Origin of the sequence: Klebsiella africana (genome assembly GCF_020526085.1) — a bacterium.
In the GTDB taxonomy this organism is placed as follows: Bacteria; Pseudomonadota; Gammaproteobacteria; order Enterobacterales; family Enterobacteriaceae; genus Klebsiella; species Klebsiella africana.
Map to the genome: position 1 here is coordinate 1,646,785 of NZ_CP084874.1, position 115,343 is coordinate 1,762,127.

At 54.2% G+C, this 115,343-nt stretch carries 99 protein-coding genes, 2 pseudogenes, 1 riboswitch and 1 other annotated feature (2 of these 103 only partly in view); of the genes and pseudogenes, 59 read left to right on the plus strand and 42 right to left on the minus strand.

Features of this window, described 5'->3' with window-relative positions:
* Nucleotides 1-383: the 5' portion of a DedA family protein gene (locus LGL98_RS07945; protein ID WP_032442078.1), read on the minus strand. 187 nt of this gene lie to the left of the window's left edge; 383 of the gene's 570 nt are visible here — the first part of the coding sequence; its start codon is at nucleotides 381-383; its stop codon lies beyond the left edge, outside the window.
* Nucleotides 384-536: 153 nt separating this feature from the next.
* On the opposite strand from LGL98_RS07945, the gene LGL98_RS07950 reads away from it, so the two are divergent.
* Nucleotides 537-1,124, plus strand: a complete 588-nt coding sequence (locus tag LGL98_RS07950) for a Yip1 family protein (RefSeq protein WP_008804043.1) — start codon at nucleotides 537-539, stop codon at nucleotides 1,122-1,124.
* A 188-nt stretch (nucleotides 1,125-1,312) separates the two neighbouring features.
* Nucleotides 1,313-2,263 carry a D-alanyl-D-alanine endopeptidase gene (gene pbpG, locus LGL98_RS07955; protein ID WP_025713951.1) on the plus strand — a complete coding sequence of 317 codons (951 nt, stop codon included), beginning with the start codon at nucleotides 1,313-1,315 and terminating at the stop codon, nucleotides 2,261-2,263.
* Between the two features lie 221 nt (nucleotides 2,264-2,484).
* Here the strand turns inward: pbpG and LGL98_RS07960 are convergent, their stop codons facing one another.
* Both LGL98_RS07960 and dld read right to left on the minus strand, forming a co-directional pair.
* A complete protein-coding gene (locus LGL98_RS07960) occupies nucleotides 2,485-3,039 on the minus strand; it encodes a GNAT family N-acetyltransferase (protein WP_008804045.1) in 555 nt (184 codons plus the stop codon).
* A gap of 85 nt (nucleotides 3,040-3,124) precedes the next feature.
* Nucleotides 3,125-4,870 (minus strand): D-lactate dehydrogenase, encoded by a 1,746-nt coding sequence (dld, locus tag LGL98_RS07965; RefSeq protein ID WP_114692638.1) that lies wholly within the window; start codon nucleotides 4,868-4,870, stop codon nucleotides 3,125-3,127.
* Nucleotides 4,871-5,064: 194 nt separating this feature from the next.
* On the opposite strand from dld, the gene bglX reads away from it, so the two are divergent.
* From bglX to LGL98_RS07990, 5 genes are all read left to right on the plus strand, one after another.
* Entirely contained in the window at nucleotides 5,065-7,362 is a 2,298-nt protein-coding gene (gene bglX, locus LGL98_RS07970; RefSeq protein ID WP_114692637.1) for a beta-glucosidase BglX, read from the plus strand.
* A 136-nt stretch (nucleotides 7,363-7,498) separates the two neighbouring features.
* A complete protein-coding gene (gene osmF, locus LGL98_RS07975; RefSeq protein ID WP_136034752.1) occupies nucleotides 7,499-8,416 on the plus strand; it encodes a glycine betaine ABC transporter substrate-binding protein OsmF in 918 nt (305 codons plus the stop codon).
* 7 nt (nucleotides 8,417-8,423) lie between these two features.
* Nucleotides 8,424-9,581 carry an ABC transporter permease gene (locus tag LGL98_RS07980; RefSeq protein WP_136034754.1) on the plus strand — a complete coding sequence of 386 codons (1,158 nt, stop codon included), beginning with the start codon at nucleotides 8,424-8,426 and terminating at the stop codon, nucleotides 9,579-9,581.
* The gene (locus tag LGL98_RS07985) at nucleotides 9,574-10,521 is read left to right on the plus strand and encodes an ABC transporter ATP-binding protein (protein WP_136034756.1); all 948 of its coding nucleotides are present in this window, start codon (nucleotides 9,574-9,576) and stop codon (nucleotides 10,519-10,521) included. The genes LGL98_RS07980 and LGL98_RS07985 overlap by 8 nt, the downstream gene beginning before the upstream one ends.
* On the plus strand, nucleotides 10,505-11,242 hold the full coding sequence (locus LGL98_RS07990) for an ABC transporter permease (protein WP_136034758.1): 738 nt from the start codon (nucleotides 10,505-10,507) through the stop codon (nucleotides 11,240-11,242). The genes LGL98_RS07985 and LGL98_RS07990 overlap by 17 nt, the downstream gene beginning before the upstream one ends.
* On the opposite strand, the gene LGL98_RS07995 is transcribed toward LGL98_RS07990, so the two are convergent.
* On the minus strand, nucleotides 11,217-11,330 hold the full coding sequence (locus LGL98_RS07995) for a protein YohO (RefSeq protein ID WP_002912762.1): 114 nt from the start codon (nucleotides 11,328-11,330) through the stop codon (nucleotides 11,217-11,219). The two genes, LGL98_RS07990 and LGL98_RS07995, sit on opposite strands and share 26 nt — an antisense overlap.
* A gap of 228 nt (nucleotides 11,331-11,558) precedes the next feature.
* On the opposite strand from LGL98_RS07995, the gene LGL98_RS08000 reads away from it, so the two are divergent.
* The 3 genes from LGL98_RS08000 to LGL98_RS08010 are packed head-to-tail and all read left to right on the plus strand — an operon-like array spanning nucleotide 11,559 to nucleotide 14,478.
* Nucleotides 11,559-13,247, plus strand: coding sequence for a sensor histidine kinase (locus LGL98_RS08000; RefSeq protein ID WP_002912760.1), 1,689 nt, complete (start codon nucleotides 11,559-11,561; stop codon nucleotides 13,245-13,247).
* Entirely contained in the window at nucleotides 13,241-13,960 is a 720-nt protein-coding gene (gene btsR, locus LGL98_RS08005; RefSeq protein WP_080897445.1) for a two-component system response regulator BtsR, read from the plus strand. The genes LGL98_RS08000 and btsR overlap by 7 nt, the downstream gene beginning before the upstream one ends.
* Before the next feature lie 47 nt (nucleotides 13,961-14,007).
* Complete coding sequence (locus LGL98_RS08010) at nucleotides 14,008-14,478, plus strand: YehS family protein (RefSeq protein WP_114692631.1); 471 nt, start codon at nucleotides 14,008-14,010, stop codon at nucleotides 14,476-14,478.
* A gap of 109 nt (nucleotides 14,479-14,587) precedes the next feature.
* Here the strand turns inward: LGL98_RS08010 and metG are convergent, their stop codons facing one another.
* Nucleotides 14,588-16,621, minus strand: a complete 2,034-nt coding sequence (gene metG, locus LGL98_RS08015; RefSeq protein ID WP_114692651.1) for a methionine--tRNA ligase — start codon at nucleotides 16,619-16,621, stop codon at nucleotides 14,588-14,590.
* Nucleotides 16,622-16,774: 153 nt separating this feature from the next.
* Here metG and apbC point away from each other — a divergent pair, with 153 nt between their 5' ends.
* Complete coding sequence (apbC, locus tag LGL98_RS08020) at nucleotides 16,775-17,884, plus strand: iron-sulfur cluster carrier protein ApbC (protein ID WP_136034760.1); 1,110 nt, start codon at nucleotides 16,775-16,777, stop codon at nucleotides 17,882-17,884.
* On the opposite strand, the gene LGL98_RS08025 is transcribed toward apbC, so the two are convergent.
* A complete protein-coding gene (locus tag LGL98_RS08025; RefSeq protein WP_114692629.1) occupies nucleotides 17,881-18,342 on the minus strand; it encodes a GNAT family N-acetyltransferase in 462 nt (153 codons plus the stop codon). The two genes, apbC and LGL98_RS08025, sit on opposite strands and share 4 nt — an antisense overlap.
* On the minus strand, nucleotides 18,317-18,634 hold the full coding sequence (locus LGL98_RS08030) for an RcnB family protein (protein WP_114692628.1): 318 nt from the start codon (nucleotides 18,632-18,634) through the stop codon (nucleotides 18,317-18,319). Before LGL98_RS08030 ends, LGL98_RS08025 begins: the two co-directional genes overlap by 26 nt.
* A gap of 183 nt (nucleotides 18,635-18,817) precedes the next feature.
* Here LGL98_RS08030 and LGL98_RS08035 point away from each other — a divergent pair, with 183 nt between their 5' ends.
* Complete coding sequence (locus LGL98_RS08035; protein ID WP_100697937.1) at nucleotides 18,818-19,717, plus strand: LysR family transcriptional regulator; 900 nt, start codon at nucleotides 18,818-18,820, stop codon at nucleotides 19,715-19,717.
* Here the strand turns inward: LGL98_RS08035 and LGL98_RS08040 are convergent.
* Both LGL98_RS08040 and LGL98_RS08045 read right to left on the minus strand, forming a co-directional pair.
* Nucleotides 19,707-21,050, minus strand: coding sequence for an NCS2 family permease (locus LGL98_RS08040; protein WP_136034762.1), 1,344 nt, complete (start codon nucleotides 21,048-21,050; stop codon nucleotides 19,707-19,709). The genes LGL98_RS08035 and LGL98_RS08040 overlap by 11 nt on opposite strands.
* 2 nt (nucleotides 21,051-21,052) lie before the next feature.
* A complete protein-coding gene (locus LGL98_RS08045) occupies nucleotides 21,053-22,864 on the minus strand; it encodes an adenine deaminase (RefSeq protein ID WP_136034764.1) in 1,812 nt (603 codons plus the stop codon).
* A gap of 120 nt (nucleotides 22,865-22,984) precedes the next feature.
* Here LGL98_RS08045 and LGL98_RS08050 point away from each other — a divergent pair, with 120 nt between their 5' ends.
* The gene (locus tag LGL98_RS08050; protein WP_060415742.1) at nucleotides 22,985-23,899 is read left to right on the plus strand and encodes a LysR family transcriptional regulator; all 915 of its coding nucleotides are present in this window, start codon (nucleotides 22,985-22,987) and stop codon (nucleotides 23,897-23,899) included.
* On the opposite strand, the gene LGL98_RS08055 is transcribed toward LGL98_RS08050, so the two are convergent.
* A complete protein-coding gene (locus LGL98_RS08055; protein WP_060415741.1) occupies nucleotides 23,896-24,318 on the minus strand; it encodes a universal stress protein in 423 nt (140 codons plus the stop codon). The genes LGL98_RS08050 and LGL98_RS08055 overlap by 4 nt on opposite strands.
* Before the next feature lie 184 nt (nucleotides 24,319-24,502).
* Nucleotides 24,503-24,600, plus strand: a riboswitch (TPP riboswitch).
* 34 nt (nucleotides 24,601-24,634) lie between these two features.
* Here LGL98_RS08055 and thiM point away from each other — a divergent pair.
* Genes thiM through LGL98_RS08070 form a run of 3 tightly spaced genes read left to right on the plus strand, consistent with a single transcriptional unit; the run spans nucleotide 24,635 to nucleotide 26,994 of the window.
* On the plus strand, nucleotides 24,635-25,408 hold the full coding sequence (thiM, locus tag LGL98_RS08060; RefSeq protein ID WP_114692625.1) for a hydroxyethylthiazole kinase: 774 nt from the start codon (nucleotides 24,635-24,637) through the stop codon (nucleotides 25,406-25,408).
* Nucleotides 25,405-26,205: a bifunctional hydroxymethylpyrimidine kinase/phosphomethylpyrimidine kinase gene (gene thiD / locus LGL98_RS08065; protein ID WP_136034766.1), complete on the plus strand. Its 801-nt coding sequence runs from the start codon at nucleotides 25,405-25,407 to the stop codon at nucleotides 26,203-26,205. The genes thiM and thiD overlap by 4 nt, the downstream gene beginning before the upstream one ends.
* Before the next feature lie 42 nt (nucleotides 26,206-26,247).
* Nucleotides 26,248-26,994, plus strand: a complete 747-nt coding sequence (locus LGL98_RS08070) for a GntR family transcriptional regulator (RefSeq protein ID WP_060415738.1) — start codon at nucleotides 26,248-26,250, stop codon at nucleotides 26,992-26,994.
* Here LGL98_RS08070 and LGL98_RS08075 read toward each other — a convergent pair.
* From LGL98_RS08075 to LGL98_RS08085, 3 genes are read right to left on the minus strand one after another with little or no spacing between them, the layout of a single operon-like run.
* On the minus strand, nucleotides 26,968-27,933 hold the full coding sequence (locus LGL98_RS08075) for a PfkB family carbohydrate kinase (protein WP_136034768.1): 966 nt from the start codon (nucleotides 27,931-27,933) through the stop codon (nucleotides 26,968-26,970). The genes LGL98_RS08070 and LGL98_RS08075 overlap by 27 nt on opposite strands.
* Nucleotides 27,930-28,934: an ADP-ribosylglycohydrolase family protein gene (locus LGL98_RS08080; protein ID WP_060415736.1), complete on the minus strand. Its 1,005-nt coding sequence runs from the start codon at nucleotides 28,932-28,934 to the stop codon at nucleotides 27,930-27,932. Before LGL98_RS08080 ends, LGL98_RS08075 begins: the two co-directional genes overlap by 4 nt.
* Nucleotides 28,931-30,208, minus strand: coding sequence for a nucleoside permease (locus LGL98_RS08085; protein ID WP_064175652.1), 1,278 nt, complete (start codon nucleotides 30,206-30,208; stop codon nucleotides 28,931-28,933). The genes LGL98_RS08080 and LGL98_RS08085 overlap by 4 nt, the downstream gene beginning before the upstream one ends.
* A gap of 250 nt (nucleotides 30,209-30,458) precedes the next feature.
* Here LGL98_RS08085 and fbaB point away from each other — a divergent pair, with 250 nt between their 5' ends.
* A complete protein-coding gene (gene fbaB, locus LGL98_RS08090) occupies nucleotides 30,459-31,511 on the plus strand; it encodes a class I fructose-bisphosphate aldolase (RefSeq protein WP_025712743.1) in 1,053 nt (350 codons plus the stop codon).
* A 60-nt stretch (nucleotides 31,512-31,571) separates the two neighbouring features.
* Here the strand turns inward: fbaB and LGL98_RS08095 are convergent.
* The 9 genes and pseudogenes from LGL98_RS08095 to LGL98_RS08135 form a co-directional block, all read right to left on the minus strand.
* Nucleotides 31,572-31,925: pseudogene (locus LGL98_RS08095) on the minus strand (cytochrome C biogenesis protein CcdA); the annotation flags it as partial.
* A 224-nt stretch (nucleotides 31,926-32,149) separates the two neighbouring features.
* On the minus strand, nucleotides 32,150-33,046 hold the full coding sequence (gene yegS, locus LGL98_RS08100; protein WP_072269283.1) for a lipid kinase YegS: 897 nt from the start codon (nucleotides 33,044-33,046) through the stop codon (nucleotides 32,150-32,152).
* Nucleotides 33,047-33,288: 242 nt separating this feature from the next.
* Nucleotides 33,289-34,650: a prephenate-dependent tRNA uridine(34) hydroxylase TrhP gene (gene trhP, locus LGL98_RS08105; RefSeq protein WP_136034770.1), complete on the minus strand. Its 1,362-nt coding sequence runs from the start codon at nucleotides 34,648-34,650 to the stop codon at nucleotides 33,289-33,291.
* 318 nt (nucleotides 34,651-34,968) lie between these two features.
* Complete coding sequence (baeR, locus tag LGL98_RS08110; RefSeq protein WP_060415731.1) at nucleotides 34,969-35,691, minus strand: envelope stress response regulator BaeR; 723 nt, start codon at nucleotides 35,689-35,691, stop codon at nucleotides 34,969-34,971.
* On the minus strand, nucleotides 35,688-37,190 hold the full coding sequence (gene baeS, locus LGL98_RS08115; RefSeq protein ID WP_136034772.1) for an envelope stress sensor histidine kinase BaeS: 1,503 nt from the start codon (nucleotides 37,188-37,190) through the stop codon (nucleotides 35,688-35,690). The genes baeR and baeS overlap by 4 nt, the downstream gene beginning before the upstream one ends.
* The gene (locus LGL98_RS08120) at nucleotides 37,187-38,602 is read right to left on the minus strand and encodes an MFS transporter (protein WP_060415729.1); all 1,416 of its coding nucleotides are present in this window, start codon (nucleotides 38,600-38,602) and stop codon (nucleotides 37,187-37,189) included. Before LGL98_RS08120 ends, baeS begins: the two co-directional genes overlap by 4 nt.
* A 1-nt stretch (nucleotide 38,603) precedes the next feature.
* Nucleotides 38,604-41,681 (minus strand): multidrug efflux RND transporter permease subunit MdtC, encoded by a 3,078-nt coding sequence (mdtC, locus tag LGL98_RS08125; RefSeq protein WP_136034774.1) that lies wholly within the window; start codon nucleotides 41,679-41,681, stop codon nucleotides 38,604-38,606.
* On the minus strand, nucleotides 41,682-44,804 hold the full coding sequence (locus LGL98_RS08130; RefSeq protein WP_136034776.1) for an MdtB/MuxB family multidrug efflux RND transporter permease subunit: 3,123 nt from the start codon (nucleotides 44,802-44,804) through the stop codon (nucleotides 41,682-41,684). It abuts the gene before it with no gap.
* Complete coding sequence (locus LGL98_RS08135) at nucleotides 44,804-46,042, minus strand: MdtA/MuxA family multidrug efflux RND transporter periplasmic adaptor subunit (protein WP_064174176.1); 1,239 nt, start codon at nucleotides 46,040-46,042, stop codon at nucleotides 44,804-44,806. Before LGL98_RS08135 ends, LGL98_RS08130 begins: the two co-directional genes overlap by 1 nt.
* 342 nt (nucleotides 46,043-46,384) lie before the next feature.
* Here LGL98_RS08135 and LGL98_RS08140 point away from each other — a divergent pair, with 342 nt between their 5' ends.
* On the plus strand, nucleotides 46,385-47,617 hold the full coding sequence (locus LGL98_RS08140) for a dicarboxylate/amino acid:cation symporter (RefSeq protein WP_153928189.1): 1,233 nt from the start codon (nucleotides 46,385-46,387) through the stop codon (nucleotides 47,615-47,617).
* Between the two features lie 273 nt (nucleotides 47,618-47,890).
* Here the strand turns inward: LGL98_RS08140 and LGL98_RS08145 are convergent, their stop codons facing one another.
* The 5 genes from LGL98_RS08145 to yegD all read right to left on the minus strand — a co-directional run bounded on the left by LGL98_RS08145 (nucleotide 47,891) and on the right by yegD (nucleotide 53,198).
* The gene (locus tag LGL98_RS08145) at nucleotides 47,891-48,502 is read right to left on the minus strand and encodes a helix-turn-helix transcriptional regulator (protein ID WP_136034778.1); all 612 of its coding nucleotides are present in this window, start codon (nucleotides 48,500-48,502) and stop codon (nucleotides 47,891-47,893) included.
* A gap of 115 nt (nucleotides 48,503-48,617) precedes the next feature.
* The gene (locus LGL98_RS26220; protein ID WP_004146563.1) at nucleotides 48,618-48,758 is read right to left on the minus strand and encodes a small membrane protein; all 141 of its coding nucleotides are present in this window, start codon (nucleotides 48,756-48,758) and stop codon (nucleotides 48,618-48,620) included.
* A 225-nt stretch (nucleotides 48,759-48,983) separates the two neighbouring features.
* Complete coding sequence (locus LGL98_RS08155; protein ID WP_136034780.1) at nucleotides 48,984-49,685, minus strand: response regulator transcription factor; 702 nt, start codon at nucleotides 49,683-49,685, stop codon at nucleotides 48,984-48,986.
* Between the two features lie 14 nt (nucleotides 49,686-49,699).
* Nucleotides 49,700-51,556 carry a sensor histidine kinase gene (locus tag LGL98_RS08160; protein ID WP_136034799.1) on the minus strand — a complete coding sequence of 619 codons (1,857 nt, stop codon included), beginning with the start codon at nucleotides 51,554-51,556 and terminating at the stop codon, nucleotides 49,700-49,702.
* Between the two features lie 289 nt (nucleotides 51,557-51,845).
* Nucleotides 51,846-53,198: a molecular chaperone gene (gene yegD / locus LGL98_RS08165; RefSeq protein ID WP_136034801.1), complete on the minus strand. Its 1,353-nt coding sequence runs from the start codon at nucleotides 53,196-53,198 to the stop codon at nucleotides 51,846-51,848.
* A 137-nt stretch (nucleotides 53,199-53,335) separates the two neighbouring features.
* On the opposite strand from yegD, the gene alkA reads away from it, so the two are divergent.
* The 4 genes from alkA to asmA all read left to right on the plus strand — a co-directional run bounded on the left by alkA (nucleotide 53,336) and on the right by asmA (nucleotide 57,490).
* Entirely contained in the window at nucleotides 53,336-54,184 is an 849-nt protein-coding gene (gene alkA, locus LGL98_RS08170) for a DNA-3-methyladenine glycosylase 2 (RefSeq protein WP_136034782.1), read from the plus strand.
* 114 nt (nucleotides 54,185-54,298) lie between these two features.
* Nucleotides 54,299-54,940 carry a uridine kinase gene (udk, locus tag LGL98_RS08175; protein WP_002912442.1) on the plus strand — a complete coding sequence of 214 codons (642 nt, stop codon included), beginning with the start codon at nucleotides 54,299-54,301 and terminating at the stop codon, nucleotides 54,938-54,940.
* Nucleotides 54,941-55,030: 90 nt separating this feature from the next.
* Complete coding sequence (gene dcd, locus LGL98_RS08180) at nucleotides 55,031-55,612, plus strand: dCTP deaminase (RefSeq protein WP_004151145.1); 582 nt, start codon at nucleotides 55,031-55,033, stop codon at nucleotides 55,610-55,612.
* Between the two features lie 30 nt (nucleotides 55,613-55,642).
* Complete coding sequence (gene asmA / locus LGL98_RS08185; protein ID WP_136034784.1) at nucleotides 55,643-57,490, plus strand: outer membrane assembly protein AsmA; 1,848 nt, start codon at nucleotides 55,643-55,645, stop codon at nucleotides 57,488-57,490.
* A 548-nt stretch (nucleotides 57,491-58,038) separates the two neighbouring features.
* On the opposite strand, the gene LGL98_RS08190 is transcribed toward asmA, so the two are convergent.
* Nucleotides 58,039-59,622 (minus strand): TerC family protein, encoded by a 1,584-nt coding sequence (locus tag LGL98_RS08190; RefSeq protein ID WP_136034785.1) that lies wholly within the window; start codon nucleotides 59,620-59,622, stop codon nucleotides 58,039-58,041.
* A 358-nt stretch (nucleotides 59,623-59,980) separates the two neighbouring features.
* On the opposite strand from LGL98_RS08190, the gene LGL98_RS08195 reads away from it, so the two are divergent.
* From LGL98_RS08195 to ugd, 19 genes and pseudogenes are all read left to right on the plus strand, one after another.
* On the plus strand, nucleotides 59,981-60,226 hold the full coding sequence (locus LGL98_RS08195) for a hypothetical protein (RefSeq protein ID WP_136034787.1): 246 nt from the start codon (nucleotides 59,981-59,983) through the stop codon (nucleotides 60,224-60,226).
* Between the two features lie 153 nt (nucleotides 60,227-60,379).
* Nucleotides 60,380-61,353, plus strand: a pseudogene (gene galF / locus LGL98_RS08200) (GalU regulator GalF).
* A 315-nt stretch (nucleotides 61,354-61,668) separates the two neighbouring features.
* Complete coding sequence (locus tag LGL98_RS08205) at nucleotides 61,669-62,298, plus strand: phosphatase PAP2 family protein (protein ID WP_136034790.1); 630 nt, start codon at nucleotides 61,669-61,671, stop codon at nucleotides 62,296-62,298.
* Between the two features lie 958 nt (nucleotides 62,299-63,256).
* Nucleotides 63,257-64,696, plus strand: a complete 1,440-nt coding sequence (locus LGL98_RS08210; RefSeq protein ID WP_136034792.1) for a capsule assembly Wzi family protein — start codon at nucleotides 63,257-63,259, stop codon at nucleotides 64,694-64,696.
* Between the two features lie 145 nt (nucleotides 64,697-64,841).
* Nucleotides 64,842-65,981 (plus strand): polysaccharide export protein, encoded by a 1,140-nt coding sequence (locus LGL98_RS08215; protein ID WP_136034794.1) that lies wholly within the window; start codon nucleotides 64,842-64,844, stop codon nucleotides 65,979-65,981.
* Complete coding sequence (locus LGL98_RS08220) at nucleotides 65,981-66,418, plus strand: arsenate reductase/protein-tyrosine-phosphatase family protein (RefSeq protein WP_049256763.1); 438 nt, start codon at nucleotides 65,981-65,983, stop codon at nucleotides 66,416-66,418. The genes LGL98_RS08215 and LGL98_RS08220 overlap by 1 nt, the downstream gene beginning before the upstream one ends.
* A gap of 16 nt (nucleotides 66,419-66,434) precedes the next feature.
* A complete protein-coding gene (locus LGL98_RS08225; RefSeq protein WP_226651803.1) occupies nucleotides 66,435-68,600 on the plus strand; it encodes a polysaccharide biosynthesis tyrosine autokinase in 2,166 nt (721 codons plus the stop codon).
* 180 nt (nucleotides 68,601-68,780) lie between these two features.
* Nucleotides 68,781-70,205 (plus strand): undecaprenyl-phosphate galactose phosphotransferase WbaP, encoded by a 1,425-nt coding sequence (gene wbaP / locus LGL98_RS08230; RefSeq protein ID WP_226651805.1) that lies wholly within the window; start codon nucleotides 68,781-68,783, stop codon nucleotides 70,203-70,205.
* Nucleotides 70,206-70,265: 60 nt separating this feature from the next.
* A complete protein-coding gene (locus tag LGL98_RS08235; protein WP_226651807.1) occupies nucleotides 70,266-71,324 on the plus strand; it encodes a glycoside hydrolase family 43 protein in 1,059 nt (352 codons plus the stop codon).
* Between the two features lie 77 nt (nucleotides 71,325-71,401).
* Nucleotides 71,402-72,121: a glycosyltransferase family 2 protein gene (locus tag LGL98_RS08240; RefSeq protein WP_226651857.1), complete on the plus strand. Its 720-nt coding sequence runs from the start codon at nucleotides 71,402-71,404 to the stop codon at nucleotides 72,119-72,121.
* Nucleotides 72,118-73,158 (plus strand): glycosyltransferase family 4 protein, encoded by a 1,041-nt coding sequence (locus LGL98_RS08245; RefSeq protein WP_226651809.1) that lies wholly within the window; start codon nucleotides 72,118-72,120, stop codon nucleotides 73,156-73,158. Before LGL98_RS08240 ends, LGL98_RS08245 begins: the two co-directional genes overlap by 4 nt.
* A 42-nt stretch (nucleotides 73,159-73,200) precedes the next feature.
* Nucleotides 73,201-74,442 carry an EpsG family protein gene (locus LGL98_RS08250; protein WP_226651811.1) on the plus strand — a complete coding sequence of 414 codons (1,242 nt, stop codon included), beginning with the start codon at nucleotides 73,201-73,203 and terminating at the stop codon, nucleotides 74,440-74,442.
* 24 nt (nucleotides 74,443-74,466) lie between these two features.
* Nucleotides 74,467-75,906 carry an oligosaccharide flippase family protein gene (locus tag LGL98_RS08255; protein ID WP_226651813.1) on the plus strand — a complete coding sequence of 480 codons (1,440 nt, stop codon included), beginning with the start codon at nucleotides 74,467-74,469 and terminating at the stop codon, nucleotides 75,904-75,906.
* Between the two features lie 18 nt (nucleotides 75,907-75,924).
* The gene (locus tag LGL98_RS08260) at nucleotides 75,925-76,725 is read left to right on the plus strand and encodes a hypothetical protein (protein ID WP_226651815.1); all 801 of its coding nucleotides are present in this window, start codon (nucleotides 75,925-75,927) and stop codon (nucleotides 76,723-76,725) included.
* A 13-nt stretch (nucleotides 76,726-76,738) separates the two neighbouring features.
* Nucleotides 76,739-77,746 (plus strand): polysaccharide pyruvyl transferase family protein, encoded by a 1,008-nt coding sequence (locus tag LGL98_RS08265; RefSeq protein WP_226651817.1) that lies wholly within the window; start codon nucleotides 76,739-76,741, stop codon nucleotides 77,744-77,746.
* A 30-nt stretch (nucleotides 77,747-77,776) separates the two neighbouring features.
* Nucleotides 77,777-78,676, plus strand: coding sequence for a glycosyltransferase family 2 protein (locus LGL98_RS08270; protein ID WP_226651819.1), 900 nt, complete (start codon nucleotides 77,777-77,779; stop codon nucleotides 78,674-78,676).
* Between the two features lie 2 nt (nucleotides 78,677-78,678).
* Entirely contained in the window at nucleotides 78,679-79,665 is a 987-nt protein-coding gene (locus LGL98_RS08275) for a glycosyltransferase family 2 protein (protein WP_226651821.1), read from the plus strand.
* Between the two features lie 145 nt (nucleotides 79,666-79,810).
* The gene (gene gnd, locus LGL98_RS08280) at nucleotides 79,811-81,217 is read left to right on the plus strand and encodes an NADP-dependent phosphogluconate dehydrogenase (RefSeq protein WP_226651822.1); all 1,407 of its coding nucleotides are present in this window, start codon (nucleotides 79,811-79,813) and stop codon (nucleotides 81,215-81,217) included.
* Between the two features lie 192 nt (nucleotides 81,218-81,409).
* Nucleotides 81,410-82,576: a UDP-glucose 6-dehydrogenase gene (gene ugd / locus LGL98_RS08285; protein WP_226651824.1), complete on the plus strand. Its 1,167-nt coding sequence runs from the start codon at nucleotides 81,410-81,412 to the stop codon at nucleotides 82,574-82,576.
* Between the two features lie 422 nt (nucleotides 82,577-82,998).
* On the opposite strand, the gene LGL98_RS08290 is transcribed toward ugd, so the two are convergent.
* Together LGL98_RS08290 and LGL98_RS08295 are read right to left on the minus strand one after the other, a co-directional pair.
* Nucleotides 82,999-83,121: a small membrane protein gene (locus LGL98_RS08290; protein ID WP_032409012.1), complete on the minus strand. Its 123-nt coding sequence runs from the start codon at nucleotides 83,119-83,121 to the stop codon at nucleotides 82,999-83,001.
* A 399-nt stretch (nucleotides 83,122-83,520) separates the two neighbouring features.
* Nucleotides 83,521-84,525 carry an NAD-dependent epimerase gene (locus LGL98_RS08295; RefSeq protein WP_226651826.1) on the minus strand — a complete coding sequence of 335 codons (1,005 nt, stop codon included), beginning with the start codon at nucleotides 84,523-84,525 and terminating at the stop codon, nucleotides 83,521-83,523.
* 1,036 nt (nucleotides 84,526-85,561) lie between these two features.
* Here LGL98_RS08295 and rfbA point away from each other — a divergent pair.
* The 7 genes from rfbA (at nucleotide 85,562) to LGL98_RS08330 (ending at nucleotide 93,622) form a co-directional block, all read left to right on the plus strand.
* Nucleotides 85,562-86,329: an O-antigen export ABC transporter permease RfbA gene (rfbA, locus tag LGL98_RS08300; RefSeq protein WP_002912373.1), complete on the plus strand. Its 768-nt coding sequence runs from the start codon at nucleotides 85,562-85,564 to the stop codon at nucleotides 86,327-86,329.
* The gene (gene rfbB / locus LGL98_RS08305; protein WP_032442110.1) at nucleotides 86,329-87,069 is read left to right on the plus strand and encodes an O-antigen export ABC transporter ATP-binding protein RfbB; all 741 of its coding nucleotides are present in this window, start codon (nucleotides 86,329-86,331) and stop codon (nucleotides 87,067-87,069) included. The genes rfbA and rfbB overlap by 1 nt, the downstream gene beginning before the upstream one ends.
* Nucleotides 87,070-87,084: 15 nt before the next feature.
* Nucleotides 87,085-88,980 carry a DUF4422 domain-containing protein gene (locus LGL98_RS08310; protein WP_136032882.1) on the plus strand — a complete coding sequence of 632 codons (1,896 nt, stop codon included), beginning with the start codon at nucleotides 87,085-87,087 and terminating at the stop codon, nucleotides 88,978-88,980.
* 15 nt (nucleotides 88,981-88,995) lie between these two features.
* Nucleotides 88,996-90,150, plus strand: coding sequence for a UDP-galactopyranose mutase (gene rfbD, locus LGL98_RS08315; RefSeq protein ID WP_136032884.1), 1,155 nt, complete (start codon nucleotides 88,996-88,998; stop codon nucleotides 90,148-90,150).
* A complete protein-coding gene (locus LGL98_RS08320) occupies nucleotides 90,147-91,040 on the plus strand; it encodes a glycosyltransferase (RefSeq protein ID WP_136032886.1) in 894 nt (297 codons plus the stop codon). The genes rfbD and LGL98_RS08320 overlap by 4 nt, the downstream gene beginning before the upstream one ends.
* The gene (locus LGL98_RS08325) at nucleotides 91,041-92,186 is read left to right on the plus strand and encodes a glycosyltransferase family 4 protein (RefSeq protein ID WP_168435349.1); all 1,146 of its coding nucleotides are present in this window, start codon (nucleotides 91,041-91,043) and stop codon (nucleotides 92,184-92,186) included.
* Between the two features lie 119 nt (nucleotides 92,187-92,305).
* Nucleotides 92,306-93,622: a glycosyltransferase family 2 protein gene (locus tag LGL98_RS08330; RefSeq protein ID WP_136032895.1), complete on the plus strand. Its 1,317-nt coding sequence runs from the start codon at nucleotides 92,306-92,308 to the stop codon at nucleotides 93,620-93,622.
* A 103-nt stretch (nucleotides 93,623-93,725) separates the two neighbouring features.
* Here LGL98_RS08330 and hisIE read toward each other — a convergent pair whose 3' ends face one another.
* The 9 genes from hisIE to hisL all read right to left on the minus strand — a co-directional run bounded on the left by hisIE (nucleotide 93,726) and on the right by hisL (nucleotide 100,965).
* Nucleotides 93,726-94,325, minus strand: a complete 600-nt coding sequence (hisIE, locus tag LGL98_RS08335) for a bifunctional phosphoribosyl-AMP cyclohydrolase/phosphoribosyl-ATP diphosphatase HisIE (RefSeq protein ID WP_032442119.1) — start codon at nucleotides 94,323-94,325, stop codon at nucleotides 93,726-93,728.
* Nucleotides 94,319-95,095 (minus strand): imidazole glycerol phosphate synthase subunit HisF, encoded by a 777-nt coding sequence (gene hisF / locus LGL98_RS08340; protein ID WP_017899707.1) that lies wholly within the window; start codon nucleotides 95,093-95,095, stop codon nucleotides 94,319-94,321. Before hisF ends, hisIE begins: the two co-directional genes overlap by 7 nt.
* Nucleotides 95,077-95,814, minus strand: a complete 738-nt coding sequence (gene hisA, locus LGL98_RS08345; RefSeq protein ID WP_032442120.1) for a 1-(5-phosphoribosyl)-5-[(5-phosphoribosylamino)methylideneamino]imidazole-4-carboxamide isomerase — start codon at nucleotides 95,812-95,814, stop codon at nucleotides 95,077-95,079. Before hisA ends, hisF begins: the two co-directional genes overlap by 19 nt.
* Nucleotides 95,814-96,404: an imidazole glycerol phosphate synthase subunit HisH gene (gene hisH / locus LGL98_RS08350; RefSeq protein ID WP_002912227.1), complete on the minus strand. Its 591-nt coding sequence runs from the start codon at nucleotides 96,402-96,404 to the stop codon at nucleotides 95,814-95,816. The genes hisA and hisH overlap by 1 nt, the downstream gene beginning before the upstream one ends.
* On the minus strand, nucleotides 96,404-97,471 hold the full coding sequence (gene hisB / locus LGL98_RS08355; protein ID WP_014343297.1) for a bifunctional histidinol-phosphatase/imidazoleglycerol-phosphate dehydratase HisB: 1,068 nt from the start codon (nucleotides 97,469-97,471) through the stop codon (nucleotides 96,404-96,406). The genes hisH and hisB overlap by 1 nt, the downstream gene beginning before the upstream one ends.
* Complete coding sequence (gene hisC, locus LGL98_RS08360; RefSeq protein ID WP_136032897.1) at nucleotides 97,468-98,529, minus strand: histidinol-phosphate transaminase; 1,062 nt, start codon at nucleotides 98,527-98,529, stop codon at nucleotides 97,468-97,470. The genes hisB and hisC overlap by 4 nt, the downstream gene beginning before the upstream one ends.
* Nucleotides 98,526-99,830, minus strand: a complete 1,305-nt coding sequence (gene hisD, locus LGL98_RS08365) for a histidinol dehydrogenase (RefSeq protein WP_136032899.1) — start codon at nucleotides 99,828-99,830, stop codon at nucleotides 98,526-98,528. The genes hisC and hisD overlap by 4 nt, the downstream gene beginning before the upstream one ends.
* A gap of 39 nt (nucleotides 99,831-99,869) precedes the next feature.
* The gene (gene hisG / locus LGL98_RS08370; protein WP_136032901.1) at nucleotides 99,870-100,769 is read right to left on the minus strand and encodes an ATP phosphoribosyltransferase; all 900 of its coding nucleotides are present in this window, start codon (nucleotides 100,767-100,769) and stop codon (nucleotides 99,870-99,872) included.
* A gap of 47 nt (nucleotides 100,770-100,816) precedes the next feature.
* Nucleotides 100,817-100,939: a sequence feature (His leader region), on the minus strand.
* Nucleotides 100,915-100,965 carry a his operon leader peptide gene (gene hisL, locus LGL98_RS08375; RefSeq protein WP_004899375.1) on the minus strand — a complete coding sequence of 17 codons (51 nt, stop codon included), beginning with the start codon at nucleotides 100,963-100,965 and terminating at the stop codon, nucleotides 100,915-100,917. (Overlaps the previous feature by 25 nt.)
* 176 nt (nucleotides 100,966-101,141) lie before the next feature.
* Between hisL and LGL98_RS08380 the strand changes: the two genes are divergently transcribed.
* The 4 genes from LGL98_RS08380 to plaP all read left to right on the plus strand — a co-directional run bounded on the left by LGL98_RS08380 (nucleotide 101,142) and on the right by plaP (nucleotide 104,541).
* Nucleotides 101,142-101,966 carry an SDR family oxidoreductase gene (locus LGL98_RS08380; protein ID WP_023317560.1) on the plus strand — a complete coding sequence of 275 codons (825 nt, stop codon included), beginning with the start codon at nucleotides 101,142-101,144 and terminating at the stop codon, nucleotides 101,964-101,966.
* A 37-nt stretch (nucleotides 101,967-102,003) separates the two neighbouring features.
* Nucleotides 102,004-102,894 carry a LysR family transcriptional regulator gene (locus LGL98_RS08385; protein WP_136032903.1) on the plus strand — a complete coding sequence of 297 codons (891 nt, stop codon included), beginning with the start codon at nucleotides 102,004-102,006 and terminating at the stop codon, nucleotides 102,892-102,894.
* A 236-nt stretch (nucleotides 102,895-103,130) separates the two neighbouring features.
* The gene (gene yoeI, locus LGL98_RS26300; RefSeq protein ID WP_096335043.1) at nucleotides 103,131-103,193 is read left to right on the plus strand and encodes a membrane protein YoeI; all 63 of its coding nucleotides are present in this window, start codon (nucleotides 103,131-103,133) and stop codon (nucleotides 103,191-103,193) included.
* Nucleotides 103,183-104,541, plus strand: coding sequence for a putrescine/proton symporter PlaP (gene plaP / locus LGL98_RS08395; protein ID WP_004148994.1), 1,359 nt, complete (start codon nucleotides 103,183-103,185; stop codon nucleotides 104,539-104,541). Before yoeI ends, plaP begins: the two co-directional genes overlap by 11 nt.
* A 181-nt stretch (nucleotides 104,542-104,722) precedes the next feature.
* Here the strand turns inward: plaP and LGL98_RS08400 are convergent, their stop codons facing one another.
* Nucleotides 104,723-105,034 carry an ArsR/SmtB family transcription factor gene (locus LGL98_RS08400; RefSeq protein WP_023318674.1) on the minus strand — a complete coding sequence of 104 codons (312 nt, stop codon included), beginning with the start codon at nucleotides 105,032-105,034 and terminating at the stop codon, nucleotides 104,723-104,725.
* A 239-nt stretch (nucleotides 105,035-105,273) separates the two neighbouring features.
* Here LGL98_RS08400 and fusA point away from each other — a divergent pair, with 239 nt between their 5' ends.
* Complete coding sequence (gene fusA / locus LGL98_RS08405) at nucleotides 105,274-107,376, plus strand: elongation factor G (protein WP_136032905.1); 2,103 nt, start codon at nucleotides 105,274-105,276, stop codon at nucleotides 107,374-107,376.
* Nucleotides 107,377-107,598: 222 nt separating this feature from the next.
* Here fusA and sbcB read toward each other — a convergent pair whose 3' ends face one another.
* On the minus strand, nucleotides 107,599-109,023 hold the full coding sequence (sbcB, locus tag LGL98_RS08410; RefSeq protein ID WP_136032907.1) for an exodeoxyribonuclease I: 1,425 nt from the start codon (nucleotides 109,021-109,023) through the stop codon (nucleotides 107,599-107,601).
* Between the two features lie 180 nt (nucleotides 109,024-109,203).
* Between sbcB and dacD the strand changes: the two genes are divergently transcribed.
* The 6 genes from dacD (at nucleotide 109,204) to cobT (ending at nucleotide 114,812) form a co-directional block, all read left to right on the plus strand.
* Complete coding sequence (gene dacD, locus LGL98_RS08415; protein WP_004203546.1) at nucleotides 109,204-110,367, plus strand: serine-type D-Ala-D-Ala carboxypeptidase DacD; 1,164 nt, start codon at nucleotides 109,204-109,206, stop codon at nucleotides 110,365-110,367.
* A 178-nt stretch (nucleotides 110,368-110,545) separates the two neighbouring features.
* The gene (sbmC, locus tag LGL98_RS08420) at nucleotides 110,546-111,019 is read left to right on the plus strand and encodes a DNA gyrase inhibitor SbmC (protein ID WP_136032909.1); all 474 of its coding nucleotides are present in this window, start codon (nucleotides 110,546-110,548) and stop codon (nucleotides 111,017-111,019) included.
* A 98-nt stretch (nucleotides 111,020-111,117) separates the two neighbouring features.
* Nucleotides 111,118-112,176 (plus strand): FUSC family protein, encoded by a 1,059-nt coding sequence (locus LGL98_RS08425; RefSeq protein WP_136032910.1) that lies wholly within the window; start codon nucleotides 111,118-111,120, stop codon nucleotides 112,174-112,176.
* Between the two features lie 167 nt (nucleotides 112,177-112,343).
* Nucleotides 112,344-112,667 carry a DUF496 family protein gene (locus LGL98_RS08430; RefSeq protein WP_002911883.1) on the plus strand — a complete coding sequence of 108 codons (324 nt, stop codon included), beginning with the start codon at nucleotides 112,344-112,346 and terminating at the stop codon, nucleotides 112,665-112,667.
* Nucleotides 112,668-112,976: 309 nt separating this feature from the next.
* A complete protein-coding gene (cobS, locus tag LGL98_RS08435) occupies nucleotides 112,977-113,717 on the plus strand; it encodes an adenosylcobinamide-GDP ribazoletransferase (protein WP_136032912.1) in 741 nt (246 codons plus the stop codon).
* Between the two features lie 27 nt (nucleotides 113,718-113,744).
* Nucleotides 113,745-114,812: a nicotinate-nucleotide--dimethylbenzimidazole phosphoribosyltransferase gene (cobT, locus tag LGL98_RS08440; protein ID WP_136032914.1), complete on the plus strand. Its 1,068-nt coding sequence runs from the start codon at nucleotides 113,745-113,747 to the stop codon at nucleotides 114,810-114,812.
* A gap of 44 nt (nucleotides 114,813-114,856) precedes the next feature.
* On the opposite strand, the gene LGL98_RS08445 is transcribed toward cobT, so the two are convergent.
* Nucleotides 114,857-115,343, minus strand: the 3' end of a protein-coding gene (locus LGL98_RS08445; protein ID WP_136032916.1) for an adenosylhomocysteinase. The gene runs 623 nt beyond the window's last position; 487 of the gene's 1,110 nt are visible here — the last part of the coding sequence; the start codon falls outside the window, past its right edge; its stop codon occupies nucleotides 114,857-114,859.

Consider the following 115,343-nt stretch of genomic DNA (forward strand, 5'->3'; position numbering starts at 1 on the left):
ATATTCAGCGGCAGGAAAATGCGCGGCGGCAGGCGGCTGGCGCCGATCAGCAGAGGGCCGATCACCCGAAAGCCGTACATAAAACGGGTGCCGATGACAAACAGCCACGGTCGGTGCTGGATCATACGCTGCGCTTTACGGATCCGCGCTTTCTGACTGGCGAAACGGCGCAAAATGCGCCCGCCAAAGCGGCGGCCGACCAGATAGAGCAGCTGATCGCCAATCATCCCGCCGAGGGCGACGGCGATCACCACCAGAGGAAACTTCAGTAGCCCCTGATGCGCCGCGACGCCGCCCAGCAGGGTAATGGTCTCACCTTCCGCCATGCTGCCGACGATCAGCGCCGCGTAGCCATACTGGGAAATCAGGTGATTGATATCCATAAACAGCTTTTCTCCTTACCTCATCACCTTTTAATCATACACCCTGCTGACCAAAACGCGGCGACGCAGATTTTTCGCGCTGTACACAAAATAATCTACAGGCTGAATTATACTTGGATCAGTGCAGTACGAAGCCGTGACAAGGGGGACGCTATGAACCATGTCTGGGGGCTCTTCGCTCATCCCAACCGGGAGATGAGCGTGATTAAGAGCGAGAATGAAACCATTTCTCATCACTATACGCATCATGTGCTGCTGATGGCGGCGGTTCCGGTGGTCTGCGCCTTTATCGGCACCACGCAGCTGGGCTGGAACTTCGGCGATGGCACGGTGATTAAACTGTCGATGTTGACCGGGCTGGCGCTGGCGGTGCTGTTTTACGCGGTGATGCTGGCCGGGGTGGCGATCATGGGGCGGGTCATCTGGTGGATGGCCAGACAATATCCGCAACAGCCTTCGCTGAAACGCTGCATGGTGTTTGCCGGCTATGTGGCCACGCCGCTGTTTCTGAGCGGGATTGTGGCGCTCTATCCGCTGGTCTGGCTGTGCGCGCTGATCGGTACCATCGCGCTGTTTTACACGGGCTATCTGCTCTATCTTGGCATCCCCACCTTCCTGAGCATTAACCGGGAAGAGGGGTTAAGCTTCGCCAGTTCAACGCTGGCCATTGGGGTACTGGTGCTGGAAGTGCTGCTGGCCATCACCGTGGTGCTGTGGGGCTATGGCTACCGACTCTTCTGATTGGACAGTTCGGGTAAATATGCATTGCCGGCAAATATGTATTTTGTGTCGGCAATGCAGCATTTCTTCACGATTCTTATTAGGCACAGGGCCTTACGGCGCGGTATGATGGCGTTTGCCAGCGATGTTGCCCACTTAACCTCGCGGCGTACGTTCCATAACGTGCAAAAATACTTTTCAGAATGCCCATGATGCCGAAATTTCGAGTCTCTTTGCTCAGCCTGACTTTGCTGCTGGCTGTGCCTTTTGCGCCCCAGGCGTTAGCAAAAACCCCGACGACGGTTGCCGCTTCGCAGCCCGACATTGCCTCCGGAAGCGCTATGATCGTCGATCTGGCCACCAAAAAAGTTATCTACGCCAGCCAGCCGGATCTGGTGCGCCCGATGGCGTCGATCACCAAAGTGATGACCGCCATGGTGGTGCTCGATGCCCATCTGCCGATGGATGAGATGCTGACGGTGGATATCAGCCATACCCCGGAAATGAAGGGGATCTACTCCCGCGTGCGGCTCAACAGTCAAATTAGCCGCCGCACGATGCTGCTGCTGGCGCTGATGTCTTCCGAGAACCGCGCGGCCGCCAGCCTGGCACATCATTACCCGGGCGGCTATGACGCCTTTATTCGCGCGATGAACGCCAAAGCCCAGGCGCTGGGCATGACCCATACCCGCTATGTGGAGCCGACCGGCCTGTCGGTACACAACGTCTCCACCGCTCGCGATCTGACTAAACTGCTGATCGCCAGCGAGCAGTATCCGCTGATTGGCCAGCTGAGCACCACTAAAGAAGAGACCGCTACCTTCGCCCATCCGGCCTACAGCCTGCCGTTTCGCAACACCAACCATCTGGTGTATCGCGATAACTGGAATATCCAGCTGACTAAAACCGGCTTCACTAACGCTGCCGGCCACTGCCTGATTATGCGCACGGTGATTAACCAACGTCCGGTGGCGCTGGTGGTGATGGATGCCTTCGGGAAATACACCCACTTCGCCGACGCCAGCCGCTTGCGAACCTGGATTGAGACCGGGAAGGTGATGCCAGTACCCGCCTCGGCGCTGAGCTATAAAAAGCAGCGCGAAGCGCAGATGGCGGAGGCGATGCTGAAAGGCGGCGCGCAGACCGCGCAGAACGATTAATCTGTACGTTCCCCGGATAGCGGCGCATTGCGCCTTATCCGGGCTACGTGATTTGGCACCGGGTTCGCCCCCTTCCCGGGCCCGGCAAGCGCAGCGCCGTCGGGCAATCAGGCACCGTGCCGCATTTGTGCCGGATGGCGGCTTGCGCCTCTACAGAGCCGCGCTGAACGGTAGCCCGGCTAAGGCGTTTACGCCGCGAGCCGGGGATTTGGCGCCGGAGATCACTCCGGCAGCGTCCAGTCGCCGTCACCCAGCGCGCGCTGCATAATCAACGTATCCCGCCAGTCGCCCATCTTGTAGCCGACGCTGCGCAGTTGACCCGCCACGGTAAAACCAAACTTTTTATGGATCGCCAGCGAACCGGCATTATTATGACCATCGCCGATGATCGCCAGCATCTGCCGCCACGGACCTTTCTCGCATTCAGCGATCAGCCGCGACAGCAGCGCGCTGCCGATGCCGCGCCCGCCCATTCCGGACTCAACGTAAATAGACTCCTCAAGCGTGTAGCGATAGGCCGGACGCGGGCGATAGAAGGTGGCGTAGCAGTAGCCGACGATAGCCCCGCGCCACAGCGCCACCAGCCACGGCAGCCCGTTATCGCGGACGGTTTTGATCCGTTTACGCATTTCGTCAACGGTAGGGGGGATCTCTTCGAAGGAGGCACGGCCATTGAGCACGTGCCAGACATACAGCGCGGCGATGGCATGCGCATCGTCGGGCAGCGCTTCACGAATTTCTAAATCACTGTCGAGTAACGGGGCCTCTGCGGGCATGGCGGCGCTCCTGAATCTGCCGGAGAAACATTCTCCGGCGTGCAGCGTAATACAGAAGCGCCAGGCTGAATAGTCCTGCTGTCGATTATTGCGGATCCGCCGGGGAGACTGGCGTCGGGGCCGCTTCGCCCCAGTATTTCTGCTTACTGGTTTTACCAATCCCCGGGTTCATGCTGTTGGTCGGATCGTTCTGGCGATAGAACTGCTGCAGGCTCTCCGGGGCTTCATACAGATGACCCACGTTATGCTCCGCCGGGTACTGGGCGCCGCGCGCTTTCAGTAATTCCAGCATTTTTTCCTTCAGAGCGTGGGCGTCGACCCCTTTCTTGACGATGTAATCCTGATGGAAAACATGGCACATAAAGTGGCCATAGTAGAGCTTATGCACCAGCTGGCTGTCGATCTCCGGCGGTAGATGTTCGAACCACTCGGTATCGTTGCGGCGCAGGGCGATATCCAGCGCCAGAATATCTTCGACTTCGTCAGCATGCACCGCCTGATAGCGGATGGCCGCACCGGCGGCGGCAAAGCGGTGCAGAAATGCCTTGCTGCCTTCCTCCGGGGTACAGGCGAAGAAATCCCCCTCGGCTTGCTGGAAGTATTCCGTCAGCCAGCGCTGCGCTTCTTCGATGCCATCCCCGGCCATCTTCAGCAGCAGATGGTGTTCATATTTATCACGCCAGGTTTTCATCCGCTCCGGTAAATGCGCCGGGAAGACGTGGCCGAGCTTCTGCATAAAGCGGTCGGTAAAGTGCGGCTTAAACAGCGAGACTTTCTCCAGCATCGCGTCGGTGCGCCCCTTCATGGTGAAGAAGAACGGCATTTTGTCGGTGCCGAGCTTGTCGATCATCAGGAAGGTGTCTTTGCCATACTTCTCGGCGATATCGTAAATATCGCGGTGCATATATTCCCCGGCCACCGGCAGATGCTGGAACTCGGCGAGGATATGGCGGCGGATCTCGGTCAATACCTGCGGCTGGTTGGTGCCAATATAAAATACCTGTTGGCGCTTTTCCGCCGGGAAAGTATCGAGACGCACGGCGAATACCGCCAGCTTGCCGGCGCAGCCGGAGGATTCGAACAGGCGGTCCGGGTCGGCGTTGTAGCGCGCCGGGGTGTCGGCATCGACATCGCGCACGCGGGTGACATAGTCGTGATCGTGGGCGTGGCGGCCGTCGTGCAGCACATCGCTATCGCTGATCCGCTCGTCGTCGAGACGGCTGAGGATCTGCTCCGGCGTACTGCCCAGATCGATGCCCAGATGGTTGACCAGCTTCAGTTTGCCGTCGGCGTCAATCTGCGCGAACAGCGACATCTCGGTGTAGGCCGGCCCGCGCTGCACCAGCGAACCGCCGGAGTTGTTACAGATCCCGCCGATCACCGATGCGCCGATGCATGACGAGCCGATCACCGAGTGCGGTTCGCGTCCCAGCGGTTTGAGCGCTTTTTCCAGCGAATAGAGGGTGGTGCCGGGCCAGGCCAGCACCTGCTCGCCTTTGTCCAGCAGATGCAGTTTGTCCAGGCGCAGGGTGCTGATAATCACGATTTCGCGATCGTAATCATTGCCGTTGGGGGTCGAACCTTCGGTCAGGCCGGTGTTGGCCGCCTGCATCAGAATAATTTTATCGGCGTCGACGCAGGCGTTGAGCACGCGCCAGAGTTCGAGCAGGGTGCCGGGAAAGACAACCGCCAGCGCCTCGCCCTGACCGGAGCGGAAGCCTTTGCGGTAGCGCTGGGTTTTTGCCGGGTCGGTCAGCAGATGCGAAGGGCCAACCAGGCGCGCCAGATCCGCCAGAAACGTTTTATGGGTATTAGTGGGTGCAGATGACATGTTCCACTCCTTGTGGTGGTGCGCAAAATATCGAGGATAAGCATAGCGCTTTGTATGACAATTTGATGCATGAATGTTTCGCAAAAATCAGAGAACAACCTTAGCATTCTGCGGGCGCGTTGTTTATATATATGGCAAACTGCGGTTTTTATTATGTTTTACCGAGTCCCCGTCTGAGAAAAAGCGAGATAACAATGAAATGGCTCTGCACTGTAGGCGTCGCCGTGAGTCTGGCGCTGCAACCCGCGCTGGCGGATGAACTGTTTGGTAACCACCCCCTGACCCCGCAGGCGCGGGATGCCTTTGTCACCGACCTGCTGAAAAAAATGACGGTGGACGAGAAAATCGGCCAGCTGCGTCTGATAAGCGTCGGCCCGGATAACCCGAAAGAGGCGATCCGTGAAATGATCAAAAATGGTCAGGTGGGGGCAATTTTTAACACCGTCACCCGCCCGGATATCCGTGTTATGCAGGATCAGGTGATGCAGCTTAGCCGCCTGAAGATCCCGCTGTTCTTTGCCTACGATGTGCTGCATGGCCAGCGCACCGTGTTCCCGATAAGCCTCGGCCTGGCCTCATCCTTTAACCTCGACGCGGTGAAGACCGTGGGCCGCGTGTCAGCTTATGAAGCCGCCGATGACGGCCTGAATATGACCTGGGCGCCGATGGTCGATGTCTCCCGCGACCCGCGCTGGGGACGCGCTTCCGAAGGGTTCGGGGAAGACACCTATCTGACCACGATGATGGGTCAGGCGATGGTGGAGTCGATGCAGGGCAAGAGCCCGGCGGACCGCTATTCGGTGATGACCAGCGTCAAGCATTTCGCCGCCTACGGCGCGGTGGAGGGCGGGAAAGAGTACAACACGGTCGACATGAGCCCGCAGCGCCTGTTCAACGACTATATGCCGCCGTATAAAGCCGGGCTGGATGCCGGTAGCGGCGCGGTGATGGTGGCCCTGAACTCGCTGAACGGCACCCCGGCGACCTCTGATTCCTGGCTGCTGAAAGACGTCCTGCGCGACCAGTGGGGCTTTAAAGGCATCACGGTCTCCGACCACGGCGCCATCAAAGAGTTGATTAAGCACGGCGTGGCCTCCGACCCGGAAGACGCGGTGCGCGTGGCGCTCAAGTCCGGCATCAACATGAGTATGAGCGACGAGTATTACAGCAAGTACCTGCCGGGGCTGGTGAAGACTGGCAAGGTGACCATGGCCGAGTTGGATGACGCCACCCGACACGTGCTCAACGTCAAATATGATATGGGGCTGTTCAACGATCCGTACAGCCACCTGGGGCCAAAAGATTCTGACCCGCAGGACACCAACGCGGAAAGCCGCCTGCATCGTCAAGAGGCGCGCGAAGTAGCTCGCGAGAGCCTGGTGCTGCTAAAAAACCGTCTCGAGACGCTGCCGCTGAAAAAATCCGGCACCATCGCGGTGGTGGGCGCGCTGGCGGACAGCAAACGCGACATGATGGGCAGTTGGTCGGCGGCGGGCGTGGCCGACCAGTCGGTGACCGTCCTGACCGGCATCAAAGAAGCGCTGGGCGATAACGGCAAAGTGATTTACGCCAAAGGGGCGAACGTTACCGACGATAAAGGCATTGTCGATTTCCTCAACCTGTATGAGAACGCGGTGCAGGTTGACCCGCGCTCGCCGCAGGAAATGATCGACGAAGCCGTCGCGGCGGCGAAGCAATCCGACGTGGTGGTTGCCGTAGTGGGCGAGGCGCAGGGCATGGCGCATGAGGCCTCCAGCCGGACCGACATCACCCTGCCGCAGAGTCAGCGCAATCTGATTGCCGCCCTCAAAGCCACCGGCAAACCGCTGGTGCTGGTGCTGATGAACGGGCGTCCGCTGGCGCTGGTGAAAGAGGATCAGCAAGCCGATGCGCTGCTGGAGACCTGGTTTGCCGGCACCGAAGGCGGTCACGCCATCGCCGACGTGCTGTTTGGCGACTATAACCCGTCGGGCAAACTGCCGATGTCTTTCCCGCGCTCGGTAGGGCAGATCCCAACCTACTACAGCCACCTGAATACCGGTCGGCCGTATAATCCGGAGAAGCCGAACAAGTATACCTCGCGTTACTTCGATGAAGCCAACGGCCCGCTGTATCCGTTTGGCTACGGCCTGAGCTACACCACCTTTAGCGTCTCCGATGTCACCATGTCGTCGACCACCTTGCCGCGTGATGGCAGCGTGACGGCCAGTGTGCAGGTAACCAACACCGGCAAGCGCGAAGGGGCGACGGTCATTCAGCTGTACCTGCAGGACGTCACCGCCTCCATGAGCCGGCCGGTGAAAATGCTGCGCGGCTTTAAAAAGGTCACCCTCAAGCCGGGCGAAACGCAAACCGTTAGCTTCCCGATTGACGTCGACGCGCTGAAGTTCTGGAACCAGCAGATGAAATACGTTGCTGAGCCGGGCAAATTCAATGTCTTTATCGGCGTGGACTCCGCTCGTGTGAAGCAAAGCGAGTTTGAACTGTTGTAAGGAATAGCCCTTAAGCTCAACGTGACACGTTAAAGGCCGATTAATCGGCCTTTTCTTTTTCGTATCGCCTGCAAATGGACTACGCTTTTCTCTTAAGCTTCTGTAAGCGAAGCGCAAAAGAACTGAGGGAAGCGGGATGAAGATGGCAACGACATGGTCCGGCGCACTGGCGCTGGCCGCCCTGATAAGTTTACCGCTGCAGGCAGCGGAGCCAGTGAAGGTCGGCTCGAAAATTGATACCGAAGGGGCGCTGCTGGGCAATATGATCCAGCAGGTGCTGGAAAGCCACGGCGTCAAAACGATTAATAAAATCCAGCTTGGCACCACACCGGTGGTGCGCGGGGCGATTGTCGCCGGCGAGCTGGATATCTACCCGGAATATACCGGCAATGGCGCTTTCTTCTTTAAAGATGAAAACGACCCGGCGTGGAAGAATGCCCAACAGGGCTATGAGAAGGTGAAGCGCCTCGACCAGGAAAAGCATCAGTTGGTGTGGCTCACCCCGGCGCCGGCCAACAACACCTGGACTATCGCCGTGCGCCAGGACCTGGCGGAGAAAAACCACCTGACCTCGCTGGCCGACCTCAGTCGCTACCTGAAGGAGGGCGGTGAATTTAAGCTGGCGGCCTCGGCGGAGTTTATTGAACGCCAGGACGCGTTGCCGGCATTTGAAAAAGCGTATAGCTTCAAACTTAACCAGAACCAGCTGCTGTCGCTGGCCGGGGGCGATACGGCGGTGACCATCAAAGCGGCGGCGCAGCAGACCTCCGGCGTTAACGCGGCGATGGCCTACGGCACCGACGGCCCGGTAGCAGCCCTGGGGTTACAGACGCTGAGCGACCCGCAGGGCGTGCAGCCGATTTATGCCCCGACGCCGGTGGTACGTGAGGCAGTGCTCAAAGCCTATCCCCAGATTGCCGACTGGCTGCAGCCGGTCTTCGCCAGCCTCGATGAAAAAACCTTGCAGCAGTTGAACGCCCGCATTGCGGTGGAGGGCCAGGATGCGAAGCGCGTGGCGGCAGACTATCTGCAGCAGAAAGGCCTGCTGAAGTAAGCCACCGGTGATCATTCGCTGTACTCACCGCGTCGGCCTGCTGCTGACAGGTCTGCTGCTGGTTACGCTGGCGCTGCCGTTTATTACTTACGCGCCGAATCGCTTACTCTCCGGGGAAGGGCGCGGGCTATGGCAGGTGATGCCCTGGCTCGCCGGCGTTCAGCTGGCGGCCGCCCTCGCCGGGATCTTGCTCTGCTGGCTGCCGGGCAGGGCCGCGCCATTTCTCCACCTGCTGCTGGCCGAACTCCTCTTCCCGCTGCTTATCTGGGGCAGCGGGCAGGCCGCGCTTGAGCTCTTCCGGCACGGTTCGCCGCTGGCGCGCACCTCGCCCGGCAGCGGCCTGTGGCTGTCGCTGGCGCTTTGCCTGCTGCTGGCCAGGGAGGCCATCCGTCATCTTACCGCCCGGCCGCTGTGGCGCTGGCTGCTCAATGCGCAAGTCTGGCTGTTGCCCATCATCCTGCTTGCTACCGGGGCGCTCGATCAGCTCTCTCTGCTGAAGGAATATGCCAACCGCCAGGAGGTGTTTGACGACGCCCTGCGCCAGCATCTGCTTCTGCTGTTCGGCACCCTGCTGCCGGGCCTGCTCATTGGCCTGCCGCTGGGCGTATGGCTGTGGCGGCGTCCGCGCTGGCAGGCACCGGCCTTCACCGTGCTCAATGTGATCCAGACTATCCCGTCGGTGGCGCTGTTCGGCCTGCTGATTGCGCCGCTTGCCGGTCTGGCGCGCTATTTCCCGGCGCTGGGCGAGCTGGGCGTCTCCGGAACCGGCGTGGCGCCGGCCCTGATTGCCCTAACGTTGTATGCGCTGCTGCCGCTGGTGCGCGGGGTGGTAACCGGCCTGCAGCAGGTGCCGCAGGATGCCCTGGAAAGCGCGACGGCGATGGGCATGAGCGCCGGGCAGCGCTTTCGTCAGGTGCAGCTCCCGCTGGCGATGCCGGTGCTGTTGCGCAGCCTGCGGGTGGTCAGCGTGCAAACCGTCGGCATGGCGGTAGTGGCCGCGCTGATCGGCGCCGGCGGCTTTGGCGCGCTGGTGTTTCAGGGGCTGCTGAGCAGTGCGCTGGATCTGGTGCTGCTGGGCGTGGTGCCGACGATTGCTCTGGCGGTGGTGGTGGATGCCCTGTTCGCCCTGTGGGGCGCCTGGCTAAAAGGAGAGGCCAATGATTGAGTTTGAAGGGGTCAGCAAAGTGTTTGCCGGCCATCCGGCGGTGAAAGACCTGACCCTGGAGCTGCGAGAAGGCGCTTTCTCGGTGCTGGTGGGGACCTCCGGCTCGGGCAAATCGACGACGCTGAAGATGATCAACCGCCTGCTGGAGCCGGACCGGGGCACTATTCGATTTGCCGGCGAGGATATTCGCCAGCAGCCGGTCCTGACCCTGCGGCGGCGGATGGGCTATGCCATCCAGTCCATCGGCCTGTTTCCGCACTGGACGGTGGCGCAGAATATCGCCACTGTGCCGCAGCTGCAAAAATGGCCGCGGGCAAGGATCGCCGGCCGGGTCGACGAGCTGATGGCGCTGTTGGGGCTGGAGGCGACGTTGCGCGACCGCTACCCGCATCAGCTCTCCGGCGGCCAGCAGCAGCGGGTGGGGGTGGCGCGGGCACTGGCGGCGGATCCGGAGGTGCTATTGATGGATGAGCCCTTCGGCGCCCTCGACCCGGTGACCCGCGAGGCGCTGCAGCAGGAGATGCTGCGCATCCACCGCCTGCTGGGGCGGACAATTGTGCTAGTGACCCATGATATTGACGAAGCGCTGCGTCTGGCGGACCACCTGGTGCTGATGGACGGGGGCGAGGTGGTCCAGCAGGGGGCGCCGCTGGAGATGCTCCTGCGGCCGAAAAATAGCTTTGTACAGACCTTTTTTGGCCGCAGTGAGCTGGGCGTGCGCCTGCTGTCGCTGCGCGAGGTAGGAGACTATCTGCGTCCCGGCGAACGGCTGGCGGGTGAGGGGCTGACCGTCACCATGACTCTGCGGGAAGCGCTGTCGCAGTTTGTCGCCCGGCGCTGCGAGGCGCTGCCGGTGGTCGATGCCGAAGGCAGGCCCTGCGGTACGCTGCATTTTGCCGATCTGCTGCGCCAGGAGGCGAGTCATGAAGGCGCTTCGTGAGCCGCTGTGGTGGCTTATCGCGCTGTTTATCGGCCTGCTGGTAGGGCTGCCCTACAGCGCACCGCTGTTCAGTCGGCTGTTCCCGGAGCTGCCGCGGCCGGTCTATCAGCAGGAGAGCTTCTGGGCGCTAACCCTCGATCATGCCTGGCTGGTGGTGGTGTCCAGCCTGGTGGCGACTGTCATCGGTCTGGGAGCCGGGGTGGCCGTTACCCGGCCCGCCGGCAGCGCGTTTCGCCCGCTGGTGGAGACCATCGCCGCTATCGGGCAGACCTTTCCGCCGGTGGCGGTGCTGGCGATGGCGGTACCGGTGCTGGGCTTTGGCTGGCTGCCAGCGCTGATAGCTCTCGCGCTATACGGCATACTGCCGGTGCTGCAGGGAACGCTGGCCGGGCTGGGGTCGATACCGTCGGGCGTGGTCGGGGTGGCTGAAGGGATGGGAATGACCGGCTGGCAGCGTCTGTGCAAGGTTGAACTGCCGCTGGCAGCCCCGGTGATACTGGCGGGGATCCGCACCTCGGTGATCGTCAATATTGGTACCGCGACCATTGCCTCAACGGTGGGCGCCAGTACGCTCGGGACGCCGATTATCATCGGCCTGAGCGGCTTTAATACGGCTTATATCGTGCAGGGGGCGCTGCTGGTGGCCCTGGCGGCGATTATCGTCGACCGCGCGTTTGAGCGTCTGACCCGCTGGATCAGCCGACACCGCCACGCACAATAAAGGAATAGCCGGCCAGCATCACGCCGCTGATCCCGCCGATGGCCATGAGTAAGAAAAGGGTGACGACCGCGATTTTCGCTGGCTTCATAATAGACTCCTGATGTTAACAGGGGGATTATACGGTGAAGCGCAGGTGTTAATGAAACATTAATTGCGGTTTAGCGCGCCGCGCCGGGGTTTTTGCCGCTTTTGCTAAGTTATGCCCCGGAAAAAGTGTGATCCTCCCCGTCATTTTTCATTTTTATGCAGGGCTTCAAAGAAAGTTTTCGCCAGGCAGGGTATGGTACGCGCTTTCAGGCATGTGTGGTTTGCGGGTATGTACGAGTTTGATCTGGTGTTGCTGCTGCTTCAGCAGATGTGCGTATTTTTGGTCATCGCCTGGTTGATGAGCAAAACCCGACTGTTTATCCCCCTGATGCAAGTCACCGTTCGCCTGCCGCACAAGCTGCTGTGCTACGTCACCTTCTCCATTTTCTGCATTATGGGGACCTATTTCGGTCTGCATATCGAAGACTCCATCGCCAATACCCGCGCCATCGGCGCCGTGATGGGCGGCCTGCTCGGCGGCCCGGTGGTCGGTGGGCTGGTGGGGCTGACCGGCGGCCTGCACCGCTACTCGCTCGGAGGGATGACCGCCTTAAGCTGCATGGTCTCCACCATCGTCGAAGGGCTGCTGGGCGGTCTGGTGCACAGCGTGCTGGTCAAACGCGGCCGGCCGGACAAAGTTTTTAGCCCACTGACCGCCGGGGCGATCACCTTTGTGGCCGAGCTGGTGCAGATGATGATCATTCTGCTGATTGCCCGCCCGTTTCAGGACGCCCTGCATCTGGTGCAGAGCATTGCCGCGCCGATGATGGTCACCAATACCGTCGGTGCGGCGCTGTTTATGCGTATTCTGCTGGACAAGCGGGCGATGTTTGAGAAGTACACCTCCGCCTTTTCCGCCACGGCGCTGAAGGTGGCGGCGTCCACCGAGGGGATCCTGCGTCAGGGATTCAATGAAGAGAACAGCATGAAAGTGGCTCAAGTCCTGATCCAGGAGCTGGATATTGGCGCGGTGGCGATCACCGATCGCGACAAGCTACTGGCGTTTACCGGCATCGGCGACGACCACCATCTGCCGGGCAAGCCCATCTCCTCGTCGTATACGCAACGGGCGATAGAGACCGGGGAGGTGGTCTACGCCGACGGCAACGAAGTGCCTTACCGCTGCTCGATTCATCCGCACTGTAAGCTGGGGTCGACGCTGGTGATCCCGCTGCGCGGGGAAAACCAGCGGGTGATAGGCACCATTAAACTGTATGAGGCGAAAAATCGCCTGTTCAGTTCGATCAACCGCACCCTCGGGGAGGGGATTGCCCAGCTGCTGTCGGCGCAGATCCTCGCCGGACAGTACGAGCGGCAGAAGGCGCTGCTGACGCAATCTGAAATCAAGCTCCTGCATGCCCAGGTTAACCCGCACTTCCTGTTTAACGCGCTTAACACACTGAAGGCGGTGATCCGCCGCGACAGCGATCAGGCCGGCCAGCTGGTGCAGTATCTGTCGACCTTCTTTCGCAAGAACCTGAAACGGCCGACGGAAATTGTCACTCTCGCCGATGAGATCGAGCATGTTAACGCTTATCTGCAGATTGAGAAGGCCCGCTTCCAGGCTAACCTGCAGATCCAGATGGCGGTGCCCGAGGGGCTGGCGCATCACCAGCTGCCCGCTTTCACCCTGCAGCCGATCGTGGAAAACGCCATTAAGCATGGCACATCGCAACATCTAGGCGTCGGCGAAATTACCATTCGCGCCAGCCAGGACGATCGCTGGCTGCAGCTGGATATCGAAGATAACGCCGGGCTGTACCGGGCCAACCCCCAGGCCAGCGGGCTGGGGATGAATCTGGTGGACAGGCGTCTGCGGGCGCGTTTTGGCGCCGACTGCGGCATCAGCGTTACCTGCGAGCCGGAGCGCTTTACCCGTGTCACCCTACGTCTGCCCCTGGAGGAGAATGCATGCTGAGAGTATTGATCGTCGATGATGAGCCGCTGGCGCGGGAAAATCTGCGCATTTTGCTGGAGACTCAGCGCGATATCGAGATCGTCGGCGAGTGCGGTAACGCGGTGGAGGCCATTGGCGTAGTCCATAAGCTGCGCCCTGACGTGCTGTTTCTCGACATCCAGATGCCGCGCATCAGCGGTCTGGAGATGGTCGGGATGCTCGACCCGGAGCACCGCCCCTATATCGTGTTTCTCACCGCTTTTGATGAATACGCGGTGAAAGCCTTTGAGGAGCACGCTTTTGACTATCTGCTCAAGCCGATTGAGGCCGCGCGGCTGGAGAAAACCCTGGCCCGCCTGCGCCAGGAGCGTAATTTGCAGGATGTGTCGCTGCTGGATGATGCTCAGCAGACGCTGAAATACATTCCCTGTACTGGCCACAGCCGTATCTGGCTGCTGCAGATGGAGGATGTGGCCTTCGTCAGCAGCCGGATGAGTGGGATCTATGTGACCGACCGCGAGGGAAAAGAGGGCTTTACCGAACTGACCCTGCGCACCCTCGAGAGCCGTACGCCGCTGCTGCGCTGCCATCGCCAGTATCTGGTGAATATGGCGCACCTGAAGGAGATTCGCCTGGAGGAGAACGGCCAGGCGGAGCTGCTGATGCGCGCCGGGCAAACGGTGCCGGTGAGCCGGCGCTATTTAAAAAGCCTGAAAGAGGCGATTGGCCTGTAAAACTGCTACACTGCGCCCCATTGCAACATCGACAGTAAAAGGCACTCATGCTCAGTAATGATATTCTTCGTAGCCTGCGCTACACCCTGAAAGCCAATAATAACGATATGGTGCGCATTCTTGCGCTTGCCGATATGGAATCCACCGCCGCCAGCTTTGATACCTGGATGACGAAAGAGGATGAAGAAGGCTTTGTCCGCTGCCCGGATATTATCCTGTCGGGTTTCCTCAACGGCCTTATCTATGACAAGCGCGGCAAAGATGAGTCAGCGCCGGAGCTGGCGCTGGAGCGTCGGGTGAACAACAACACGGTGCTGAAAAAACTGCGGATCGCCTTTTCGCTGAAAACAGACGATATCCAGGCGATCATGAGCGAGCAGAAATACCGGGTGTCGGTGCCGGAAATCACCGCCATGATGCGAGCCCCGGAGCATAAAAACTACCGCGAGTGCGGGGACCAGTTTATGCGTAACTTCCTGCGCGGATTGACCCAGCGGGTGCATCACCCGAAGGCGTGATGTTTAGCCGGATGGCGGCTTCGCCTGACCCGGCCTACAAAACCCGTAGGCCCGTGCAAGCGTAGCGCCGCGGGCAAAAAAAAGCCGGAGATACTCTCCGGCTTTTTTGTTATTTCACCTGCTGACCCGGCTTCGCGCCGTCGTCAGGGCTTAACAGGAAGATATCCTTCCCGCCAGGGCCGGCGGCCATCACCATACCTTCGGAGATGCCAAAGCGCATCTTGCGCGGCGCCAGGTTGGCGACCATCACCGTCAGGCGGCCAATCAGCGGCTGCGGATCCGGATAAGCGGAGCGGATGCCGGAGAAGACGTTACGTTTTTCGCCGCCGAGATCCAGCGTCAGACGCAGCAGTTTGTCGGAGCCCTCGACGAATTCCGCGTTTTCAATCAACGCCACGCGCAGGTCGATTTTGGCGAAATCGTCAAAGGTGATGGTCTCCTGAATCGGATCGTCCGCCAGCGGACCGGTAACCGGCGCCGCGGTGGCTTTCACCTCTTCTTTAGAGGCCTCCACCAGAGCTTCCACCTGCTTCATCTCGATACGGTTGTACAGCGCCTTGAACGGATTCACCTTATGCCCCAGCAGCGGCTGCTGAATGGCGTCCCAGCTCAGCTCGCTGTTGAGGAACGCTTCCGCACGCGCCGCCAGCTGCGGCAGCACCGGCTTCAGCCAGGTCATCAGCACGCGGAACATGTTCAGACCCATGGTGCAGATGGCCTGCAGGTCGGCGTCGCGGCCTTCCTGTTTCGCCACCACCCACGGCGCCTGCTCGTCGACATAGCGGTTAGCCACGTCGGCAAGGGCCATGATTTCGCGAATAGCCTTGCCGAACTCGCGGCTGTCCCACGCTTCGCCGATGCTTTCCGCCGCGTCGGTGAAGGTTTTGTAAAGCGCCGGATCGGCCAGCTCAGCGGCCAGCACGCCGTCGAAACGCTTGCTGATAAAGCCGGCGTTGCGCGAGGCGAGGTTAACCACCTTATTGACGATGTCGGCATTCACGCGCTGGATAAAGTCTTCCAGGTTCAGGTCGATGTCATCGATGCGCGAAGAGAGCTTGGCGGTGTAGTAGTAGCGCAGGCTGTCAGCGTCAAAGTGTTTCAGCCAGGTGCTGGCCTTAATGAAGGTGCCGCGCGACTTGGACATCTTCGCGCCGTTAACCGTCACGTAGCCGTGCACGAACAGGTTAGTCGGCTTACGGAAGTTGCTGCCTTCCAGCATCGCCGGCCAGAACAGGCTGTGGAAGTAGACAATGTCCTTGCCGATAAAGTGATATAGCTCGGCCGTGGAGTCTTTCTTCCAGTATTCGTCGAAGCTGGTGGTGTCGCCGCGCTTGTCGCACAGGTTCTTGAAGGAGCCCATGTAGCCGATTGGCGCGTCCAGCCAGACGTAGAAATATTTGCCCGGCGCGTTGGGAATTTCGAAGCCGAAGTACGGCGCATCGCGGGAGATGTCCCATTGCTGCAGGCCGGATTCGAACCACTCCTGCATCTTGTTCGCCACCTGCTCCTGCAGCGCGCCGCTGCGGGTCCACGCCTGCAGCATTTCGCTGAACGACGGCAGGTCGAAGAAGAAGTGCTCGGAGTCACGCATCACCGGTGTGGCGCCGGAGACCACCGATTTCGGGTCGATAAGCTCGGTGGGGCTGTAGGTCGCGCCGCACACTTCGCAGTTATCGCCGTACTGGTCCGGAGATTTACACTTCGGACAGGTGCCTTTCACAAAACGGTCCGGCAGGAACATGCCTTTTTCCGGATCGTAGAGCTGAGAGATGGTGCGGTTTTTGATAAAACCGTTCTCTTTCAGACGGGTGTAGATCAGCTCCGACAGCTCGCGGTTCTCATCGCTGTGCGTCGAATGATAGTTATCGTAGCTGATGTCGAAGCCGGCAAAATCGGTCTGATGCTCCTGACTCATTTCGCCAATCATCTGCTCCGGAGTGATACCGAGCTGCTGCGCTTTGAGCATAATCGGCGTGCCGTGGGCGTCGTCGGCGCAGATGAAGTTGACCTCGTGGCCGCGCATTCGCTGGTAACGGACCCAGACATCAGCCTGGATGTGCTCCAGCATGTGGCCGAGGTGGATGGAGCCGTTGGCGTACGGCAGGGCGCACGTTACCAGAATTTTCTTCGCGACTTGAGTCATAGTGAGCATTACATCTTCTGTTGTAAAAAGGGCTTCTGATATTACCAAAAGGGCTGTAGGTGCGCCATAAATGGCTGCCCATATATGGATAATCGTTAGCTGTGATAAACTCTGTGATTACTGAAAGCATCTCAAAACAACAAAGGAGTCGGGATGAATTCGCAATCCCAGGCCAAATCCCCTGAGCGCCTACGTGCGATGGTCGCCGGGACGCTGGCCAATTTCCAGCACCCAACCCTGAAACATAATCTCACCGCCCTCAAGGCGCTGCACCATGTCGCCTGGCTGGACGATACCGTTCATATTGAGCTGCAGATGCCGTTCGTCTGGAGCAGCGCCTTCGAAATGCTGAAAGCCCAATGCAGCGCCGAACTGCTGCGCATCACCGGCGCGAAGGCCATCGACTGGAAGCTAACCCACAGCATCGCGACCCTCAAGCGGGTGAAAAACCAGCCCGGGGTCAACGGCGTCAAGAACATTATCGCCATCAGCTCCGGCAAAGGCGGCGTTGGTAAATCTTCTACTGCCGTAAACCTGGCGCTGGCCCTGGCGGCGGAAGGGGCGAAGGTGGGCATTCTTGATGCCGATATCTATGGTCCGTCGATTCCGACCATGCTTGGCGCCGAAGACAGCCGTCCGACCTCGCCGGACGGCACCCATATGGCGCCGATCATGAAATATGGTCTGGCGACCAACTCCATCGGTTACCTGGTGACTGACGACAACGCCATGGTCTGGCGTGGGCCGATGGCCAGCAAGGCGCTGATGCAGATGCTGCAGGAGACCCTGTGGCCGGACCTCGACTACCTGGTGCTGGATATGCCGCCGGGCACGGGCGACATCCAGCTGACCCTGGCGCAGAACATCCCGGTCACCGGCGCGGTGGTGGTCACCACGCCGCAGGACATCGCGCTGATCGACGCCAAAAAAGGCATTGTGATGTTTGAGAAAGTGGAAGTGCCAGTGCTGGGGATCGTGGAAAACATGAGCATGCATATCTGCAGCAACTGCGGGCACCACGAGCCTATCTTCGGCACCGGTGGCGCGCAAAAGCTGGCCGAGAAATATCACACCCAGCTGCTGGGCCAACTGCCGCTGCATATTACGTTGCGGGAAGATCTGGATAACGGTACGCCGACGGTGGTGGTGCGTCCGGACAGCGAATTTACCGACATCTACCGCCAGCTGGCGGGCCGGGTGGCGGCCCAGATGTACTGGCAGGGAGAAGTGATCCCGGGTGAGATTGCCTTCCGCGCCGTTTAAGGCCGCGGCGAGCGCATCAGCCAGTATCTGCCCTCGGGCGACGCGCCCTGTGCTTCGATGGTCCAGCCATGACGCTGGTAGAAGCGCAGGGCGTTTTTATTTTCCATCAGGCACTTCAGCGTTCCGCTGGCGGTAAAGGTGCGTTCGACCTGCGCCAGCAGCGCGCTGCCGATATGTTTGCCCTGCCAGTCGGGGTCGACAAACAGATGGTGAAGGAAATTATCGGCGGTCCATACGGCGGCAAAGCCCACCGGCTGGCCGTCGCATTCCGCCACCCATAGCTGTTCATCGGCGGTGGCGGTATCGAAATCCTCCAGCTGCCACGCTGCGGCGGGAAGCCAGGTCCACGATACACTGCGCGCCCGCAGGAAGAGCTGGCGCAGCGCCGGCGTGTCCGTTGGCTCGCCGGGGCGGACGTGGAAGTTGCGCGGATCAGCGATGATAGAAGATCTCGCCATCGTACACTTTGAGGATTTTGCCTTCGGTATCGGTGATCAGCACGTAGTTACCGCCCATGTAGGTCCAGTGGCTACCGGCGTCCGGCGCAGGCAGATTACGCTGCTGCCAGCCTTTGATGTTGTATTCCGGGGTGAGGTACATCGCCGGAACGGTGTCGCCGATGTGAAACTGGGTGAAGTCGGCAGTGAACTCTTTCAGCGCATACTGATCGATCCCCGCGGCAGTAGCCGTCCAGCTGGCGCCAGCGGTGGCAAGAAGTACGCCCAGAAGCATCATTTTTGTTTTACGCATAGTTTCCTCAATATTACCTGGACTCAAAATAGCAGCCTCGTATCATTCCTGATGCGTTGCTGAAATGGCAAGCACTGGATTTTTAAAAAGTGTAAGCAAAACACGGCGCAAGTCCTGCGCCACTTGCGTTGCAGCGACGGTGATGCGTATTTTGGGAGCAATCTGAAGCAGGGGAGAATCGGCATGTTCAGGCTGGAAGATCTGACCTTATTTGTCCGCGCCGCAGCGCTGGGCAGTTTTAGCGACGCCGCGCGCGAGTCCGGGCAGCAGCCGGCGCAGGTGAGCGCGGCGATTAAACGTCTGGAGACGATCCTCAATATTCGCTTATTTGCCCGTTCTACCCGCAGCCTGCGCCTGACGCCGGAGGGGGAGACGTGGCTGCCCTATGCCACCCAGATGCTCGATACCCTCGAGGCCGGTCTGCAGAAGATCCAGACCCCGGACGATGAAATTCGCGGTATGTTGCAGATTGCCGTGCCGTCGGACCTCGGGCGTAACCTGCTCCTGACCCTGTTTCGTGATTTCCGCCAACGCCACCCGGCGCTGCGTCTGCGGCTGCTCTTTTCCGACCAGCTGACCGACGTGTTTAAAGATCCGGTGGACGTCGCGTTTCGCTATGGCAATAACGACGATGCCTCGTTTATCTCGCTGCCGGTGGCGCCGGAAAATCGTCGGGTGCTGGTGGCCTCGCCTGAGTGGATCGCCCGTCACGGCGAGCCGCAGACCCTCGAGGAGCTCAGCCAGCACAATGCGTTGATCTATATTTTGCGCGGCCGTCCGTTCGACCGCTGGTCGCTGAGCCTCGACGGCGTGGTTCAGCAGCAGAAGGTTTCCGGCACGGTGATGAGCGACGACGCCGAGGTGATCCGTCGGCTGGCGGTGGCCGGGGAGGGCATAGCCTATAAATCGATGCTCGACGTCAGCGACGATCTGCGGGCGGGGCGCCTGCGGCGCCTGCTGCCGCGTTATCAGGGGGATGTGGTGCCGTTGAATCTGATTTGTCCGCACCGCAAACAGCTCTCTGCCGCGGTGCGTTTGTTATATGAAGAGGTGAAATCACATTGTGAAGGGCTTAATGCCTGACTAAGGTCGCGAAGTAATACACCAGCGGGACGGCCAGCACCCACAGGCCAATCGGGATTTCCCGCCACTTGCCGGCGATGGCCTTGATCACAATGTAAAACAGCAGCCCGCCGGCAATCCCGGTACCGAAGCTGTTGGCGATAAGGGTGATCATCACCATCATCAGCACCGGCAGCCCGTCGGTGAAGTTGCCAAGATCCACTTTGCGCAGGCCGCTGAACATGTTGAGGCCAATCAGGATCAGCGCCGGGGCGGTGGCTTCTTTCGGGATCATCAACGCCACCGGCGTGAACAGCAGCATCAGCAGGAACATTACCGCCGCCGACAGGGCGGTGAGGCCGGTTTTGCCCCCCGCTTCCGCTGCCGCCGAAGACTCAATCAGCGCCGTCGCCGCCGGGATGCCCACCCACGGGCCGAGCGCCGCGGCAATCGAATCGACCATAAACGGGCGATTAATCTGCGGCATGTTGCCTTCTTCATCCAGCAGACCCGCCTCGCCGCCCACCGCCAGCGTCGTCCCCATGGTGGAGAAAAACTCAGAGGCGAAAAAGACGAACAGGAACGGCAGGAAGGCGATGTTTAACGCTCCCAGCAGGTCAACCTGTCCCAGCACCGGCGCCAGCGAGTGGGGGGCATCGATAAAATGCGTCGGCAGTTTAGTCACGCCGAACGGGATCCCCACCAGGGTAGCGCACAGAATGGCCCACAAAATGGCGCCCGGTACCTTACGCGCCTGTAGGGCTATCGCCAGGAACAGGCCGCACAGCGCCACCAGCGCGCCGGGGGCGAGAAAGTCGCCGAGCATCAGCGCGTTGGTTTTCGCATTCGCCAACACCAGCCCGGCATTGCGAAAGCCGAGGACGGCGACAAACAGGCCGATGGAGGCCGTCAACCCCAACTTGATCGACTGCGGCACCGAGCGGGTGACCACTTCGCGCAGGCCAAAGCGGGTCAGCAGGAAGAAGAGGATCCCCGACCAGCAGGCAATCCCGAGGCCAGTCTGCCAGCCAATCCCTTCGCTACCGGCCAGCGTCACCCCCACCAGCACCGAGCCGCCTATCCCCGGGCCGACGATAAACGGCAGGTTGGCATAAAACGCCATCAGCAGCGAGCCGACGACGAAGACCAGAATGGTGCCGGTGGTGGCGGCGCCTTTGTCCATCCCGCCGATCGCCAGCAGCCCCGGAATAACCACCAGTAAATAGGCGGCGGCGAGAAAGCCGGTGATCCCGGCCAGGCATTCGGTGCGTAGCGTGCCGCCGCGAGCGCGCAGCGCAAAGCGGCGCTCCAGCCAGTTAGCGTGGGCGGAAGAGTGAAATGTGTTATCGGCCATGCTCAGGCTCCCTGAGGATTATTGTTGTGATCGGTTGGCTCCGGGATCTCCCGGCAGGCTATCAACGGGTCGACAATCTGGCGGCTGCCGCCGTCGGTCAGACCCAAATCGGTTAAATGCGGCCCGGCGTTACAGGCAAGGCAGGTGCCTTCAATGGCCTTGAAGACCCGGTACGGCGGCTCCCAGTCGGCGACTTGGCTGCTCAGATCGCGCAGCTCGCGGAACTGACGCGCCAGCTCGGCGGCCGGAAGATCCGACAGCATGCCGGCAATCGGCATCGCCACATGGGCGAGGATCTCGCCCTGTTGCGCCAGCGCCATCCCGCCGCCGGAGGCGATAAGCTGGTTTGCCGCCAGCGCCATATCTTCAGCATCGCGCCCGAGCACTACCAGATTGTGCGAGTCGTGGGAGTAGCTGGTGGCGATGGCGCCACGCAGCTCGCCCCAGCCTTCGAGCAGGGCGATTTGCGGCGTCGCCTGGTGGCGGCCATGGCGGTGCTTAACCCAGATCAGGCTGAAGCCGGCGGGCAGCTGGACTTTCCCGTCACGAACCTGTACTTCCACTTCGCCCCACTGGGTGAAGCGCGCGCCGCGGATATGGCGCAGGCGGGCGACGCCGTGGCGAATGCCCTGGACGCGCAGAACAAAGTCATCGGCGCGGAGGGGGTCGATCTGCAAAGTATCGCGCGGCGGCGTGACGCCCGTGGCGGGCGCGATCGGTGTCAGCAGGTTGCCCGCGCGGGCCAGCAGTTTACCGCCTACGTAGACTTCGCGGGCCACCAGTTTCTCCAGGGAATCAAACACCACCAGATCGGCGCGCCGCCCGGCGGCAATCAGCCCGAGATCGTGGCGCTGCAGACGAATAGCGGCGTTGAGGGTGGCGAATCGCAGCGCATCGACCGCCGGTAAACCGTGCTCGATCAGCAGATTTAGCAGGGCGATGATGCCGCCTTTCTCCAGCAGCATATCCGGCGGCACGTCATCGGTGCAGACGGTGATTTGCGAGGAGAGGTGCGGCAGCGTTTTCAACGCCGCGACGATATCCGGCAGCAGATAGGGGTGCGAGCCGCGGATCTCGATTGTCAGCCCGGCGCGCAGTTTTTCCAGCGCATCGTCCGCCGAGGTCAGTTCATGATCGGAAGTAACGCCGGCGGCGAGGTAGGCCTGCAGGTCAGCGCCGCTCAGGCCGCGGGCGTGGCCTTCAATCAGTTTGCCGCTGTTAAGACCAGCCTGGACAATCTCCTGCATCCGCTCGCTACCGTGCAGCACGCCGTGCATATCCATCACCTCCGCCACGCCGCGCACTTCTGGCCAGCCGAGCATGGTCTCCATTTCCGCGCCGGCGAAATCGGCGCCGGACATTTCGAGACCCGGCGTAGAGGGGACGCTCGACGGCGCGGCGACCATCACCTGCAGCGGCAGATGGCGACTGGCGTCAACCGCGTAGCGCACGCCAGCGACGCCGAGGACGTTGGCCAGCTCATGCGGATCCCAGAACACCGCGGTGGTGCCCTGGGCGAGGACGATTTCCGCGTAGCGCTCCGGCGGCAGGTGCGAGCTTTCGAGATGCACGTGGGTGTCCATCAGACCGGGCGACAGGTAGCCACCGGCCAGGGAACACACTTCATGGGCGTCTTCGCGACTGCCGCGCGGGTGGACGCTGGCGATCATCTCGCCGACGATACCGACGTCAGCGGGGCGAATTTCGCCCGTGGCCATATCGACGATCTGCGCATCGACCAGCAGCAGATCAAACGGGGATTCACCACGCGCGGCCTGCACGGCGCGACGGCGGACTTGAGCATTGCTGGACATAATCACTCCGGCACAAGGATAATGCGGATACTCTAGGGGCACAGCAAACGTTTGCCCAGATGAATAAATTTATCGCCCGATAAGCTCGGGTTATTGTGCAGAACCACCGTAGCGAACCCGATGATGAACGAACCCTGGCAGCGTCTGCCCGCGCTCTCTCTTAAACAGCTTCAGTATTTCGTCACCCTGGCCCAGCTGCGCCATTTTACCGATACCGCCAGTCGGCTGGCGATTAGTCAGCCGGCGCTGAGCAGCGCGCTGCGGCAGATTGAAACGGTACTCGGCGGCAAGCTGGTCAACCGCACCGCTTCGGCGGTTACCCTGACTGAACTGGGGGCGGCGATTCTACCCCATGCCCAGCGGATCCTCAGCGTGGCGCAGGCGGCCTTTTTCGATATGCAGCAGATCGTCGAGGCAGGCGGCGACGGGACGGTACGCATCGGTCTGGTGCCGTCGGTCAGTTCGCTGCTGTTTCCGCTGTTGCCGCAGACTTTGGCCCAGGCCTTTCCGCGTCTGCGCATTGAATTTCACGATCAGACCAACGATGCGCTTATCCAGGCGCTGCTGCGCGGCGAGATTGATTTTGGTATTGGGGCGATCGACAGCTCACTGCCTGCTGAACTGCTGGTCTATCCGCTGCGCGAAGATCCCTTCGTGGCGGTGCTGCACCGTGACGATCCGCTGGCCGCGCAGGCGCACTTGCCGTGGAAACAGCTGGTGGGGCGGGATATTGCCGTGTTCTCGAAAGGTAATATTCAGCGGCTGGTGGCGGCATTAGTCGAGAGCCACCGCCTGACGCTGACCACGCGCTATCAGGTCGACTATATCGAAACCCTGTATGGCCTGGTGCGCTCGCGCTTAGCGGTGGCGATTCTGCCGGCGCTGTACACCACCCATCTGCAGGACCCGGCGCTCAAGGTCGCCCAGCTGCAGCAGCCGGCGCTCACCCGCACAGTGGCCCTGATGCGCGGCCCGCAGGCGCTGCCCCCGCTTATCGAAGCCTGTTTTTCCCTGCTGCAGGCCGAATTGCGCTAGGGCAGGTGCTTGATCAGCACGTCTACGGTTAAGTGATTGATGTACTCCAGAGAGTGTGAGGAAAGGACGCCCAGCAGCCGGTTATGGTGCCCGGCAATAATTAAATCGATCTGCCGCTGTCGAACGCAGGTTTCGACGTCTTCGAAGCGGCGGGTAGTCACCAGCGAGAGGGTATCCACCGGCAGGGAGACAGTGCAGGCCAGCTCGTTGAGCAGGGCCCTGGCCTGGATCACCTCCTGTGAAACCTGATCGTCGCGCAGGCTGTCGGAAACATAGTTCAGCGCCCGGTAGTCGGTGCTGATGTGGGCGATGGTGATGCGCATGCCGTTCTCTTCTGCCATTCTGGCGGCATGCTGGAGCAGCGGGACGCCGTCCTGGCTGCTGTTAATCAGTACCAGCGCATGGTGATAAACGGCCATGGCGTATATCCTCGGTAGGCTAAATAGCGCATGATGCCATTATTTTCCGCTCGCCAGCAGCGGAATGCAATCCCGTCCGGTCGCTTGATGAGCATGATGGCCGCGATGGTGTCGTTGCAGGGCTAAAGGCTTGTTGTATGAACCGGTGAGTTGCGGTAAATTCCACAACGCTTAACAATTTCACTATTTTGACTCGGGGTGCCCTTCTTCATTGAAGGCTGAGAAATACCCGTACCACCTGATCTGGATAATGCCAGCGTAGGGAAGTCAGAGACCGCAGGGTCATTGCTTCTACCTCGTCTGGCGGGAGCAAACTATGCCTGAGCTGTTGAATCCCGCGCCTGTCGCGCACCTGCGCCATCTGCTGCGCGCCCATTCCCCCCTTGTGCACTGCATGACCAATGACGTGGTGCAGACCTTTACCGCCAATGTTCTGCTGGCCGTTGGCGCCTCGCCGGCGATGGTCATCGATCCCCGCGAAGCGGCGCAGTTTGCCGCTATCGCCGATGCGCTGTTAATTAACGTCGGTACCCTGACTGAAGATCGTGCCGTGGCGATGCGCGCCGCGGTGGAGCACGCCCGTCAGGCCGGCAAGCCCTGGACGCTGGATCCGGTGGCGGTCGGCGCCCTGACCGTGCGCACGGCCTTTTGTCATGAGCTGCTGGCCCTCCAGCCGGCGGCCATTCGCGGCAATGCTTCTGAAATTCTGGCGCTGGCCGGGATGAGCGCCGGCGGGCGCGGGGTGGATACCACCGATACGGCCGCCGCGGCGCTGCCGGCGGCCCAGGCGCTGGCCCGCCAGTTGACCACCATTGTGGCGGTTACCGGCGAGGTGGATTACGTCACCGACGGCGAGCGGGTGCTCAGCGTGGCGGGGGGCAATCCGCTGATGACCCGGGTGGTGGGCACCGGCTGCGCGCTGTCGGCGGTGGTGGCGGCGAGCGCGGCGCTGCCGGGAGACCGGCTGGAAAACGTGGCCGCCGCCTGCGGGCTGATGAAGCAGGCCGGGGAGATCGCCGCCCGTCAGGGAGGCCCAGGCAGCTTTATTCCGGCGTTTCTCAACGCGCTGTATCAGGAGGTGCAGGAATGAAACGCATCAACGCCCTGACCATCGCCGGCACCGATCCCAGCGGTGGGGCCGGTATTCAGGCCGATCTGAAAACCTTCTCCGCGCTGGGGGCCTATGGCTGCTCGGTGATCACCGCCCTGGTGGCGCAGAATACCCGCGGCGTACAGTCGGTCTATCGCATCGAACCGGATTTTGTGGCGGCGCAGCTTGACTCGGTGTTCAGCGATGTGCGTATCGATACCACCAAAATCGGCATGCTGGCGGAGACCGATATTGTGGAAGCTGTGGCCGAGCGGCTGGCGCGCTACCGGGTGGCCAACGTGGTGCTGGATACCGTCATGCTGGCGAAAAGCGGCGATCCGCTGTTGTCGGCCTCGGCGGTGGAGACCCTGCGTCAACGATTGTTGCCGCAGGTGTCATTGATCACCCCGAACCTGCCGGAAGCGGCCGCGCTACTCGATGCCTCCCATGCGCGTAACGAACGGGAAATGCTGGAGCAGGGGCGGGCGCTGCTGGCGCTGGGCTGCGGCGCGGTATTGATGAAGGGCGGCCATCTCGACGATGCCGAAAGCCCGGACTGGCTCTTCACCCGTGAAGGGGAACAGCGGTTTACCACGCCGCGGGTACAGACTAAAAACACCCACGGCACCGGCTGCACGCTCTCCGCCGCGCTGGCGGCGCTGCGCCCGCGTCGCAGCAGCTGGGCGGAGACAGTGCAGGATGCCAAATTGTGGCTTTCCGCGGCGCTGGCTCAGGCGGATACGCTGGAAGTCGGAGAGGGATTTGGTCCGGTGCATCATTTCCACGCGTGGTGGTAATGCGTATACTGGCAGCAGAAACGGCGGCCAGGAAAAAGATAAATGGAACAAGCGCATACCCAGCTTATCGCGCAACTGATTGAGCGCATTTCTGCGGCAGATAACACGCCGCTGTATATGAAATTTGCGCAAACAGTGAAGAATGCTGTGCGCAGCGGGATTCTGGAGCATGGCAACATTCTGCCTGGCGAGCGCGATCTCAGCCAGTTGACCGGCGTTTCACGGATTACGGTCCGCAAAGCAATGCAGGCCCTCGAAGAAGAGGGGGTGGTGACGCGCGCCCGCGGATATGGAACGCAGATCAACAATATCTTCGAGTACTCGCTCAAAGAAGCGCATGGTTTTTCGCAGCAGGTGGTTTTGAGTGGGAAAAAACCGGATACGCTATGGGTCAATAAGCGTATGGTGCCTTGTCCGGAAGAGGTTGCGCAGCAACTGGCCATTGCGGTTGGCAGTGAGGTTTTTCTGCTTAAGCGCATTCGCTACGTCGATGAAGATGCGGTTTCTATTGAAGAATCATGGGTTCCTGCCCATCTCATTCATGATGTGGATACTATCGGTGTTTCGCTGTATGACTATTTCCGTAGCCAGCATATTTTCCCCCAGCGCACGCGCTCACGGGTGAGCGCCCGAATGCCAGACGCGGAGTTTCAGGCACACATTCAAATGGACGCCAAAGTGCCGGTACTGGTGATCAAGCAGGTAGCGCTTGATCAGCAGCAACGGCCCATTGAGTACAGCATCAGCTATTGTCGAAGCGATCTATATGTCTTTGTGTGCGAGGAGTAACGCCTCACGCGATGGGGCGCAATCACCGCCACGGTGTCCCACAACCCAGGACGCGACCGCGTTGCCCAGCAGTACCGCATCCGCCAGCGGCCAGCCAGACGCCAGCCCTGCCAGCATACCGCCGGCGTGGCTGTCGCCCGCACCAATGGTATCCACCACCGTGGTGGTAAAAGCAGGTATGCAGCCGCAAGTCCCGGCGTCGAAATACCATGCGCCGTCTTTATCATGGCGGACCACCACCGGCGTGGCGAAACGTTCAACCCATTCGGCGCCAAAATCTTTCACATCGCGGCGTAATGCAAACCGCGTGGCGGCAATGTCCGCTTCCTGGCGATTGAGTGACACCAGAGGATGGCAGGCCAGTATGCGGGCCATTAAGTGGTCGGGAATATCGTCGATGCGTGGACCAAAATCGATAAACGGCGTCACGTTTTCCAGACTTTCCAGCCACCGCACCAGCAACTCGCCGCACGGGGCGGCTAACTGATAGCCTGAAAGATAAACCAGGCTGTGGGGCGGGATGTTCAGCTGAGCCAGCCAGTCGGCATTCCACTGATTCTCGACACCGCTAAAGGACATAAAGGTACGTTCACCATCCGGCTCCACCAGCGCCAGACACCAGCCGTTATCTCCTTCGGCGTTGTCGATCAGGCTGTGTAATCCTTCTTTCGCCATCCGGTTGCGAATGATGTCGGCCCAAACGCCCTGACCCAGGGGGAGCGCATTGCTGGCGTCGATACCTAAGCGCTTAAGCGCGACGGCAATATTGAGTGCGCATCCGCCTACGTTCACACCTTGTTGCTTCAGTTCAATGTCGCATCCGCGCCAGGGGAGGGCATACGCCTCGGCAATGACATCAATCACCGCCGCGCCCACCACCGTGACTGGCCGCTGTGTGCATAACTGCGGAAGCAGTGCTTGCAGACGCGTGGTGTTCATCGCGCCTCCCGCTGCTCGCGCAGCCGCATGAGATCGCGGGCATAGCGGGTAAAGTCCAGCTGATTCACCTCGTCCAGTTCATGCTTCAGCAGAGGGTCAATCGCATTTACGCCGTGCAACGCGCCACAAATGGCGGTCGCCATCGCGCCGATGGTGTCGGTGTCGCCACCGAGGTTCGCACAAAGAATGGCGCAGCGGTTAGGGTCGGTTTGCGCCAGTTCAACCATTGCGATGGCGCAGGGCACGGATTCAATGGTACTGGTTCCGGCGCCGACGATCTGATACAACTGCTCGCTGGCGGACTCAGTGCCGTCGGCGTGACGGACGATCTTCAGGGCCAGCTCAAGGCGTGCCGAGAGGGAAGCACTAAATGTGGTGATCCTTTTTTGCTGGGCATGCCGCGCAATGGCTGGCAACGCGTCGACTATATCCGCCCATTTTCCACCGTCGATGGCGCGCGATACGGCCCATGCGACAACGACTGCACCGGCGATGGCCAGATCCGATTTATGCGTCGGGCTGGAGGCTAATGCCACATGATCAATAAAGGCCTCAGGGTTACGGGCGGGCAGCAGGCACCCCAGCGGTGAAACACGCATCGCCGCTCCGTTGGTTACGCCGTTATTTTCCAGTGCGGCGACAGGCATACCGTCGCGAATCGCTTTTAACGCGATTTTTGAGGTCGGGCCGAGTATGTTTTTGTTGAAGGCATCAAACCGTTCGGCCCAGGCCAGAATATGGCGGCCAATCACGTCGGGGACAATTTCTCCGTCACACTCCAGCAGGGCATCAGCCAGACACAGCGCCATGGACGTGTCATCGGTGAACTCCGCCTGGTTAAAATAGCAAGCGGCGTTATTTTCCGCAGGCCCAGGTAAAAAGCGGTCTATCCAGCCGAAGTGGGCTTTCACCCGGCTTCTTGGCCACAGTTCCGACGGCATGCCCATCGCATCCCCTAACGCCTGCCCATAAAGAGCACCGAGAATACGTTCTGCTTTCATTTTATTTCCCCTTGTTTCAACGCGACATCGCGATCGTCCACGCTAATGGCGGTAATTTCTTTATCTGATTCGCGAAAGAAAATCATAAACAGCACGGCAATGACGGCAATCATAAGCGCGCCAAACCCCCACATGCCGGCCCAGTTAAAGGTGAGACCATTGACCGGCGTCTGATACGCAAACATTTTTTCCATCATCACACCGCCCAGACGATAGCCCAGGAGGCTGCCGAATCCCTGACAACAAAGGGTAATGAGCCCTTGTGCCGCAGTGCGCATGTGTACCGGCGCTTTTTTATCGACATAAATGTAGGCCGTGACGTAGTAGAAGTCGTAACTGACGCCGTGCAGCAAAATGCCGAGAAACAGGAGGGCGTAAGTGAAATATTCTTCCGCACCGCCGTAAACGAAAAATCCGTAACGGATCGCGGCAGTAATAAGACCAAGTAACAATACCTTTTTAATGCCAAAGCGTTTTGTGAAGAACGGCAGGGCCAGCATAAAGAAAATTTCAGAGAACTGACCCAGCGTCATCCAGCCGGTGGCGTTTTTCATCCCGACTTCGGTCAGGTAGCCGTTGGCGAAGATGTAATAAAACGCCAGCGGCATGGCAAACAGGAACGAGCAAACGAAAAAGACGAGGAAGTTTTTGTCCCGTAGCAGGATCAGTGCATCCAGACCCAGCATGACTTTGACATCCATTTTCCCGGTACTTTTCGGCGGCGTATCCGGCAAAAAGCACGCAAAGACGCCCAACAGCACGGAGCTACCGGCCGTGATAAGCAGGGGAATATTGGTGGGTGAGATGTCCTGGTAACCGATCATTTGCGGTAAGAAACCGCAGGCTAAACCGGACGCAATCCAGCCAATGGTCCCCATCACCCGGATACGTGGGAAATCACGTTCGACGTCCGGTACGTTGGCAAAAGCAATACTGTTGGTTAGCGCAATCGTCGGCATATAGGTCAACGAATATGCCAGCAGCAGAGGGAAGAATCCGCTGAAGGTCGTTTGCTGTGCGGCAAAATACATCAAAATAGCGCCGACAAACATCAACACGGCGAGGACTTTTTGCGCGGAAAAAAAGCGGTCAGTGATAGAGCCGACCAGAATTGGCGACAGGATAGCGGCAATGGCAGTACAGGCGTAGGACCAGCCGATTTCCCCGGCGCTAAAGCCGCTTTTGTTCAGCCATAGCCAAAGCGGCACAAACCAGGCGCCCCAGATAAACCACTCTACGAACATCATGAACGACAGCTTAACGGTAGTTTTCATCTTTAAATCCTTCATGACAGGTAAGGTACGTAGTGATAGTACCATTCGATAATACCTTTTAAATACCTTTGGGGCTAAAACTTGACCGCTATAACACTATTTTTTCCTGAATCGTTCCAGCCAAAATCGCTGAAAAGTGCGCTAAAAATGGAAAAAATGCACAGTCGGTACCAGGCTTATTGCTGACCGCAAAAGCGGGTCAGGACAATCCACATTCCGATGCTAAAGCGGAATTTACGGGAGCATAGCTATGACTGATATTGCGCAGTTGCTTGGCAAAGATGCCGACAGCCTTTTACAGCACCGTTGTATAACCATTCCTGCCGACCAGCTGTATCTGCCGGGCGCAGATTATGTTGATCGGGTAATGGTGGATAACAACCGACCACCGGCGGTGCTGCGGAATATGCAGACCCTGTACAATACTGGACGCCTGGGGGGAACCGGCTACCTTTCCATTCTGCCGGTCGACCAGGGCGTAGAGCACTCGGCGGGCGCCTCCTTTGCCGCCAACCCGCTGTACTTTGATCCGAAAAATATCGTCGAGCTGGCGATCGAAGCCGGCTGTAACTGCGTGGCGTCGACCTACGGCGTGCTGGCCTCGGTGTCGCGCCGCTACGCGCATCGCATCCCTTTCCTGGTGAAGCTCAACCATAACGAAACGCTGAGCTACCCCACTGAATACGACCAGACCCTCTACGCCAGCGTTGAGCAGGCGTTCAATATGGGGGCGGTGGCCGTGGGAGCGACGATCTATTTCGGCTCGGAACAATCGCGTCGTCAGATAGAAGAGATTTCCGCCGCCTTTGAGCGGGCGCATGAGCTGGGCCTGGTCACCGTGCTGTGGGCCTATCTGCGCAATTCGGCGTTCAAGAAAGACGGCGTCGACTACCATGTGTCCGCGGATCTGACCGGTCAGGCCAACCACCTGGCGGCCACCATTGGCGCCGATATCGTTAAGCAAAAAATGGCGGAGAATAACGGCGGCTACAAAGCGGTTAACTTCGGCTATACCGACGATCGGGTGTACAGCAAACTGACCAGCGATAACCCCATCGATCTCGTGCGCTACCAGCTGGCCAACTGCTATATGGGCCGCGCCGGGCTGATTAACTCTGGCGGCGCGGCGGGCGGAGAGACCGACCTTACCGACGCGGTGCGCACCGCGGTGATCAATAAACGCGCTGGCGGTATGGGGCTGATCCTTGGCCGGAAGGCGTTTAAGAAATCGATGGCCGACGGCGTGAAGCTGATCAATGCCGTGCAGGACGTCTACCTTGACGGGAAAGTCACTATCGCCTAAGGCGAAAATCCGGGCGTCACCGCCCGGATTGCTCGTTATTCATACCAGATATCGGGTTTATCAAGACTTTGCCGCGTTGGCGGTAAATGGTTTCGCATTCTGATCGCTGGTTAAGCCTGGCTGTTCAACGCAAATTAACGGGCACAGGGATAAGGCCAGAATATATAAGGCGGTATAGGCAATCACCCCCCCGATGGTGCTGAAATAGGGCAGCAGTACCACGGCGATCGCTGGCGCCAGAAAGTTAGACAGCCCGGCTGACAGGTTATAGACCGAAATCGCCGCGCCTTTATGGTTCGGCTCCAGCGCCGGGAACACGGCGGCCAACGGCACGAAGGCGGCAACAAAGATCCCAAGGGCGATGGCGGGGAGCCTCTCCATCGCAAAGCTGTGGCCAACGTGTTGAGGGATGTAGCTGGTCGGTTAATCTCTTCTCTGCGCTCACCCCCCCTTTATTGCCTTAATCCGCGGGAAGTGGGCAGGGGGGGCCAAACCGGTTTTTTGCCGGGTGGCGGCTGCCGCCTGACCCGGCCTACATTGACTCCTCGGCTGGCGCGGCGCTTATCCGGACGACATGAGATCTGCGGACCGTAGGCCCGGCCAGCGCAGTGCCGCCGGGCGATGGGCTTCTGTCCGCCTCAGCGCAACAGCGGGCAGTCGGGCGGCAGCCGGCAGCGCAGGGCTGCCGGTAACAGCTCCATGCGGAAGGTTTTGCCGCTGAGCGGCTCGCCGTCGAGATTAAACGTCATCTCATGGGGGGCGGTGATCTCAAACCATGAGGAGACACCGTCAACAATATTCGGCGAGTTTTCCGGATTCGCCAGAGTGCTGAACAGGGCAGGGATCAGCTCTTCGCCGGTGAAAATACGCAGATGCAGCAGACCATCATTGATCAATGCCTCCGGACACAGCTGCTGGCCGCCGCCCGCCTGGCGGCCGTTGCCGATGCCAATGACCAGCGCATCGCCCTGCCAGTGGAAGTTCTCCCCGCGGATCTCGCAGCGGTCCGGCTTCAGGGTATCCATGCGCATCAGGCCGTGGATTAAATACGAGACACCGCCGAGCGCAGCTTTGAGTTTTTCCGGCGTTTCGGTGGTGATCCGGGTGCCGAACCCGCCGGTCGCCATATTAATAAAGCCGGTTTTATCATTCACGCGGGCGATATCTATCGGCACATCGCGGCCGATGATCGCCAGCTTGAGGGCGCTGGCCAGATCCTGCGGAATACCGACGCTGGTGGCGAAGTCGTTAGCCGTGCCCAGCGGTAAAATCCCCAGCGCCATCTTGCTGTCGCGCTCCACCAGTGCGGTCGCCACTTCATTAATGGTGCCATCGCCGCCGCCGGCGATCACCGTTTCAACGTTCAACTGCAGGGCTTCATCGATAAACCGAGCGGCATCGCCCTTTTCCCAGGTGACGCGGACGTAAATATCAATCCCTTCATCGCGTAACAGGTTAACCGCTTCACGTAGCTGCGGTTCATTGGCACCTTTGCCGTTAAGGATCAGTAAGCTGGCAGGAAACGTAGACATCATCAAGGGAACCTTTATTGCTCAATGTTGCATAAAGTGTACCGCATGACGAAAGCCAGGGCTGGAAGAGAGGCAAAAAAATAAGCCCGCGTAAGGGAGATTACGCAGGCTAAGGAGGTGGTTCCTGGTACAACTAGCATTTATGGGTTATGTTTTTCAGCGAAATGGATGATACCTGTTTCGATCGAAACGGTATGTGATCCGATTCTAATATCCTTACATCGTGAAAAAATAACGCAAATTAACTAGTTACCGTGCGGGTTTCTGGTTGTCTGACCAGTAAAGTTGCGCATCAGCAGCGCATACTGCAGGGGCAGATCGTCCGGTACAGGCAACCATACGGTATAGCCATCGCCCGGCGCTACCGGCATGGCTTCGCCTTTGCCATTCTCCAGATGCTCAAGGGTGAAGTTGACGTTACCCTGCGGGGTCATCAGCTCGAGGCTGTCGCCGACGCTGAACTTATTTTTGACCGCCACGGCCGCCAGCGGGCCGTTACGCTCCCCGGTGAATTCACCGACAAACTGCTGGCGCTCGGAGACGGAATAGCCGTACTCGTAGTTCTGGTAATCGTCATGGGTATGGCGGCGCAGGAAGCCTTCGGTGTATCCGCGGTGGGCCAGCCCTTCCAGGGTTTCCAGCAGGCTGGTATCGAACGGTTTGCCGGCGGCGGCATCGTCGATCGCCTTGCGATAAACCTGAGCGGTGCGCGCGCAGTAGTAGAAGGATTTGGTGCGGCCTTCGATCTTCAGCGAGTGAACGCCCATCTGGGTCAGACGCTCAACGTGGGCGATAGCCCGCAGATCTTTCGAGTTCATGATGTAGGTGCCGTGTTCGTCCTCAAAGGCGGTCATGTACTCGCCCGGACGTTTGGCTTCCTCAATCATAAAGACTTTATCGGTCGGCGCGCCGATGCCGAGGGTTGGCTCCACGGTCTGCACCGGGATCGGCTCGTATTTATGAACGATGTTGCCGACGTCGTCCTCTTTGCCTTCCGCCACGTTGTATTCCCAGCGGCAGGCGTTTGTGCAGGTCCCCTGGTTCGGATCGCGCTTGTTGATATACCCGGAGAGCAGACAGCGGCCAGAGTAGGCCATGCACAGCGCGCCGTGGACGAAAATCTCAATCTCCATTTCCGGCACCTGGCGACGGATCTCTTCGATTTCATCCAGCGACAGTTCACGGGAGAGGATCACGCGGGTCAGCCCCATCTGCTGCCAGAATTTAACCGTCGCCCAGTTGACGGCGTTGGCCTGCACCGAAAGATGGATCGGCATATCCGGAAAGTTTTCCCGCACCAACATGATTAAACCTGGATCGGACATGATCAGCGCGTCCGGACCCATCTCCACCACCGGCTTCAGATCGCGAATAAACGTTTTCAGCTTGGCGTTATGCGGGGCAATATTGACCACCACATAGAATTTTTTACCCAGCGCGTGGGCTTCATTGATACCGAGCTGCAGATTTTCGTGATTGAATTCGTTGTTACGCACGCGCAGCGAGTAGCGCGGCTGGCCGGCATAAACGGCATCGGCGCCATAGGCGAAAGCGTAACGCATATTTTTCAGCGTTCCCGCCGGGGAGAGGAGTTCAGGTTTAAACATGGTGTTCTCGTTCTGATGACAGGTCAGATTCGCCGCACCCGGTGCGACGAGTTGGGGAGTGTCCCCACATTAAGGGCGGGCATTGTAGCGCCGCGGCGAAGGGGAGTAAATATCAGAGGGGTATCTTTCAGTATGGCTAATTTGTTTGCCATTTTGAACCTGGGCAGTGCTCACACTGACAGCACTCATAACGCCTGGTGGGATAGGCGCTACGGAGTTCCCCGGGTTGCGGCGTAAATGCCTTACCCGGGCTACGGTGTGCAGTTGGTGGTGAACGTGTAGCCCGGCTAAGCGCAGCGCGAGCCGGGTAAAGGCTAACTATGCCAGTCGGCAGGCGTCCGCTTCCCAGCGGTAGCCAACCCCGTACACGGCGCGGATAAACGACTGTTCGGCGTCCAGCGCCTCCAGCTTGCGCCGCAGATTTTTGATGTGGCTGTCGATGGTGCGGTCGGTGACTACCCGATAATCGTCATACAGATGGTTGAGTAGCTGTTCGCGGGAAAAGACCTTGCCCGGCTCCTGGGACAGGGTTTTCAGCAGCCGGAACTCGGCGGGGGTGAGGTCCAGCAGCTTGTCGCGCCACGAGGCCTGAAAACGGCTTTCGTCGACAATCAGCGGGCTCTGGGCATCCAGCGCCTGCAGATCGCGCTGCGGCTTGCAGCGACGGAGGATAGTTTTCACCCGGGCGACCACTTCCCGCGGGCTGTAGGGCTTGCAGATATAGTCGTCGGCGCCTATTTCCAGCCCCAGCAGACGGTCGATCTCTTCGATTTTCGCCGTCACCATCACCACCGGAACATCGGAGAAGCGGCGAATTTCCCGGCACAGCGTCAGACCGTCGGTGCCGGGCAGCATTAGATCCAGCAGGATCAGGTGCGGCGGCGTCTGGCGGACGTAGGGCAGGACCTGGTCGCCGTGGTTAATCAGCGTAGGCGCATAGCCGGCGGCGTGCAGATAATCAATCAGCAGCTGGCCGAGCTTCGGTTCATCTTCCACGATAAGAATGCGTGGGGTGTTTTCATCTACAGGCAATTCAGTCATACGTCTCTCGGTAAATCATGTTCCAGAGGTAACTCAACTTTAATGCTAACCCCGCCAAAAGGCGAATGGTCGGCACGCAGGGTGCCGCCGTGGGCCGCGACAATATTGAGGCAAATCGCCAGTCCGAGGCCGGAGCCGCCGCTGGCGCGGTTGCGCGATCCTTCCGCCCGGTAAAAGCGCTCGCACAGGCGGGCCAGCTGCTCATCGCTGACCCCGGGGGCGCTGTCGGCAAAGTCAATCACCAGCATCCGGCCGCTGCGGTGGGCGGTGATCTGCAGGCTGCCGCCGCTGTCGGTATAGCGCAGGCTGTTCTCCAGCAAATTGTTAAAGAGCTGCATCAGGCGGTCGCGGTCGCCGAAAATCATCGCCTGCTCGGGGAGCGACACCTGAATGCTCAGTTGCCGGCTGGCGAAGCGCTCGCGAAAAGCGCCCGCGGCGACCTCCAGCAGGGTGATGATATCCAGCGAGGTTTTCTGGTAGGCCAGCGCCCCCTCGTCGGACATCGACAGCTGATGGAGGTCGTCCACCAGCTTGGTGAGGGTAGCCACCTCGGCCTGCAGGGAGGGGATGGACTCGGGGGTGAAGCGCCGGACCCCGTCCTGAATCGCCTCCAGCTCACCGCGCAGCACCGCCAGCGGGGTGCGTAGCTCGTGGGAGATATCGGCCATCAGGTCACGACGCATCTGCTGGTTGCGCTCCAGCGTGCTGGCGAGCTGGTTAAAATCCTGCGCCAGGCGGCCAAGCTCGTCGCCGCCGGTCACCGTCACCCGGGTGGAAAAGTCGCCCGCCGCCAGCTTATGGGTGCCTTCCACCAGCCGCTTCACCGGCGCCAGAAGGCCGCGGGCCAGAGGGAAAGTGGCCAGCGCGGCAAGCAGGGTGGCAAGGGCGACAATCAGCCAGCTGGTGCGCTTCTGCTGCCGGTCGAAGTTAATATCGGTATTGCGCGTCAGCCGCTCTACCGGCGAGGCGATCACTTTGCCTACCTCCACGCCGTTGACCACAATGCTGCGCTGGGTGCCGTCCTCCGGCATGCGTTCACGCGGCCCCACCAGCACGCGGCCCGACTGATCGACCACCCAGAACATAGTGCGCCAGCCGTGGGGCGGCATTTCCGGCCTCGGCGGCGGGGTGTCGCTGGGGCCGTCGGGCGGCCCATCCGGCGGCGGCCCATCCGGCCCCTGCGCCTCCATCGGACCCGGCTTCATGCCGTGTCCCGGCGGCGAACGGTCGTCATTATCCCGTTCGAAAGTGCGCAGCAGCTGAAAGATAAAGCGGTCATTGTTGCGCAGAAACGCCCAACTGCCGTGCTGGGCGTACTGCTCGCTTAGCGCGTCCCCGAGCATGGTTAACCGCTGTTCGTTGCCGCGCTTGATGTAATCGATAAATCCGCGTTCGAAACTAATGCGCACCGCCCAGTGCATGCTGATCAGCAGCACGATGCAGGTGGCGAAAATAGCGAGGAACAGCTTACCGGTAATGCCCGGGCGCCAAAATTTCACGATCCACTCCTGTTGCGTCGACGGATGACGGTATTGCTGCCGACGTCATCCGGTACCCGGGAAAAAATGAGTGCCGGCAGGGCGATGATCGCCGCCATGCTCAGATAGGTGTAGAGAAAGACCTGATGGGTGCTGGCGGCGTCGAGGCTCATATGCTGCTGGCCATACAGCCCCAGCAGCAGCCCGGCGATGGTCACGCCGATACTCATCGACAGCTGCATCACCATCGACAACAGGCTGTTGCCGCTACTGGCCAGATCGTCCGGGAGATCTTTCAGCGTCAGGGTATTCATCGACGAGAAGCGGCTGGCGTTGATCATCCCCTGCAGAAACAGAACCAGCGGCAGCGCGTAATACCAGCCGGCCAGGGCGCTAAACATAAACAGCAGGCTGATAGCGGCCAGGCCCAGGGTGCTGGCGACCAGTACGCGGCGGTAGCCAAAGCGGTTAACTACCTGAACTACGATCCGCTTCATACCCATGCTGCCGAGTACCATCGGGATCATCATCAGCCCGGCGTGAAAGGGGGAGAAGCCGAGGCCGATTTGCAGAAACACCGGCGTCATAAACGGCAGCATACCGCTGCCGATCCGTCCGGCGAAGCTGCCGCCGAGGCCAAGGGAGAAGGTGCGGTTGCGAAACAGGTTAAGGCTGAACAACGCCCGGGCGTTCCCGCGGGCGTGCCACAGGTAGAGCAGCAGAGCGCTGAGGCCGACGGCCACCAGCCCTGCCAGCCAGGGTGACGATATACCGAGCCCTTTCTGGCCGTCGAGCGCCAGGGTCAGGGTCGCCATTCCGGCGGCCAGCAGCAGAAAGCCGGAGAGATCGAAGCGTCGGGTCTGCATGGTGTAGTTGGGCATCAGGCAGAGAGTGGCGATCGCGCCGACGATCCCCACCGGGATATTGATGAGGAAGATCCAGTGCCAGGAGGCGTACTCTACCAGCACCCCGCCCAGCGCCGGACCGAGCAGCGGGCCGACCTGGCCCGGCAGGGTGACGAAGGTCATTGCCGCCATGTACTGATCGCGCGGGACGATCTTCATCACCGTCAGGCGACCCACCGGCACCATCATCGCGCCGCCGACGCCCTGCAGCACCCGCGCCATCACCAGCTGGTCAAGGGTGCTGGCCTGGGCGCAAAACAGCGACCCGGCGGTAAACAGCACGATGGCGGTGAAGAAGATATTGCGCACCCCAACCCGGTCGGCCAGCCAGCCGCTGGCCGGCAGCATCACCGCCACCGTTAACACATAGGAGACGATAATCATATGCATATGCAGCGGGCTCTCCCCGAGGCTTTTGGCCATCGAGGGGAGGGCGGTGTTAACGATGGTGGTGTCCAGCGACTGCATAAAGAAGCCGAACGCCACTATCCATAGCTGCCAGCGCACGCTGGCCGGGAGGTCTGTCATGTTATTCGCTTACCGGTTGAGTAGAGTGACGCGAAAAACGCAGCCGTAAACGGTCAAAGAAAAGATAGACCACCGGCGTGGTGTAGAGCGTTAACAGCTGGCTCATCACCAGACCGCCGACGATGGTGATCCCCAGCGGCTGGCGCAACTCAGAGCCATCGCCCCCGGAGAGCACCAGCGGCAGGGCACCGAACAGCGCCGCCAGGGTGGTCATCATAATCGGCCGGAAACGCAGCAGGCAGGCCTGGAAAATAGCCTCTTCCGGCGTCAGGTTGCCGTTACGCTGCGCCTCAAGGGCAAAATCAACCATCATGATGGCGTTTTTCTTAACGATGCCAATTAATAACATAATCCCGATCAGGGCGATTAGGCTGAACGGGGCATCGAAGATCTCCAGTGCCAGCAGGGCGCCGACTCCGGCTGAGGGCAGCGTCGAGAGAATGGTCAACGGATGCACGTAGCTCTCGTACAGCATCCCCAGCACGATATAGACCGTGGCGATGGCCGCGAGGATCAGGATCACCTGCGCGTTCATGGTCTGCTGGAACACCTGAGCGGTACCGGCAAAGGAGCCGCGCACGCTCGACGGCACCCCGAGCTGGGTCATCGTGCGGTTAATGGCGTCGCTGGCTTCCGACAGCGAGCGGCCGGTGGGCAGGTTAAAGGAGATGGTGGACGCCGCCGACAGCCCCTGATGGTTCACTGACAGCGGGGCGTTGGCCGGTTGCCATTTGGCGAAGTAGGCCAGCGGGATCGGCTTACCGTCGCTGTTAATGACAAACATTTTATCCAGGGCGCTGACGTCCTGGGTGTAGACCGGATCCACTTCCATCACCACCTTATACTGGTTGAGCGGCTGGTAGATGGTGGAGATCTGCCGCTGGCCGAAGGCGTTGTTCAGCAGGTTGTTGGCGTCCTGGACGCTGATGCCGAGGCGCGACATGGTATCCCGGTCATAGACCAGGTCCATTTCGGCGCCATTGTCCTGCTGATCCGAGTTGACGTCCGCCAGCTCAGGCAGCGCCGCCAGCGCTTTGCGGATCTTCGGCTCCCATTCGCGCAGCGCCGACAGGTCGTCGGACAGCAGGGTGTACTGATAGCTGGCGTTCGACTGCCGGCCGCCGACGCGGATATCCTGCACCGCCATCAGGAACAGGTTGGCCCCGGGCTCGTTGGCCAGCTTTTTGCGCAGCCGGTCGATCACCTGCTGCGCCGTCTCATGGCGCTGGTCGCGCGGCTTGAGGGTGATAAACATCATCCCGCTGTTGACCCGCGAGCCGCCGGTAAACCCGGTAACGTTATCCACCGCCGGATCTTCGCGAATGATCTTCATAAAGTCCTGCAGCTTGCCGCGCATTGCCTGGAAGGAGATGCTCTGGTCGGCCTGAATGCCGCCCATCAGCACCCCGGTATCCTGCTCCGGGAAGAAGGTTTTCGGGATCGAAATGTAGAGCCAGACGCTGAGGGCGATAGTGCCGAGCACCACCAGCCCGGTCAGGCGGCTATGCTTCAGCACCCATTTTAATGATTTACCATAGCCGCCCTGCACGGCCACCAGCAGGCGGCCAAAGCCGCGATTGCGCGTCGGCTGATGGGGCTTACCGCTTTTCAGCAGCCAGCCGCACATCATCGGTGTCAGGGTAAGCGACACCGCCAGCGAGATGCCGATCGCCACCGACAGGGTGACGGCGAACTCGCGCAGCAGACGGCCGGGCAGGCCGCCCATCAGCAGCAGTGGCAGGAACACCGCCACCAGCGACAGGCTCATCGACAGCACGGTAAAGCCGACCTCGCGGCTCCCCTGCAGCGCCGCCTGCAGAGGCTTCATCCCCGCCTCCAGATGGCGGGAGATATTCTCCAGCACCACGATGGCGTCATCGACCACGAAGCCGGTGGCGATGGTCAGGGCCATCAGCGACAGGTTATTGAGGCTGAAGCCGCACAAATACATGGCGGCGAAGGTACCGATTAAGGAAACCGGGACGGCGACGGCCGGGATCAGCGTGGCGCGCCCCGAGCGCAGGAACAGGAACACCACGAGGATCACCAGCGCCACCGAAATCACCAGCGTCTGCTCCACCTCCTCCAGCGAGGCACGGATGGTCGGCGAGCGGTCCTGGGCGATCTGCAGGTCGATAGCCGCCGGAATGGTCTGCTGCAGCTCTGGCAGGCGGGCACGGATGCTGTCCACCGTCTGGATAATATTGGCTTCCGGCAGTTTGCGGATCATCAGCAGGATCGCCGGCTTGGCGTTGGTCATCCCGGCGTTGCGTACGTCCTGTACCGAATCCGAGACGGTGGCGACATCTCCCAGCCGCACCGCGGCGCCATTTTGGTAGTGGACGATCAGCGGCTGATAGTCGGCGGCGGTCTTCAGCTCATCGTTGGTCTGCACCTGCCAGCGGTGCGCGCTATCCTCCAGCGCCCCCTGCGGTTTGCGCACGTTAGCGTCGCTGATGGCGGTGCGCACCGCGTCCAGCGACACGCCCTGATTGAACAGCGCCTGCGGGTTGAGGTCGACGCGCACCGCCGGCAGAGAGCTGCCGCCGACGTCGACATCACCCACGCCGTCGATCTGCGCGATGGTCTGCGCCAGCTGGGTGGAGGCGAAATCATACAGCTCACCCTGGGAATAGGTATCCGAGGTCAGCGTCAGGATCATGATCGGCGCATCCGACGGGTTGGCTTTGCGATAGGTCGGCCGGCTGGGCATCCCGCTCGGCAGCAGGCTTTGCGCGGCGTTGATCGCCGCCTGGACGTCGCGCGCCGCGCCGTTGATATCGCGGTCGAAGTTAAACTCAAGAATGATGCGCGTACTGCCCAGCGAACTGGAGGAGGTCATCTCATTGACCCCGGCAATCCGTCCCAGGGAGCGTTCCAGCGGGGTGGCCACCGACGAGGCCATGGTTTCCGGCGAGGCTCCCGGCAGCGAGGCGCTAACCATGATCACCGGGAAGTCCACCTGCGGCAGCGGGGCTACCGGCAGCAGCCGGAAGCCGAGAATGCCGCACAGGGTGATGGCCAGCGAGATGAGGATCGTCGCCACCGGGCGGTAAATGAAGAGGGCGAAAAACTTCACTTACGCCTCCTCTTCCTGACGCGGGAAGCGGCGCTTCAGGTGCAGCGACAGGCGGTCGAACAGCAGATAGATCACCGGGGTGGTGAACAGGGTCAGCACCTGGCTGAGCATCAGACCGCCGACCATGCCGATCCCCAGCGGACGCCGCAGCTCCGCGCCGACGCCGGTACTCAGCATCAGCGGCAGGGCGCCGAGCAGGGCGGCGAGGGTGGTCATCAGGATCGGCCGAAAACGCAGCAGACAGGCCTGGTAGATCGCTTCCCGCGGCGGCATGCCCTGCTCGCGTTCAGCGGCCAGCGCGAAGTCGATCATCATGATGGCATTCTTCTTCACGATGCCGATCAGCAGAATGATGCCGATGATGGCGATCACGTCCAGCTCGCTGCCCGCCAGCCACAGCGCCAGCAGCGCCCCGACCCCGGCGGTGGGCAGGGTGGAGAGGATCGTGATCGGATGGATAAAGCTCTCATACAGCACTCCCAGCACGATATACATCGCCACCACCGCGGCGACCACCAGCCAGACGGTGCTGCCGAGCGCCGACTGGAAGGCCAGCGAGCTGCCCTGGAACTGGGTGCGGATATCGGTCGGGAAATCGAGCGACTGTTCGGCGGCGAGGATCGCCTCCACTGCTTCGCCCAGCGAGTAGTTGTCCGGGACGTTGAACGAGATGGTGGTCACCGGGAACTGATCGAGGTGGTTCACCGACAGCGGGGTAAAGCGCTGCTCCACCGAGGCGATGGCGGTCAGCGGCACGATACCGCCGTCGCTGCTGGTCAGGCGGATATTATCCAGTGCCGCCAGGCCCGGCGTCGCCTCGGTATCCTGCTCTAGCACCACGCGATACTGATTCGCCTGAGTGTAAATGGTGGAGATCAGCCGCTGGCCGAAGGCGTTGTACAGCGCGTTATCAACATCGGCCATCGAGATGCCGAGGCGGCTGGCGCTGTCGCGATCCACCTTGATATAGGCGGCCAGGCCTTTGTCCTGCCAGTCGCTGCTGACGTCGGCCAACTGCGGCTGGGCCTGCAGGCGGCTGAGCAGCGGCGGCACCCAGGTGCTCAGTGCCTCGAGGGAGTTTGCCTGCAGGGTGAACTGGTACTGGGTGCGGCTCACCGTGGTGTCGATGGTCAGATCCTGGGTTGGCTGCAGGTAAAGCGCTACGCCCGGAACGCCAGCCACCGCCTGCTGCAGACGGCTAATCACCGTCTGGACGCGGTCGTCGCGATCGTCCAGCGGTTTGAGGTTGATCTGCAGACGGGCGCTGTTCAGCGCCGGGTTGGTGCCGTCCACGCCGACGAAGGAGGTCAGGCTCTCCACCGCCGGATCCTTAAGGATAATGCTGGCAACTTGCCGCTGGCGTTCGGCCATGCTGGCGAAGGAGACCGACTGCGGCGCCTGGAGGGTGCCCTGGATAATGCCGTTATCCTGGATCGGGAAAAAGCCTTTCGGGATAAAGACCCACAGGATAATCGATAGCGCCAGGGTGCTTAGCGCGACGCCGAGCGTCAGCCACGGATGGTTCAGCACCCGGCTCAGCCAGCGGCCATAGACGGCGATCACCCGTTCGAAGAAACGCTCGCTGGCCCGCGAGAAACGGTTCTGTTTGCGCAGCGATTCGTGGCTTAACATGCGGGCGCACATCATTGGCGTCAGGGTCAGGGAGACCACCGCCGAAATGAGAATAGCGACGGCAAGGGTGACGGCGAATTCGCGGAACAGACGGCCAACGATATCGCCCATAAACAGCAGCGGGATCAGCACCGCGATCAGCGAGAAGGTGAGGGAGATAATGGTGAAGCCGATCTCTCCCGCGCCTTTCAGCGCGGCGGCCAGTGGCTTCTCGCCTTTTTCGATATAGCGCGAGATGTTCTCGATCACCACGATGGCGTCATCCACCACAAAGCCGGTGGCGATGGTCAGGGCCATCAGCGTCAGGTTGTTGATCGAGAAGTCGAGGAACACCATCACCGCGAAGGTGCCCACCAGCGACAGCGGCACCGCAACGCCGGGAATAATGGTTGCCGGGACGTTGCGCAGGAACAGGTAAATGATCATCACCACCAGAGCGATGGCCAGCATCAGCTCAAACTGGGTGTCGTGCACCGAGGCGCGGATGTTGGTGGTCCGGTCGGAGAGGACCTGCACCTTCACCGATTTCGGCAGGCTCTCGGTGAGCTGCGGCAGCATCTGGCGAATGCTGTCGGCGGTGTCGATGATATTGGCCCCCGGCTGGCGCTGGACGTTCATCACGATGGCCCGCTGCTGGTTGGCCCACGCCCCAAGCCAGCTGTTTTCGGCCCCTTGTTCGACGCTGGCGACATCGCCGAGCCGGATCGGTGCCCCGTTCTGATAAGCGATAATCAGCCGGCGGTAATCTTCCGCCGACTGCATCTGATCGTTAGCGGAAAGCGTCACCGCGCGGGCCGGGCCGTCGAGGCTGCCTTTCGCGGAGTTAACGTTGGCGCTGGTGATGGCGGTGCGCACAGTTTCGCTGGTCAGGCCGAGGGCGGCGATGGCCTGGGCGTTAAGCTTCACCCGCACCGCCGGGCGCTGGCCGCCGGCGAGGGTCACCAGACCGACGCCGGAAACCTGGGAGATCTTCTGCGCCACCCGCGTCTCCACCATATCCTCTACCTGGGTCATCGGGATGGCGGAGGAGGTGACGGCGAGGGTCATGATCGGCGGATCCGCCGGGTTCACCTTGCTGTACACCGGCGGGTTGGGCAGATCGCTCGGCAGCAGGTTGGTGGCGGCGTTAATGGCTGCCTGCACTTCCTGCTCGGCGACGTCCAGCGGCAGGGTCAGCTGGAACTGCAACGTGACTACCGAGGCGCCACCGGAGCTTTGCGACGACATCTGCTTAAGGCCGGACATCTGGCCGAACTGACGCTCCAGCGGGGCGGTGATGGCGGAGGTCACCACGTCCGGGCTGGCGCCCGGGTAGAGGGTGACTACCTGAATGGTCGGGTAATCAACCTCCGGCAACGCAGAGACCGGCAGAAAGCGGTAGCCGATGATCCCGGCCAGCAGGATCGCCACCATCAGCAGGGTGGTGGCCACCGGACGCATAATAAACAGCCGGGACGGGCCGCCGGTGCGGCCTGGGGGTAACACCTGCATCAGGAACGCGCTCCGTGTTTACCGCTCTGGCGCGGGGCGGGCTGCGCCTGCTCGCCGCTGCTGGCGGTGACAACTTCTACCTTTGCCCCTTCGGTCAGGCGGTCAATGCCGTCAGTGACCACGCGATCGCCGGCGGAAAGCCCGGCGCTGATGACCACTTTCTGGCTGTCCTGGATGCCGGGCGTTACGCTGTGTTTGCTGACCTTATTCTCATCGTTCAGCACCCATACAAAATGCCCTTCGTTACCCATCTGCAGGGCGGCGGCGGGGATGACGACCGCGTTTTCTTCGGTATCCACCAGCAGACGGGCGTTGACGAACTGGTTAGGAAACAGCGCGTCGTCCAGGTTGCTAAAGCGCGCCTTCAGCTTGATGGTCCCGGTGGTTGCATCGATCTGGTTGTCGAGGCTCAGCAGCTCGCCGACGCTGATTTTCTGTTTATTGGTACGATCCCAGGCTTCAACACTAAGCGCTTTGCCCGCTTTCTGCGCCTGCACCACCGTGGCGATGCTGTTTTCCGGCAGGGTAAAGACCACGTCGATCGGGTGCGTCTGGGTGAGAACCACAATCCCGGTGGTGTCCCCGCTGGAGATCTGGTTGCCGATATCCACCTGCTTTAAGCCGACGCGGCCGTCGATCGGCGCAGTGATGCGGGTCCAGTCCAGCTGCAGCTGGGCGCTGGCCACGGCTGCTTCATCGGCCTTCACGGTGCCAGCGGATTCAACCACCAGCGACTGCTGGGTGTCGAGCTCCTGGCGGGAAACCAGGTTAGTTTTCACCAGTTGCTGATAGCGAGCGAGATCGCGGCGGGCATTGGCGAGGGTGGCGTTATCTTTCGCCAGCTGGCCCTGGGCCTGGGCAAGGGCGACTTTAAACTGACTGGGGTCAATCTGCGCCAGCAGGTCGCCGGCTTTGACCTGCTGACCCTCCTGGAAGTGAAGACTCAGCAGCTGACCGTCGACCCGGCTGCGGACGGTCACCGTATTGGCCGCCGTCACTGTACCCAGCCCGGTGAGATAGCGCGGGACCGCTTCTTCGGTGGCGGTGGCCGCCTGCACCGGCGCCAGCGCGGCGCCAAAGCGGCTATGGCGTGCGCCCCCCGGCCCCTGCGGGCCTTGGCCTGCTGCGGGAGCGCTGCTGCCGCTCGTTCCACGATCGTGCCAGAACCAGTAGGCGGCTCCGGCGATAATCACTACCGCCAGCGCGGCGCCCCAACGACGTATGTTACTGCCTTTCATTAGTTTACGGTCTCATCCTGAAGCGTTTCGCTGAATGATACTAGTTTAGTGAGGGAAGGGGCCGTAAAAATGGAGGAATTATGAAAAGAAGGTTGAGAAATGTCTGGATAACCGCCGCGACGCCCGACCCTCACGCGGCCGATATCCGGGGTGATATCAATTTTTAGTTTAAAAAAGCAAAAAATAGTTGTATCCGCGGGGGCTTTAATTAGATTTATGCGGTGAATAAATCAGTGCATTCCCATAATAATAAAATATGCACTTAAAAATCAACGTGTTAAATAATCAGGGGTCATTGCTGTGGCAAACGCAAACAAACTCACGCTCTTCATCGTCATCTTTATGCTGATGGGGATCCTCTCCGGCGCGGCTATCCATGCCTACGCGACGCCGACCACCGTCTCCGCCTGGGCGGACAACATTACGCTGCTGACCGATCTGTTTCTGCGGTTGATCAAAATGGTCATCGCGCCGTTGGTGTTCAGCACCCTGACGGTCGGCATTATGCGTCTCGGCGAAACGGCAACCATTGGCCGGGTAGGCGGCAAGGCGATGGTGTGGTTTATCACTTCCTCGGTATTATCCATTCTCGTCGGACTGGTGATCGTCACCTTCCAGCACCCTGGCGCCGGTTTAAACCTGGCGGTGCCGAAAGAGGCGGTGGATACCGGCCTGGCGGTCAGCGGCATGAGTCTGAAAGGGTTCCTGTCGCACACCATCCCCACCAGCATCACCGAGGCGATGGCCAACAACGAGATCCTGCAGATCGTGGTGTTCTCGATGTTCTTTGGCATCGCCGGCGCGTCGCTGGGTGAGAAGTTTAATGCCCCGCTGGTGGCGGCCCTCAACGTGGTGTCGCACATTATGCTGAAGGTGACGGGCTATGTGATGTACGTTGCGCCGCTGGCCATCTTCGCCGCCATCTCGTCGGTGATTGCCTCCCAGGGGCTGGGGATCCTGCTCAACTATGCTTCGTTCATTGGCGGTTACTACCTGGCGGTGCTGTTGACCAGCGCGGTGCTGATTGCCGTCGGCTATATGGTGCTGAAAAAAGAGGTCTTCCGTCTGCTGAACATGCTGAAAGACCCGGTGCTGGTGGCCTTCACCACCAGTAGCTCGGAAGCGGCCTATCCGAAAACGCTTGAGCGACTGGTGAAATTTGGCTGCTCGCGCAATATCGTCTCGTTCGTCCTGCCGATTGGCTACTCGTTTAACCTCGTTGGCTCGATGGTCTACTGCTCCTTCGCCGCGATGTTTATCGCCCAGGCCTATAACGTGCCGCTGAGCTTTAGCGAGATTACGGTCATGATGCTGACCCTGATGCTGGCCTCGAAAGGTATCGCCGGGGTTCCGCGTTCGGCGCTGGTCGTGCTGGCGGCGACGATCCCCAGCTTCAATATACCGGTTGCCGGGATCTTGCTCCTGATGGGTATCGACCATTTCCTCGACATGGGGCGCTCCGCCATCAATGTGCTGGGTAACGGCATAGCCACCGCGATGTTGTCGAAAAACGAAGGTCTGCTGGCCGACGAGGACGCCCAGCCGGACTGGGATGCCGAGAAGGCAGAAGCCTGATCCTGCCGCGCTCTTTCTCAGAGGGCGCTATTCCATACGGAAAAAAAGACCCCTGACAGGCACGTCAGGGGCAATGTGACGAAGTATCAGTTTTCCTCGTAAATAGTCTTTTTTCTTATATAAAAACGCGCGCTAACGTCTTTATATCGAGGAAGCGTCAGAGTTTAACGTTATGTCTGTCAGCGCTGGCGCTTTTTTAGCATTCTGTTGTTATTTTCGGATTTTCGACAATATCATCTGGTGAATATCCTATTATTGAGTTCGCTATTTTCCCTACCAGCGTTCACGTAACAGATTCATAAACTGGAAAAAGTCGTGGTTATTATTCAGACGGTATTTTTCCATAATCTTATTTTTATGGTAGGCAGCAGTACGCGGCGTGACGCGTTGCAGAGCGGCGATTTTACTCATATCCAGTCCTTCCAAAATGCCGTGTACGACGGCGGTCTGCGATCGCGATAGCACACGATGCGGGCAGCTGGCACAGCTCAGTTCCCGGCTGACGCTGTCGATGGCTAACGGCTCCATACAATGCTGGAGCTCGCTTTTAATGATCGCCAGCAGCTGCGGGATACTGGCCGTTTTCAGCGAAACAAAAATGACCCCCTTCAGGCAATTGATCATGAAATCATCTTCCGGCAACTGCTCATAGCTGTGAAGGATGATCAGAGAGCTTCCTTTTTTCCTGTTCTTAATCAGAGAGTTACATAGATAAATTTCGCCGGGGATCACTTCATAAATAATGATGTCTTCGCCTGACAGGTCGTTGTTCAGCCAGGAAAAACTGGCCTGCAGATCGCCGTGGGCGAGGTCATTAACCATAGCCACCAGCGATTCACGTACAAAGCTATTGCGGGTATTGATAGTGACATTAATGTTTCTCATGGCGTTATTTCCTTACGCAAAAACATAACGCCATGCTGTGACAAATCCTCCGGGCGTATGCGGTGTGTTGAAGATAAAAAGTACCTACAATAATTTTTTATTATTTTAATATGAATTATTTACGACGCATCGAACGCTTATCGTTAAAAGTAAATTTCTGCCGTCTCCTGTCTTTCAGATAGGAAATAAAGCTGTATACAGAGATGCTGAAGAAAAAAATGCATAGCAATAAAACTAACCACGTTTGCATGGCCATTGTTCTTACCCTGGTTGTGTTGCATGGTGTCAGAATTTGCCGCGAACGGCTAATACGTTTTGTTATATGCTTTTCTGTGCTTTGAAAATCATACGACATCATCCTGATGTGGTAGCACTATAAGAAAGTTCCTAAGGTCATCGTCAGTCTCATTCCTCTCATTTCTCTCAGAAAATGAGAAAAATTAATCCTGGCGAGTGGTTTATATCCCCAGCGCACCGTCGCTCAGGAAATAAAGGCCAGCCCCTTACCAAAGATCGCGCGTACAGGCAGGTGAATTCCCTGCTGGCGCGCCTTATGGCGCAGGCGGCTAACCACGACGTCGATGCGGTGCAGGTCAGGCTCGCTTTCATGGGAAAACAGGCAGGCATGAAGCTCCAGTTTGCTGCACACCTCATTGCGATTGCGCATTAGCAGCTCCACCAGGCGATATTCCTGCTGGGTGAGCTCCAGCGTTCGGGCGTCGGGCGAAATCAGTTTATCCTCATGCAGGCGCCAGCTGCCGGGGGAGACCGTCGGCGGCGTGCCGATTGCCTCCGCCGGCAAAACCGCCGGGCGATCCTGCTGCAGACGAGCGCCGAGAGCGGTCAGGGTCTCCGCAAGATGGGCGAAATTTACCGGTTTGATCAGATAGGCATCGGCCCCAAGGCTCAGCGCCTGCAGTTTATCCTGCTGCTGTCCACGGGCGCTGACCACTACCAGACCGTAGTGCCCCAGCTCATGCAGATAGCTCAGCACGCTAAAGCCATCCTCGCCGGGCAGACCGATATCAATCAGCACGATATCCACCGGATGGCTGTGCAGTTGCCGCCAGAAGGCTTCGGCGCTGCGCGTCCCCCACACTTCAAAGCCGCGATAGCCCAGCCAGGCCAGCAGTTCATCCAGCAGATCGGCGTTATCTTCAATTATCGCCAGCCGTAAAGCCATGCGTCGTTCTCCTCTTAAGCAACCGTGGGGAGGGTGAGAATAAAGGTGCAGCCGTTCGGGCCATGCTCGGCCAGCCACAGTTTGCCATCATGAGCCTGCACGATCTGACGCGCAACATACAGTCCGAGACCGGTGCCGCCCGGCACCGGCGACGTGTGCTCGCCGCGACGGTAGCGCTCAAAGATCAGTTCTGCTTGCCCGTCGGGCAGTCCCGGACCGTAGTCGCGAATGTGCAGCGCCGTTTGCCCGGCATCGGCGTGGATCTCGATGGTGATTTCACCCGGCGGCGAATACTTCACCGCGTTATCCAGCAGATTGGCGATGGCGATGCACAGCAGGCCGGCATCGGCCTGCAGCTGCGGGCTATCCACCGCCCCGTGCTGGCGGATGTTCAGGTAGTGGTCATGCGAGATGGCCACCACTGAGGCGGCCATGTTAATCACCGTTAGCAGGGCGGTTTGCTGGCGGTCAACGTGCAGATCGTGGGAGGCGAGCCGGGCGTCGGCCAGGCAGTTATCGGTGAGCTGCACCAGGCGGGTGGCGGCGCGGCCGATGCGGTCGAAGCGCGCCTCCTGGCTGGCCGATGCCGCCGAGAGGCGCAGATTCTCCAGCGCGGCCTGGATCACCGCCAGCGGGGTGCGGAATTCGTGCGCCACCATGCCCATAAACTGCCGCTGGTGGAAGCTGGCTTCACGCTCAATCTGCAGCTCGCGCGCCAGGCGCTGCTTGTGCTCCAGCTGGCGGTTTTCAGCGCGCACCCGCAGGATGGCAATGATCAGCACCGTAATGATGTGGACGATCAGCGCGTACTGCCAGAGAGAATAGACTGCCATATGGAAAGGGATAATCCCATGGATCGACAGCTGCACCAGCACCGCGGCGGCGACATAGAACGGCGGCAGAAGCCCCAGCAGCAGAGTGTTGCGATCGATGGCTCTTTTGCGCCACAGCCACCAGGAGGTGAACAGCAGCACCGGGGTGATAATGATGAAGATCACCCCTTCAATCTGCATGGCGACGCCGTAAAAACCCAGCGGAATACTGACCTGCAGTAGCAGGTTGAGCACCACGGCGGCGATCAGCAGCTGATGAAGTCGCGGCATATTCTTCTTCAAATCAAAAATCTCGCTGTGCAGCCAGAGCGCGGTGGCATAGCTGAACAGGGAGAGACTACTGATCATAAAGTCCTGGAAGGGCAGCGCGGCGTGGCCGAAAAACCACTCCGGGAAGCCATGCAGGGCAGCCACCAGCGGATAATTGAGCGAGAAAAGACAGATGCCCCATAGCAGACGCCGGCGCAGGGCCAGCGCCAGCCACAGCGCCACGCCGCTGGCGACGGCGGCCAGGCCGAAATAGAAGCTCCAGAAAGCGGTGTCGGCGGTGGCCCGCTGAATAAACGCCTGCGCAGAGGAGAGCGAGGCCAGCAGGATCAGGGTGCTGGTGCTCTGCAGGCGAAAGACCAGCTCATAGCCGGCGGCGGTTGGCGGCGGGGGCAGTATCAGCACCCTTTCCCGATACTGCAGATCGCTTCCGCGAGCGCCGTCACGATCGCCAAAGGTGCGCTGCGTCCACGGGCCATCGCTGCCCAGTGGCCGGTAGTAAATGGTCAGATGGTCGACAAAAGTGGGGCCAAGCTGCATCCAGCGCGGCTCCCCGGCAAACCACGTGCCCGGCAGCTCGCTGCGCAGCCACCAGGTTTTTCGTGAATAACCAAAGGAGGGGATCTGCCGGGTGGTGGCGAGCTGATCTGCGGGCAGGGCGGCAAAGCGATCGAGGGTCATCTGGCCGCTGTCGTCCGCGTACCACTGGACCGGAATATCAATGCCCACCTGGCGCGTCGCCGCCTGGGCCTGCGGGGCGAGCAGCAGCAAAAGTAACCCGCAGCTGACCAGCCAGCCTGCCAGGAACTGCGGCCGGCAACGCCGGACCGCTATGAAGATCGCAGACACCCTTTTCAATCACGCCCCCTTGCGGCATGCCAACGATACAGACCGCAGACAGCTGACTACGGTATGGATAATACGCCCCCGGAAGTGGGGAAGAGTGGACAGGCCTGTCCGGACGAACAGGCCATTTTGCGTGGGAGACCAGGAATATTCCAGCGTAATCTGCAGCGCTACGATCAGGACAGACCTGCTGTGCGCCAGCGCCAGCCAGGGGTTAGCGGTAAACCACCTGCGCCCAGCGGGCCAGCCCGGCGGTCACCGAGCCAAAATCATCGCCACCGGCCAGCGGAATACCCGGCAGCTGGGCGGCCAGCGCCTTTTTGATCAGCGGCGAGCGGGCGCTGCCGCCGGTAAGATAAATCACGTCCGGGGTAGTCTGGCTGCTGTCGAGCGCGAGCTGCACCTGTTCCATAATGCGGGTCAGCGGTTGATCCAGCGCGGCTTCCAGACCCTGCTGGGCGATGGTGGTGGCCAGCTCGTCCTGGATAAACGGCAGCGAAGTTTGGACGCTGGCGGCGCTGGAGAGGGCGATTTTGCTCTCTTCGGCGCTGCGCACCAGACGATAGCTGAGACGCTGGCGCCAGACCTTCAGCAACAGAGCCACCTTGTCGGCATCCCGGGCGCTGCGCAGCAGATCGTTAAGCAGGCGGCCGTTGGCGGTGCTGTAGAAATCGCTCTGCGCCGGCACGTCGTTGATGGCCACCGCGTTCCACCACGGGAGGATCGGCAGCGCGGTACCTTTCTCCGTTTCGCCGCCCATACCGAGGAGGGGCATCAGGCATTTGAAGGCCAGGGCAATGTCGAGGTCGTTACCGCCGATGCGGCAGCCGCTGTGGCCGAGCAGGCTCTGCTGGCGGTCGGCGCGTTCCCGCCACTGCGGGCCCATCAGCAGCAGGGAGCAGTCGGTGGTCCCGCCGCCGATATCGACGACCAGCACCCGCTTTTCTTCACTGAGGGTGGCTTCGAAATCAAGCCCGGCGGCCACCGGTTCAAACTGAAAGACTACATCGCGGAAACCGGCGCGGAGAGCCGCCCGCTCCAGGATCCCCTGCGCCTGGGCGTTCGCGTCGTCGCCGCCGAGGCCCTGGAAGTTAATTGGTCGGCCAATCACTGCCTGGTCGATGGGCTCGGGCAGCTGGCTTTCGGCCTGCAGCTTGATATGCAGCATCATGGCGCAGACCAGGTCTTCAAACAGGGCCACCTGCTGCGGCTTCAGCCCGCTGGCGCCGAGGAAGGATTTGGGCGATTTAACGAAGTAGACCTCTTCCGGATCTTCAACGTACTGCTGCAGGGAGGCGAGACCGAACTGCACGCTGTTGCGCAGCACCTCGATGTCTTCGTCGCGGTTGGCGGCGATGGCCCGGCGCAGCAGCGCCTGGTTTTCGTCGCTGTGGGTGGGGACATCGTGATGGCGATAGAGCCACTCACTGACCGCGTCGCGCGTTGGCGCGCAGAGCATGGAGGGCAGCAGGGCGCTGCCGTTTTCCAGCGTCAACAGCTGAGGGGTGTTTTCCCGCATCACGGCCACCGAACAGTTGGCGGTGCCGTAGTCAAAACCAATAAACATCGTCTGCAAAATCCCCATGCCGGTGAAGAAGGGGGGCGACTTTAGCGGATCGTCGCCATGCCGACAACCGGAATTTAAAAGCAAGGCGCTGACGGTCAAGGGCGACTATCATTGAAACGCTATATAAAGGAGAGCTTATGGTGCTGTTACCCTGGACTCCGCCCTATGACTGGGCGTGGATGGTTGGTTTTCTGCAGGCGCGTGCCGTCGCCGGCGTTGAGCGTTTTCACGATGGAGGCTACAGCCGCAGCTTTGGCGTGGAAGGCCACCGCGGGTTGATTCATCTGGCGCCGGACGAAGAGGCGCAGGGCCTGCGGGTGACGCTCTCTCCGGGGCTGCGGCCGGTGGCGGAGATCTGCTATGCGCGAATTGGCCAGCTGTTTGATTTAGCCTGCGACCCGCAGCAGGTCGCCGGGGTGTTGGGCTCTCTGGCCGAGGCGCGGCCGGGGCTACGTCTGCCGGGGGCGCTGGATGCCTTCGAGCAGGCGGTGCGCGCGGTGCTGGGCCAGCTGGTGAGCGTGGCGATGGCCGCCCGGCTCACCGCCAAAGTGGCGGCTGTCTGGGGCGAACCGCTGGCGGACGCGCCTGGCTATGTCTTGTTCCCGACGCCGGACATCTTGTCCCGGGTCGAACCGCAGGCGCTGAAGGCGCTGGGCATGCCGTTTCGACGCGCAGAGGCGCTGATCCATCTCGCCCGGGCGGCGCTCAGCGGCGAGTTGCCCCTGACCGCGCCGACGGACATCGACGCCGGGCTCAGGCAGTTGCAGACATTCCCCGGGATTGGCCGCTGGACGGCAAACTACTTTGCCCTGCGCGGCTGGCAGGCGAAGGATATCTTTTTGCCGGACGATTACCTGATTAAACAGCGCTTTCCGGGAATGACCCCGGCCACTATCGCCCGCTATGCCCGCCGCTGGCAGCCGATGCGATCGTATGCGCTGTTGCATATCTGGTATACCGATGACTGGGCGCCGGCGGCGGAATAGCCTGCCGGGGCGCATACCACTGGTATCGGGGCGCTGAAATCCCTATAATTGCCGCGTTTGGCGGTTCGCCGCCACCCTCCATCTCTATCCAGGTTAATCAGGTCGCAAAAATTTATGACTGATATGTCCCATCAGTGCGTCATTGTAGGCATCGCCGGCGCATCGGCTTCTGGCAAAAGTCTTATTGCCAGTACTCTTTATCGCGAATTGCGTGAACAAGTTGGCGACGAACATATTGGCGTCATTCCGGAAGACAGCTATTACAAAGATCAAAGTCATCTGTCGATGGAAGAGCGCGTCAAAACCAACTATGACCACCCGAGCTCAATGGACCACAGTCTGTTGTTCCAGCATCTACAAATGCTGAAAAGCGGCCAGCCGATTGAGCTGCCGGTCTATAGTTACGTCGAGCATACCCGCACGCCGAACACCATTCACGTCGAGCCGAAGAAGGTGATTATTCTTGAAGGGATCCTGCTGCTGACCGACGCGCGCCTGCGTAACGAGCTTAACTTCTCTATTTTCGTCGACACCCCGCTGGATATTTGCCTGATGCGCCGTATTAAGCGCGACGTTAACGAGCGCGGCCGCTCCATGGACTCGGTGATGGCCCAGTATCAGAAAACCGTGCGCCCGATGTTCCTGCAGTTTATTGAGCCGTCGAAGCAGTATGCCGACATCATCGTGCCGCGCGGCGGCAAAAACCGCATCGCCATTGATATTCTGAAGGCCAAAATCAGTCAGTTCTTTGAATAACCTGGCCGAATTGTGTAACGTGCAAAGAATAGCCCTATTGCCCTGTCCGCCGCGAAGCGTGCGGGAAGCAGCCTTATAAGGAGAAAGCCCATGCGTCTGTGTGACCGAGATATCGAAGCCTGGTTGGATGAAGGGCGACTCGCCATCAATCCGCGCCCACCCGTTGAGCGTATTAATGGCGCGACGGTTGATGTACGGTTGGGTAATAAATTCCGCACCTTCCGCGGCCACACGGCGCCGTTTATCGATTTAAGCGGACCGAAGGCTGAGGTCAGCGCCGCGCTGGACCGGGTGATGAGCGAAGAGATCGTCCTGCCGGAAGGGGAGGCCTTTTTCCTGCATCCGGGCGAACTGGCGCTGGCGGTGACCTACGAGTCGGTCACCCTGCCTGCCGATCTGGTGGGCTGGCTTGACGGACGCTCCTCACTGGCGCGGCTGGGGCTGATGGTGCACGTTACCGCGCACCGCATCGATCCGGGCTGGTCCGGCTGCATCGTGCTTGAGTTCTACAACTCCGGCAAACTGCCGCTGGCGCTGCGCCCGGGGATGCCTATCGGCGCGCTGAGCTTTGAGCCATTATCGGGCCCGGCGGCCCGGCCGTATAACCGCCGTGAAGACGCCAAATATCGCGACCAGCAGGGCGCGGTGGCGAGCCGAATCGACAAGGATTGATAACGTCAACGGGGTGTTGCTGAGGGTGCCATGAGACGAATACTGACAACGCTGATGATCCTGCTGGCGGTCATTGTCGCCGGGCTTACCTCGTTGGTATTGCTGGTCAATCCCAACGATTTCCGCGCCTATATGGTGCATGAGGTGGCAGAGCGCAGCGGTTATCAGCTTGAACTCGATGGCCCGCTGCGCTGGCACGTCTGGCCGCAGCTCAGCATTCTCAGCGGACGCATGACGCTGACCGCCAGAGGCGCCGAAGAGCCGGTGATCCGCGCCGACAACATGCGCCTCGACGTGGCGCTGCTGCCGCTGCTCTCACACCAGCTGCAGGTGAAGCAGGTGATGCTCAAGGGCGCGGTGATCCAGCTGACCCCGAAAACCGAAGCGGTTCGCGACAGCTCAGCGCCGGTGGTGCCGCATGACAACACCCTGCCGCTGGCCCCGGAGGATCGCGGATGGTCCTATGATGTGCGTCAGCTGCAGGTGGCCGACAGCGTGCTTTTCTTCCAGCATGAGAACGGCGAACAGGTGACTGTGCGTGATATCCGCCTGCAGATGGAGCAGGATGAGAATCACCGGGCCACCATCGACTTCTCCGGCCGGGTGAACCGCGACCAGCGCGACCTGGCGTTAAGTTTCTCCGCCACCGTGCAGGGCGGCGATTATCCACACTCCTTAAAGGCCGACTTTAGCCAGCTAAGCTGGCAGCTGCGCGGCGCCGAGCTACCCCCGGACGGCATTAATGGCCAGGGCAGCCTGCAGGCCAGCTGGCAGGAAGATAGCAAGACGCTGCGCTTTGACAACCTGAACCTGATGGCCAGCGGCAGCACCGTCACCGGTCGCGGCAGCGTGGTGTTGGCAGACCGCCCGGACTGGTCATTGGATCTGCACGCCACCACCCTCGACCTCGACAGCCTGCTGGCGCAAAATTCGCCGGCGGCGGACAGTAGCGCCAGCCAGCAGGGCCAGAGCCAGACGCGACCGCTGCGCCCGGTGATCGCCGACAGCGATGAGCGCGAAGATTACCAGAGCCTGCGCGGCTTCACCGGCCGGATGGCCCTGAGCGCCGACCAGCTGCAGTGGCGCGGGCTGAACTTCACCCAGGTGCAGAGCGAGATCAGCAACCAGCAGGGGCTGCTGACGGTCAGCAAAATGCAGGGCAATCTTGACGGCGGGCAGCTCTCTCTCCCCGGCACTCTGGATGCTCGCGGCGACACGCCGCAGGCGACGTTCCAGCCGGCGCTGCAGAATGTGGAGATCGGTTCGCTTATCAAAGCCTTTAACTATTCCTTAAACCTGACCGGCAAGCTGTCGCTGAGCGGCGAGTTTTCCGGTACGCGCATTGACGCGGATGATTTCCGTCGCCACTGGCAGGGGCAGGCCCAGCTCCAGATGGCCGATACCCGTACCGAAGGGCTGAACTTCCAGCAGCTGGTGCAGCAGGCCGTGGAGCGCAGCACCAACGTGCGGGCGCAGGAAAATTACGACAACGCCACCCGCCTGGATTCCGTGAGCAGCAAGCTGACGCTGGATAACGGGCTGGTGACGCTGAACCGCCTGCAGGGGCAGTCCGACGTAATGGCGATGACCGGCGAAGGTCAGCTCGATCTGCAGAAAGAGAACTGCGATATGCGCTTCAACGTGCGCGTGCTCGGCGGCTGGAAAGGGGAGGGCAAACTTATCGACCGCCTGAAACAGACCGCGATCCCGCTGCGTATCTACGGTGACTGGAAATCGCTGAGCTACAGCCTGCAGGTCGATCAGATCCTGCGCAAACAGCTACAGGATGAAGCGAAGCAGCGCCTCAACGACTGGGTTGAGCGTAATAAAGGCAGTAAAGACGGCAATGATGCCAAAAAGCTGCTCGATAAGCTGTAATTCCCAACACCGCGGCCCGGACGTTTCCGGGCTGCGTGCTTATCGTCAACGTCTGATCTCACGATGATGCCGGGTGGCGGCTACGCCTGACCCGGCCTGGATTATACGGTGGGGGTCATACTCCGATTAGTTCGCCATCCCGTAGGCCTGATAAGCGAAGCGCCATCAGGCAGTGTGGCGGCTACGCCTGACCCGGCCTGGATTATACGGTGGGTGTCATACCCCGGTTAGTGACGCCGCCCTGTAGGCCTGATAAGCGAAGCGCCATCAGGCAGTGTGGCGGCTGCGCCTACCCCTGCCCCTGCCTGGATTATACGGTGGGTGTCATACCCCGATTAGTTCGCCATCCCGTAGGCTTGATAAGCGAAGCGCCATCAGGCAGTGTGGCGGCTGCGCCTGCCCCTGCCTGGATTATACGGTGGGTGTCATACCCCGATTAGTTCGCCATCCCGTAGGCCTGATAAGCGAAGCGCCATCAGGCATTAAACAGGATACCTGGCTATCAATTTTACGGCCCGGGATACCCCGGGCCGTTTTATATCTGACGATTACACCTCATAATCCAGCTCATCCTGCTTTACCGGCGGGACGATCTGCACCTTCTGCACCCGATGGCTGTCGACCTGCAGCGTGCGCAGGGTATAGCCGTCAATCTCAACAGTTTCCCCCACCTGCGGCACATGCTGCAAATACTCCATCAGCAGACCGGCAACGGTATGATACTCACGCTTATCATCCAGCGGCAGCGGAACGTACTGCACCAGGTCCTCCAGCGGCATATGACCGTTGACCGTCCACGTACCGTCCTGATGATGCTGGATATCGTGCCGGGCATCGATCTCCTCCACCTCATTGGGCAGATTACCGGCAATGGTTTCCATCACGTCGCTCAGGGTCACAATCCCCTCGACGGAGCCGAACTCATCGACCACAAAGGCAAAGTGAGTGCGGGCCTGGCGAAACTGCTCAAGCGCTGAGAGAAGCGGCAGCCCCTCCGGGAAGACCAGCGGCTGACGTACCAGCGCTTGTAGATCCAGCGGCTCCTGGCGCAGAGACTGTTGAAGCAGGTCGATAACGTGAACCACGCCCAGCAGATCTTCATTATCCTTCCCGCCGGTGACCACCAGCCGGGTATGCTGATTTTTCTCCACCAGGCTGCGGATCTCCTCCTCCGGCGCGCTGAGATCGATGCGCTCGATATCATGGCGGGAGGTCATAATACTGCTGACGCTGCGCTGATTAAGGTTCAGCACCCGCTCAATCATCAACCGTTCCTGCGGATTAAACAGCGGGTGATGATCCTGATCGGCGACCAGCGACGCCGTGTCAGCATCCAGTTCAGCTTTTTCTTTCTGCCCGCTCAGCAGGTTCATCACCGCCTCGGTGGTGCGCTGACGCAGCGTCATATTGGCGGAGAGGAAGCGACGGCGGTTAAACTGCGCCAGTTGATTAAGCGCTTCAATCATGACCGAGAAGCCAATGGCCGCATATAAATAGCCTTTCGGAATAATAAAGCTGAAGCCTTCAGCAATCAGGCTGAAGCCGATCATCAGCAGGAAGCTCAGACAGAGGATCACGATGGTCGGATGGCTGTTGACGAAGCGCGTAAGGGCTTTGCTGGCCATCAGCATCAGGCTGATGGCGATGACCACGGCGGCCATCATCACCGCCAGGTGATCAACCATGCCGACGGCAGTGATTACCGAATCGAGCGAGAAGATAGCATCAAGCACCACAATCTGTGCCACCACGGCCCAGAATTTCGCTCCTCGGCGCTGGGTAGGGTTATCACTGTCCTTCCCCTCCAGCCGTTCATTGAGTTCGACGGTGGCTTTAAACAGCAGGAACAAGCCGCCGAAAAGCATAATTAAATCGCGGGCGCTGAAGCTGAAGTTGTGAAAAACAATCAACGGTTTGGTCAGAGTGACCAGCCAGGAGATAGAGGCCAGCAGCAGCAGGCGCATCACCATCGCCAGCAGCAGGCCGGTGATCCGCGCGCGGTCGCGCTGGGCGGGCGGCAGCTTTTCGGCGAGGATAGCGATAAAGACCAGGTTATCGATACCCAACACCAGTTCGATAACCACCAGCGTGACGAGACCTGCCCAGATTGACGGGTCGGCAATCCATTCCATAAGTATTTAAACCTGTACGACTGCGGTATGTGTTAGGACGATCATGGATAAGATGAGTCTAAAATGCAATAACGATGCGGATGTCACCCTGCCAGGGGTGGATATATTTTCAGCAGATTAAGCGAATCGATAAGAATTATGTTCCGGAAAAGAACAGTGGAAAAATAACACCATGGCGAGTGGTCTGGAATTAGCTTGCAGATATCAGAACTGCTTACGCTGCGTTTCAGCGAGGCCGCAAAAGGGGCTTTTTATCATGGTTCGTTCCGGCGAGCGCTGATGCTCAGAGCTGGAGAAAGTGCAACGTCCGCTCACAAAATCGGCATAATTCATATTATGAAGTGAGTACGTAATAGGCATGATCGCAGATTTCTGGCGTGGTTTGCGGGTATTATGCCGCCATGGCTGGCGGTTTATGCTGAAATATATTTTCTGGATAAATTTATTATCTGAACCTATTCTTTCCGGGCATACGGACGGTGGCGCAGGGCTGACGCCTCTTTGGCCGCAGCGACAGGCTTTTCAGCCATGTGATGCGGTGCAAAGAAGCGAGCCGCTGAATAACCTGATGGAGAATAAGATTATTCTCACTTCAAACTGTTGATAAAAGAAAGTTGTGTGTATTCTTTAGGGTGACAGTGAATTTAAGAATTTGGCGGGCAGATGCCCGGGCAGTATCCGTGTATTATCAGTTTCAATGGATTTGTGACATGTACAATTTTGCAAAACCGCGTGTTTTGTAACCAAACAGGTGAAGATGAATATGGCGAATTTGAAAGCGGTTATTCCGGTCGCAGGACTAGGCATGCATATGCTGCCGGCCACAAAGGCAATTCCAAAGGAAATGCTGCCGATCGTTGATAAGCCAATGATTCAATACATTGTGGACGAAATCGTCGCCGCCGGGATCAAAGAGATTGTGCTGGTGACGCACTCCTCGAAGAACGCAGTAGAAAACCACTTCGACACCTCCTACGAGCTTGAAGCGCTGCTGGAACAGCGTGTGAAGCGTCAGCTGCTGGCGGAAGTGCAGGCGATTTGCCCACCGGGCGTGACCATCATGAACGTGCGCCAGGCGCAGCCGCTGGGCCTGGGCCACTCCATTCTCTGTGCCCGCCCGGTCGTCGGGGATAACCCGTTTGTCGTGGTGCTGCCGGATATCATTCTTGATGGCGGCACTGCGGACCCGCTGCGCTATAACCTCGCCGCGATGATCGCCCGCTTTAACGAGACCGGCCGCAGCCAGGTACTGGCGAAACGCATGCCGGGGGATCTCTCGGAATACTCCGTGATCCAGACCAAAGAGCCGATGGTGGCCGAAGGGCAGGTGGCACGTATCGTCGAGTTTATTGAAAAACCGGACGAGCCGCAGACCCTGGACTCCGATCTGATGGCGGTGGGGCGCTACGTGCTGTCGGCGGATATCTGGGCCGAACTGGAGCGTACCGAGCCGGGCGCATGGGGCCGTATCCAGCTGACCGACGCCATTGCTGAACTGGCGAAAAAGCAGTCCGTCGACGCGATGCTGATGACCGGCGAAAGTTACGACTGCGGTAAGAAAATGGGCTACATGCAGGCCTTCGTCACCTACGGGATGCGTAACCTGAAAGAAGGCACCAAATTCCGCGAAAGTATTAAAAGACTGCTGGCCTGATTGCCAGCGTAGTGCCGGGGGGCAGGGCGAGAACATTCGTCCTGCCGCTCATAACGTTATGCAGAAATTATTCATAGCGCGAATGTTATAACTATTGTAAAGAAACGTATGGCTTCGGAGACTTCTGGTAGTTTGTCTCTGGGCTCTGTGGTGCAATGGTCGGAGTAGCGGCAATAATGCTTTGTGAATAGTCACTTAGTGCGACAATTCTTAAAGCGCAGGGAAAGCGGTCAACGTCAGTAAAAAATAAAACTTGACTGCGATCATGTTTCCGCTTTAAACATCTCACTTGCATGCATAAAAATGTGAAATGAATTGGCATGCGAGCTGGTACAGACATTACGGATAATCCCTGAGCACGGCAGTGGACATCATCGAAGGATCACAGGTATATGAACTGGCAACTCATCTCATTTTTTGGCGATAGCACCGTTTTGCTGCCCAGCGCAGCGGCGCTGTTTATTGTCCTGATGCTGCGTAAAACGTCGCGGTTGCTGGCGTGGCAGTGGAGTTTGCTGTTCGGTATCACCGGCGCCATCGTCTGCGCCTCTAAACTGGCCTTTATGGGCTGGGGCCTGGGGATTCGCGAGCTGGACTACACCGGCTTTAGCGGCCATTCCGCGCTCTCTGCGGCATTCTGGCCTATCTTCCTGTGGCTGCTCAGCGCCCGTTTCTCCGCCGGTCTGCGTAAAACGGCCGTAATTGCCGGCTATGCTTTGGCTGCTCTGGTAGGTTATTCGCGGCTGGTCATTCATGCGCATTCTGTTTCGGAAGTGATTGCTGGCCTGTTGCTCGGTGCCGCTGGCAGCGCTTTATTCCTGCTGCTGCAAAAACGTACCACTCATCCGGAAAGCGTGAATATCTCATGGGGCGGGGTTGCATGCCTGGTGATGGTTCCGCTTATCCTTTTACATAGTGGCAGCAAAGCACCGACTCAATCCCTGCTGGGACAAATCGCCACTGCGGTGGGACCGCTGGATAAACCCTTTACCCGAAACGATCTGCATAAGCAAGTGTGGTAATCGCCATTTGTTTTACCGGGGAAATTACGTTTTCGCCGGTTAATTAGGCAAATAAGAAAATAATCTACTATATACCGGTCAATTGATAATTCATATTTATGAAATAATGAAGTGCTACTACATTATCATTGAATATTTGCCTGGATATAGCGGTGATAAGATGTTTCTTAAATGCGCTGAGAAAGCACCTGGAACTGAATCATGGTATATCCAGACACCCAGAAACTATTAGAAATTGTAGTTGACTATCACGCTATCATCTGATTTTTCAATGGCGTCGTCATTGCAGAAAAAATGTGTTTTTACAGTGAGTTAGGCGATTTTTCCCTGTTATTGTAACATTGTACGGCTGATCGCCAGCTGAAAGCAGTAAATAATCTTAATTGATAACATGCTTATTTTTTGCCAATAAAACACCAGGCGGAATTAATTGGCAGATATTCGGTAACAAGACTCCCAATTGTGACCGAAATCCCGTAAACTTAACGCCGCTAAAATAAGGCCTGACCAATTATTCATCCGCAGGTCGATAAAATATGCCAATCATGAAGTCAGTGCGCTGGTAGCTGTTAAGCCAGGGGCGGTAGCGTCGCTGAAACCGCTATCTGTATCGCACGAGGGACGATGGTGAACTGCTGCTTTTATCGACTGACCTGAGGTGAGCATCGCCATCAGATGTTTATCATAAACATCAGGTATCCTTCGAAGGTGGTCAGGATAGGCTGCCGATATTGCCTGTGCATTAACTTTCCCGCCTCGTCCATAGCCTGGATGATAAAATTCGCCTACATTGTGAGCTGGGCAGATGTTATAAGGGTGATAAGCAGCTTAGGGTAAATGTACTTGCCTCGTCGGTGTTGCACAGTGAAGTCGACTGGTGCCGCGAGCGCTTTCTATCTTGGTATTCCCCTGATTCTCATTGAGATACGACAGCGGGGCTGAAAATGGATCTTGTACAATGATAAAAATTGCGCGCATTGCCGTGACGCTGGGGTTGCTTTCCTCTCTGGGAGCCCAGGCTTACGCGGCTGGGTTAGTGGTAAATGACAACGATTTGAGAAATGACCTTGCCTGGCTTTCCGACCGCGGGGTTATTCATCTGAGCCTGTCGACGTGGCCGCTGAGTCAGGAAGAGATCGCCCGGGCGCTGAAAAAGGCCAAACCTTCCTATTCTTCTGAGCAAGTGGTGCTGGCTCGAATTAACCAGAGACTGTCTGCTTTAAAAGCCGATTTTCGGGTCACCGGTTACACCTCAACCGACCAGCCGGGCACCCCGCAGGGGTTTGGTCAGACACAGCCAGCGGATAACTCGTTAGGCCTGGCATTCAACAACAGCGGCGAGTGGTGGGATATCCATCTCCAGGGCAACGTTGAAGGGGGAGAGCGGATCAGCAACGGATCGCGCTTCAACGCCAACGGCGCATACGGCGCGGTGAAGTTCTGGAACCAGTGGCTCTCCTTTGGCCAGGTTCCGCAGTGGTGGGGACCGGGCTATGAAGGCAGCCTGATCCGCGGGGATGCAATGCGGCCGATGACCGGTTTTCTGATGCAGCGCGCAGAGCAGGCAGCGCCAGAGACCTGGTGGTTGCGCTGGGTCGGCCCATGGCAGTACCAGATCTCCGCCAGCCAGATGAATCAATATACCGCGGTGCCTCATGCCAAAATTATCGGCGGTCGTTTTACCTTTTCACCATTCCAGTCTTTAGAATTAGGCGCATCACGCATTATGCAGTGGGGTGGGGAAGGGCGGCCTGAATCCCTCAGTAACTTCTGGGATGGTTTAACAGGCAAGGATAATACCGCCGCAAACGATCCCAATGAACCAGGGAACCAACTGGCCGGTTTTGACTTTAAGTTCAAATTGGAGCCGACCCTGGGCTGGCCGGTGAGCTTCTACGGGCAGATGATCGGCGAGGATGAGTCTGGTTTCCTGCCTTCAGCAAATATGTTCCTCGGCGGGATTGAAGGGCACCACGGCTGGGGTAAGGATGCGGTTAACTGGTATGTGGAAGCACATGATACGCGTACCAATATGAGCCGGACCAATTACAGCTATACCCACCACATCTATAAAGATGGTTATTACCAACAAGGGTATCCACTGGGCGATGCGATGGGCGGGGATGGTCAACTCATTGCCGGTAAGGTTGAGCTGATTACTGAAGATAACCAGCGCTGGAGTACGCGCCTCGTTTACGCAAAAGTTAACCCTGAGAACCAGTCGATCAACAAAGCATTCCCTCATGCGGATACTCTAAAAGGTATACAGCTGGGCTGGAGCGGGGATGTTTATCAATCTGTACGTCTGAATACCTCTTTGTGGTACACCAACGCTAACCACAGCGATAGCGACGACGTTGGGGCCAGCGCAGGAATAGAGATACCATTTAGTTTATAAGGCTGAATGCTGAAAATAGAGGAGAGAAGGTGGTAGCGCTGCAGGACGCAGTCAGCATATATCTCTCCACAAGCCGGCAGGGAAGCAACGGCTATGACAGCTGCTCAGAAATTGGCAAATTTTGATTTACTGATGATGTGACATTATGAAGAAAAAAATTGTTAGATTTTCGGCGTTAGCATTGGCAATTGGGTTTTTATCGGGTTGTACAATCATCCCTGGTCAGGGATTGAATAGTCTGCGTAAAAACGTGGTAGAACTTCCAGACAGTGACTACGATTTGGATAAGCTGGTGAATGTTTATCCTATGACGCCAGGACTGATCGATCAACTCCGTCCGGAGACTGTTCTCGCTCGTCCAAATCCGCAGCTTGATAATTTATTACGCAGTTATGAATATCGTATCGGTGTGGGTGATGTACTGATGGTCACCGTTTGGGATCATCCGGAATTGACCACACCTGCAGGCCAATACCGTAGCGCCAGCGACACCGGTAACTGGGTTAATTCCGACGGCACTATTTTCTACCCTTATATCGGGAAGGTGCTGGTGGCGGGAAAAACGCTTAGCCAGGTACGCCAGGATATAGCCAGTCGTTTAACCACTTACATTGAAAGCCCGCAGGTTGATGTAAGCGTTGCGGCCTTCAGATCTCAAAAAGTATATGTGACTGGTGAAGTTGCAAAATCTGGTCAGCAGCCAATTACCAATATCCCCTTAACAGTCATGGATGCAATCAATGCGGCAGGTGGATTGGCACCAGACGCAGACTGGCGAAACGTGGTGCTTACCCATAATGGCAAGGATAGTAAAATCTCACTGTATGCCTTAATGCAGAAAGGTGACTTAACCCAGAACCATCTGCTGTACCCAGGGGATATTTTATTTGTGCCACGCAATGACGATCTGAAAGTGTTTGTTATGGGGGAAGTAGGCAAACAAAGCACCATGAAGATGGACCGCAGCGGCATGACCCTGGCGGAAGCGCTGGGCAATGCAGAAGGTTTGTCTCAGGCGATGAGTGATGCCACGGGGGTATTCGTCATTCGCCAGCTAAGGGGTGATAAGCAAGGTAAGATTGCAAATATCTATCAACTTAATGCGCAAGATGCTTCGGCAATGGTACTCGGCACGGAATTCCAGTTGCAACCATATGATATTGTCTATGTCACTACAGCACCATTGGTTCGTTGGAATCGTGTGATTTCACAGCTTGTGCCAACTATTACTGGGGTACATGATATGACTGAAACTGTCCGTTACATTAAGAGATGGCCTAACTAATGTTTGATTCAATTCTAGTTGTGTGCACGGGAAATATCTGTCGCTCACCAATAGGCGAACGTTTTCTACGTAAAGTCTTGCCTAATAAAAGGATAGACTCTGCAGGGACAGGTGCTTTGATTGATCATGCCGCTGATGAAAGTGCGATAAAAATAGCTGTAAAACATGGGATTTCTTTAGAAGGGCATAAAGGAAGGCAATTTACTGCTTCCATCGGACGGCAATACGATTTGATATTGGTGATGGAAAAATCTCATATTGAACAAATTGGGCGTATAGCTCCAGAAGTTCGTGGAAAAACTATGCTTTTTGGACACTGGTTGAATCAACGTGAAATACCAGATCCTTATCGTAAAAGCGACGAGGCATTTGCCTCAGTTTACAAATTAATTGAAGAAGCTGGTAATTGCTGGGCTTCTAAACTTAGTAACCCTTAAGCAGGGAAGATAATGCATGTCATCATTAAAAAGTAACAAACCTATTAATGATTCAGATGAGCTAGATCTGGGTCGTGTTATCGGTGAAATATTCGACCATAGAAAATTAATAATCGCAGTAACCTCACTATTTACGCTTATCGCGCTTCTATATGCCTTACTTGCTACCCCAATATATCAGGCGGATGCATTGATACAGGTTGAACAAAAGCAAGGTAACGCGATACTTAGCAGTCTGAGCCAAGTCTTTCCTGATAGTCAGCCTCAATCAGCACCTGAAATTACACTGCTGCAGTCACGAATGATATTGGGTAAGACCGTAGATGATTTAAATTTACAAGTCAAGGTCGAAGAATTATTTTTCCCCGTTATTGGTCAAGGATTAGCACGTCTTTTTAATAAAACAAAAAATACTATTCAGGTACCTAAACTTTTTATTTCACCGAATATGTATGATGATAATTTTATTACTTTGACAGTTAAAAATGATCATCGATACAGTATTACTGGTAAAAATATAGATTTTGATGGAGAAATTGGTCAGCTCATTGATAAGAACGGGATAAGGATTCAAGTTGATAGTATAAATGCTGAACCCGGCACAAAATTTCTGTTAACTTATACATCTCGCATAAATGCAATAAACTATTTACGGGATTCATTACTCATCGCAGATCAAGGTAAAGATACCGGGATGTTAACGATATCTCTTCTTGGCAGTGATCCAGATTTAATTAAAAGAGTCATTGATAGTATAAGTGACAATTACTTAGAACAAAATATTGCACGCCAAGCAGCTCAAGATGCAAAGAGTTTGGATTTTTTAAATCAACAATTGCCAAAAGTCAGAACGGAATTAAATGAATCTGAAGATAAATTAAATACGTACAGAAGGCAGAAAGATTCAGTAGACCTTTCTCTGGAAGCTAAATCGGTTTTAGATCAAATAGTAAATGTTGATAATCAACTTAATGAGTTGACGTTTAAAGAGTCTGAAATATCGCAATTATATACACAAGAACATCCTACCTATAAAGCCTTGATGGAAAAGAGGAAAATTTTACAAGATGAAAGAGCAAAGCTGAATAAACGAGTATCAACAATGCCTGAAACTCAGCAAGAGGTTTTGAGGTTGAGTCGTGATGTAGAATCAGGCAGAGCTGTTTATATGCAATTGTTAAATCGTCAGCAAGAGTTGAATATCGCAAAGTCGAGTGCAATAGGTAATGTCAGAATAATTGACAATGCTGTAACACAGCCAAAACCGGTAAAACCTAAAAAATTAATCATTATAGCGATTGGCCTAATTTCAGGCTTTGCAATATCGCTAGGTGTTGTATTCTTAAGAACTTTCTTGCGTAAAGGAATAGAGTCTCCCGAACAGCTTGAGGATTTAGGGATAACGGTATATGCAAGTATACCTGTAGCTGAGGTATTATCAAATCGGGCTAAGCAACCAAGTAAAATCAGGTTTAAAAAGGAAGAGGATGCTAATTATACTTATCTGGCGACTAGTCATCCAACAGATCTGGCTATAGAGGCAATAAGAGGACTTCGAACGAGTCTACATTTTGCAATGATGGAAGCTCGCAATAATATATTAATGATCTCTGGTGCAAGTCCAAACGCAGGAAAAACTTTTGTAAGTTCAAACTTAGGGGGCGTTATAGCACAGACGGGTAAAAAAATACTATTTATTGATGCCGATCTAAGAAAAGGCTATACGCATAAAATATTTAACGAGTCAAATGAAAATGGATTGTCTGAGTATCTTTCGGGTAAAATAAAATTAGAAGACACAATTAAGCATCTTGGTTCTGAAGGTTTTGATTTCATTTCGAGAGGTATGGCACCACCAAATCCAGCTGAACTTTTGATGCATCGACGTTTTGGTGAACTTATTAAATGGGTCAGTCAGGCATATGATATGGTGATAATTGATACACCGCCTATTCTGGCTGTTACCGATGCAGCTATTATAGGTAATTATGTTGGAACTACTTTACTTGTTGCAAGGTTTGAACAAAATACAACTAAAGAGTTAGAAGTTAGTATAAAAAGATTTGAGCAAAGTGGCGTTGCAATAAAAGGATGTATCTTAAATGGAGTTATAAAAAAAGCAAGTAGTTACTATGGTTATGGCTATGCCCATTATGGTTATTCCTATAAAGATGAAAAATAAATAAGGTTTGGCCGAGTTTCCTCGGCCGACTTTAATAGCAGACGATATTCATCGCACTTTTCTTGATGCAAACTACAATTTTATTAAAAATGTAGGAGTACAAGTTATAAAATCAAGAAAATAATCAGTATAAACCATACTAAAACATTAAATAACAGAAGTTCAGTTGAGAGGGAAAATATGTCACCTTTCGGTAGGAATATAATAGTTAGTTCAGCTCTGGCTTTATCCGATATCATTACATTTGCGATAACGCCTTTCATAGCTATTTTTATTTTATCCTTTGCATTCTATGATTTTGATAAAATAGCTCCTGTCGAACAATACCGGGGATGGGTTGTACTTCACTGTTTATTGGCTTTTTGCTGTGTTTCTTGGTTTTCAATTAGACTACGTCATTATTTTTACAGGAAAACATTTTGGTATGAATTGAAGGAAATTTTACGTACCTTGGTTATCTTTGCCGTAATTGAGATAGCTGTTCTGGCATTCGCATCATGGGCGTTCTCGAGATATTTATGGATATTATCATGGCTCATTACATTTTTGCTTGTGCCTGTTTCGCGAATGATAGTTAAACGACTTCTTGATGCTTTAGGGCTTTGGGAACGGGATACATGGATTGTAGGTAATGGCAAGAATGCGTATGAGGCATACAAAGCAATAAAAAGCGAGCACAATTTAGGCTTGGTTATCGTAGGGTTTATTTGTGATACAAAATCAGATGAAAATAAAACTATCGAAGGGCTTCCGGTAGTTTATGGCGATGAAAAATGGTTATCTTCTAAAGATAAAAGGACACAATTTATTTTGGCGGTAGAATCTAACCAAAGTGATATAAGAAATACTTGGCTTAGAGATTTAATGATCAAAGGATATAGATACGTGTCGGTCATCCCAACGCTTAGGGGAATGCCGCTGGATAGTACGGATGTATCTTTTATATTTAGTCATGAGGTCATGATTTTCCGTGTGCAGCAAAATCTAGCAAAATGGTCATCACGCTTTATGAAACGATGCTTTGATATTGCAGGTTCCTTGACTATTATACTAGTTCTATCACCATTATTAATTTATATTACAACAAAAGTCAAAAAAGACGGTGGACCAGCTATATATGGTCATGAAAGGGTTGGGAAAAACGGGCATAAGTTTAAATGTCTCAAATTCCGATCTATGGTAATAAATTCGCAAGAAGTACTATCTAAGCTTTTAGAAAATGACCCAGTGGCGAGGGTTGAATGGGATACTACGTTTAAATTAAAAAATGATCCTCGTGTCACATCTATTGGAGGATTTCTTAGGCGTACAAGCTTAGATGAACTACCTCAATTATTTAATGTTCTTAGAGGGGAAATGAGCTTAGTAGGACCTAGACCAATCATAACTGACGAGTTAGCGCGCTATAACGATGAGGTAGCCTACTACCTCTTAAGCAAACCAGGAATGACGGGTTTATGGCAGGTAAGCGGTAGAAGTGATGTTGATTATGATACACGCGTTTATTTAGATGCATGGTACGTAAAAAATTGGTCTATGTGGAATGATATTGCGATTTTGTTTAAAACTGTAGGTGTAGTTTTGAAGCGCGATGGTGCCTATTAATGTGGCTCCTTGTAAATTAATGAGTAATTAATTACCCATGTATTTTGCGTGGAGAAAATTATGAAACTTAAATATTTATTGGTTTTTACTTTTTGGTCAATTAGTTGTTATGCCAATAATACATCATTCAACCCTGGGGAAATGTGGTTGGATGATAATGGAAATAAAATTAATGCACATGGTGGTCAAGTTATAAAAGTCAATGATCTATATTACTGGATCGGAGAGAATCGAGATACTGGTCGTAAGAATACAGGTAAGGTTAATGAATATTCCTCTAAGGATTTATATAATTGGAAAAATGAGGGAGTAATCTTGGATCTTTCAAGATTGCCCGGGAAGTATTCTGTTGAACGACCTAAGATAATTTATAATAGAAAATCTAAAAAATTTATCATGTGGTTTCATTTAGAGTTAAATGGCAAATATAGAACAGCTAAAGCGGGTGTTGCTATATCAAACTCAATAAATGGCCCTTTTAAATTGGTTAATCAGTTATGGCCGAATGCTGGTGTTCTACCAATGAGTACTCAGTACGCAGTTGCTGCCAATAATTTGAAGAATAATATAATGGATGCTGATACGAAATTTGAATCGAGGATTGCAACAGGTAATGTGCTTAGAGATATGACTGCATTTGTCGATGATGACGATAAAGCGTATATAATCTATTCTTCTGATGGAAATAAGTCGATACAAATTGCAGAGCTCAATGATGATTATACAACTTTTAATGGCCGTTATATCAGGATCCTGATAGGAGAGATGAATGAGGCACCAACCTTAGTAAAACATGATAATCGATATTTTCTCATTACCTCTGGCGTAAATGGTTTTGGACCGGCTTCGGCTCGCTTATCATTTTCAGACAACATTTTTGGAAATTGGAAATCATCCGGTTCACCAGTAAAAGACTCTTCTAAAAATAATATAAGTACAACTTTTTTCAGTCAGGGAACATATATATTAAAAGTTAACTCACAAGAGGGCAATAAATATATATTTATGGCAGATCGTTGGGACCCCGATAATTTAAATAATAGCACATATGTTTGGTTGCCATTGACATTTGAAAATAATCTACCGACAATAAAATGGCATGATAAGTGGCAATATTAATAAAATATATCGTAGTTTGAAAAACACTGAGACAACATATTAATATGAATAATGAGAAGATCAAAATAGCAATTATCATGCCTGCATATAATTGCGAGGATACAATAAAAAAATCAATCCTATCAGTTATTAATCAAACGTATACAAATTGGCATTTATACATAATTAATGATTGCTCGGTGGATAATACTTCTATTGTTCTTGAAGATTATATTCTTAATGATAAAATCACAATTATAGAAAATGAAGAAAATATTGGGGCTGCTGGTAGTCGAAATCGAGGAATTACTCTAAGTACTGAACCTGTTATAGCTTTTATTGATAGTGATGATTTATGGAATGAGAATAAATTATTATTACAAATCGAAGAAATAGCTAAAGGTGAAAAATTTATAATTACTGATTATGATTACATTGAGCAATCTACTCAACGATCTTTCCCTGTATCATGGGGGAAAAAGTATCTAACTGAAAGAGATTTTTTGAAAAAAAAGTTTAGAGTCTGTTTTTCTTCATTATTGTACATCAGGTGTGAAAATCAATTTAAAAAAATAGGACATGAAGATTTCGTTTTTTTATTTGAACTTTTTAAATTATATGGGGATGCAAAAGTTATAAATAAAAATCTAGTATCATATATTTCAGTCGAAAATTCACTTTCATCTAATAAGAAAAAGGCCATTATATGGCATGTGAATTGTTTGAAATATATTTTTAATGATAATTACTTAAAGGTTTTTTATTATTTTCTTTACTATATGGTAAATGGAGTGTTGTTTAAAAGGAAAAAAAGATGAAGCAGAGAATACTAATTATTATAGAGAACGCATTTTCTTTCGCGGGAACTGAAAATGTGTGTAATTTCATGACTGATTGTTATGGTCCAGATAATGAAGTAATAATACTCTCTTTGAAAGGAAAAGGAGATACATTTTATAAATTTGAACATGTCAAAAAAATTATCAGCCTTGAAGGTATTGGTGCTTCAACTTACAGTATTATAAAACATGTTCAGGATATAAATCCAGACTATGTTTTTGTAATAAGTATGGGTAAACTTTCTGTACTGTATGCGTTTCTTTCATTTTTTAGTTTTAAAAGGTTGAATAATACATTTGCATGTGAACATGTATCATATTCTTCTTTTCCATGGTATGTTAAATTACTTAAAGTATTCACCTTACGTTTTTATAAAAAAGTTATCGTTCTGACTGAAAGAGATTCAAAAAAATTAACTTCTTTAGCTATTAAAAACCTGAAGATTTCTAATCCAGTTCATATGAAAAATATCATGAGAACGGAAAAGCCTAAAATAGTACTGGCGATAGGAAGATTAGAATATCAAAAAGGAATTGATAGATTAATTAGTATTTGGTTTTTATTTAATAAAAAACATCCGGACTGGATACTCAATATAGCCGGAACAGGAAGTTGTGAGCATCAATTAATAGATCAGGTAAAGAAACAAAACTTAGAGGGATCTATATTTTTCCTTGGTAAAGTAAAAAATGTAGATGAACTATATAATAATGCTGGTATTTATGCAATGACCTCACGGTATGAGGGCTTACCTATGGTTTTGTTGGAAGCTAAATCGTGGTCATTACCAGTTGTAGCATTCGATTGTCCAACAGGCCCAAGAGAGATAATAAATCATGGTGAAGATGGGTTCCTTATAGAAGATGGTGATATTGACGTTTTTGTGGAAAAACTATGCTTATTAGCAGAAGAAGATGATATATATTTCAAGTTTTGTTCAAATATTAAAAATACCTCCAATCAATTTTCAATAGAAACAATTAAAAAGCAATGGAAAATGCTCATTAGTAAATAAATAAGTTACAGTTTCTTTTATCTAAAATATGGAGAATGGCTAATGCAATTGAGAAGGGAGAGTCTTTTATCTCTTATAGTTACCTTTTTTTCACCCTTAATTGGTGCCGTTTTATCATTATTAACCTATAAACGTGGTCATGAAAAAAATTTATTCGTCTCATTAAGTCTATTTGCATTTGCAGTTACGTATTTTATTCCCCCGCTTCAAGATCTTTATCGACGTTATACTCTTAATTATTTGCCTTACTCGGAGAATACAACCTATATTGATGCTATTACAGGTCATGTTGATATTTTAATGTATGTTGTTTTGTTGTTTTTCAAAAAAAATAACATTCCATTTTTTTGGGCTCCTGCATTAGAGGCTGCTTTTTCGGTTTATTTAGGTCTGTCAGCTGTAAATACAGCCATAAAAGATAAACCATATAAAAATAAGCAAAAGGCTTTTGTTTTTTTCCTTTCTTTTTTAATGATTAATTTTGTAGGTATTGCTCTTGGGTTACGTTTCGGCTTCGCTGTAAGTCTTTTTACATATGCAGCGATTAAAATTATTTATAAAGAGCGAGTAATCTTAAGTTACTTATTTTTGCTACTATCTGTTTGTACGCATTTCTCGATGCTAATACCAGTTGCAGCTTTGATTGCAAGTATGTTTTATAGTGTAAATAAAAAAATCACGCCTGTTTATTGTTTACTGGCTTATCTAGCAGGCACTTTTGTGTTTTTTTCATTATTTAATTCTATACAATTAGGGAATATAAATGATTACGCGCAAGCCGGTTATATAGATGGTAAATTTGCTAATGCCGATACTACCGGAAATGCAATGATAATGAGTATATTCAGATTTACATTTTTCTTTGTCCTCTATATTACTTATTATTTTTCCAATAATACCTATATCTCTAATGGCGAGTTAAGGTTGGAGAAATTCATTAACTTAATGTTAATAACATGTTTTTTAATGACGGTTTCTTTTTCGGCTTTCAGTCGTTATATGAATGGTGTATTACTGTATTTCATTTTTGTTTATATAATGGCAAGGTTTTTTATTTCATATAAAAAAGGTGTTAAGTTAATAATCATCTTTTTTATAATTTTAAACTTTGCGCTACAATATGTTTATGCACAAAGGCGAGCATTAGTATTTGGTGAGATGTGGAGAGGTCTTTATACACCAGTAATATATTCTTTATATTATTCTAATGATGATCTTAAAATATATTTAAAAAATATTGATGCTGATGGCGATGTAAGTGGTTATGGTTATCCGTCTAATTAACTTTATATATATAGTAGAATTAAAATGGCGAATCAAGAAGTTAGTAGTAGAAAGGTTTTTACAGGGTTCATCTGGTTTATTATTAGCAAGTTATTTCCGGCACTGAGCGGACTGATAATTTTCTTCGTGACGTCTAGAGCTATTACAGCTGAAGATCTTGGATTAATTACATTATCAGTTTCGATAATAACCTTTATAATATACTTAAGTTATAATGGCTTTTGTGATGCAATAATACAAATTAAAGAACTTAAACAAAAACATATAAATACTGTTTTTTTTCTAAACACAATATCATCAAGTATTTTGTTTACGATAAGTGCTGTGGTCATTTTTATGTTAACATATTTTGGGGTTTTCCCAAAACGGTTAAACTATATATATATAATCTTAGGTTTGAAATGCTTATTAGATACATTCTCTCTTCTCCCGGTTGCTCTGTTAGCCAGGCAAATGGAATTTAAGGCGATTGGTATACGTACATTATACTCATCAATTATTTCTGCATTAGTTGCACTTCCTGTTTTTTACTATTTTGGTTCTATATCTGCTTTAATTGTAAATTATTTAACTTCTTCTATTTTAGGTTTTATCATTGCTTGGAACTCATCACCGTATCCACTAATTATAAAATTTGATAGGGAAAGCTACAAAGATTTAAGACATATTGGGGTTACGACAACTGCCGCAAAGTTAATATCAAGTGTTAGCTTTGATAACATATTTATTGGTTTTTTTGGTTCTGGAGTAACTTTAGGATTATATTCTTTTAGTAAAAGAGTATTCGGTATATTTACTGATATATTATCGGGTGGTATCTCTTCTGTTACTTATCCATTATATGCTTCATTACAAGATGATAAAAATAAGCTTAAAGAATCATTTCTTAAAGCAACCTTCCTTTCAGCACTTGTCGGTATTCCTGCTTACACTGGTTTAATTCTACTATCTCCTTCATTAATTCCATTATTTTTTGGTTCACAATGGAATGGAGCAGTGCCTGTACTACAAATAAGTTGTTTATTAGGATTCATAACATGCATTGGTTCTCTGCAAACATCTTTAATTAAAGGTGTCGGTAAATCAATGTGGATTCTAAAATATCAATGCGCACAGCAGATCCTTACCATACTTATAGCTATCTTATTTTCTTCACAAGGACCAACAGTTGTAATGGCGATGATAACAATAAAAACATTTTTAGTTTGGCCCTTCACTATCTTTTATATAACAAAACTGCTATCAATTTCAGTTTTCTCTTATCTTAGAAATCTATTCAAACCATTTTTAAGTGGTGCTGTTCTTGTATGCGTCTTTTATCTTCTGAAATTTTTATTAGGATCCATCAATCCGTATTTGTTTGTGGTGCTTGAAATTTTTATATGTGCTGTTTTCTATATATTGTCTATTCTCATACTTGCAAGGCGCGAGATCATTATTATGCTTTCTGGTCTTAAGAAATAATAGTATAGTGGAGCGGGAATGTTAAACTTTTTGATACCTGTAAAAAATCATATCGATATTAAGAATTGGGATAATATAAAAAAAAATATTCAATCAACTTTAATATCTATTAATAACCAAAGTGATAATAATTGGCATTGCTATATAGTATGTAATACTGGCTGCGATCTACCTGCATTACCTGATGAAAATAAGTTCACTATCTTATTTGTAGATCTAAATAAAATGAATGTCCAAAAGTCCGCTGGATTGCATTTTTATTATGACGCTATAAGAGAAGATAAAGGACAGCGTTTATATACAGCTTTTAAAAAATGTAACCATGACGATTTTTTTATGGTTGTTGATTATGATGACTTTATTCATAAAGATATCTCCTTATATGTTAACAAACACCAAGATCAAAATGGATGGTATATTGATAAAGGTTATTTTTACTCTGGTGGTAACGTCTTAATTAAGACAAAAAAATTCGATACAAAATGTGGGACTTCAAACATCCTGAAGGTTTCATTGGTTTACGAATTTAATAATGGACAAAAGGAATTGTCAATTTCATTGATTAAAGAACTTCTTGGCAGCCATCGATTTTTAAAGAAATACATGGTTGATAAAAAGAAAGAATTTAAAAGTATTCCATTTTATGCAGCCCTATATAATATCGGTATCCCTGGCTCAACTAGCGGAACTTCAGGGGTCATGAGTAATTTCTTTTCGTTAAATGTTTTGATCAGAAGACCTGATCGTTTTGTCAGAAATTTTTTTAATATAAGATGGTTTTCTTCAAAGAAGAAAAAATTCTTTGGTCTTATTAATTAATTAAGGTGATAAATTGAAAGTATTTTATTATAAGTCTAAAAATGGTAATTTTGGTGATGATATTAATAGTTGGTTGTGGGATAGATTACTGCCCGATTTTTTTGATAACGATGAAAATACAAGGCTTTCAGGTATAGGTACTATTATTGATTCTTATATGCCGCAAGCAAGAAAGTGGTATGTATTATCAAGTGGTGTAGGATATGGCTTCCCTCCCTCTCATTTTGGGAAAGATAATTGGAATATACTATGTGTACGTGGCCCATTGTCAGCTAATATACTTAATTTACCTGCGGAAAAATTTATAACTGATGGAGCAGCCTTTTTAAATAAAATCCCTGAGTTTTCGCCCACATCTGAGAAGGAAAGAAAAGGGATAATTTTTATCCCACATCATTATGCTGTTCATGCAGGGGAATGGGAAAAAGTTTGTAAACTTGCTGGCGTTGAATTTGTAAACCCCGAAAGCGATTCTAAATATGTTTTAAATAAGATTAGAAATGCTAAATTAGTACTGGCTGATGCTATGCATGCAGCTATTATTGCTGATGCTTTTCGCGTCCCTTGGGTTCCGATGGTAACTTCTCCTCAAATTAATACATTTAAATGGCTTGACTGGACCTCAACTATTGAACAAAGATATACTCCCATAGTACTAGGGAGCAGCTCCTTAAAAGAAATGGTAAGGAGCAAAGGTTTATTTTTACATGGAGAAAAATACTACAATAATAATTGTGATGTAGAGTCCTCCATCAAACAATTTAAAATTCAAAGAAAAATAAAATCCCACACTCTTTGGCCTTTATATCGGAAACCTGCCAGTTTTCTAGCTAATCGAGTTGCAATAAATGCGGCTTCTTTAGTCGAGAAACTTGATAAATCATTAAATCAAAAGTTTATAGATGAAAGCGTTAAAATAATGATTAGCGCCTCACAGCAACATGGTTTCCTAAGTGATGACAAAATCTTTGAAAGTAATTTAGGGCGTTTATGCGATTGTCTCTATTTACTAAAGAAATGATCTTATATCTTCAGAACTATAGAGGGCTACATGAGTTTAAAAGTTAGCGTTATTATACCCACTTATGGGAGAGCTTCCTTAATAGGGCGAGCCATTGAGAGCGTTATTTCACAGAAGCATGAGAATATTGAAGTAATTATCATAGATGATAATTCAGATGAAGAGATTTCTCTCGAAACAAAAAAAATAGTTGACAGTTTTTCATATCATCCAGCAGTCAAATATTATAAAAATGAAAGTAATATTGGCGGCTCTCTATCAAGAAATGCGGGTATTTCAAAATCAGAAGGTGACTTTATTGCATTCCTTGATGATGATGATTATTTTTTGGAGGATAAAATCAGCCGACAATTAAAGTTTTTAGTTGATGGTGGATATGATGTAACGTTATCTGATATGTTTGTTGAAGATGAAAATGGTAAGCGGCTCGAGAAAATACATTCTGCGCAATGTGCTGGAATAGGCGATTTTATTATAAGAGGCGTGGCATTAACTCCAATGATAATAGCTCGAAGGGATTGTGTATTAGATGTAGGGATGTTTGATGATACCCCAAGATTCCAAGATCATATTTTTATGCTAAAGTTATTAAAGCATCAAGCTAAAGTTGGAGTTTTGAATGAACCTTTGGCAGTACATTATGAACATTCGGGACATCGTATAACAAATTCGGATAAAAGCTTCAGTGGTTATATGTTACGAATGAAAATGGAAGAAACTTTATTCCCTTTTTTATCATCAAAAGAGTTGTCAAGTGCGAAATTCAAGCACGCCACTTTGAATTCGAAAATTATTACAGATCAGAAAAACACCTTTGCTGGTGTTTTATATCTTTTAAAAAAAATACATTTAATTAGGTCCTATTATGACTTTCACCTTTTTTTCAGAAATATTGTGAGAAATATTTTTTTCCGAAATTATAGGTTCTAAAAATGCTTTCAATTATAATCCCTCTTTATAATGCCGAGTTGCATGTTCCTAATCTACTTAATAATATAAAAGAGCTAGACCTTGAAACTATAGAAGTCATACTAGTTAATGATGGTTCAAATGATTCAACTGAGTTACTGATTCGGGATTTTATAAGCTCGCAGCAAAGCACCAATGTAAGGTTGGTAAATAAAAGTAATGGTGGTGTATCTTCTGCAAGAAATGTCGGTTTGAATAATATAAGTTCTGACTCACTATATTTGGCTTTTTTTGATTGTGATGATTGGTTTTATTCTGATGTTTTGAATTCTTTTTTAAATGATGTTAAATCATTGAATGATCCAGATTTGATTTTATTTAATTTCATAAATAATAATGGTAATTGTTCCAAAATAAACGATCATAAGTTAGAGGGAGATGTTTCTCTTTTAAATAATTTTGTCATGTTATATACGTCAGGTTTGATCCAACCATGTTGGAATAAAATTTACAAAACAAAACTGATTAAAGTAAACAACTTGCATTTTGAAGAAGGTATTAACATGGGAGAGGATTTTCGTTTTAACATTTCCTTTCTTGAAGTATCAAATAACGTGGCCGCATTTCGTTCCTCTCTTTATCAATATAATACTGATAGTGCCAACTCTTTAACTAAGCGTTATTTACCTGATTCGTTTGAGTATTTCAAGTATGGTATTTCAAAAGTAAATGACCTATGCAGATTGAAAGGGATCGACTATCCAGATATTCACAATAGATATATTATTGCTTTGAAGGATCGATGTAGAAACTTGTCTATCAGCACCTTGCCGTACAAAGAAATAAATAGCTTATTTATAAAAGATTTTACTTTTGTTAGAAATAATTTAGGGAAAATAGACATTAAAACACTATCATTCCAAAATCGAATAATATATATGCTCGTTAAGTTTAATTTGCCTAAATTCATTTGGTTGGCATTTTCTTTTCATCGTTTAATCAAGTTGTAAATTATACACTTATGTCTTTGACCTGAATTTACAAGCTTTTTTTTGCTTTTGATTATGCTTGCTGTTTACGATTATTTAATTTATATTATTTTTGCATATAGTACGGTAGGTTACTTTAAATATATTTTGTAGCAGGAGTTTATAGATGGCTAAGCAACAGATCGGGGTTGTCGGTATGGCAGTGATGGGGCGCAACCTTGCGCTGAACATCGAAAGCCGTGGTTATACCGTCTCCGTTTTCAACCGCTCCCGTGAAAAGACCGAAGAAGTGATTGCCGAAAACCCAGGCAAGAAGCTTGTTCCTTACTACACAGTACAAGAGTTTGTTGAATCCCTCGAAACACCACGTCGTATCCTGTTGATGGTGAAGGCGGGGGCTGGCACCGACAGCGCCATCGATTCCCTGAAGCCTTACCTTGATAAAGGCGACATCATCATTGATGGCGGCAACACCTTCTTCCAGGACACCATCCGTCGTAACCGTGAACTGTCTGCCGAAGGTTTTAACTTTATCGGTACTGGGGTTTCCGGCGGCGAAGAGGGCGCTCTGAAAGGGCCTTCCATCATGCCTGGTGGCCAGAAAGAAGCCTATGAACTGGTTGCTCCGATTCTGAAGCAGATCGCGGCGGTGGCTGAAGACGGTGAGCCATGTGTGACCTATATCGGCGCTGACGGTGCGGGCCATTATGTGAAGATGGTGCATAACGGCATTGAGTATGGTGACATGCAGCTGATTGCGGAAGCGTATGCGCTGCTGAAAGGCGGTCTGGCGCTCTCTAACGAAGAGCTCGCGCAAACTTTCACCGAATGGAACGAAGGCGAGTTAAGCAGCTACCTGATCGACATTACCAAAGATATCTTCACTAAGAAGGATGAAGAGGGTAAATACCTCGTCGATGTCATCCTTGATGAAGCCGCAAACAAAGGTACCGGTAAGTGGACCAGCCAGAGCTCACTGGATCTCGGTGAACCTCTGTCCTTGATCACTGAGTCCGTGTTTGCCCGCTATATCTCTTCTCTTAAAGACCAGCGTGTAGCCGCTTCGAAAGTGCTGAGTGGTCCGCAGGCTCAGCCGGCCGGTGATAAAGCTGAATTTATCGAGAAAGTTCGTCGCGCGTTGTACCTCGGTAAAATCGTTTCCTATGCGCAGGGTTTCTCTCAGCTGCGCGCTGCTTCTGACGAGTACAACTGGGACTTGAACTACGGTGAAATCGCCAAGATTTTCCGCGCTGGCTGCATCATTCGTGCGCAGTTCCTGCAAAAGATCACAGATGCTTATGCGCAAAACGCTGGCATTGCTAACCTGCTGCTGGCGCCATACTTCAAGCAGATCGCTGATGACTATCAGCAGGCGCTGCGTGATGTCGTGGCGTATGCCGTACAGAATGGTATTCCGGTACCGACGTTCTCTGCCGCAATTGCTTACTACGATAGCTACCGTTCCGCAGTTCTGCCAGCTAACCTGATTCAGGCTCAGCGTGATTACTTTGGTGCGCATACCTATAAACGTACCGATAAAGAAGGTGTATTCCACACCGAATGGTTGGATTAATTTATATGTTTGACTAAATTTAAGGCCCTGATTTTGACAGGGCCTTATAATTTGAGTGCTTTATACACTTCCTGTTTTGTTAATTAGCCTTTTTGTGTATTTATGGATTATTATATTTAGTACGGATATTACTAACTAATTCATTCCATGACTACTTATCGTTCTCCAGTTAACTGATTAAAGTGTAATCTCATGAAAATTACTATTTCCGGTACAGGTTATGTTGGTTTATCGAACGGTGTCCTGATTGCGCAAAACCACGAAGTGGTGGCTCTGGATATCGTACAGGCCAAAGTGGATATGCTTAACCAGAAGATCTCTCCGATTGTCGATAAAGAGATTCAGGAATATCTGGCAGAAAAACCGTTAAATTTCCGGGCCACCACGGATAAGCAAGACGCCTATCGTAATGCCGACTACGTGATCATTGCGACGCCGACCGACTACGATCCAAAAACCAACTACTTCAACACCTCTACGGTGGAAGCGGTTATTCGCGATGTCACAGAGATCAACCCGAAAGCGGTGATGATCATTAAATCGACCATCCCGGTGGGGTTCACCCGCGACATCAAAGAACGTTTAGGGATTGATAATGTTATTTTCTCTCCTGAGTTCCTGCGTGAAGGCCGTGCGCTTTACGACAACCTGCATCCGTCGCGTATTGTTATCGGTGAGCGCTCTGCGCGTGCCGAACGTTTTGCTGATCTGCTGAAAGAAGGCGCGATCAAGCAGGATATCCCGACCCTGTTTACCGACTCTACCGAAGCGGAAGCGATCAAACTGTTCGCTAACACTTATCTGGCGCTGCGCGTTGCCTATTTCAACGAGCTTGACAGCTATGCAGAAAGCCAGGGGCTGAACAGCAAGCAGATTATCGAAGGGGTATGCCTGGATCCGCGTATTGGCAACCACTATAACAACCCGTCCTTTGGCTATGGCGGCTACTGCCTGCCGAAAGACACCAAGCAGCTGCTGGCGAACTACGAATCGGTCCCGAACAATATCATCGCGGCTATCGTCGATGCCAACCGTACCCGTAAAGACTTTATCGCAGATTCTATTCTCGCTCGTAAGCCGAAAGTGGTGGGTGTGTATCGCCTGATCATGAAGAGTGGTTCGGACAACTTCCGTGCATCTTCCATTCAGGGCATTATGAAGCGCATCAAGGCGAAAGGTATTCCGGTCATTATCTATGAACCGGTAATGCAGGAAGATGAGTTCTTTAACTCTCGCGTCGTGCGCGACCTGGCTGCCTTCAAACAAGAGGCGGATGTGATCATCTCTAACCGTATGGCGGAAGAGCTGGCGGATGTCGCGGATAAGGTTTACACCCGCGATCTGTTTGGCAACGATTAATTCTGCCGGTCTGACACTGGCGGCTCCCTGCCGCCAGTATGCTTCTTTATCTCCCCGCTCTATCCCTCACTACGCGTATTTCTCGCACATTCAGATTAACCTCAATAAATTGTGATGGACATTACGATCTTGTACGAAACCCGTTGCGGGCGCAGAACAGGTCCGATAAGTTAAACTTACCTTGTGAAGAGCTACCGTCACTGTGATGTAGATGCCGGAGATAAGCGCCGGGAGGTAAAACAAAGCCTGCAATGCAGGCTTTTGTTATTTCTGTGTGCAGGAAAAATGATGAGCATGGCCAGCCAAAAGTGCTTTTCTCATGCTTTTGTGCCATGGCAAATCGCAGAATGAATAGTCATTCTGTCATACAGTTATTTTATCTCTTAATGTTATCTTAATGTCATTGTAATATGAGGCCAGCCTTACCACTTGCGTTTATTAAACGTCAGTTTCGTTTTTTTTCTGTCTTTTAAATAAGAAATTAAGAAATAAACGGAAATAGCAAGTAGTATGGCAGCCACCACTAAGAAAAATAGGTTTTCCATAATATCTACCACATAGCGTATGTTGATTAAATTATTAGTTTGATAAGCAATGCGCCAGTTTTGTGCTGTAGCATGGCTTGCTCTAACATATCCTGGATTTAGGAAAATTCCTACAGAGTGTAATGTTTTTTATTACTCAGTATTTCATGCTACTTTTTGGATTGGAAACGGCATGGATACAGCCGAAGTGCAGTACTGTGGCATGCGGAGATTTGCTTTTTCAACAAAGGTTGGATGAAACTGGTTTCAGTTAGGTCAACTAAAGGGTAAAAAAATACGCTATAGCATAAAATATTATATATAACGTAATGCAGCTGCAGTTGATTCACATAACGTAAGGGTATGCAGAGTAGCTGCAAGAAGTTGCCGCAACCTGACGATTGCGGCAGGGCAGGGGGATTAGATCTGATAGTAATCCTTGTACCATTCCACGAAGTTCTTCACGCCTTCCTTCACTGACGTTTGGGGCTTAAAGCCCACCAGGTCATACAGCGGCTGCGTGTCTGCGCTAGTATCGAGGACATCGCCCGGCTGGATCGGCATCATATTCTTTTTCGCTTCCATCCCCAGCGCCTCTTCCAGGGCGGTGATGTAGTCCATCAGTTCCACCGGCGAGCTATTGCCGATGTTATACACCCGATACGGTGCGGAACTGGTCGCCGGGGAACCGCTCTCAACGGTCCAGTCGGCATTGGCCTGCGGGATCACATCCTGAACACGCAGCACCGCTTCGACGATATCGTCGATATAGGTGAAGTCACGTTTCATTTTGCCGTAGTTATAAACGTCGATACTTTTCCCTTCCAGCATCGCTTTCGTAAACTTGAACAGCGCCATATCCGGGCGTCCCCACGGACCATAAACCGTAAAGAAGCGCAGCCCGGTGGTCGGGATGCTGTACAAATGGGAATAGGTATGCGCCATCAGCTCATTGGCTTTCTTGGTGGCGGCATACAGGGAGACCGGATGATCGACGGAATCTTCGGTGGAGAACGGCATTTTACGGTTAAGGCCATAAACCGAGCTGGAGGAGGCGTAGACCAGGTGTTTCACCTTGGTATGACGGCAGCCTTCCAGAATGTTCAGATAACCCATCAGATTAGCATCCGCGTAGGCATACGGATTTTCCAGCGAGTAGCGTACGCCGGCCTGGGCCGCAAGGTGGATCACGCGGTCAAATTGTTCTGCGGCGAAGAGCTTTGCCATCCCCTCACGGTCGGCAAGATCCAGTTGCTGGAAATGAAATGCCGGGGATGCCAGACGATCCAGACGAGCCTGTTTCAGGCTAACATCATAATAGTCATTCATGTTGTCGATCCCGACAACATCATGCCCTTCTTTCAACAGGCGCTGCGCGATATGAAAGCCGATAAAACCTGCGGCTCCAGTGACCAAAAACTTCATATTTTTCCTCCGGGTGTGGATATCCCGATTTACATAAGGGCTGATTTTACACTGGCTTGCGGTTGGGATCACTTGGTTTGCCATGACAAGATAGGCAAGTACCTGTAAACAGCGGCGTCAGAGGTTGAATGTCATGTAATTAATTATCATTCTAGAAAGTCATTAAGCCATTCAGAAGATTAAAAACAATTATAAACAATGGGTTAGGTGTTTATTTCGGTTTTACCGAGTATTTCGAGGTTTTAGACACAGCCTGGCATCGTAGAGTAAAGATTGTAACCTTGGCTTAGCCAGGTGTGTATGTTTCCAGGGGGCCTATTTAGCGATAATGCCATGTTATCGTCTAAAGTGTGTCCATTTTTACATTGAAAAAGCCATGAACCGGATTTTTACTTTAATTCCTTACTTGCAGAGTTATAATACGCTGCCGTTCTATTTAGCAGGCTTAGGTATTGCTGGATAAATCATCACGAAAAGTTGTTATTAAGATGCAAGAAATTATTTCAGAATTTCATGCTGTCCTTAGATGGTTCTTTTGAATGTAAAGGCGTGATGAGCAGGTGAGGGGGAGTGCCAGGCCAGGCATGCTACTTGCGGAAATGAGAAAGTCCTGATAGCTAACGCGGAAGGGAAACGCCAGAGTAATGCCTTTTTGTAGCTAAGGTAACGAGATGCAGGGCTGTACTGAACAGCAATGCCATCTACCGCGCGGTTTGAACGGATGTGAGCGCTAAAAACTCGGTGGATCACGCATTTTGGTTGCGATAGCCAATGGCGGTAGCGTGGAAGAAAGCATAAGGAAATTTATTAATTTATTGAATTAAAAGGGTTTTTGTCAAGCATGAGGCCGGGTGTTGCTTGCCTTTTCATTCAAAACATCGGTTGCAGTCGATGAATGGCTGTTGACCTGATAAACTTTGCCCGCAGCACAAAGCAGTCAGTTTCTCGATTGTTGAGCCTGGCAGGATCGGCGAGGTAGACCTGGTATGACTAACTCATTCAGTGGATATTTGTAGAATAATTTATGAGTATAAAAATGAAGTACAATTTAGGGTATTTATTTGATTTGCTTGTTGTGATAACAAATAAAGATCTAAAAGTGCGCTATAAGAGCAGCATGCTAGGATATTTGTGGTCAGTAGCAAATCCATTGCTTTTTGCCATGATTTATTATTTTATATTTAAGCTTGTAATGAGAGTACAAATTCCAAATTATACGGTTTTCCTCATTACCGGTTTGTTCCCATGGCAATGGTTTGCCAGTTCGGCCACTAACTCATTATTTTCATTCATTGCTAACGCTCAAATTATCAAGAAGACAGTTTTTCCCCGGTCCGTGATTCCGCTAAGTAATGTGATGATGGAGGGTTTGCATTTTCTGTGCACCATACCGGTTATTGTCGTTTTTCTTTTTGTTTATGGCATGACGCCGTCTTTGTCCTGGGTTTGGGGTATACCACTCATTGCTATTGGCCAGGTGATTTTCACCTTTGGTGTTTCAATCATCTTTTCAACGTTGAACCTGTTTTTCCGTGACCTGGAGCGCTTTGTCAGTCTGGGGATTATGTTGATGTTTTATTGTACGCCGATTTTATATGCGTCTGATATGATTCCGGAAAAATTCAGCTGGATAATTACCTACAATCCGCTAGCGAGTATGATTCTTAGTTGGCGCGATTTATTTATGAATGGGACTCTGAATTATGAGTATATTTCAATACTCTATTTTACGGGTATCATTCTGACGGTTGTTGGTTTGTCTATTTTCAATAAATTAAAATATCGATTTGCAGAGATCTTGTAATGCACCCAGTTATTAACTTCAGTCATGTTACAAAAGAGTATCCTCTGTACCATCATATTGGCTCAGGAATCAAAGACTTAGTCTTCCATCCGAAGCGCGCTCTTCAGTTGCTGAAGGGACGGAAATATTTAGCTATCGAAGACGTATCCTTTACTGTGGGAAAAGGTGAGGCTGTTGCCCTGATTGGACGTAACGGGGCAGGAAAGAGTACCTCGCTTGGCCTGGTTGCCGGGGTGATTAAGCCAACTAAGGGAACCGTCACCACTGAAGGACGGGTAGCATCGATGCTTGAACTCGGGGGAGGCTTTCATCCGGAGCTTACCGGGCGTGAGAATATTTACCTGAATGCAACCCTGCTGGGGCTGCGGCGCAAAGAGGTCCAGCAACGTATGGATCGTATTATTGAATTTTCGGAACTGGGAGAATTCATCGACGAGCCTATCAGAGTATATTCAAGCGGAATGCTAGCTAAGTTAGGTTTTTCGGTCATCAGTCAGGTTGAACCGGATATTTTAATTATTGATGAAGTTCTGGCAGTAGGTGATATTGCTTTTCAGGCTAAATGCATTCAGACCATCAGAGATTTTAAGAAAAGAGGCGTGACGATACTGTTTGTTAGCCACAATATGAATGACGTTGAAAAAATCTGCGACAGAGTCATCTGGATCGAAAATCATAGACTCAGGGAAGTGGGGTCTGCAGAGCGAATCATTGAACTGTACAAGCAAGCAATGGCTTAATCATTGGGTAATATAATGAACAATAGCGTTAAAATCTATACCAGCCACCATAAGCCTAGTGCTTTTCTCAATGCTACAATTATCAAACCTCTGCATGTCGGCAAAGCCAATTCTTATAATGAGATTGGTTGCCCAGGAGATGACACTGGCGATAATATTTCCTTTAAGAATCCGTTTTATTGCGAACTGACTGCGCATTATTGGGTTTGGAAAAACGAAGAGCTGGCCGACTATGTCGGTTTTATGCACTATCGCCGTCATCTTAATTTTTCCGAAAAACAAAATTTTTCTGAGGATACCTGGGGGGTCGTGAACCATCCATGCATTGATGAAGAGTATGAGAAGACCTTTGGATTAAACGAAGAAACAATTCAACGGTGTGTTGACGGTATTGATATCTTACTGCCCAAAAAATGGTCTGTCACCGCGGCGGGAAGTAAAAACAATTATGATCACTATGAACGAGGTGAATACTTACACATTCGTGATTATCAGGCTGCCATTGCCATCGTTGAAAAACTATATCCAGAATATAGCACGGCAATAAAAACATTCAATGATGCCAGTGATGGCTATTACACTAATATGTTTGTCATGCGCAAAGATATTTTTGTTGACTATTCTGAGTGGCTCTTTTCCATTCTGGATAATCTCGAAGATGCCATCTCGATGAACAATTATAATGCTCAGGAAAAACGCGTTATTGGGCATATAGCCGAACGGCTGTTTAATATCTACATTATTAAGTTGCAACAAGATGGTGAGCTTAAGGTAAAAGAATTACAGCGTACCTTTGTTAGCAATGAAACATTCAATGGTGCACTGAAGCCCGTTTTTGATTCTGCGGTTCCAGTGGTTATCAGTTTCGATGATAATTATGCAATCAGCGGTGGCGCGTTAATTAATTCAATTGTCCGGCATGCGGACAAAAATAAAAATTATGATATCGTCGTACTTGAAAACAAAGTTAGCTATTTGAATAAAATGCGGTTAGTAAATCTAACCTCTGCGCATCCGAATATTTCTCTTCGTTTTTTTGACGTTAATGCCTTCACTGAAATAAATGGTGTGCATACTCGAGCGCATTTTAGCGCATCAACGTATGCCCGTCTTTTTATTCCTCAACTGTTCAGACGATACGATAAAGTCGTATTTATTGATTCAGATACCGTTGTAAAGGCTGACCTGGGTGAACTTCTTGATATCCCTCTGGGCAACAATTTAGTTGCAGCGGTCAAGGATATCGTCATGGAAGGTTTTGTAAAATTTTCTGCAATGTCGGCATCAGATGATGGCGTTATGCCGGCAGGCGAATATTTACAAAAAACCTTAAACATGAATAACCCTGATGAGTATTTTCAGGCGGGCATTATTGTTTTTAATGTCAAACAAATGGTCGAAGAAAATACCTTTGCTGAATTAATGCGGGTATTAAAGGCAAAAAAATACTGGTTCCTCGACCAGGATATCATGAATAAAGTATTCTACTCTCGAGTCACATTTTTGCCATTAGAGTGGAACGTTTATCATGGTAATGGCAACACGGATGATTTCTTTCCTAATCTTAAGTTTGCAACGTATATGAAATTTTTAGCCGCTCGCAAGCAGCCTAAAATGATTCATTATGCGGGTGAGAACAAACCATGGAATACCGAAAAAGTCGATTTTTATGACGACTTTATTGAAAACATCGCTAACACTCCATGGGAGATGGAAATCTATAAACGACAGATGTCGTTAGCGGCTTCGATTGGTTTAACCCATAGCGAGCCGCAACAACAAATCTTGTTCCAGACCAAAATCAAGAACGTACTGATGCCTTATGTTAATAAATATGCACCAATAGGCACGCCAAGAAGAAACATGATGACTAAATATTATTACAAAGTACGCCGTGCTATTCTTGGATAATAAAAGAGACAACAGATGAAAAGTAAAAAAATATTGATCGTAGGTGCAGGCTTCTCTGGTGCAGTTATTGGTCGCCAGCTTGCTGAGCAGGGACATCAAGTCCATATTATCGATCAGCGTGATCATATTGGGGGAAATTCCTATGATGCTCGGGACGCTGAAACGAATGTTATGGTACATGTTTATGGGCCCCATATTTTCCATACTGACAATGAAACAGTGTGGAACTATGTCACCGAGCATGCAGAGATGATGCCCTATGTGAACCGGGTTAAAGCGACAGTTAATGGTCAGGTATTTTCCCTGCCTATTAATTTGCATACCATCAATCAGTTTTTCTCAAAAACGTGTTCGCCTGATGAGGCCAGAGCGCTCATTGCTGAGAAAGGGGATAGCACTATTGCTGATCCACAAACTTTTGAAGAGCAAGCGTTACGCTTTATTGGTAAAGAGTTATATGAGGCCTTTTTTAAAGGCTATACGATTAAACAGTGGGGGATGCAACCCTCGGAACTGCCGGCATCTATTCTTAAACGTCTTCCTGTTCGTTTTAACTATGATGATAATTATTTTAACCACAAATTTCAGGGTATGCCGAAATGTGGTTATACGCAGATGATTAAGTCCATTCTCAATCATGAGAATATCAAGGTTGACTTACAGCGGGAATTTATCGTTGAAGAGCGAACTCATTACGATCACGTATTCTATAGCGGTCCATTAGATGCGTTTTATGGCTACCAATATGGCCGTCTGGGCTATCGAACATTAGATTTTAAGAAGTTTACCTATCAGGGTGATTACCAGGGTTGCGCAGTGATGAACTATTGTTCTGTGGATGTGCCCTATACTCGCATCACTGAACATAAATATTTTTCTCCCTGGGAACAACACGACGGCTCTGTTTGTTATAAAGAGTATAGCCGTGCTTGTGAAGAAAATGATATTCCTTACTATCCTATTCGCCAGATGGGAGAGATGGCCCTTCTTGAAAAATACTTGTCACTGGCCGAGAATGAAACCAATATCACTTTTGTCGGTCGTCTTGGAACCTACCGTTACCTCGACATGGATGTGACCATCGCCGAAGCATTGAAAACGGCAGAAGTCTATTTAAATTCACTCACTGAAAATCAGCCAATGCCTGTGTTTACGGTTTCTGTACGATGAAATATACGGCATTGATAGTGACATTCAATCGTCTCGGCAAACTGAAAAAAACCGTTGAAGAGACCCTCAAACTTGAATTCACTAATATTGTTATTGTCAATAACGGGTCCACGGATGGGACCCAAGCATGGCTTTCGTCAATTGTTGATACACGAGTCATTGTATTAACCCTCACCGAGAATACCGGTGGGGCGGGGGGCTTTAAAACCGGTAGTCAGTATATCTGTGAACAGCTGGCAAGTGATTGGGTATTTTTCTACGATGACGACGCTTACCCGTATCCAGACACGTTGAAGTCCTTTTCACAGCTGGATAAGCAGGGATGTCGGGTATTTAGTGGACTGGTGAAAGATCCGCAAGGAAAACCGTGTCCGATGAATATGCCGTTCTCGCGTGTACCAACCTCCCTTGGCGACACTATACGCTATTTACGCTACCCTGGAGAGTTTATCCCGGCAGCTAATCGTTCTATGTTCGTACAAACGGTTTCATTTGTTGGGATGGTCATACATCGTGATCTGCTCGCGACCAGTCTTGACCACATCCATGAACAGCTTTTTATCTACTTTGATGATCTTTACTTTGGCTATCAGCTATCATTAGCTGGTGAGCAAATTATGTATAGCCCGGAGTTGCTTTTCTATCATGATGTGAGTATTCAGGGCAAACTTATTGCACCTGAATGGAAGGTTTACTATCTATGCCGTAATTTGATCCTGTCGAAGAAAATATTCCAGAAAAATGCCGTGTATAGCAATTCAGCGATAGCGATACGCATCCTAAAATATATATTAATCCTGCCATGGCAACGTCAAAAATATTCCTATATGAAATTTATTCTTCGTGGGATTTCACATGGCATAAAAGGTATTAGTGGTAAGTATCATTAAGTGGGCATAGCAATGAGAAAATTGTGTTATTTCATAAATTCGGATTGGTACTTCGATTTACACTGGATCGATCGTGCCATCGCCTCCCGTGATGCAGGTTATGAGATTCACATCATCAGCCATTTTATCGATGACAACATAATAAATAAATTCAAAACATTTGGCTTTATTTGCCATAATGTTACTCTTGATGCTCAATCTTTTAATGCATTAGTTTTCTTTCGTACTTACCATCATGTACAAAAAATCATTAAAAATATAAAGCCGGATCTTTTACATTGCATCACTATCAAGCCATGTTTGATTGGTGGCGTGCTGGCGAAGAAATTTAATCTACCGGTCATCGTAAGTTTTGTTGGGCTTGGAAGAGTATTTTCTTCAGACAGCATGCCTTTAAAATTATTGCGAAAGTTTACTATTGCCGCATATAAATATATAGCCAACAATAAGCGCTGTATATTTATGTTTGAACATGATCGAGACAGAAAAAAACTGGCTAAGTTGGTTGGACTCGAAGAACAACAGACGATTGTTATTGATGGCGCAGGCATTAATCCAGAGATATACAAATATTCTCTTGAACAGGATCACGATGTCCCTGTTGTATTGTTTGCCAGTCGTATGTTGTGGAGTAAAGGACTGGGCGACTTAATTGAAGCGAAGAAAATATTACGCAGTAAGGATATTCACTTTACTTTGAATGTTGCAGGCATTCTGGTCGAAAATGATAAAGATGCAATTTCCCTTCAGGTCATTGAAAATTGGCATCAGCAAGGATTAATTAACTGGTTAGGTCGTTCGAATAACGTTTGCGATCTTATTGAGCAATCAAATATCGTTGCTTTGCCGTCAGTTTATTCTGAAGGTGTTCCGCGAATTCTTCTGGAAGCATCTTCTGTGGGTCGCGCTTGTATTGCTTATGATGTCGGTGGTTGTGATAGCCTTATTATTGATAACGATAATGGAATTATTGTTAAAAGCAATTCACCTGAAGAGTTGGCTGATAAACTTGCCTTTTTGCTTAGCAATCCTAAAGCACGCGTTGAAATGGGTATTAAAGGACGTAAGCGTATTCAGGATAAATTCTCGAGTGGGATGATTATTAGTAAAACGCTAAAGACTTATCATGATGTGGTCGAAGGATAGTTGTCGATCAAACGGTTATCCGTTTTTATTAGTTGCCAGTTTCTGTTTCTTTACCTTCAAATTTTTAAAGTATATTATTAACTAAAATTACTGTAACGTGTCACTTGGGAGGCGATCAAATGTCTGAAAGATCTTCAAGTGCACTGGTCTCTGTTGTGATACCTGTGCACGATGCTGCAGAATATATATCTGATACGCTTAGTTCCATTTTATCGCAATCGTTACAGGATATTGAAGTCATCATTATTGATGACAATTCGGCTGATGATACGTTAAAGCTACTGCAGTCCTTTGCCGCTAATGACCCGCGGATACGTCTTTTAAATAATTCGCAGAATATCGGTGCCGGTGCATCACGTAACATGGGATTAAAAATAGCAAGTGGCGAATATATCATTTTTCTTGATGATGACGATTACCCCGATGCTAATATGCTCAAACGGATGTATGATCATGCTGTATTGCTGCAAGCCGATGCGGTTATCTGCCGATGCCAGTCTTTAGATCTACAAACCCATTCATATGCACCAATGCCATGGTCCGTGCGCGTAGATTTACTTCCTCAAAAAGAACTATTTTCATCAGATGAGATCACTCATAATTTCTTTGGTGCATTTATCTGGTGGCCCTGGGATAAGCTTTTCCGGCGCCAGGCTATACTGGATACTGGTTTACAATTCCAGGATTTAAGAACGACTAATGATTTATTTTTTGTTAGCGCTTTTATGCTACTTGCCAAAAGAATGGCGTTCCTGGATGAGATCTTGATTTCTCATTCCATTAACCGCAGTGGTTCATTATCGGTGACCAGAGAGAAATCCTGGCACTGTGCTCTTGATGCGCTACGTGCTCTCTATTCCTTTATTGACTCACAGCACTTGTTGCCTTCACGGGGTAGAGACTTTAATAATTATGCAGTGACTTTTCTTGAGTGGAATTTAAATACGATTTCTGGTCCGGCGTTTGATTCTTTATTCACTGCTTCACGTGAATTCATCACCTCATTGGATATTGATGAAAGCGATTTTTATGATGATTTTATCAAAGCGGCACACCATCGCCTGGTTCGGTTAACGCCAGAAGAGTATCTTTTCTCGTTAAAAGATCGGGTATTACATGAGCTTGAATCCTCTAATTCATCTACAGAGAAGTTGCAAGCCAGTATTGCTTCTCAGGATCTAGTGCTTAAAGCCAGGGAGCAAAAAATTGATGAGCTAAGTGTGTCCGTTGCAGAGAAAAAAGAACGTATTGATAGGCTGATGGAGCGAAATGCATACTTAGAGACCGAGTATCAGAAACAACAAGAGCAATTAACTAAACTACAAAATGAATTAAATGACGCTGCTCAACGCTATTCAGCTCTCATTTCATCATTGTCATGGAAAGTTACAAGACCCTTAAGGTTAATCAAAGCGTTAATCGTGAAGAAAATGTAGTATTTTTATCAATAATTCATGCTTATTTTAGATGCAGAGAGATACTCCTGATTAACGAGAAAAGTTTTGCAGGGAGGTATATTAACACCTCCCTTTGTTATTATTACTTATGCCGTGCTCTTAGATTATCAATCACTTCCCCGAGATCCAGCCCCTGGTCTTGCAGCAGCACCAGCAGGTGATACATCAGGTCCGACGCCTCATTCTTCAGCTCGAAGCGGTCGTTCACCGTGGCGGCCAGCGCGGTCTCCACGCCTTCTTCCCCCACTTTCTGCGCAATACGCTTGGTACCGCTGGCATACAGCTTCGCCGTGTAGGAGCTCTCCGGGTCGGCGTGCTTGCGCTCAGCCAGCAACTGCTCCAGCTGATAGAGGAACAGCCACTGGTGGCCGGTTTCGCCAAAGCAGCTGGTGGTGCCTTTGTGGCAGGTCGGCCCGATCGGGTTTACCAGCACCAGCAGCGTATCGTTGTCACAGTCCGGCGTGATGCTCACTACATTGAGGACGTGGCCCGAGGTTTCACCCTTGGTCCACAGCCGCTGCTTGCTGCGCGAGTAAAAGGTGACCTTGCCGGTGGCTTCGGTTTTCTCCAGCGCCTCCTTGTTCATGTATCCCAGCATCAGCACTTCGCCGGATACGGCGTGCTGCACGATGGCCGGCATCATGCCGTCCGTTTTTTCCCAGTCCAGCTGTTCAGTCAACATACCCTTATCTCCACGCCCTGTGCCGCCAGGTACGCTTTCAGTTCGCCAATATTAATAATCTGTTTGTGGAATACCGAGGCCGCCAGTGCGCCGTCAACGTCGGCGTCGCGGAAAGCTTCGAGGAAGTGTTCCATAGTGCCCGCGCCGCCGGAGGCGATCAGAGGGACGTGGCACACCGCGCGGACCTTCGCCAGCTGCTGCAGGTCGTAGCCGTTGCGCACTCCGTCCTGGTTCATCATATTGAGCACGATCTCACCCGCGCCGCGCTTCTGCACTTCCTCCACCCAGTCGAGAGTTTCCCACTGCGTCACCCGGGTGCGGCTCTCGTCGCCGGTATACTGGTTGACGTGATACTTGCCGGTCTGTGCATCAAACCAGGTATCAATCCCCACCACAATGCACTGCACGCCAAAGCGGTCGGCAAGACGGGTGATCAGCGTCGGGTCGGCGAGAGCAGGGGAGTTAATCGAGATCTTATCGGCGCCGAAGGAGAGGATCTGCGCCGCGTCTTCCAGCGACTTGATCCCGCCCGCCACGCAGAAAGGAATATCGATTACTTCCGCCACCCGCGATACCCAGCTCTTGTCGACCACCCGGCCGTCGCTGGAGGCGGTAATATCATAGAACACCAGCTCGTCGGCCCCTTCGTCGGCATAGCGCTTGGCCAGCGGGACGATGTCGCCAATGATCTCGTGATTACGGAACTGTACGCCTTTCACTACCTGGCCGTCGCGGACGTCGAGGCAGGGGATTATCCGTTTTGCCAGCATTGAATGGCCTCCGTTACGTTGAATTTTCCTTCCAGCAGCGCGCGACCGACAATCACGCCGCGCACCCCGGTGCCGCGCAGGGCGGCAATATCATTGAGAGCGCCGATGCCGCCGGATGACTGAAACGCCACCTGCGGGTAGCGGGCGCAGACTTCCTCGTACAGCGAGACGTTAGAGCCCGCCAGCGTGCCGTCGCGGGAGATATCGGTGCACAGCACGTGCTGCAGGCCGACCGGCAGATAACTTTCCACCAGCTCCTCCAGCGTCACGCCGGAGTTTTCCTGCCAGCCGCTGACCGCCACCTGCTTGTTGCCGTCGGCGTCAATGCGCACGTCGAGCGCCAGCACCAGCCGTTCAGGGCCAAAGCGTTTAAACCAGCCTTTTACTTCTTCCGGTGACTTCACCGCGGTGGATCCGACCACCACGCGGGCGACGCCGGCCTCAAGCAGAGCCGCGACATCCGCTTCGGTCCGCACGCCGCCGCCAACCTGTACCGGGACGTCAACCCCGGCGACCAGCGATTTCAGCAGCGGGATCTGGCGTTTCGCCGGATCCTTCGCCCCGGTCAGGTCGACCAGGTGCAGGACTTCCGCCCCCTGAGCGGCATAGGACTGCAGGCGCGGCAGCGGATCGCTGCCATAGTCGCGCTGCTGGCCGTAATCGCCCTGATGGAGACGAACGACGGTGCCGTCGATTAAATCTAAAGCAGGAATAATCATCACATCTCCAGGAAGTTTTTCAGCAGCTGCGCCCCGGCGCTTCCGGAGCGCTCCGGGTGGAACTGCACGCCAAAGAAGTTATCTTTCTGCACCGCAGCGGTGAACGCCTCACCGTAATTGCACTGGGCGATGGTGTACGGATTGACCGGCATGGCGTAGCTGTGCACGAAGTAGAAATACGCGCCTTCTTCAATGCCGCGGAACAGCCGATCGCCCGCTTTGGCATACACCCGGTTCCAGCCCATGTGCGGCAGCGGTAGACCGTGGTCGGTCATCTTCGGCACCTCTTCCTCGATAATGCCCAGCAGATCGACGCCGTTGTTCTCCTCGCTGCGCTTGCCGAGCAGCTGCATGCCCAGGCAAATCCCCAGCACCGGCTGGGTACAGGCTTTGATCAGGTCGATTAGTTCGCGGTCGCGCAGCTGATCCATTGCCGCCTGGGCGGTGCCGACGCCGGGAAGAAACAGTTTATCGGCACGCAATACCACTTCCGGATCGCGGCTGACCACCGGCTCATAACCGTGGCGGCCAATCGCCGATTTCACCGAATTGAGGTTGGCGCAGCCGGTATCAAGGATCACCACATTCATCACAGCACCCCTTTGGAAGACGGCAGGGCATCGCCCTGGACGCGGATCGCCTGGCGCAGCGTACGGCCAAAGGCTTTGAACAGGCTCTCCACGCGGTGGTGATCGTTCTTGCCCTTGGTTTTCAGGTGCAGGGTCACCGCCATGGTGTAGGAGAGCGAGCGGAAGAAGTGTTCCACCATCTCGGTGCTTAGATCGCCGACGCGCTGATAGGTGAAGTCCGCCTTATATTCCAGGTGCGGACGGCCGGAGATATCCAGCGCGCAGCGGGCGAGACACTCGTCCATCGGCAGCACGAAGCCGAAGCGGTTGATGCCGCGCTTGTCGCCGAGGGCCAGCTTCAGGGCTTCGCCGAGGGCCAGGCCGGTATCTTCCACGGTGTGGTGATCGTCGATGTACAGATCGCCGCCAACGTTAACCTCCATGCGGAAGCCGCCGTGGGTGGCGATTTGGTCGAGCATATGGTCAAAAAAGCCGACGCCGGTGTGGATTTTGCTGCCGCCTTCGCGGTCCAGCCACACCTTCACGTCCACCTGGGTCTCTTTGGTGATGCGCTCGACGTGGGCATAGCGGTCGCGACGGGTCAGCTGCTCGCAGATGGTCGGCCAGTCAAGGGTTTCGCGGTCATAGCGCAGGCCGATAATTCCCATGTTATCCGCCAGCTCGAGGTCGGTTGCCCGGTCGCCAATCACATAGCTGTGGGCTTTATCCAGCACACCCTCTTCCAGCCACGGCAGCACCAGCTGCGTTTTCGGTTTGCGGCAGGCGCAGTTGTCGCCCGGGAAGTGCGGACAAATCAGCACCTCTTCGAAATTGACGCCCTGCGAGGCGAAAATCTGCATCATCAGGTTATGTGGGCCATCAAACGCCTCCTGCGGCAAACTGTCGGTGCCCAGACCATCCTGGTTGGTGATCATCACCAGCTTATAGCCTTCCTGCTGCAGCTTAAGCAGCGCCGGGATCACCTGCGGCTCAAACGCCAGCTTGTCGAAGCGGTCCACCTGGAAATCCTCCGGCGGTTCGGAAATCAGGGTGCCGTCACGGTCAATAAAGAGATACTTCTGGGTCATACATTCTCCGCAGTCAAGGCGTCAATCACGCGCTGGCTCTCGGCACGGGTACCGATAGTGATACGCAAACAGCCGCTTAATGAAGGTTGTTTATTCTGGTCACGTAAGATAATGCCCTGATCCCACAAAGATTTAAACACTGCGCTGGAGGCGGTTATCCGCGCCAGGACATAGTTGGTCTCGGAATCGAACACCTGCTCTACGCAGGCGATGCCGTGCAGCTGTTCCACCAGGTAGCGGCGCTCGTCAAGGATCTGCGCCACGCGCTGGCGCATCGCGGCGATCCCCGCCGGGCTCAGGGCCTGGGCGGCGATATCGGCCACCGGCGTGGAGAGCGGGTACGGGGCGATCACTTTCAGCAGCACGTTAATCACCTCGGCGTTGGCGAGGGTGAAGCCGCAGCGCAGGCCGGCCAGGGCGAAGGCTTTGGACAGCGTGCGCAGCACCACCAGGTGCGGATAGTCGCTGAGCCAGCCGGCCAGCGTCGCCTGCGGACAGAATTCAATGTAGGCTTCGTCGGCGACCACGATGGCTTTGCCGCGGGTCATCTCCAGCAGATCGCGCATCGACTGTGGGTCGATAATCTGCCCGGTCGGGTTGTTCGGGCTGCAGACGAAGACCACCTTCACGCCGTCCAGCTGCGCTTCGATGCCCGGCAGGTCGAGCTGCCAGTCGGCCAGCGTCGGCACGGTACGGCATTCGACGCCGATGGTCTCGGCGCTGACGCTGTACATGCCGTAGGTCGGCGGACAGTAGAGCACGGCGTCCTCGCCTGGCTCACAGAAGGCGCGGATCAGCAGCTCGATGCCTTCGTCGGCGCCGCGGCTGACCAGCACCTGCTCCGGTTTGACCTCGGCGTAGCGGGCGTAGCTCTCAATCACGGCCTTCGGCTGCGGCTCCGGATAGCGGTTCAGCGTCTGCTCGGTAAGCTGGAAGGCTACGGCGGTAGGGAATTCGTTGGCGTTGAGCCAGACATCGCCTTTGCCGCCCAGTCGGCGAGCGGATTGATACGGGGTCAGCGCGCGGACGTTGGCGCGGGCTAAATCTTCAATGCTCATGCTTGCTCCTTCAGGGCGGCAACGCGCAGCGTTACGGCGTTTTTGTGGGCGTCAAGGCGCTCGGCGGCGGCCAGGATCTCAATCGTTGAGGCAAGGGCGGCAAAACCGTCGCGCGACAGCTCCTGCACGGTCATCCGCTTCTGGAAGTCGGCCAGACCGAGGCTTGAGCAGGTGGCGGTGTAACCATAGGTCGGCAGGACGTGGTTGGTGCCCGAGGCGTAGTCGCCCGCGGATTCCGGTGACCAGTCACCGAGGAAAACCGAACCGGCGCTGGTGATGCTGTCCACCAACTCGCGGGCCTGACGGGTCTGAATGATCAGGTGCTCCGGGCCGTACTGGTTGGAGATAGCCACGCACTGCGCCAGGTCGCGGGCCACGATGATCCGGCTGGCGGAGAGCGCCACGCGGGCGGTTTCGGCGCGCGGCAGGGCGGCCAGCTGGCGCTCCACGGCTTCGGCGACGCGGCTGCCCATGTCGGCATCCGGGGTCAGGAGGATCACCTGCGAGTCCGGGCCGTGTTCCGCCTGCGACAGCAGGTCGGAGGCAACAAAGTCCGGGTTGGCGCCGCTGTCGGCGATTACCAGCACCTCCGACGGGCCGGCCGGCATGTCGATGGCTGCGCCGTCCAGACGCTGGCTGACCTGACGTTTGGCTTCCGTGACGTAAGCGTTGCCCGGGCCAAAGATTTTATCCACCTTCGGCACCGACTCGGTACCGAGGGCAAGGGCGGCGATGGCCTGCGCGCCGCCGACGTTAAAGATGGTTTTCACGCCGCACAGCTGCGCGGCATAGAGGATCTCATCGGCAATCGGCGGCGGCGAGCAGAGCACCACCTGCTGACAGCCGGCGATGCGCGCCGGCGTCGCCAGCATCAGCACCGTGGAGAACAGCGGTGCCGAGCCGCCCGGAATATACAGCCCGACGGAGGCGATAGGGCGAGTAACCTGCTGGCAGCGCACGCCCGGCAGCGTTTCGACATCTACCGCCTGCAGCTGTTGCGCATTGTGGAAGGTCTCGATGTTTTTCACTGCCACCGCCATCGCCTGCTTCAGCTCGTCGCTGAGGCGCTCGCCGGCGGCGGCGATCTCCGCCTCGCTCACCTGCAGCGCGGCGACGGTGGTTTTATCAAACTTCGCGCTGTATTCGCGCAGCGCCGCGTCGCCGTTGGCTTTGACGTTATCGAGGATCTCCGCCACCGTTTTACTGATGCTGCCGGAGGCGGAAATCGCCGGGCGCGTTAAGAGTTGCTGTTGTTGGTCTGCACTACAGCCGTTCCAGTCGATGATTGTGTTGAAGCTCATGATTGTATTCCCCTGTGTGTCCCGTGACCGGCTGGCCGATTACTCCATCATCTTCTCAATCGGCAGCACCAGAATGGAGCTGGCGCCCAGCGCCTTCAGTTTTTCCATGGTCTCCCAGAACAGGGTTTCGCTGCTGACCATGTGCATCGCCACGCGCTGCTTGTCGCCTGCCAGCGGCAGAATAGTCGGCCGCTCGGCGCCCGGCAGCAGGGCCACCACTTCTTCCAGGCGTTCGGTCGGGGCGTGCATCATGATGTATTTCGACTCGCGGGCCTGGATCACGCCCTGAATACGGGTCAGCAGGCGGTCAATCAGCTGCTGTTTGGCGTCGGCCATTTCGCCGTCGCGCTGGATCAGGCAGGCTTTGGAGCGGTAGATCACTTCCACTTCGCGCAGGCCGTTGGCTTCCAGAGTGGCGCCGGTGGAGACGAGGTCGCAGATGGCGTCGGCGAGGCCGGCGCGCGGTGCCACTTCCACGGAGCCGTTCAGCAGGCAGGACTTAAAGGAGATGCCTTTTTGATCGAGGTAGCGCTTCAGCAGGTGCGGATAAGAGGTGGCGATGCGTTTGCCGTCAAGCGCCGCCGGGCCATTCCAGGCCTCATCCACCGGGGTCGCCAGCGACAGGCGGCAGCCACCGAAGTCGAGACGGCGCAGGGTGAAGTAGCGCGGGTCTTCGCCCTGGGCGCGGCGGCTGAGCAGCTCTTCTTCCAGCACGTTTTCGCCGATAATGCCGAGGTCGACAACACCGTCCATCACCAGGCCCGGGATATCGTCATCACGCACGCGCAGAATGTCGATTGGCATATTTTCCGCCAGCGCAATCAGACGCTGGGTGTGCAAATTGACTTTAATGCCGCAGCGGCTGAGTAATTCGCGTGAATCTTCGCTTAAACGGCCTGATTTCTGAATAGCTATGCGTAAACGGCTGTTGTCTAACATTGTTCTTTTCCTCTGAATACCTGTCTGAATCTGTCCGAATTTGGTCCAAAAAAAAGCCCCCGGAAGCGAATCTTCCGGGGGCTCTCTGCGCGTTCATGCACCACTGGAAGATCCAAATGTCTTCCAGCACACATCGCCTGAAAGACTAGTCAGGATGATGGTGATGATGGTGGTGTTTAAATTGAACGCGGTTCATATAAATTCTCTGTGAATGACTATGCATTTGATGTCCTTTAACCTAAACCACTTCCGCCGCAGAAAGCAAGGGCTTTTTTCTATCATTAATTCATTTCACATTGAGCGAAGAAATTGTCAGTTGCCGCTGGCTGGCGTAGCCTGTAATCAGCACAGCGAATGAGTCAGGAGCCTGGGATGAAAAAGGTCGCGATAGTCGGTTTGGGATGGCTGGGGATGCCGCTGGCGCTGTCGTTGACGGCGCGAGGCTGGCAGGTCACCGGCAGTAAAACTACGCAGGATGGCGTGGAGGCGGCGCGGATGTGCGGGATCGACAGCTATCCGCTGCGCCTGGAGCCGCAGCTGGTCTGTGATACCGAGGACCTCGACGCGCTGATGAACGTCGATGCGCTGGTAATCACCCTGCCGGCCCGGCGTACCGGGGCAGGGGAAGGGTTTTATCTGCAGGCGGTGCAGGAGATTGTCGATACCGCGCTGGCGCACCATATTCCACGGATCGTCTTCACCAGTTCCACCTCGGTGTATGGCAACGTCAACGGCACGGTGAAAGAGAACTCCCCGCGTCTGCCGCAAACCGCCAGTGGGCAGGTGCTCAAGGAGCTGGAGGACTGGTTGCACAACCTGCCCGGGACGTCGGTGGATATTTTGCGCCTGGCCGGGCTGGTGGGGCCTTCCCGTCATCCGGGACGTTTTTTTGCCGGTAAGTCGGCGCCGGATGGCCAGCACGTGGTCAATCTGGTGCATTTGCAGGATGTGGTGGCCGCTATCGAACTGCTGTTGCAGGCTCCGAAGGGCGGGCACATCTATAATCTATGTGCGCCCCGTCATCCGGCGCGCGGCCTCTTTTATCCGCAGATGGCCCGCGAGCTGGGGCTGCCGCCGCCGGTGTTTAGCGACAGTCCGGACGGCGGTCAGGGCAAGATTGTGGATGGCAATCGTATCTGCAATGAGCTGGGGTTTGAGTACCAGTACCCCGATCCGCTGGTAATGCCGATGGAGTGATCTACCAGCGGTGATTCGCACACCGTAAGGGGGAGCGATGAAACCACTGCTGGATGTCCTCGTGATCCTCGACGCCCTGGAAAAAGAGGGGAGTTTTGCCGCGGCATCGGCAAAGCTCTTTAAAACGCCCTCGGCGCTGAGCTACACCATTCACCGCCTGGAAAGCGATCTCAATATTCAGCTGCTTGACCGCAGCGGCCACCGCGCGCGCTTTACCTCCACCGGACAAATGCTGCTGGAGAAAGGGCGGGAGGTGCTGCATATCGCCCGCGAACTGGAGATCCGGGCGGTTAAGCTGCAGCAGGGGTGGGAACATACCCTCCGTCTGGCGGTGGACAGCACCTTTCCCGTGGCGCAACTCTCGCCGCTGATCGCGGCATTTTATCAACAGCAGCCGCTGACCCGACTACACTTCACGCTTAGCCCTGCTCTACTGGACTGGCAGCCGCTCACCGGAGGGCAGGCCGATCTGCTGCTGGGGGCGCTTGGCGAGCCGCCGCCGCTCAGCGGCTATGACTATCTTCCCCTCGGCGAGCTGGAGTTGCTGCTGGTGGTTTCTCCGCAGCATCCTCTGGCAGGGTACTGTGCTCCGCTAAGCTGGCGAACCCTGCGCCGTTACCGGGCGGTGGCCACCGGCGAGGGTGGGCCGCTGCTCAGCGATCAGGAGACCCTGACGGTGTGTGACGCCGCGGGGCAGCTGGCGCTGCTGCGCATGGGGCTGGGCTGGGGCTGTCTGCCGCGCTACCAGGTGCAGGGGCTACTGGACAACGGCGAGCTTATTAGCCTGGTCGTGCGCGGGCAGTCGACCCGTCAGCGCGCCTGGATTGCCTGGAATGACGCAACCTGCGGTTTGGCCAGTAAATGGTGGCGTGAAGCGCTATTAGCAAATAGTGCTATTTTTTCGGTTTATAATACGGAAATCGTATAGATATTAGCACGTTAAAAAATATGCTTACGCAATGAACTTCATAACATCTTGTCAACGCCGTTGAATTTGTTGCAAAATATGCGGCCTGAAAACCAGAGACTAGCCGACGCTTTTTTTAAAGTGTCGGTTATTTTTTTGGTCGAAAGACACATCATTCAATACCAAGAGGCCGGGCTTCGTACCGGATAGATATTTACTAAAAACCGACAGTCGTTGTCGCTGAGGAATAGAAAGAAATGGGGCAATTTTTTGCTTACGCGCTGGCGTTCACCGTAAAAGGGGATAACTATGTCGCATAACGCTACTCCAAATACCTCTCGCGTGGAATTACGTAAAACGCTTACGTTAGTTCCGGTTGTAATGATGGGCCTGGCCTATATGCAGCCGATGACGCTGTTCGATACGTTTGGTATCGTCTCTGGTATGACCGACGGTCACGTGCCGACGGCCTACGCCTTTGCGTTAATCGCTATCCTGTTTACTGCCCTGAGCTATGGCAAGCTGGTACGTCGTTACCCGTCTGCCGGCTCGGCGTATACCTATGCGCAGAAATCCATCAGCCCGACCGTAGGCTTTATGGTGGGTTGGTCTTCGCTGCTCGACTACCTGTTCGCGCCGATGATCAACATTCTGCTGGCAAAAATCTATTTTGAAGCGCTGGTGCCTTCGATTCCGTCGTGGGTGTTTGTTATCGCGCTGGTCGCCTTTATGACCGCCTTTAACCTGCGCAGCATTAAATCCGTGGCCAACTTCAACACCGTGATTGTGGTGCTGCAGGTGGTGCTGATTGCCGTTATTCTCGGCATGGTGATTTATGGTGTGTTTGAAGGCGAAGGCGCCGGTACGCTGGCCAGCAGCCGTCCGTTCTGGTCTGGTGACGCGCACGTGATCCCTATGATTACCGGGGCGACGATCCTGTGCTTCTCGTTTACCGGCTTCGACGGCATCAGCAACCTGTCCGAAGAGACCAAAGATGCAGAGCGCGTTATCCCGCGGGCGATCTTCCTGACCGCGCTGATCGGCGGCCTGATCTTCATCTTTGCCACCTACTTCCTGCAGCTGTACTTCCCGGACATCTCGCGCTTTAAAGATCCGGATGCGTCACAGCCGGAAATTATGCTCTACGTGGCCGGTAAAGCCTTCCAGGTTGGCGCGCTGATCTTCTCCACCATCACCGTGCTGGCGTCCGGTATGGCGGCGCATGCCGGCGTGGCGCGTCTGATGTACGTGATGGGTCGCGACGGCGTGTTCCCGAAAAGCTTCTTCGGCTACGTGCACCCGACCTGGCGCACCCCGGCGATGAACATCATCCTGGTTGGCGCGATTGCGCTGCTGGCGATTAACTTCGACCTGGTGATGGCGACGGCGCTGATTAACTTTGGTGCGCTGGTGGCGTTTACCTTCGTTAACCTGTCGGTGATTTCCCAGTTCTGGATCCGTGAGAAACGCAACAAGACGCTGAAAGACCACTTCCAGTATCTGTTCCTGCCGATGTGCGGCGCCCTGACCGTTGGCGCGCTGTGGGTCAACCTGGAAGAGAGCTCAATGATTCTGGGCCTGATCTGGGCCGGTATCGGTCTGGTCTACCTGGCCTGCGTGACCAAAAGCTTCCGCAACCCGGTGCCGCAGTACGAAGATGTGGCCTAAGGCATAGCGTGATGTGAATAAAAAAAGCCGGAGGGAAACCTCCGGCTTTTTTTTCGTCTGTGCTGGTTCGATACCGGGACCTGCTTTTTTGCCCGGCGGTGCTTGCCGGGCCTGGGGGATATAAGCTGACGGGAGGCCCCCGTAGGCCGGGTCATGCGCAGCCGCCACCCGGCAGAAGAGCTTATCCCGCCTGCACCATAACTTTCAGCAGCGTATCCAGCAGGCCGGGAAAACGGGCATCCAGATCTTCCCGGCGCAGCGAAATCATGTTCTCCCGCCCCTGAGGCCGCTGCCAGATCACACCGCTGTCGCGCAGGACGCGCCAGTGGTGGGTCATGGTGGACTTGGCCACCTCCTCCTGACGCAGGGCGTTGCAGCTCTGCTCACTGCCGTCGGCCAGCGTGCGGATGATCTCCAGTCGCAGCGGGTTACCGAGCGCGGAAAGGACATTTTCCAGGCGAATTTGTTCTCGTTCGGGGTGATTGGCGATCATAATAATCCTGTGTCGGCGGTGGCGCGGCGCATGGCAGCCGCAGCCCATATCGGCGGCTGGCGGCTACTATACCCAAACTCCGTTTCTGATGCCACGCGCGCCGCCGCAACCTGACCAATCGTAATAATAGCAAAAATAGTTCGAATATACTCGTACAGTTGTACTATGATAGACGCAGTTAAATGAACTGCGGATCATTCCGACCGCAGACTGACCGTCAAAACGACTAAGGACGCATCATGCCCCGACCCATCCCTCTCGAACGTTATCGCAACATCGGTATCTCCGCGCATATCGATGCCGGTAAAACCACCACCACCGAGCGCATCCTGTTTTACACCGGGATGAGCCATAAGCTGGGTGAAGTACACGATGGCGCGGCAACCACCGACTGGATGGCGCAGGAGCAAGAGCGCGGGATCACCATTACCTCGGCGGCGGTAAGCTGCTTCTGGCCGGGTATGGACCGCAGCTTTGAGCCGCACCGGATCAACATCATCGACACCCCGGGGCACGTGGATTTCACTATTGAGGTGGAACGTTCCATGCGCGTGCTCGACGGCGCGGTGATGGTGTACGACTCCGTCGGCGGGGTGCAGCCCCAGTCGGAGACTGTCTGGCGCCAGGCGAATAAATACCACGTCCCGCGGCTGGCCTTCGTCAACAAGATGGACCGCCCGGGGGCGGACTTCTTCCGCGTGGTGCAGATGATGATCGACCGTCTGAAGGCCAACCCGGTGCCGATTGTCATCCCCATTGGCGCTGAAGAGCATTTCACCGGCGTTGTCGATCTGGTAAAAATGCGCGCCATCCTGTGGGATGACGCCACCCAGGGCATGACCTTCAGCTATGGGCCTGTCCCTGACGATCTGCTGGCGACGGCCCGCGAGTGGCGGGAGAAAATGGTCTCGGCGGCGGCGGAAGCCAGTGACGCGCTGATGGATAAATACCTGGAAACCGGTGAGCTGGACGAGGCGGAAATCGTCGCCGGTCTGCGCCAGCGCACGGTGAAGGGCGAAATCCAGGCGGTGCTCTGCGGGAGCGCCTTTAAAAACAAAGGCGTGCAGCGCATGCTCGATGCGGTGGTGGAGCTGATGCCGTCGCCGCTGGATATTCCGGCGATACAGGGCGTTGATGAGCAAGGCCAGCCGGCGGAACGCCATCCGAGCGACGATGAGCCGCTGTCGGCGCTGGCGTTCAAACTGATGACCGACCCCTACGTCGGCCAGCTGACCTTTATCCGCGTCTACTCCGGGACGCTGAAGAAAGGCGATGCGGTGTGGAACCCGGTGAAGGGCAAGAAAGAGCGCATCGGACGTATCGTGCTGATGCAGGCCAACGACCGCCACGAAGTTGACGAACTGCATGCCGGGGATATCGCGGCCTGCGTCGGTCTGAAGGATGTGACCACCGGCGATACGCTGTGCGACCCGGATGCGGTGATTACCCTCGAACGGATGGAGTTTCCGGAACCGGTGATTTCGCTGGCCATCGAGCCGAAGACCAAAGCGGACCAGGAGAAAATGGGCATCGCGCTGCAGCGGCTGGCGGCGGAAGATCCGTCGTTCCGTCTGCATACCGATGAAGAGTCCGGCCAGACGATTATCTCCGGTATGGGCGAGCTGCATCTGGAGATCATTGTCGACCGGATGAAGCGCGAGTTTGGCGTCGAGGCCAACATTGGCCGTCCGCAGGTCACCTACCGCGAAACCCTGCGCAAGAAAGTGACGGACGTGGAAGGCAAATTTGTGCGCCAGTCCGGCGGTAAAGGGCAGTACGGGCACGTCGTACTGACCCTGGAGCCGCTGGCGCCGGGCAGCGGTTTCGTCTTCGAGGACGCCACTAAAGGCGGGGTAGTGCCGCGCGAGTATATCCCTTCCGTGGAGAAAGGGCTGCGCGAAGCGATGGGCACCGGCGTGCTGGCGGGTTATCCGGTGGTTGACGTGAAAGCGACCCTGACCTTCGGGTCGTACCACGACGTGGACTCCTCGGAGATGGCGTTCCGCATGGCGGCGATCTTCGGCTTCCGGGAGGGCGCGCGCAAAGCGGACCCGGTGATCCTTGAGCCGGTGATGCACGTCGAGGTGGAGACGCCAGAAGAGTACGCCGGGAATATCATGGGCGATCTCTCTTCCCGTCGCGGGATGGTACAGGGGATGGAAGAGCGCTTCGGCAGCCAGATCATCCGCGCCGATGTACCGCTGGCGGAGATGTTTGGTTATTCCACCACGCTGCGCTCGATGTCTCAGGGACGAGCAACCTACAGCATGGAGTTCCATCATTACGCGGAAGCGCCACGCAATGTAGCGGATGAAATCATCGCCAGCCGGGCGAAAAGCTAAGCAACGTTCCCGGGTGTGACGCGAGGCGTCTTACCCGGGCTACTCTGGTACCAGCGCCCAGGCCCGGCAAGGCGAAGCCGCCACCGGGCAAAAAGGTAAGCACGAACCGGGGACGCAATGCCCGGCGGCGCTGCGCTTGCGCGGGCCTACGGTCAGGCGTCTCCCCGGTCATATTTTGTAGCCCGGGTAAGGCGGTAGCCGCAACCCGGGAATTTCAGCCAATCAGACAATATCCTGCGCGTACTGCCACAGCGCCTTCAGCTGCGCCAGCTTCTCTTTATCATCCGCATACTGCTGATACAGCATCTGCAGCTCATCGGCATAGGCCTGCAAAAACGCTGGGGTAAACACCTGACGACGGTGCTCTAACCAGCGCTGCTGCTCATGTTCATCGAGCGTGCCGGGGAAGTTGCGCGCCCGGTAGTTAAACAGCAGGCGTTCGATACGCTGGTCGGCGAAGGTAATATCCAGCGCCGGCAGATTGCGCGGCTCGGTTTCCAGCACGATTTTCATCGCCGCGCGGTCGGCATCGCTAAAGAACCCATTGTAAAGCTGGGCGTCGACGTTTTCGGACGGCACGAAGGGTTCGGCTTCGGCATAGACTGCCACCACTTTCTCCCGCACCTGCGGATTCGCCCGCAGCAGCTGGGCATTCTCCAGACAGCGCTGAATGGAGATCCCCAGCCGGTCGGCATCCTGCGGGCGCAGGGTATTGGCCTGGGCCAGCACCGGACACTTATTTAAATGCACCAGCTTAATCGGCACCGCCGGCAGATCGCCAAGCTCGGCGCGCGGGGTGTAAAGCCGCTCGCGCAGGGCATCGGCATCCAGTTCCAGCAGCGGCGCCATATCGCCCGCCAGATCGACCATAATCACCGCATTGCGGTTTTCCGGATGCCAGGCCAGGGGCGCCACCAGGCTGGTGTTACCGCGCGCGGCGCCAAACATGCCTGAGACATGCACCAGGGGCTTCATCTGCGGGACGTCGATGAGCGTCGCCAGCTTGCGCTTATTGCGGTGGCTGTAGAGATAATCAAACAGCCGCGGCTGCTGGGTTTTCACCAATTTCGCCATGGCGATGGTGGCATACACGTCGGCCATCGCGTCATGGGCGTTCTGGTGTTCAATGCCGTTGGCGACGGTCAGATGTTCAAGCCGGAAGCTCGGCAGACCCTCGTCATTCTCCGGCCAGGCGATCCCTTCCGGGCGCAGGGCATAGCAGGCGCGCATCACGTCGAGCAGATCCCAGCGCGAGTTATCGTGCTGCCAGCTCCAGGCATAAGGATCATAGAAGTTGCGATAGAAGATATTCCGCGTCACTTCGTCATCAAAGCGCACGTTGTTATAGCCGACGATACAGGTTTGCGGCACCGTGAACAGATCGTGGATGCGGCGGGCAAACGCGGCCTCATTATCCCCTTTGGCCAGCGCTTCCTGCGGCGTGATCCCGGTGATCATCACCGCCTGCGGCTGCGGCAGGTAATCGTCAGCGGGCTTGCAGTAAAACACCTCGGGCTCGCCGAGCACGTTCAGCTCCGCGTCGGTGCGGATGGCGGCGAACTGCGCCGGCCGGTCAAGGGAAGGGCTGGTGCCGAAGGTTTCATAATCGTGGAATAAAAATCCGGGCTGGTTGACGCTTTCTTGCATAGTCTGTTCATTATCCGTGGTGGCGTGCGACCGGTATGGTAAACGATTTGTCCGGTCATCAGAAGGGTAACGGCACGCAACTTCCTCTGCTGTGTCATATTTTCTTGCAATTAAACCCTGATATGAAACGCGAAGTTCCGTAAAAAGGACGGCGGATCTGTAAATCTAGAGGATATGCCGTTGAAAGGCCGTTTGTTTATTGCTGTATCTTTGCTCGCTTCGAGCGTTTCCTGCGCATTTGCCGTCGATTTGCCTGCTACGGTCGCGCCGCCTTCCATCCAGGCTGGCTCCTGGGTGCTGATGGATTACACCACCGGTCAGGTGCTGACCGCGGGTAATGAACATCAGCAGCGCAATCCTGCCAGTCTGACTAAACTGATGACCGGCTACGTGGTCGATCGCGCCATCGACAGCCATCGTATCACCTTTGACGACATCGTCACCGTGGGTAAAGACGCCTGGGCGAAGGGTAACCCGGTGTTCGACGGGTCATCGCTGATGTTCCTTAAGCCTGGGGATCGGGTCAGCGTCCGCGACCTCAGCCGTGGGCTGATTGTCGACTCCGGCAACGACGCCTGCGTCGCGCTGGCCGACTATGTCGCCGGCGGCCAGCCGCAGTTTGTCGCCCTGATGAATCAGTATGTCGAAAAACTGCACCTGCAGGACACCCATTTCGAAACCGTCCACGGCCTCGACGCCCCGGGCCAGCACAGTTCGGCCTATGACCTCGCGGTGTTGTCGCGGGCGATTATCCATGGCGAGCCTGACGTCTACCATATGTACAGCCAGAAGAGCCTGACGTGGAACGGCATCACCCAGCAAAACCGGAACGGCCTGCTGTGGGATAAAACCATGAACGTCGATGGCCTGAAAACGGGCCACACCTCCGGCGCCGGCTTCAACCTGATCGCTTCGGCGGTGGATGGCCAGCGCCGGCTGATCGCGGTGGTGATGGGGGCGGACAGCCCGAAAGGCCGCGAGCAGCAGGCTGCTAAACTGCTGCACTGGGGCCAGCAGAACTTTGACACCGTGCAGGTGCTGCAGAAGGGGCAGAAGGTCGGCACCGAGCGTATCTGGTACGGCGATAAAGAGCAGATTAAGCTCGGCACCGATCAGGATTTCTGGTTAGCCCTGCCGAAGGCGGAAGTGTCGCGGATTAAAGCGAAATATGTACTGGATAAGAAGGACCTTGAGGCGCCGATCGCCGCCAACCAGCGGGTTGGCGAGATTTCGCTGTATGACGGCGACAAGGTGGTGGGGCACTATCCGCTGGTCACCCTCGAAAGCATCAATAAAGGCGGAGTGTTCTCGCGAATGAGCGATTACCTGCACCACGAGCTGTAACCACGCCAACCGCCTCTTCGCAGGCGGTTTTTTTTCGCCTGCCGCTCGTGCTGACGAGACGCCTGTTTTTTCAGCAGTGGTGATGGCGACTCTGTGAATTCGCGCACATACTGAGGGGGGATCCTCTGCTAAATTAACTGTATATATATACAGTTAATTATCCTCAAAAGGAGGCAAGATGAACTACAGCATCACCACCCTCGGCAAGAAAACCATTGCCGGTTTCCATTTGGTCGGGCCATGGGAGCAAACCGTCAAGCAGGGGTTTGAGCAACTGATGATGTGGGTTGAGAACCGTCAGGTACCCGCCCGGGAATGGGTGGCCGTCTACTACGATAACCCGGAGGAAGTGCCCGCGGAAAAACTGCGCTGCGCGACGGCGGTGACCGTTGATGAGAATTACGTCATCCCCGCCAACAGCGAAGGGGTGATCCTGGCGGCGATTGCCGACGGAGATTACGCCTGCGCCCGCGCGCGGGTGGTGGATAACGACTTCGCCACCCCGTGGATGCAGTTTTTCGACAGCCTGCTACAGAGCACGACGCATCGCGTTGCCCCCAGGCCTTGTTTTGAGATCTATCTCAACGACGGCAACCACGACGGCTACTGGGATATCGACATGTATGTTCCCGTTGAGCGCGTCGCGTCGTAGCGGTTTACCCCTGTTCCGGACAAGGTTTTTTACATTCCCGGCATGCTCCGGGCGAAAAAGCAGTTACAATTGGCCTTTTCGTTTTGCCGGAGAGGGTTGTGCGCGCTGATAAATCACTCAAGCCATTTGAGATCCGCTTGTATCGCCATTATCGGGTGGTGCATGGTGTGCGGATTGCGCTGGCCTTTGTGCTCACTTTTTTGCTGGTACGGCTGCTGAACGTGCCGGAGGGGACCTGGCCTCTTATCACCCTGGTGGTGGTGATGGGGCCGATCTCCTTCTGGGGCAACGTCGTGCCGCGGGCGTTTCAACGCATCGGCGGCACGATCCTCGGCTCGGCGCTGGGGCTGGTGGCGCTGAAGCTTGAGCTTATCTCCCTGCCGCTGATGGTCATCTGGTGCGCGGCGGCGATGTTCCTGTGCGGCTGGCTGGCGCTGGGCAAGAAACCCTATCAGGCGCTGCTGATCGGCATTACCCTGTCGGTGGTAGTCGGGGCGCCGCCCGGCGACATGCATACTGCGCTGTGGCGAAGCGGCGACGTGATCTTCGGCTCCCTGCTGGCGATGCTGTTTACCGGTATCTGGCCGCAGCGGGCGTTCATCCACTGGCGTATCCAGATGGCCAGCTATGTCACGAACTTCAACCGCCTCTACCAGGCCGGCTTTTCGCCAAATCTGGTGGATCGCCCGCGGCTGGAAAAACATCTCCAGCAGGCGCTGAACGACGTTGTTAAAATGCGTGGGCTGATCACCCCCGCCAGCAAAGAGACGCACATCCAGAAGGCGATCTTCGAGGCTATCCAGACCGTCAGCCGCAACCTCGTCTGCATGCTGGAGCTGCAGATCAACGCCTGGTGGGCCACCCGTCCGGGCCACTTTGTGATGCTCAATGCGCACACTCTGCGGGAGACGCAGCAAATGACCCAGCAGACGCTGCTGTCCATCGCCCACGCGCTGTACGAAGGGAACCCTCAGCCCGTGCGCGCCAACAATGAAAAGCTGAATGAGATTGTCCTTGAACTGCGCCAGCTAATGAAAGAGCAGGGCGATGACGGCCTGGCGGAAACCCCAATCCATGGCTATGTTTGGCTCTCTATTGAACTGGCGCGCCAGCTGGAGCTGCTGTCGCATCTGATCTGCCGCGCGTTGCGCAAATAAACGCCAGATGCGCCGGATAACTGTATGGGTTGTTTCGATTCAGCAGCGTTTAGGGTTATGATAAACGCAAAGGAAAAAACATTGTCATCAGCGACTGCTAGCAGTTATGTTAGCCCTATAACGCAGTCGCTTTACGAATCCGAATCTCAATTATTAGGGGTGTAAAAATGGAAACAACTAAGCCTTCTTTCCAGGACGTACTGGAGTTTGTTCGTCTGTATCGTCGTAAAAACAAACTGCAGCGTGAAATTCAGGACGTTGAGAAAAAGATCCGTGATAACCAGAAGCGCGTTCTGCTGCTGGACAACCTCAGCGACTACATCAAACCGGGTATGAGCGTGGAAGCTATCCAGGGCATCATCGCCAGCATGAAGAGCGATTACGAAGATCGTGTTGATGATTACATCATCAAAAATGCCGAGCTGTCCAAAGAGCGTCGCGACATCTCCAAAAAACTGAAAGTGATGGGCGAAGCCAAAGTCGAAGGCTAATCCCTGTCGGTCCGGCGGCAATCTCCGTCGCCGGGCTGTTCTGCTCTCCCTCTCCCTTCGTTTCTTTTCTGCAAAACTTTGCCCCGGCAACTGCCTCTCTGTACCGACTCTTTGCTATACTGCCCCGCGAAATGTATTGATATCGGAAAGGTTTCTCTGATCCTGGCCGGGCATCTGACGCAGCGGCGTCAGGGCGATATCTCAACACCTCTCACCTCTCCGACGATCGATTCGCCAGAAGACAAACTCAGGTGCTGACCGGGCGCGACAGAAACCTCCGCTGCTTTCGCCGACAGGAGTCAACCTCACGTGATTAAGTCATTCTTTGCTGCACTCTCGTTTATCAGCCGCCTGCCGGTTCCGGCGCGGTTATCCCAGGGCCTGGAAATCGAACAATATCAGCGCAGTATCGTCACCTTTCCGCTGGTCGGTTTACTGCTCGGCGCCATCGCCGGCGCGGTGGTGTACCTCTTGCAGCCGTGGTGCGGCGTTCCACTGGCGGCGCTGTTCGGCGTGCTGACGCTGGCGCTGCTCACCGGCGGGTTTCACCTCGACGGGCTGGCCGATACCTGCGACGGCATCTTCTCCGCGCGTACCCGCGACCGGATGCTGGAGATCATGCGCGACAGCCGGCTGGGCACCCACGGCGGGCTGGCGCTGATCTTCGTGCTGGTAGCAAAGGTGCTGGTGATTGGCGAGTTGCTCCTGCGCGATGCCCATCCTATTGCAGCGCTGGCGGCGGCCGGCGCCGTCGGACGCGGGATGGCAGTGCTGCTGATGTATCGTCATCGCTATGCGCGGGAAAAAGGGCTGGGTAATCTGTTTATTGGCAAAGTTAGCCTGCGGCAGACGCTGGTGACGATGGTGATAGGGATCGCGCTGGCGACTGCCCTGCTGGGGCTGCCTGGCTTGCGCGCCGCGCTGATCACCCTGGTGCTGATCTGGGGTCTGGGATGGGCGCTGAAGCGAACCCTTGGCGGGCAGACCGGGGATACCCTCGGAGCGGCGATTGAGCTGGGCGAATTGCTCTTTTTACTGGCGCTGCTGTAAGGCCTGGCGCCAACGATGAGGAACAGAATGGACACACTTTCGGCGTTACTGGCTGCCATTCCGCAGCCTGATGTGGCGGGCATGGCGCGCGCGCAGCAGCATATTGATGGCCTGTTAAAGCCCCCCGGCAGCCTTGGCCGTCTGGAGACGCTGGCCGTGCAGCTGGCCGGTATGCCAGGGCTGCAGGGGCAGCTGGCGCTAAGGGAGAAAGCGATCGTGGTGATGTGCGCTGACCACGGCGTCTGGCATGAAGGCGTAACGCCTTCGCCGCAGGCGGTAACAGCCATTCATGCCGGCAATATGGTGCGGGCAAACACCGGCGTCTGCGTGCTGGCGGCGCAGGCCGGGGCCAGGGTGCAGGTGGTGGATGTCGGCATCGATGCCGACCCGCTGCCGGGCCTGATTAACCTCAAGGTGGCCCGCGGCAGCGGGAATATCGCCCGCACGGCGGCGATGAGTCGCCAGCAGGCGGAGACGGTGCTGCTGGCCAGCATGCATCTCACCCGCCAGCTCGCCGCCGACGGGGTGAAAGTCTTCGGCGTCGGCGAGCTGGGAATGGCCAATACCACCCCGGCCGCAACGGTGATTAGCGTCCTGACGGGTTGCGACCCTGACGCGGTGGTGGGCTGCGGGGCCAATCTGCCTCTGGCGCAGCGGGGCCATAAGGTGGCGGTCGTGCGCCGGGCGATAGCCCATAACCAACCGAATCCGGAAGAGGGGCTGGATGTCCTGGCGAAGGTGGGCGGTTACGATCTGGTGGGCATGACCGGGGTGATCCTCGGGGCGGCCTCCTGTGGCCTACCGGTGGTGCTGGATGGCTTCCTTTCCTATGCCTCGGCCCTGGCGGCCTGTCGCATGGCTCCCGCGGCGCATCCGTATCTTATCCCTTCGCACTTGTCGGCGGAGAAAGGGGCGCAGATCGCCCTCGACGCGCTGGGGCTACGGCCGTATCTCGATATGGACATGCGTCTGGGGGAGGGCAGCGGCGCCGCGCTGGCCATGCACCTGCTGGATGCCGCCAGCGTGATGTACAACCAGATGGGAACGCTGGCGCAGAGCAACATTGTGCTGCCCGATAGCGCGCCATCGTCCTGATGGTAAAGCGCATCGTCTCCACGATGGGGGACGATGCGCCGGGTTTACAGCGCCTGCTGCCAGACCGCCTGCGGCAGGAGATAAACCTTCGCCGGGGCGCGCATGCCGTCGGTGACAATATGGCGGATGCCGCTGGCCATCACCGCCAGGGTGACGTCAAACGCGTTCAGGCTGTCGCCGAAGCCCGCGGTCAGGTTGAGCATCGAACCATTGGCCAGCAGATAGATGGTTTTGTCGGCCATGCGGTAGGCGTTGATATACGGCATCACCTCTTCCTGAGGGTACTGGCGCAGGTACTCGCCGTCGATCTCTTCCGCCACGTGGCCGACGTTAAGGATAAATACCCCCGCTTTCGCGCGGTCCAGCGCCTGGCGATTAACCACGTTTTTACCGCCTGTCGCTGTGGCCACCACGTCCGTCGAGGCGATAGCCTCCTGGAGATCGACCACGTGCCAGCCGTCGTAGGCTGCCTGCAGACGACGGGCAGGATCGATCTCCGCCACCATCACCTGGCCACCAAAGGCTTTTGCC

Bases quoted from the DNA above. Each gene is read 5' to 3' on its own strand.
- LGL98_RS07990 (WP_136034758.1), top strand. From the start codon at position 10,505: ATGAAGGCGCTTCGTGAGCCGCTGTGGTGGCTTATCGCGCTGTTTATC.
- metG (WP_114692651.1), bottom strand. From the start codon at position 16,621: ATGACTCAAGTCGCGAAGAAAATTCTGGTAACGTGCGCCCTGCCGTAC.
- LGL98_RS08235 (WP_226651807.1), top strand. From the start codon at position 70,266: ATGAAACTTAAATATTTATTGGTTTTTACTTTTTGGTCAATTAGTTGT.
- alkA (WP_136034782.1), top strand. From the start codon at position 53,336: ATGGTGCTGTTACCCTGGACTCCGCCCTATGACTGGGCGTGGATGGTT.
- dld (WP_114692638.1), bottom strand. From the start codon at position 4,870: ATGTCATCTGCACCCACTAATACCCATAAAACGTTTCTGGCGGATCTG.
- osmF (WP_136034752.1), top strand. From the start codon at position 7,499: ATGAAGATGGCAACGACATGGTCCGGCGCACTGGCGCTGGCCGCCCTG.
- LGL98_RS08195 (WP_136034787.1), top strand. From the start codon at position 59,981: ATGATCGCAGATTTCTGGCGTGGTTTGCGGGTATTATGCCGCCATGGC.
- LGL98_RS08025 (WP_114692629.1), bottom strand. From the start codon at position 18,342: ATGGCGAGATCTTCTATCATCGCTGATCCGCGCAACTTCCACGTCCGC.
- LGL98_RS08190 (WP_136034785.1), bottom strand. From the start codon at position 59,622: ATGGAATGGATTGCCGACCCGTCAATCTGGGCAGGTCTCGTCACGCTG.
- LGL98_RS08380 (WP_023317560.1), top strand. From the start codon at position 101,142: ATGAAAAAGGTCGCGATAGTCGGTTTGGGATGGCTGGGGATGCCGCTG.
- LGL98_RS08135 (WP_064174176.1), bottom strand. From the start codon at position 46,042: ATGAAAGGCAGTAACATACGTCGTTGGGGCGCCGCGCTGGCGGTAGTG.
- LGL98_RS08205 (WP_136034790.1), top strand. From the start codon at position 61,669: ATGAACTGGCAACTCATCTCATTTTTTGGCGATAGCACCGTTTTGCTG.
- hisA (WP_032442120.1), bottom strand. From the start codon at position 95,814: ATGATTATTCCTGCTTTAGATTTAATCGACGGCACCGTCGTTCGTCTC.
- LGL98_RS08085 (WP_064175652.1), bottom strand. From the start codon at position 30,208: ATGAAAACTACCGTTAAGCTGTCGTTCATGATGTTCGTAGAGTGGTTT.
- LGL98_RS08210 (WP_136034792.1), top strand. From the start codon at position 63,257: ATGATAAAAATTGCGCGCATTGCCGTGACGCTGGGGTTGCTTTCCTCT.
- fusA (WP_136032905.1), top strand. From the start codon at position 105,274: ATGCCCCGACCCATCCCTCTCGAACGTTATCGCAACATCGGTATCTCC.
- LGL98_RS08050 (WP_060415742.1), top strand. From the start codon at position 22,985: ATGATGAACGAACCCTGGCAGCGTCTGCCCGCGCTCTCTCTTAAACAG.
- wbaP (WP_226651805.1), top strand. From the start codon at position 68,781: ATGTCACCTTTCGGTAGGAATATAATAGTTAGTTCAGCTCTGGCTTTA.
- hisG (WP_136032901.1), bottom strand. From the start codon at position 100,769: ATGTTAGACAACAGCCGTTTACGCATAGCTATTCAGAAATCAGGCCGT.
- LGL98_RS08070 (WP_060415738.1), top strand. From the start codon at position 26,248: ATGGAACAAGCGCATACCCAGCTTATCGCGCAACTGATTGAGCGCATT.
- LGL98_RS08140 (WP_153928189.1), top strand. From the start codon at position 46,385: ATGCTGATGGGGATCCTCTCCGGCGCGGCTATCCATGCCTACGCGACG.
- LGL98_RS08220 (WP_049256763.1), top strand. From the start codon at position 65,981: ATGTTTGATTCAATTCTAGTTGTGTGCACGGGAAATATCTGTCGCTCA.
- LGL98_RS08320 (WP_136032886.1), top strand. From the start codon at position 90,147: ATGAAATATACGGCATTGATAGTGACATTCAATCGTCTCGGCAAACTG.
- LGL98_RS08035 (WP_100697937.1), top strand. From the start codon at position 18,818: ATGTTCAGGCTGGAAGATCTGACCTTATTTGTCCGCGCCGCAGCGCTG.
- dcd (WP_004151145.1), top strand. From the start codon at position 55,031: ATGCGTCTGTGTGACCGAGATATCGAAGCCTGGTTGGATGAAGGGCGA.
- rfbB (WP_032442110.1), top strand. From the start codon at position 86,329: ATGCACCCAGTTATTAACTTCAGTCATGTTACAAAAGAGTATCCTCTG.
- rfbD (WP_136032884.1), top strand. From the start codon at position 88,996: ATGAAAAGTAAAAAAATATTGATCGTAGGTGCAGGCTTCTCTGGTGCA.
- LGL98_RS08250 (WP_226651811.1), top strand. From the start codon at position 73,201: ATGCAATTGAGAAGGGAGAGTCTTTTATCTCTTATAGTTACCTTTTTT.
- LGL98_RS07950 (WP_008804043.1), top strand. From the start codon at position 537: ATGAACCATGTCTGGGGGCTCTTCGCTCATCCCAACCGGGAGATGAGC.
- LGL98_RS08130 (WP_136034776.1), bottom strand. From the start codon at position 44,804: ATGCAGGTGTTACCCCCAGGCCGCACCGGCGGCCCGTCCCGGCTGTTT.
- LGL98_RS08275 (WP_226651821.1), top strand. From the start codon at position 78,679: ATGCTTTCAATTATAATCCCTCTTTATAATGCCGAGTTGCATGTTCCT.
- LGL98_RS08075 (WP_136034768.1), bottom strand. From the start codon at position 27,933: ATGAACACCACGCGTCTGCAAGCACTGCTTCCGCAGTTATGCACACAG.
- LGL98_RS08270 (WP_226651819.1), top strand. From the start codon at position 77,777: ATGAGTTTAAAAGTTAGCGTTATTATACCCACTTATGGGAGAGCTTCC.
- LGL98_RS08330 (WP_136032895.1), top strand. From the start codon at position 92,306: ATGTCTGAAAGATCTTCAAGTGCACTGGTCTCTGTTGTGATACCTGTG.
- apbC (WP_136034760.1), top strand. From the start codon at position 16,775: ATGAATTCGCAATCCCAGGCCAAATCCCCTGAGCGCCTACGTGCGATG.
- yegD (WP_136034801.1), bottom strand. From the start codon at position 53,198: ATGTTTATTGGTTTTGACTACGGCACCGCCAACTGTTCGGTGGCCGTG.
- LGL98_RS08040 (WP_136034762.1), bottom strand. From the start codon at position 21,050: ATGGCCGATAACACATTTCACTCTTCCGCCCACGCTAACTGGCTGGAG.
- LGL98_RS08310 (WP_136032882.1), top strand. From the start codon at position 87,085: ATGAACAATAGCGTTAAAATCTATACCAGCCACCATAAGCCTAGTGCT.
- LGL98_RS08000 (WP_002912760.1), top strand. From the start codon at position 11,559: ATGTACGAGTTTGATCTGGTGTTGCTGCTGCTTCAGCAGATGTGCGTA.
- hisB (WP_014343297.1), bottom strand. From the start codon at position 97,471: ATGACCCAGAAGTATCTCTTTATTGACCGTGACGGCACCCTGATTTCC.
- LGL98_RS08245 (WP_226651809.1), top strand. From the start codon at position 72,118: ATGAAGCAGAGAATACTAATTATTATAGAGAACGCATTTTCTTTCGCG.
- LGL98_RS08045 (WP_136034764.1), bottom strand. From the start codon at position 22,864: ATGTCCAGCAATGCTCAAGTCCGCCGTCGCGCCGTGCAGGCCGCGCGT.
- fbaB (WP_025712743.1), top strand. From the start codon at position 30,459: ATGACTGATATTGCGCAGTTGCTTGGCAAAGATGCCGACAGCCTTTTA.
- LGL98_RS07995 (WP_002912762.1), bottom strand. From the start codon at position 11,330: ATGAAGCCAGCGAAAATCGCGGTCGTCACCCTTTTCTTACTCATGGCC.
- LGL98_RS08215 (WP_136034794.1), top strand. From the start codon at position 64,842: ATGAAGAAAAAAATTGTTAGATTTTCGGCGTTAGCATTGGCAATTGGG.
- LGL98_RS08120 (WP_060415729.1), bottom strand. From the start codon at position 38,602: ATGACAGACCTCCCGGCCAGCGTGCGCTGGCAGCTATGGATAGTGGCG.
- thiM (WP_114692625.1), top strand. From the start codon at position 24,635: ATGCCTGAGCTGTTGAATCCCGCGCCTGTCGCGCACCTGCGCCATCTG.
- LGL98_RS08260 (WP_226651815.1), top strand. From the start codon at position 75,925: ATGTTAAACTTTTTGATACCTGTAAAAAATCATATCGATATTAAGAAT.
- LGL98_RS08430 (WP_002911883.1), top strand. From the start codon at position 112,344: ATGGAAACAACTAAGCCTTCTTTCCAGGACGTACTGGAGTTTGTTCGT.
- trhP (WP_136034770.1), bottom strand. From the start codon at position 34,650: ATGTTTAAACCTGAACTCCTCTCCCCGGCGGGAACGCTGAAAAATATG.
- LGL98_RS08155 (WP_136034780.1), bottom strand. From the start codon at position 49,685: ATGGCTTTACGGCTGGCGATAATTGAAGATAACGCCGATCTGCTGGAT.
- cobT (WP_136032914.1), top strand. From the start codon at position 113,745: ATGGACACACTTTCGGCGTTACTGGCTGCCATTCCGCAGCCTGATGTG.
- LGL98_RS26220 (WP_004146563.1), bottom strand. From the start codon at position 48,758: ATGGCCATGCAAACGTGGTTAGTTTTATTGCTATGCATTTTTTTCTTC.
- LGL98_RS08080 (WP_060415736.1), bottom strand. From the start codon at position 28,934: ATGAAAGCAGAACGTATTCTCGGTGCTCTTTATGGGCAGGCGTTAGGG.
- bglX (WP_114692637.1), top strand. From the start codon at position 5,065: ATGAAATGGCTCTGCACTGTAGGCGTCGCCGTGAGTCTGGCGCTGCAA.
- hisH (WP_002912227.1), bottom strand. From the start codon at position 96,404: ATGAATGTGGTGATCCTTGATACCGGCTGCGCCAACCTCAATTCGGTG.
- LGL98_RS08145 (WP_136034778.1), bottom strand. From the start codon at position 48,502: ATGAGAAACATTAATGTCACTATCAATACCCGCAATAGCTTTGTACGT.
- sbmC (WP_136032909.1), top strand. From the start codon at position 110,546: ATGAACTACAGCATCACCACCCTCGGCAAGAAAACCATTGCCGGTTTC.
- LGL98_RS08400 (WP_023318674.1), bottom strand. From the start codon at position 105,034: ATGATCGCCAATCACCCCGAACGAGAACAAATTCGCCTGGAAAATGTC.
- LGL98_RS08030 (WP_114692628.1), bottom strand. From the start codon at position 18,634: ATGCGTAAAACAAAAATGATGCTTCTGGGCGTACTTCTTGCCACCGCT.
- LGL98_RS08255 (WP_226651813.1), top strand. From the start codon at position 74,467: ATGGCGAATCAAGAAGTTAGTAGTAGAAAGGTTTTTACAGGGTTCATC.
- LGL98_RS08385 (WP_136032903.1), top strand. From the start codon at position 102,004: ATGAAACCACTGCTGGATGTCCTCGTGATCCTCGACGCCCTGGAAAAA.
- udk (WP_002912442.1), top strand. From the start codon at position 54,299: ATGACTGATATGTCCCATCAGTGCGTCATTGTAGGCATCGCCGGCGCA.
- LGL98_RS08240 (WP_226651857.1), top strand. From the start codon at position 71,402: ATGCCTGCATATAATTGCGAGGATACAATAAAAAAATCAATCCTATCA.
- thiD (WP_136034766.1), top strand. From the start codon at position 25,405: ATGAAACGCATCAACGCCCTGACCATCGCCGGCACCGATCCCAGCGGT.
- LGL98_RS08010 (WP_114692631.1), top strand. From the start codon at position 14,008: ATGCTCAGTAATGATATTCTTCGTAGCCTGCGCTACACCCTGAAAGCC.
- asmA (WP_136034784.1), top strand. From the start codon at position 55,643: ATGAGACGAATACTGACAACGCTGATGATCCTGCTGGCGGTCATTGTC.
- yegS (WP_072269283.1), bottom strand. From the start codon at position 33,046: ATGATGTCTACGTTTCCTGCCAGCTTACTGATCCTTAACGGCAAAGGT.
- LGL98_RS08295 (WP_226651826.1), bottom strand. From the start codon at position 84,525: ATGAAGTTTTTGGTCACTGGAGCCGCAGGTTTTATCGGCTTTCATATC.
- hisD (WP_136032899.1), bottom strand. From the start codon at position 99,830: ATGAGCTTCAACACAATCATCGACTGGAACGGCTGTAGTGCAGACCAA.
- LGL98_RS07985 (WP_136034756.1), top strand. From the start codon at position 9,574: ATGATTGAGTTTGAAGGGGTCAGCAAAGTGTTTGCCGGCCATCCGGCG.
- LGL98_RS08225 (WP_226651803.1), top strand. From the start codon at position 66,435: ATGTCATCATTAAAAAGTAACAAACCTATTAATGATTCAGATGAGCTA.
- LGL98_RS07960 (WP_008804045.1), bottom strand. From the start codon at position 3,039: ATGCCCGCAGAGGCCCCGTTACTCGACAGTGATTTAGAAATTCGTGAA.
- plaP (WP_004148994.1), top strand. From the start codon at position 103,183: ATGTCGCATAACGCTACTCCAAATACCTCTCGCGTGGAATTACGTAAA.
- gnd (WP_226651822.1), top strand. From the start codon at position 79,811: ATGGCTAAGCAACAGATCGGGGTTGTCGGTATGGCAGTGATGGGGCGC.
- baeR (WP_060415731.1), bottom strand. From the start codon at position 35,691: ATGACTGAATTGCCTGTAGATGAAAACACCCCACGCATTCTTATCGTG.
- btsR (WP_080897445.1), top strand. From the start codon at position 13,241: ATGCTGAGAGTATTGATCGTCGATGATGAGCCGCTGGCGCGGGAAAAT.
- hisIE (WP_032442119.1), bottom strand. From the start codon at position 94,325: ATGTTGACTGAACAGCTGGACTGGGAAAAAACGGACGGCATGATGCCG.
- hisC (WP_136032897.1), bottom strand. From the start codon at position 98,529: ATGAGCATTGAAGATTTAGCCCGCGCCAACGTCCGCGCGCTGACCCCG.
- hisF (WP_017899707.1), bottom strand. From the start codon at position 95,095: ATGCTGGCAAAACGGATAATCCCCTGCCTCGACGTCCGCGACGGCCAG.
- ugd (WP_226651824.1), top strand. From the start codon at position 81,410: ATGAAAATTACTATTTCCGGTACAGGTTATGTTGGTTTATCGAACGGT.
- sbcB (WP_136032907.1), bottom strand. From the start codon at position 109,023: ATGCAAGAAAGCGTCAACCAGCCCGGATTTTTATTCCACGATTATGAA.
- rfbA (WP_002912373.1), top strand. From the start codon at position 85,562: ATGAAGTACAATTTAGGGTATTTATTTGATTTGCTTGTTGTGATAACA.
- LGL98_RS08055 (WP_060415741.1), bottom strand. From the start codon at position 24,318: ATGGCCGTTTATCACCATGCGCTGGTACTGATTAACAGCAGCCAGGAC.
- LGL98_RS08290 (WP_032409012.1), bottom strand. From the start codon at position 83,121: ATGGAAAACCTATTTTTCTTAGTGGTGGCTGCCATACTACTTGCTATT.
- pbpG (WP_025713951.1), top strand. From the start codon at position 1,313: ATGATGCCGAAATTTCGAGTCTCTTTGCTCAGCCTGACTTTGCTGCTG.